The 83534-nt window shown below is 59.9% G+C and carries 106 protein-coding genes; 45 read left to right on the forward strand and 61 right to left on the reverse strand.

Going from position 1 to position 83534, the window contains the following annotated elements; all coding sequences use genetic code 11:
* Nucleotides 1–57: 57 nt before the first annotated feature.
* The 43 genes from AC1Q6I_RS22770 to AC1Q6I_RS22980 all read right to left on the reverse strand — a co-directional run bounded on the left by AC1Q6I_RS22770 (nucleotide 58) and on the right by AC1Q6I_RS22980 (nucleotide 29469).
* Complete coding sequence (locus tag AC1Q6I_RS22770) at nucleotides 58–1320, reverse strand: hypothetical protein (protein ID WP_102624743.1); 1263 nt, start codon at nucleotides 1318–1320, stop codon at nucleotides 58–60.
* Nucleotide 1321: 1 nt separating this feature from the next.
* Nucleotides 1322–1963, reverse strand: coding sequence for a baseplate wedge 1 family protein (locus tag AC1Q6I_RS22775; RefSeq protein ID WP_102624742.1), 642 nt, complete (start codon nucleotides 1961–1963; stop codon nucleotides 1322–1324).
* Complete coding sequence (locus AC1Q6I_RS22780) at nucleotides 1963–3183, reverse strand: baseplate J/gp47 family protein (RefSeq protein WP_102624741.1); 1221 nt, start codon at nucleotides 3181–3183, stop codon at nucleotides 1963–1965. The genes AC1Q6I_RS22775 and AC1Q6I_RS22780 overlap by 1 nt, the downstream gene beginning before the upstream one ends.
* On the reverse strand, nucleotides 3176–3526 hold the full coding sequence (locus AC1Q6I_RS22785) for a contractile injection system sheath initiator (RefSeq protein WP_102624740.1): 351 nt from the start codon (nucleotides 3524–3526) through the stop codon (nucleotides 3176–3178). Before AC1Q6I_RS22785 ends, AC1Q6I_RS22780 begins: the two co-directional genes overlap by 8 nt.
* Nucleotides 3523–4230 carry a Gp138 family membrane-puncturing spike protein gene (locus tag AC1Q6I_RS22790; protein ID WP_102624739.1) on the reverse strand — a complete coding sequence of 236 codons (708 nt, stop codon included), beginning with the start codon at nucleotides 4228–4230 and terminating at the stop codon, nucleotides 3523–3525. Before AC1Q6I_RS22790 ends, AC1Q6I_RS22785 begins: the two co-directional genes overlap by 4 nt.
* A gap of 69 nt (nucleotides 4231–4299) precedes the next feature.
* A complete protein-coding gene (locus AC1Q6I_RS22795) occupies nucleotides 4300–5028 on the reverse strand; it encodes a hypothetical protein (RefSeq protein ID WP_146015774.1) in 729 nt (242 codons plus the stop codon).
* An 89-nt stretch (nucleotides 5029–5117) separates the two neighbouring features.
* Entirely contained in the window at nucleotides 5118–6524 is a 1407-nt protein-coding gene (locus AC1Q6I_RS22800) for a lysozyme family protein (protein WP_102624737.1), read from the reverse strand.
* Nucleotides 6521–6829 (reverse strand): phage baseplate plug family protein, encoded by a 309-nt coding sequence (locus tag AC1Q6I_RS22805; RefSeq protein ID WP_102624736.1) that lies wholly within the window; start codon nucleotides 6827–6829, stop codon nucleotides 6521–6523. Before AC1Q6I_RS22805 ends, AC1Q6I_RS22800 begins: the two co-directional genes overlap by 4 nt.
* Nucleotides 6829–7485 carry a phage baseplate protein gene (locus AC1Q6I_RS22810; RefSeq protein ID WP_102624735.1) on the reverse strand — a complete coding sequence of 219 codons (657 nt, stop codon included), beginning with the start codon at nucleotides 7483–7485 and terminating at the stop codon, nucleotides 6829–6831. Before AC1Q6I_RS22810 ends, AC1Q6I_RS22805 begins: the two co-directional genes overlap by 1 nt.
* 2 nt (nucleotides 7486–7487) lie before the next feature.
* Nucleotides 7488–8828 carry a phage tail tape measure protein gene (locus AC1Q6I_RS22815; RefSeq protein WP_102624734.1) on the reverse strand — a complete coding sequence of 447 codons (1341 nt, stop codon included), beginning with the start codon at nucleotides 8826–8828 and terminating at the stop codon, nucleotides 7488–7490.
* The gene (locus AC1Q6I_RS22820) at nucleotides 8821–8973 is read right to left on the reverse strand and encodes a DUF6889 family protein (protein WP_490424297.1); all 153 of its coding nucleotides are present in this window, start codon (nucleotides 8971–8973) and stop codon (nucleotides 8821–8823) included. Before AC1Q6I_RS22820 ends, AC1Q6I_RS22815 begins: the two co-directional genes overlap by 8 nt.
* An 11-nt stretch (nucleotides 8974–8984) precedes the next feature.
* The gene (locus tag AC1Q6I_RS22825) at nucleotides 8985–9386 is read right to left on the reverse strand and encodes a hypothetical protein (RefSeq protein WP_102624733.1); all 402 of its coding nucleotides are present in this window, start codon (nucleotides 9384–9386) and stop codon (nucleotides 8985–8987) included.
* Between the two features lie 3 nt (nucleotides 9387–9389).
* Entirely contained in the window at nucleotides 9390–9797 is a 408-nt protein-coding gene (locus AC1Q6I_RS22830) for a hypothetical protein (RefSeq protein ID WP_102624732.1), read from the reverse strand.
* 10 nt (nucleotides 9798–9807) lie between these two features.
* Nucleotides 9808–10953, reverse strand: a complete 1146-nt coding sequence (locus AC1Q6I_RS22835; RefSeq protein WP_102624731.1) for a DUF3383 family protein — start codon at nucleotides 10951–10953, stop codon at nucleotides 9808–9810.
* Between the two features lie 17 nt (nucleotides 10954–10970).
* Complete coding sequence (locus tag AC1Q6I_RS22840) at nucleotides 10971–11516, reverse strand: phage neck terminator protein (protein ID WP_102624730.1); 546 nt, start codon at nucleotides 11514–11516, stop codon at nucleotides 10971–10973.
* Nucleotides 11513–11884 carry a hypothetical protein gene (locus AC1Q6I_RS22845; RefSeq protein ID WP_102624729.1) on the reverse strand — a complete coding sequence of 124 codons (372 nt, stop codon included), beginning with the start codon at nucleotides 11882–11884 and terminating at the stop codon, nucleotides 11513–11515. Before AC1Q6I_RS22845 ends, AC1Q6I_RS22840 begins: the two co-directional genes overlap by 4 nt.
* Complete coding sequence (locus AC1Q6I_RS22850) at nucleotides 11881–12480, reverse strand: hypothetical protein (protein ID WP_102624728.1); 600 nt, start codon at nucleotides 12478–12480, stop codon at nucleotides 11881–11883. The genes AC1Q6I_RS22845 and AC1Q6I_RS22850 overlap by 4 nt, the downstream gene beginning before the upstream one ends.
* Complete coding sequence (locus AC1Q6I_RS22855) at nucleotides 12481–12900, reverse strand: DUF4054 domain-containing protein (protein ID WP_102624727.1); 420 nt, start codon at nucleotides 12898–12900, stop codon at nucleotides 12481–12483. It lies immediately after the preceding gene.
* Between the two features lie 42 nt (nucleotides 12901–12942).
* A complete protein-coding gene (locus AC1Q6I_RS22860; RefSeq protein WP_102624726.1) occupies nucleotides 12943–13254 on the reverse strand; it encodes a hypothetical protein in 312 nt (103 codons plus the stop codon).
* 68 nt (nucleotides 13255–13322) lie between these two features.
* Nucleotides 13323–14351 carry a DUF2184 domain-containing protein gene (locus AC1Q6I_RS22865; protein WP_102624725.1) on the reverse strand — a complete coding sequence of 343 codons (1029 nt, stop codon included), beginning with the start codon at nucleotides 14349–14351 and terminating at the stop codon, nucleotides 13323–13325.
* A 5-nt stretch (nucleotides 14352–14356) separates the two neighbouring features.
* Nucleotides 14357–14851 (reverse strand): structural cement protein Gp24, encoded by a 495-nt coding sequence (locus AC1Q6I_RS22870; protein WP_102624724.1) that lies wholly within the window; start codon nucleotides 14849–14851, stop codon nucleotides 14357–14359.
* 2 nt (nucleotides 14852–14853) lie between these two features.
* Complete coding sequence (locus tag AC1Q6I_RS22875; RefSeq protein ID WP_102624723.1) at nucleotides 14854–16020, reverse strand: DUF2213 domain-containing protein; 1167 nt, start codon at nucleotides 16018–16020, stop codon at nucleotides 14854–14856.
* Nucleotides 16021–16045: 25 nt separating this feature from the next.
* Nucleotides 16046–16861 carry a phage head morphogenesis protein gene (locus AC1Q6I_RS22880; protein ID WP_102624722.1) on the reverse strand — a complete coding sequence of 272 codons (816 nt, stop codon included), beginning with the start codon at nucleotides 16859–16861 and terminating at the stop codon, nucleotides 16046–16048.
* Nucleotides 16862–16875: 14 nt separating this feature from the next.
* Nucleotides 16876–17127 (reverse strand): hypothetical protein, encoded by a 252-nt coding sequence (locus AC1Q6I_RS22885; RefSeq protein ID WP_102624721.1) that lies wholly within the window; start codon nucleotides 17125–17127, stop codon nucleotides 16876–16878.
* The gene (locus AC1Q6I_RS22890; RefSeq protein WP_256581287.1) at nucleotides 17127–18491 is read right to left on the reverse strand and encodes a DUF1073 domain-containing protein; all 1365 of its coding nucleotides are present in this window, start codon (nucleotides 18489–18491) and stop codon (nucleotides 17127–17129) included. The genes AC1Q6I_RS22885 and AC1Q6I_RS22890 overlap by 1 nt, the downstream gene beginning before the upstream one ends.
* A gap of 34 nt (nucleotides 18492–18525) precedes the next feature.
* Nucleotides 18526–20076, reverse strand: coding sequence for a phage terminase large subunit (gene terL / locus AC1Q6I_RS22895; protein ID WP_102624719.1), 1551 nt, complete (start codon nucleotides 20074–20076; stop codon nucleotides 18526–18528).
* Nucleotides 20076–20549: a DUF2280 domain-containing protein gene (locus AC1Q6I_RS22900; protein WP_102624718.1), complete on the reverse strand. Its 474-nt coding sequence runs from the start codon at nucleotides 20547–20549 to the stop codon at nucleotides 20076–20078. The genes terL and AC1Q6I_RS22900 overlap by 1 nt, the downstream gene beginning before the upstream one ends.
* A gap of 31 nt (nucleotides 20550–20580) precedes the next feature.
* Nucleotides 20581–21204, reverse strand: a complete 624-nt coding sequence (locus AC1Q6I_RS22905; RefSeq protein WP_102624717.1) for a putative metallopeptidase — start codon at nucleotides 21202–21204, stop codon at nucleotides 20581–20583.
* 51 nt (nucleotides 21205–21255) lie between these two features.
* Nucleotides 21256–21528 carry a hypothetical protein gene (locus AC1Q6I_RS22910; RefSeq protein ID WP_102624716.1) on the reverse strand — a complete coding sequence of 91 codons (273 nt, stop codon included), beginning with the start codon at nucleotides 21526–21528 and terminating at the stop codon, nucleotides 21256–21258.
* A 1-nt stretch (nucleotide 21529) separates the two neighbouring features.
* The gene (locus AC1Q6I_RS22915; protein ID WP_016967662.1) at nucleotides 21530–21853 is read right to left on the reverse strand and encodes a hypothetical protein; all 324 of its coding nucleotides are present in this window, start codon (nucleotides 21851–21853) and stop codon (nucleotides 21530–21532) included.
* A gap of 315 nt (nucleotides 21854–22168) precedes the next feature.
* A complete protein-coding gene (locus tag AC1Q6I_RS22920) occupies nucleotides 22169–22333 on the reverse strand; it encodes a hypothetical protein (protein ID WP_154220638.1) in 165 nt (54 codons plus the stop codon).
* A gap of 134 nt (nucleotides 22334–22467) precedes the next feature.
* Nucleotides 22468–23070 (reverse strand): hypothetical protein, encoded by a 603-nt coding sequence (locus AC1Q6I_RS22925; protein WP_256581288.1) that lies wholly within the window; start codon nucleotides 23068–23070, stop codon nucleotides 22468–22470.
* Nucleotides 23067–23666 carry a recombination protein NinG gene (locus tag AC1Q6I_RS22930; RefSeq protein ID WP_102624715.1) on the reverse strand — a complete coding sequence of 200 codons (600 nt, stop codon included), beginning with the start codon at nucleotides 23664–23666 and terminating at the stop codon, nucleotides 23067–23069. The genes AC1Q6I_RS22925 and AC1Q6I_RS22930 overlap by 4 nt, the downstream gene beginning before the upstream one ends.
* Nucleotides 23666–23980: a recombination protein NinB gene (locus AC1Q6I_RS22935; protein ID WP_371858350.1), complete on the reverse strand. Its 315-nt coding sequence runs from the start codon at nucleotides 23978–23980 to the stop codon at nucleotides 23666–23668. The genes AC1Q6I_RS22930 and AC1Q6I_RS22935 overlap by 1 nt, the downstream gene beginning before the upstream one ends.
* Nucleotides 23981–24464: 484 nt before the next feature.
* Nucleotides 24465–24935 carry a hypothetical protein gene (locus AC1Q6I_RS22940; RefSeq protein WP_102624712.1) on the reverse strand — a complete coding sequence of 157 codons (471 nt, stop codon included), beginning with the start codon at nucleotides 24933–24935 and terminating at the stop codon, nucleotides 24465–24467.
* 142 nt (nucleotides 24936–25077) lie between these two features.
* A complete protein-coding gene (locus AC1Q6I_RS22945; RefSeq protein ID WP_102624711.1) occupies nucleotides 25078–25722 on the reverse strand; it encodes a hypothetical protein in 645 nt (214 codons plus the stop codon).
* Nucleotides 25719–26048 (reverse strand): XkdD/Y8K6 family phage-associated protein, encoded by a 330-nt coding sequence (locus tag AC1Q6I_RS22950; RefSeq protein WP_102624710.1) that lies wholly within the window; start codon nucleotides 26046–26048, stop codon nucleotides 25719–25721. The genes AC1Q6I_RS22945 and AC1Q6I_RS22950 overlap by 4 nt, the downstream gene beginning before the upstream one ends.
* Nucleotides 26045–26233, reverse strand: coding sequence for a DUF1382 family protein (locus AC1Q6I_RS22955; RefSeq protein WP_102624709.1), 189 nt, complete (start codon nucleotides 26231–26233; stop codon nucleotides 26045–26047). The genes AC1Q6I_RS22950 and AC1Q6I_RS22955 overlap by 4 nt, the downstream gene beginning before the upstream one ends.
* A complete protein-coding gene (locus AC1Q6I_RS22960; protein ID WP_256581640.1) occupies nucleotides 26230–27003 on the reverse strand; it encodes a hypothetical protein in 774 nt (257 codons plus the stop codon). Before AC1Q6I_RS22960 ends, AC1Q6I_RS22955 begins: the two co-directional genes overlap by 4 nt.
* Nucleotide 27004: 1 nt before the next feature.
* Nucleotides 27005–27916 carry a helix-turn-helix domain-containing protein gene (locus tag AC1Q6I_RS22965; RefSeq protein ID WP_102624707.1) on the reverse strand — a complete coding sequence of 304 codons (912 nt, stop codon included), beginning with the start codon at nucleotides 27914–27916 and terminating at the stop codon, nucleotides 27005–27007.
* A complete protein-coding gene (locus tag AC1Q6I_RS22970) occupies nucleotides 27913–28710 on the reverse strand; it encodes a phage antirepressor protein (protein ID WP_102624706.1) in 798 nt (265 codons plus the stop codon). The genes AC1Q6I_RS22965 and AC1Q6I_RS22970 overlap by 4 nt, the downstream gene beginning before the upstream one ends.
* Nucleotides 28711–29044: 334 nt before the next feature.
* Complete coding sequence (locus AC1Q6I_RS22975) at nucleotides 29045–29236, reverse strand: hypothetical protein (RefSeq protein WP_058410615.1); 192 nt, start codon at nucleotides 29234–29236, stop codon at nucleotides 29045–29047.
* Between the two features lie 29 nt (nucleotides 29237–29265).
* Nucleotides 29266–29469 (reverse strand): helix-turn-helix domain-containing protein, encoded by a 204-nt coding sequence (locus AC1Q6I_RS22980; protein WP_095040228.1) that lies wholly within the window; start codon nucleotides 29467–29469, stop codon nucleotides 29266–29268.
* 99 nt (nucleotides 29470–29568) lie between these two features.
* Here AC1Q6I_RS22980 and AC1Q6I_RS22985 point away from each other — a divergent pair, with 99 nt between their 5' ends.
* From AC1Q6I_RS22985 to AC1Q6I_RS23140, 32 genes are all read left to right on the forward strand, one after another.
* A complete protein-coding gene (locus tag AC1Q6I_RS22985) occupies nucleotides 29569–30225 on the forward strand; it encodes a LexA family protein (protein ID WP_102624705.1) in 657 nt (218 codons plus the stop codon).
* A gap of 79 nt (nucleotides 30226–30304) precedes the next feature.
* Nucleotides 30305–30856, forward strand: coding sequence for a hypothetical protein (locus AC1Q6I_RS22990; RefSeq protein ID WP_102650804.1), 552 nt, complete (start codon nucleotides 30305–30307; stop codon nucleotides 30854–30856).
* 471 nt (nucleotides 30857–31327) lie between these two features.
* Nucleotides 31328–31810: an Lcl C-terminal domain-containing protein gene (locus tag AC1Q6I_RS22995; protein ID WP_102624703.1), complete on the forward strand. Its 483-nt coding sequence runs from the start codon at nucleotides 31328–31330 to the stop codon at nucleotides 31808–31810.
* 192 nt (nucleotides 31811–32002) lie between these two features.
* Nucleotides 32003–32209 (forward strand): hypothetical protein, encoded by a 207-nt coding sequence (locus AC1Q6I_RS23000; RefSeq protein ID WP_102624702.1) that lies wholly within the window; start codon nucleotides 32003–32005, stop codon nucleotides 32207–32209.
* Nucleotides 32210–32239: 30 nt separating this feature from the next.
* Complete coding sequence (locus AC1Q6I_RS23005) at nucleotides 32240–32500, forward strand: DUF551 domain-containing protein (protein WP_102624701.1); 261 nt, start codon at nucleotides 32240–32242, stop codon at nucleotides 32498–32500.
* Nucleotides 32501–32521: 21 nt separating this feature from the next.
* Nucleotides 32522–32698 carry a hypothetical protein gene (locus AC1Q6I_RS23010; RefSeq protein WP_158244439.1) on the forward strand — a complete coding sequence of 59 codons (177 nt, stop codon included), beginning with the start codon at nucleotides 32522–32524 and terminating at the stop codon, nucleotides 32696–32698.
* Nucleotides 32695–33132 carry a hypothetical protein gene (locus tag AC1Q6I_RS23015; RefSeq protein ID WP_102624700.1) on the forward strand — a complete coding sequence of 146 codons (438 nt, stop codon included), beginning with the start codon at nucleotides 32695–32697 and terminating at the stop codon, nucleotides 33130–33132. The genes AC1Q6I_RS23010 and AC1Q6I_RS23015 overlap by 4 nt, the downstream gene beginning before the upstream one ends.
* Nucleotides 33129–33314: a hypothetical protein gene (locus tag AC1Q6I_RS23020; protein ID WP_016969320.1), complete on the forward strand. Its 186-nt coding sequence runs from the start codon at nucleotides 33129–33131 to the stop codon at nucleotides 33312–33314. The genes AC1Q6I_RS23015 and AC1Q6I_RS23020 overlap by 4 nt, the downstream gene beginning before the upstream one ends.
* On the forward strand, nucleotides 33311–33505 hold the full coding sequence (locus AC1Q6I_RS23025; RefSeq protein ID WP_102624699.1) for a hypothetical protein: 195 nt from the start codon (nucleotides 33311–33313) through the stop codon (nucleotides 33503–33505). The genes AC1Q6I_RS23020 and AC1Q6I_RS23025 overlap by 4 nt, the downstream gene beginning before the upstream one ends.
* 407 nt (nucleotides 33506–33912) lie before the next feature.
* Nucleotides 33913–34719, forward strand: a complete 807-nt coding sequence (gene bet, locus AC1Q6I_RS23030; protein ID WP_102624698.1) for a phage recombination protein Bet — start codon at nucleotides 33913–33915, stop codon at nucleotides 34717–34719.
* The gene (locus tag AC1Q6I_RS23035) at nucleotides 34716–36344 is read left to right on the forward strand and encodes a YqaJ viral recombinase family protein (RefSeq protein ID WP_102624697.1); all 1629 of its coding nucleotides are present in this window, start codon (nucleotides 34716–34718) and stop codon (nucleotides 36342–36344) included. Before bet ends, AC1Q6I_RS23035 begins: the two co-directional genes overlap by 4 nt.
* Nucleotides 36341–36583 (forward strand): hypothetical protein, encoded by a 243-nt coding sequence (locus AC1Q6I_RS23040; RefSeq protein ID WP_102624696.1) that lies wholly within the window; start codon nucleotides 36341–36343, stop codon nucleotides 36581–36583. Before AC1Q6I_RS23035 ends, AC1Q6I_RS23040 begins: the two co-directional genes overlap by 4 nt.
* Nucleotides 36580–37050, forward strand: coding sequence for a hypothetical protein (locus AC1Q6I_RS23045; protein WP_102624695.1), 471 nt, complete (start codon nucleotides 36580–36582; stop codon nucleotides 37048–37050). Before AC1Q6I_RS23040 ends, AC1Q6I_RS23045 begins: the two co-directional genes overlap by 4 nt.
* Nucleotides 37051–37119: 69 nt before the next feature.
* On the forward strand, nucleotides 37120–37431 hold the full coding sequence (locus AC1Q6I_RS23050; protein ID WP_102624694.1) for a hypothetical protein: 312 nt from the start codon (nucleotides 37120–37122) through the stop codon (nucleotides 37429–37431).
* A 51-nt stretch (nucleotides 37432–37482) separates the two neighbouring features.
* On the forward strand, nucleotides 37483–38076 hold the full coding sequence (locus AC1Q6I_RS23055) for an Lcl C-terminal domain-containing protein (protein ID WP_102624693.1): 594 nt from the start codon (nucleotides 37483–37485) through the stop codon (nucleotides 38074–38076).
* Nucleotides 38077–38155: 79 nt separating this feature from the next.
* A complete protein-coding gene (locus AC1Q6I_RS23060) occupies nucleotides 38156–38776 on the forward strand; it encodes an Lcl C-terminal domain-containing protein (RefSeq protein ID WP_102624692.1) in 621 nt (206 codons plus the stop codon).
* Between the two features lie 54 nt (nucleotides 38777–38830).
* Nucleotides 38831–39187 carry a four helix bundle protein gene (locus AC1Q6I_RS23065; RefSeq protein WP_102624691.1) on the forward strand — a complete coding sequence of 119 codons (357 nt, stop codon included), beginning with the start codon at nucleotides 38831–38833 and terminating at the stop codon, nucleotides 39185–39187.
* Nucleotides 39188–39399: 212 nt separating this feature from the next.
* A complete protein-coding gene (locus AC1Q6I_RS23070) occupies nucleotides 39400–40560 on the forward strand; it encodes an RNA-directed DNA polymerase (protein WP_256581289.1) in 1161 nt (386 codons plus the stop codon).
* A 43-nt stretch (nucleotides 40561–40603) separates the two neighbouring features.
* On the forward strand, nucleotides 40604–41161 hold the full coding sequence (locus AC1Q6I_RS23075; protein WP_102624689.1) for a hypothetical protein: 558 nt from the start codon (nucleotides 40604–40606) through the stop codon (nucleotides 41159–41161).
* A gap of 10 nt (nucleotides 41162–41171) precedes the next feature.
* On the forward strand, nucleotides 41172–41546 hold the full coding sequence (locus tag AC1Q6I_RS23080; RefSeq protein WP_102624688.1) for a hypothetical protein: 375 nt from the start codon (nucleotides 41172–41174) through the stop codon (nucleotides 41544–41546).
* 124 nt (nucleotides 41547–41670) lie between these two features.
* A complete protein-coding gene (locus tag AC1Q6I_RS23085; protein ID WP_102624687.1) occupies nucleotides 41671–42273 on the forward strand; it encodes a hypothetical protein in 603 nt (200 codons plus the stop codon).
* A gap of 49 nt (nucleotides 42274–42322) precedes the next feature.
* Nucleotides 42323–43114: a DNA-methyltransferase gene (locus AC1Q6I_RS23090; RefSeq protein WP_102624686.1), complete on the forward strand. Its 792-nt coding sequence runs from the start codon at nucleotides 42323–42325 to the stop codon at nucleotides 43112–43114.
* Between the two features lie 43 nt (nucleotides 43115–43157).
* On the forward strand, nucleotides 43158–43409 hold the full coding sequence (locus AC1Q6I_RS23095; protein ID WP_219730625.1) for a hypothetical protein: 252 nt from the start codon (nucleotides 43158–43160) through the stop codon (nucleotides 43407–43409).
* Nucleotides 43406–44131 (forward strand): hypothetical protein, encoded by a 726-nt coding sequence (locus AC1Q6I_RS23100; RefSeq protein ID WP_102624685.1) that lies wholly within the window; start codon nucleotides 43406–43408, stop codon nucleotides 44129–44131. Before AC1Q6I_RS23095 ends, AC1Q6I_RS23100 begins: the two co-directional genes overlap by 4 nt.
* Before the next feature lie 49 nt (nucleotides 44132–44180).
* Nucleotides 44181–44390 (forward strand): hypothetical protein, encoded by a 210-nt coding sequence (locus tag AC1Q6I_RS23105; RefSeq protein ID WP_146015773.1) that lies wholly within the window; start codon nucleotides 44181–44183, stop codon nucleotides 44388–44390.
* 36 nt (nucleotides 44391–44426) lie between these two features.
* Nucleotides 44427–44582, forward strand: a complete 156-nt coding sequence (locus tag AC1Q6I_RS23110; RefSeq protein WP_158244438.1) for a hypothetical protein — start codon at nucleotides 44427–44429, stop codon at nucleotides 44580–44582.
* 35 nt (nucleotides 44583–44617) lie between these two features.
* On the forward strand, nucleotides 44618–44962 hold the full coding sequence (locus tag AC1Q6I_RS23115; protein WP_256581290.1) for a helix-turn-helix domain-containing protein: 345 nt from the start codon (nucleotides 44618–44620) through the stop codon (nucleotides 44960–44962).
* Entirely contained in the window at nucleotides 44863–45984 is a 1122-nt protein-coding gene (locus AC1Q6I_RS23120; RefSeq protein WP_256581291.1) for a tyrosine-type recombinase/integrase, read from the forward strand. The genes AC1Q6I_RS23115 and AC1Q6I_RS23120 overlap by 100 nt, the downstream gene beginning before the upstream one ends.
* 38 nt (nucleotides 45985–46022) lie before the next feature.
* Nucleotides 46023–47795 (forward strand): N-acetylglutaminylglutamine amidotransferase, encoded by a 1773-nt coding sequence (locus AC1Q6I_RS23125; RefSeq protein WP_102624683.1) that lies wholly within the window; start codon nucleotides 46023–46025, stop codon nucleotides 47793–47795.
* A 3-nt stretch (nucleotides 47796–47798) separates the two neighbouring features.
* Nucleotides 47799–49547 (forward strand): N-acetylglutaminylglutamine synthetase, encoded by a 1749-nt coding sequence (ngg, locus tag AC1Q6I_RS23130; protein ID WP_102624682.1) that lies wholly within the window; start codon nucleotides 47799–47801, stop codon nucleotides 49545–49547.
* A gap of 451 nt (nucleotides 49548–49998) precedes the next feature.
* Nucleotides 49999–51183 (forward strand): osmoprotectant NAGGN system M42 family peptidase, encoded by a 1185-nt coding sequence (locus AC1Q6I_RS23135; RefSeq protein WP_069076725.1) that lies wholly within the window; start codon nucleotides 49999–50001, stop codon nucleotides 51181–51183.
* 59 nt (nucleotides 51184–51242) lie between these two features.
* The gene (locus AC1Q6I_RS23140) at nucleotides 51243–51470 is read left to right on the forward strand and encodes a YheU family protein (protein WP_003236706.1); all 228 of its coding nucleotides are present in this window, start codon (nucleotides 51243–51245) and stop codon (nucleotides 51468–51470) included.
* Between the two features lie 8 nt (nucleotides 51471–51478).
* On the opposite strand, the gene csrA is transcribed toward AC1Q6I_RS23140, so the two are convergent.
* Nucleotides 51479–51676 carry a carbon storage regulator CsrA gene (gene csrA / locus AC1Q6I_RS23145; protein WP_069076724.1) on the reverse strand — a complete coding sequence of 66 codons (198 nt, stop codon included), beginning with the start codon at nucleotides 51674–51676 and terminating at the stop codon, nucleotides 51479–51481.
* A gap of 188 nt (nucleotides 51677–51864) precedes the next feature.
* On the reverse strand, nucleotides 51865–52680 hold the full coding sequence (locus AC1Q6I_RS23150) for an SDR family oxidoreductase (RefSeq protein ID WP_024076618.1): 816 nt from the start codon (nucleotides 52678–52680) through the stop codon (nucleotides 51865–51867).
* Between the two features lie 328 nt (nucleotides 52681–53008).
* Here AC1Q6I_RS23150 and AC1Q6I_RS23155 point away from each other — a divergent pair, with 328 nt between their 5' ends.
* On the forward strand, nucleotides 53009–53161 hold the full coding sequence (locus AC1Q6I_RS23155) for a DUF3309 family protein (RefSeq protein WP_010208879.1): 153 nt from the start codon (nucleotides 53009–53011) through the stop codon (nucleotides 53159–53161).
* A 53-nt stretch (nucleotides 53162–53214) separates the two neighbouring features.
* Here the strand turns inward: AC1Q6I_RS23155 and AC1Q6I_RS23160 are convergent, their stop codons facing one another.
* From AC1Q6I_RS23160 to AC1Q6I_RS23180, 5 genes are all read right to left on the reverse strand, one after another.
* Entirely contained in the window at nucleotides 53215–55302 is a 2088-nt protein-coding gene (locus tag AC1Q6I_RS23160; RefSeq protein WP_102625220.1) for an LTA synthase family protein, read from the reverse strand.
* 410 nt (nucleotides 55303–55712) lie between these two features.
* Nucleotides 55713–55904, reverse strand: a complete 192-nt coding sequence (locus AC1Q6I_RS23165; RefSeq protein WP_024076620.1) for a PLDc N-terminal domain-containing protein — start codon at nucleotides 55902–55904, stop codon at nucleotides 55713–55715.
* Between the two features lie 67 nt (nucleotides 55905–55971).
* A complete protein-coding gene (locus tag AC1Q6I_RS23170; protein WP_024076621.1) occupies nucleotides 55972–56502 on the reverse strand; it encodes a hypothetical protein in 531 nt (176 codons plus the stop codon).
* Nucleotides 56503–56543: 41 nt separating this feature from the next.
* The gene (locus AC1Q6I_RS23175) at nucleotides 56544–57059 is read right to left on the reverse strand and encodes an ankyrin repeat domain-containing protein (RefSeq protein WP_024076622.1); all 516 of its coding nucleotides are present in this window, start codon (nucleotides 57057–57059) and stop codon (nucleotides 56544–56546) included.
* A gap of 97 nt (nucleotides 57060–57156) precedes the next feature.
* A complete protein-coding gene (locus AC1Q6I_RS23180) occupies nucleotides 57157–58983 on the reverse strand; it encodes a long-chain-acyl-CoA synthetase (RefSeq protein WP_102625221.1) in 1827 nt (608 codons plus the stop codon).
* Nucleotides 58984–59382: 399 nt separating this feature from the next.
* Here AC1Q6I_RS23180 and AC1Q6I_RS23185 point away from each other — a divergent pair, with 399 nt between their 5' ends.
* Nucleotides 59383–59661: a DUF3509 domain-containing protein gene (locus tag AC1Q6I_RS23185; RefSeq protein WP_003172952.1), complete on the forward strand. Its 279-nt coding sequence runs from the start codon at nucleotides 59383–59385 to the stop codon at nucleotides 59659–59661.
* 60 nt (nucleotides 59662–59721) lie between these two features.
* Here the strand turns inward: AC1Q6I_RS23185 and AC1Q6I_RS23190 are convergent, their stop codons facing one another.
* From AC1Q6I_RS23190 to aroC, 4 genes are all read right to left on the reverse strand, one after another.
* A complete protein-coding gene (locus AC1Q6I_RS23190; protein WP_024076624.1) occupies nucleotides 59722–60000 on the reverse strand; it encodes a response regulator transcription factor in 279 nt (92 codons plus the stop codon).
* 209 nt (nucleotides 60001–60209) lie between these two features.
* Nucleotides 60210–60740 carry an acireductone dioxygenase gene (locus AC1Q6I_RS23195; protein WP_024076625.1) on the reverse strand — a complete coding sequence of 177 codons (531 nt, stop codon included), beginning with the start codon at nucleotides 60738–60740 and terminating at the stop codon, nucleotides 60210–60212.
* A complete protein-coding gene (locus tag AC1Q6I_RS23200; protein WP_102625222.1) occupies nucleotides 60737–61900 on the reverse strand; it encodes an MFS transporter in 1164 nt (387 codons plus the stop codon). The genes AC1Q6I_RS23195 and AC1Q6I_RS23200 overlap by 4 nt, the downstream gene beginning before the upstream one ends.
* Before the next feature lie 61 nt (nucleotides 61901–61961).
* The gene (gene aroC, locus AC1Q6I_RS23205) at nucleotides 61962–63053 is read right to left on the reverse strand and encodes a chorismate synthase (RefSeq protein ID WP_102625223.1); all 1092 of its coding nucleotides are present in this window, start codon (nucleotides 63051–63053) and stop codon (nucleotides 61962–61964) included.
* Nucleotides 63054–63195: 142 nt separating this feature from the next.
* On the opposite strand from aroC, the gene AC1Q6I_RS23210 reads away from it, so the two are divergent.
* Both AC1Q6I_RS23210 and AC1Q6I_RS23215 read left to right on the forward strand, forming a co-directional pair.
* Nucleotides 63196–64158 (forward strand): alpha/beta hydrolase, encoded by a 963-nt coding sequence (locus tag AC1Q6I_RS23210; protein ID WP_024076628.1) that lies wholly within the window; start codon nucleotides 63196–63198, stop codon nucleotides 64156–64158.
* Nucleotides 64159–64257: 99 nt separating this feature from the next.
* The gene (locus AC1Q6I_RS23215) at nucleotides 64258–65064 is read left to right on the forward strand and encodes a hypothetical protein (RefSeq protein ID WP_102625224.1); all 807 of its coding nucleotides are present in this window, start codon (nucleotides 64258–64260) and stop codon (nucleotides 65062–65064) included.
* Between the two features lie 313 nt (nucleotides 65065–65377).
* On the opposite strand, the gene prmB is transcribed toward AC1Q6I_RS23215, so the two are convergent.
* Complete coding sequence (gene prmB, locus AC1Q6I_RS23220; RefSeq protein ID WP_024076630.1) at nucleotides 65378–66286, reverse strand: 50S ribosomal protein L3 N(5)-glutamine methyltransferase; 909 nt, start codon at nucleotides 66284–66286, stop codon at nucleotides 65378–65380.
* 239 nt (nucleotides 66287–66525) lie between these two features.
* On the opposite strand from prmB, the gene AC1Q6I_RS23225 reads away from it, so the two are divergent.
* From AC1Q6I_RS23225 to AC1Q6I_RS23245, 5 genes are all read left to right on the forward strand, one after another.
* Nucleotides 66526–67116 (forward strand): cysteine hydrolase family protein, encoded by a 591-nt coding sequence (locus tag AC1Q6I_RS23225; protein WP_024076631.1) that lies wholly within the window; start codon nucleotides 66526–66528, stop codon nucleotides 67114–67116.
* Between the two features lie 140 nt (nucleotides 67117–67256).
* Entirely contained in the window at nucleotides 67257–67577 is a 321-nt protein-coding gene (locus AC1Q6I_RS23230; RefSeq protein ID WP_102625225.1) for a hypothetical protein, read from the forward strand.
* Between the two features lie 75 nt (nucleotides 67578–67652).
* Entirely contained in the window at nucleotides 67653–68210 is a 558-nt protein-coding gene (locus tag AC1Q6I_RS23235) for a Smr/MutS family protein (RefSeq protein WP_003192796.1), read from the forward strand.
* Between the two features lie 78 nt (nucleotides 68211–68288).
* Nucleotides 68289–68834: a GTP cyclohydrolase I FolE gene (folE, locus tag AC1Q6I_RS23240; protein WP_024076633.1), complete on the forward strand. Its 546-nt coding sequence runs from the start codon at nucleotides 68289–68291 to the stop codon at nucleotides 68832–68834.
* Between the two features lie 102 nt (nucleotides 68835–68936).
* A complete protein-coding gene (locus tag AC1Q6I_RS23245; protein ID WP_102625226.1) occupies nucleotides 68937–69308 on the forward strand; it encodes a glutathione S-transferase N-terminal domain-containing protein in 372 nt (123 codons plus the stop codon).
* A gap of 111 nt (nucleotides 69309–69419) precedes the next feature.
* Here the strand turns inward: AC1Q6I_RS23245 and AC1Q6I_RS23250 are convergent, their stop codons facing one another.
* From AC1Q6I_RS23250 to AC1Q6I_RS23260, 3 genes are read right to left on the reverse strand one after another with little or no spacing between them, the layout of a single operon-like run.
* A complete protein-coding gene (locus AC1Q6I_RS23250; RefSeq protein ID WP_102625227.1) occupies nucleotides 69420–69731 on the reverse strand; it encodes an AtuA-related protein in 312 nt (103 codons plus the stop codon).
* Nucleotides 69728–71053, reverse strand: a complete 1326-nt coding sequence (locus AC1Q6I_RS23255) for an acyclic terpene utilization AtuA family protein (protein WP_102625228.1) — start codon at nucleotides 71051–71053, stop codon at nucleotides 69728–69730. The genes AC1Q6I_RS23250 and AC1Q6I_RS23255 overlap by 4 nt, the downstream gene beginning before the upstream one ends.
* Nucleotide 71054: 1 nt before the next feature.
* The gene (locus tag AC1Q6I_RS23260) at nucleotides 71055–72347 is read right to left on the reverse strand and encodes a CitMHS family transporter (protein ID WP_024076637.1); all 1293 of its coding nucleotides are present in this window, start codon (nucleotides 72345–72347) and stop codon (nucleotides 71055–71057) included.
* A gap of 111 nt (nucleotides 72348–72458) precedes the next feature.
* On the opposite strand from AC1Q6I_RS23260, the gene AC1Q6I_RS23265 reads away from it, so the two are divergent.
* Nucleotides 72459–73361 (forward strand): LysR family transcriptional regulator, encoded by a 903-nt coding sequence (locus AC1Q6I_RS23265; RefSeq protein ID WP_024076638.1) that lies wholly within the window; start codon nucleotides 72459–72461, stop codon nucleotides 73359–73361.
* 9 nt (nucleotides 73362–73370) lie between these two features.
* Here the strand turns inward: AC1Q6I_RS23265 and AC1Q6I_RS23270 are convergent, their stop codons facing one another.
* Nucleotides 73371–73973: a glutathione S-transferase family protein gene (locus tag AC1Q6I_RS23270; RefSeq protein WP_024076639.1), complete on the reverse strand. Its 603-nt coding sequence runs from the start codon at nucleotides 73971–73973 to the stop codon at nucleotides 73371–73373.
* A 10-nt stretch (nucleotides 73974–73983) separates the two neighbouring features.
* A complete protein-coding gene (locus AC1Q6I_RS23275; protein WP_102625229.1) occupies nucleotides 73984–75150 on the reverse strand; it encodes an aminotransferase-like domain-containing protein in 1167 nt (388 codons plus the stop codon).
* 81 nt (nucleotides 75151–75231) lie between these two features.
* Here AC1Q6I_RS23275 and AC1Q6I_RS23280 point away from each other — a divergent pair, with 81 nt between their 5' ends.
* From AC1Q6I_RS23280 to AC1Q6I_RS23290, 3 genes are all read left to right on the forward strand, one after another.
* Nucleotides 75232–75666, forward strand: a complete 435-nt coding sequence (locus AC1Q6I_RS23280; protein ID WP_024076641.1) for a MarR family winged helix-turn-helix transcriptional regulator — start codon at nucleotides 75232–75234, stop codon at nucleotides 75664–75666.
* A gap of 423 nt (nucleotides 75667–76089) precedes the next feature.
* Nucleotides 76090–77421, forward strand: coding sequence for an NCS2 family permease (locus AC1Q6I_RS23285; protein WP_205896041.1), 1332 nt, complete (start codon nucleotides 76090–76092; stop codon nucleotides 77419–77421).
* Nucleotides 77422–77434: 13 nt separating this feature from the next.
* A complete protein-coding gene (locus AC1Q6I_RS23290) occupies nucleotides 77435–78061 on the forward strand; it encodes a LysE family translocator (RefSeq protein WP_024076643.1) in 627 nt (208 codons plus the stop codon).
* A 55-nt stretch (nucleotides 78062–78116) separates the two neighbouring features.
* Here the strand turns inward: AC1Q6I_RS23290 and AC1Q6I_RS23295 are convergent, their stop codons facing one another.
* On the reverse strand, nucleotides 78117–83357 hold the full coding sequence (locus AC1Q6I_RS23295; protein WP_102625733.1) for a dermonecrotic toxin domain-containing protein: 5241 nt from the start codon (nucleotides 83355–83357) through the stop codon (nucleotides 78117–78119).
* Nucleotides 83358–83534: the final 177 nt, after the last annotated feature.

The following is an 83534-nucleotide window of genomic DNA, read 5'->3' on the forward strand; positions in this document are numbered from 1 at the left end:
TTGATCATTTGGCGAGTTTAAAAGTTGCGCTAGGTGGTATGCCGGGGAAATACATGGCTACTTCAGACCATCCTTAGAGGCGTAGTAGAAGTTTGTGCTCTCAGGAACAACTATTGATGAGTAACTACCTCGAATACCTGAGTTGCCACCTAGATTAATATTGATCATCGGCTGATTTGCAGAGTTGATGGCGCCATAATTATTATTTGGCGCAGCGATCAGGCTAACCGTGCCTTCTGCAAATGCAGACAAATTAATTGAGGCGGAATTAGGTGGAAAGAACCCCGACAGACCAACTGGGATAAAGGTTGGCGCAGTTGGCGATCCATTTACCCCAGAAATCATAATTGGGATCTTTGCGACGTTACTACCGGTGCGAACGACGTATTGCCACTTGCGGCCTGACTGAATAATGCTCAGCGGATACTTGTTCGCGGTAGCGTCAGTTAGAACCATTGAGACTAAGGCGGCGTGTGTATAGCCGGCAGGAAGCGTTGGAGCTGTAGTGCTGAGTGATAACAACCCGGCCTTAGTGGTCCCATTCCATATAACCCATACGGCATACCATGTTGACGCGGTCTGGCTATTGGCAGCTCCGACATCCAAACCGTTCACGCCAGCGTTGCCAAAGGAAGGCGTAACGGAGACTGCACGAAGCGTTTGATAGGTGTTCGAGGCGGATTCAACCATAAGCTCGTCAGCGCTTACGGTGACGACTGAGCTTGTGCCGGTCGTGGAAGCTTTCAGCCCGCTAAAGCACCCGCGCACGCCAACCAGGTTTGAGTTTGCGACTGGAAGCGGATCGAGAAGAACGGCATCTGTACCATCGTACTCAACATCGGAGAGCTGGTCGATCGCGAATACGGCAGCAACTTTAGCGCCGGATGCATCGTACTGTTTCAGGTTTTTAGGCCCGACTCCTGAAATATTGATGGTGTCAGTCCCGGTGCTGGCGCGATTGAACTTCACGCGAAACCGCTGACCAGCCGAATAGGCCGAAATCGCCGGGGACGGTGTGAGCACCAGTGCGGCCGAGGGGCCTGTCGTGGGGAAAGCGGTACCGGCCTGGTTTTGCTTCAGTTTTAGAAGAGCATCGAAAAACTGGGACGCTCCAACCTTATCTACCGATCCATTGGGGGTGATCCCTGCCAACGAAAGGAGTGACTGAAAAAAACCTTCCTTGTCGTTTGCCCAATCCTGTTCCAAGTAAGAGCCATCTTTCGCGCCGGGTGCTGTTCTATTTTTGAACGAGCCCTGCGGGTAGTCGGCCGACGGATTGTTGTATCTGCCCGGGTAGCGCTCATTAAGCTTCAGCGACATGTTAAGCCCCTATATATCCTGCAAATTCTGCGTCTTCGTCACCAAATTCAGCGTCCATATCGCCGAACTCGACCATTTCGAACCCCTCAAGGAATCCGTTAAATTTCACTGCTTGCGGCTTTGGCACCAGCCCGGCATTGAGCAAGGCGAACCGTTCAAGGTTGGTAATTTGCCCGTAAAACTCGATGCTGAACGACATATCCTCGCCGTCAGTTACGCGCAGAACATCCGCCCTTGGGAGTAGGAAGTTCATGCCGTTGAGGATGTTTTCTATGGTGGCGTCGCCATTGTTCTTGACGATCTTGGCCTTGATGACCAGGCGGTAAAGCTCGTCTGAAAGCTGACCGTCCTGATCAATTGTCAGGGCACTGAACATTGCCTCATCGTCGCCAAACTCGTCGCCATCGGTGAGATCGAACAAGCCTGGGTTCATTGGGGTTGAGCCAACGAAGCTGCGGGGTGCTACGACGATCCGGCCGATAACGTTCAGCTGCTCGCCAAAAACATTGTCGATGTCATAGCTCTTGCGAACGGCCTCGGCGGCATCCTCAATGCTTCCGCCCAGCTTCCTGGCTATCGCATACCAGTCCACTGCCTTTGGCTTGTCACGGTACTGCGCGTAAATGCGGTCTGGGATGTTCATCACGTGATCACTACGGTGATGTTGCTCTCCGTCCACCTGGACATCTGGTTGTAAGCGATGGCGACGTTGGCTTGGCCGCCGTTGAGGCTGGATGAAGGCAGGTCCACATAGCTGTCACCGTAGGAACCGATGACCTTGTTGACTGGCGTGAAGATCGTGCTGAATGGGACCGCCTCGCCAATATCGAAGCCGTCGATCTTGAATCCGACATCCGCGGGTATCAGGTCGCCGGCGGCATACTCCATCATCGCCTCCTTTATAAGCTGGTCGGCGTTGGGAGGAAGTGATCCGTCGTTGACGACATGGATAACGGCCAGCATGTCGACGTAGATGGGGCGACTCGCTCTGATCACCTTTTTGTTGGTCGGATACTTCGGTGAGGTGACCTCGACCTGAAACGGGGTTCCGGCCTGGTAGAGCAACGCGCCCGGGTTCTTCTTCAGATAGATCGCCATTGCAACGTCGTCGTCAGTCCCGCCGTCTACGACGGGCGCGATAGAGTGCGGCGGCAGTCCGTACGGGTTGTCTGCAGTCACAGCACCTGAGTTGGTGTCGTTTTCGTACACCTTTACCCGGCGAACACCGTCGACGCCGAACAGTTCGCCGATCATTGAGTCGATCTGGTTGTTGCCGGGCTTGCCTACTGCTGTGGCGCGGGTGACGCGCAACTGCTCATCGCGCTGGCCCTCAGTACCTGGCGTTGCCGGTGCAGCGTTTGTCACGCTGGCCAGGCCTGCTACCACGTCCACAATGCGGGTGATGGTTCCGGCGTCAGCCTGGGTAGGCCCGACGACAGTGCACGTCGCATTGACGGTCGCCGATCCCAATGAGTCAGCGGTCACTGCCTGGTCGGTCGTCCAGCGGCTGCCGGTGGTAACCGACTCAAACCGGTTACCTGCCTGAATTGGAGTGCCTGGGGTGGCGGTTAGGGTCAGCTGCACGCTTGAACGCGACCCGCCGGATCGGATGGTGCCAGTCAGCGAGCACACAATATCGAGGTCGTTGCCCTTGGCCTTGTTCGGGTCTTTCGAGTTGTAGGCCTGCTGCAACGTCTCGTCGAGGGCGTAGAAGATTTCCGAGTCGTGCGCCATCTTCAGGCCGTCAGGAGTCGACGGATCGAGGTTCCATAGTGGGTCAATGTCGAGGTAGAACTGCCGCTCCTGGGCGAACCAGTCGTTTTGCGTCTGTAGCACGTAGCCGGTCGAAGTCAGGCTAGCCATTCAGTGTTACCTCTTCCAGGCCGAACTCGGTGAGAATCCCAGCGGTTACGCTGTATTTGCGGTTTTCGATATTGAAGTCAGCGGAGAAGCTGGTGAGCCGGATCACGCCAGGCGTGTTGGCGATTCGCGCTCGCAACGCCGCCTCAGCGGTAGAGAGACTGGTGAACTTGCCCAGGATCTGCTCGTACCACGGCGTGCCGTCGGTGATATCTCGGAAGTACTCGCCCAGGAACAGCCGAAGCCGGGTAAGCACGGTCTGGGCGACTTCGGACTGGCCGGCAATGAACTGCTGCCCGCGCGTCACGATGTCGCCTGTTTCTTCGTCGAGTCTGCGAACGGTCATATAACGGGCACTCCGGATATCTGGTTGCCACCGGTGACGCCGGAGGTTCTGTGCTTGTTTAGCGAAATGCCGTCAGCCGTAATCACGTCGCCATCCGGCGTGATCTTCAGTCCGTTGATCAGGAAGGTGCCGTCAGCCTGCAACTGGAAGCTGCCGGCGCCGTTCTGCATCAGGGTTGTGCCGTCTGCGAGAACGTTGAACCGGGCAGCCCCGTTATCCATGGAGATGCTGTTGTCGTTCCTCAGCCAAACGAACTGCGTTCCGGCGCGATTGCGCATGCGCACGCCGTTGTTCTGGAAGTCTGGCAAGACGTTTGGCTGCGATCTAAAGCCAGGCAGGAACATGGCGTCCTGCATGTTGTGGAAGCGCCCTCTGGGGTTGGTGGCCACCCCGCCGCTTTGCACCCAGCCATCAATGCAACGCTGGGAGAACAGAATGTCGCCTTCACAGCCTTCGTCGATCTGGTACTCGATTGCGAAGTCACCTCCCGGGAAGTGCACCGGTACCTCGACGATCGGCGGGATGGTGAAGGTGGCATCGTTTACATCGACCCTGAGGATTCCAATCTGCACCTGGGCGCGCTGGGTCAATGGGTCGAACGTCAGCACGTGACCGGGGATTGAGGTGCATACGTCCTTCATCAGTTCGCCGAACGCATTCCGGATCAGCTTCTCATTACGCGCCCGCCCTTCTGTATCAAGCATATCGTCACCTCGTACTTTTCGCGGGCATTAAAAAACCCGCCGGAGCGGGTTTGTGGGCTGTTCATAGCCCTACTGGATTGGCCCAAAAGCATCTCTCAAATACTTTAACGCGGGCCTCAGTGATCCATTTTTCTCGATATTCATATCAATAATTTTAGCTACCTTGTGACCATCATATTTATGATAGTACTTCTGCATCTCGGTCAGCACGTCTATTTCTTGCTCAAGGCAAAACTTCATGTAGTTCGCGTTCGGAGTATTGCGAGGCTCTTTCATGCCTGCGCTGGTGTCTAATGACCACTTAGCGCAGAATGGGTAGGCATTTGTTATGTAAAGCCCCTCATGATGTTTAGAGTTGAGAGCCACAATGATCTCTATTGATCTAAGCATGGATTTGTAGCAGACGGCATAGAATCGTGAATCAAATCCATCCTTGCGAGTGTTCTCGGCAATGCAAATTTTTTCAGAAAAAGATCTGAACTCTTCCGCCTTGAAGCTATCTGGAGAGTACAGCATTGTATTTTCGATGGTGTTACTTGGTAGCGCTTGCTTTGGATAAATGTAAGAGACTTCACTTTTCTGCTTATATCCCTTGTGTGAGTCGCTCTTAGACCAAAAGTAAAAAAACACAACAAACACAACAAGAACAGCAACAAAATAACCAAAGAACTTAAAGATCTCTATAAAAATCTTAGAAACCCATTCCAATAGGCTTCTTGTCGATCTTCCGCAAAGAGGGCATTTATTTTGATCGGCCAAAATAATATTTTTGCATCCATTGCATCTTACATTACCCACGCCTTGAGCCTCTTCTCGGATATGCGTGGAATGTAGCAGAAGGCCACCGACAAACCTAGCAGCCTTGACCTGCCCATGGGCCGGCCTTCCTACCTTGCGAAATTGCCGCCTCTTTCGAACGCCGCATTTACACGTACAACGCAATCCCCTCTCGTGATGTAGCCTTTGTTTCCGCGATCCAAGTTCTTGTTTTTCTCATACGGTGTATCTGCGCTCGTAAATAGCACGTACGAATCAGGCCGCCCTATGCCAGCTCGCCAGAAAACAGCCATGTAAGCATCCCCAAGGTTGCGCATTCGCCCCGAGAAAGGCTTGTAGTATTTCTCTACATAATCAAGCTGCTGAACAGCTGTCATGCGAGCCAGGCGCTGTGTAGTCGTGCCAAGCCCTGCTGCTGTCGATGGGACAAATTGGATCAGCCCTATAGCTCCGCTTCCCGCCCCGTTCAGCACGCCTGGCGAGAATAATTCTTTTGTCTCGAAAGCCATCACCGCCATAAGCCAGTTAGGGTCAATGGACAGACCTTTCGCGATAGCAATCACCTTGGCCCTGAAAGGTTCGTCCACCACAGCCCCCCAGATCAGCTTGCCATTCTCTGGCGTGGACACCGATCTAAGATCAGGCTTGGTTCCCCAGCGGATACCGTCGATATCCACCTTCCATGTGTCGCTGTGCGAGTCGCCCTCGTATCTCAGGGCAAACACGTTGTACTCGCCTACAGGCTTCGCCTCAGGCTGCACCTCAGACACGTACAGGTTGCCCGTGTTGTAAGTGGCGAACTCACTTGTCAGGTCGATGACGCCGTTGATCATGATCGAAGGGTTTAGCTGCGCAGAGATGGATATCCCAAGGCCGCTCGGGCCTAGACCTATCTCTGGAATCCCAATCATCCCGGTGAACTGGTTGATCTTGATCGCCGTCGAGTTCCGCTTCATCTCAGGCTTGGTGACGTACATCCGGCCCATGTGTTGGAGCCATTTGAAGTCGTAGTCGTAAGCCAGATTGTCCATTGCCTTGGGGATGTCACCATCAATCGTGCATCCACGAATCATAGGCTGGTCATCGGCGAACTGCTTGTCATCCATGTCTACTGGAATAGGCCACTGTCTGGCCAAATCCCGGATGACCTCTTCGACTCTGGCGCCAGGCCCTAGGCATGTCTGAGCTGACCCGCGATCAACCGCCGCCGAGCCAGACCGGCAAATCAGCCTGGTGATGATTTCCGGGGCGCCCGGTTCGCGCTCACGCAGGACGTTGGTCACAGTTCCTGCGAAGATGGCGTCGACATTATCAGTGTAGCCAGCCCTCAGGATGATTTTTGCGCCGTTCGCGATACCCGATACCTTGTTCAGGTTGTAAAGCCGAATATCGGCATAGGACACAGAGCTGCCTGGCGACACGTCAATATTGAACTGGATTCGAAACTGCGTGGAGCCTGATTGCAGGCTGATATAAGGCTCTCCGTTGATGTCAACGGACCAGGCTCTTGATCTCATATTTCCACCATGGGAGGAATCCAAACGAGGAAGTTATCAATGCCCAGGTTGTCCAGGGTCACGTCTTTACCGGTGAAAACCAGTTGGCCGATACCTGCCTGATAGCTCTGGATCACATCGCTTCCAGGCTCAAGCATGGCGCCAGAAGCAAGTCTGACGCCGCCGCGCTTCAGGTTCATCGACCAGGCCGGCTCATCCAGATATGAGATAAAATCGATCTCAAAGGCAATTAGGTTATCGCCCAACTGAATGCTGAATCGCTGGTGGGCGTTCCCAGTGCCAGCGGTCAAAGGGATGGTGACCATTAGATGACTCCATCGAGAATGTTATTCACCGCATTCGTCACGCTTGCGGTTGCCTCCTTGGCGATTAGCTGGCCCTTGTTTACAGCCCTTGTCAGCGCGCTCTGAGAAGGATCGCCAGCTCTTAGCTGGTGAGGCCAGCGGTCATTGCCAGCAGCGAGCCGATCCAGCTGAATAACCTCCTGCAATTCCGCAACGAACTCCAGGCCACCCTCGTTGCGCGGCTCCTTGGTTCGCGACAGGCGAGTGATCGCCATGTTCCTGAGAATGACTTCACCAATATCAACATCGAACGGCTCTTTCTTGCTCATCAGCTCGACAAGTAGCCCAAGCGTGGAGCTCGCCCTCGTCTCGTCGCTGCCAGCGAGGAATCCAGCCGAAAGCCCCGCAACCCCTGCTATAAATGGGTTGTCGCTGAGATTGGAGAGTGCTCCGCCGAGGAAGTCCGTCAGCTGCGTCTTTACGGGGTTGTTACTGATTGCTCCTGTCATCGTCCACTTGAATGGATTGAAGATTCTGTGATCCGCGACTCTTACGCCGCTCTCAATCGGGAACGTCGTAATAGTAACGCTGGACTCAAATGTATCTTCCAGCACCGCGTCAAACGAGTAGCTAGCGAGGGTCGGCGCTTGTCGGGTGAATATATTGACAATGCTCATGATTAGCGCCTCGTGGTTGACCTTAGGTCGCCGTCCGCCTCGTAGTTCTGGCGTTCGTTGACTCGGATGATTCTGTGGTTCAGCTTCTCACCGTCAATCTCAATGGTCAGGTTGTTATGGACGTTGAATTTCGCGTCCTGTATGCGCCTGACCAGGTCATCGGCGCTCTGCGACGGAACGTCCTTGTAGCGTTCATCAATACTTGATTGCGGAGGCATGCTGTCGGCTGCGGTTCTGTCGCCTGTTGTGGGGAACTTTGGCTGATCGACAAAGCTGGGGAAGCGACCCGACATTAGGTCCATCGGCCCGGGAATCCGATCCAAGCCAGTGGCCCCCTTGAGCAGGTCATCGAAGCCTTGGGATGCGCCTCTGTAGCCAGGGACGTATTCATCTAATCCTTGATTGAGCAGGTTGGAGCCAATCGCGCTACCAGTGACTACCACCCCGCCAATACCCCCCTTCGTGGCAAGGTTGCCGATTGATGTCAGGCCAATCTTTGAAATTATGGGGCCGACCAAAGAGGAGACGCTTGAGGCAAGAAGCCCGGCAGTTGCGCCAGGGTTATCGGCGGCGTAATCAATCCCTTTGCTGATATCGCCTCTGTGTTCAGACAGGAACTTATTTGTCCACTCACTGGCACCGATAAGGCTAGGCAGAAACTTTTCGGTCAGCTCGTTGGCCATGCCCTCGAACTTTTGACTGAGAATTGTGTTGCTTTCTGCAAACCTGCGGGCGCTCTCGGTCATCTGGTCGATGGGGCCGGTGTTGTTGGCCGCCTGCGCCATCCGCGATTCGGTCTTTCCTTCGCTGAGAAGCCTGGCCACACCATTCGAAAAACCAAGAGTGGCCTGTACTTGCGCTCGCTGCCCCTCGTTTAGCCCTTGATACTGCCTCTCCAGCTCCCTGTAGACATCCATGGAGTCACCGCTCTCTGCGGTCCTGGCGAGGGCCCCAGTGTCGATTCCGGCTTTGGCGAGAGAGTCAATCGAACCATCCTGGCCGTTCAACTTGAAGTTGTTCTGGAACTCCTCAAGCCTTTTGAGCGTATCGAGAGCTTCCGACGCTTGTCCGCCCATCGCTTCTACAGCGTTACCGAAGTTGTAAACGGTGTTCATCGGCGTGCGCATGTTCTGCGTTGCTGCGGCCAGCCGGTCAATGCGGCTTGCCGTATTGGCAATTACCCCGGCGCCAGCCCCGAAGGCACCCACCAGAGCCGCAGAGATCCCTAGCGTATTGGACTTAATCCCTTGCAGGCTGGCGTTGATCTTCTTGTCGCCCGCTTCAAGGGCTTTGGTGTCATAGCCGATGCCGATCAGGAATGACTTCAGTACTTTGCTAGCCATTCTTCGCAGCCTCGTATTGATCCCACAGTTCGTCCATCGCCTGATTGAAGCGCTCCACGCTCGCTAGAGAGTGGGTGCCGTCTTCAAGCTGGGCCCAGGTGCAAAGCGGCGGGCAAACCCCGACAATCCCCACACAGGGCCGCATCAGGAACCAATTTACTGCGCTGCGCTTTCCGCCCCGTCCTGCCGAGCGCCTTTTTCGCCGCTTGGCAGCCAGTCGAAAAAATCGGAGAGGTTCCAGCGCAGCAGCTCGGCCAGCAGCTGGTTGTACTGCACCATCTTGCCGCCGAAGTCGGCGACGGTGATGGCGCGCTCGGTCCCGTTGATGAATACCCGAGTCATGAGGATCTGCACGACCTGGGCCTTCACATCCTGGCGCATCGACATAAACATCGAGCAGAGCACTTGGTCATCGACCTCAATACCCGCCTGCGCGGCCGTGGCGAATCGCTCCAGCACAGCACCGGATAGAAGGGACATCAGGCGGTCTTGATCGACGGCGCTGGCCATGGCGGCGTTGTACTGCGCGCCGCCGATGGTGAATGATTTCACGCTCATCTATCAGCCCCTTGTCGCTTCCCAAATATTGAACTGCATTGTGAACTGGTCGTCCGTGATGGTTGAGCCGGCTCGGCCTCGCTGGCCGTCGTTCACGATGACGCCTTCCGAGCCCAGTGCTGTTTCCAGCGTACCGATCTGGGTGTAGGTGTACGTAATGTTCGCGTTCGAGTTGAACAATCCCTGCACATAGGCGGAATCCGACGAGCCTGGGTTAAGGTAAATGTTCACTTCGCGGCCAGGGTTGATTCTGTCGAGGCTAACGGCACTGCCACCCTGTCCACGACGGAGTTGGCGCTTGGCGTCGATTGGGGCATCAGTTACAGGTGTTGCTGTTTCCCCCCAATCCTTAATCTGCCGTCCGTTGATAGTGACCACGGTGAGGTTGTTTGCAAAATTGTTCAGGCTCATGGGTCACCTATCAATAAACGTCGAGGTCAACATCAACAATGCGGATGGAGCCTTTGCGGAACAGGCGGATGCGCAAAGGTGCTGCCTTGTGTTCGTCTCGATCCTCATCAGAGATATCAAGGATGTCTTCTGGCTTGGTCAGGATTTCAAACCCAAAGGTGTACTTTTCAAGCCCGTCGTCAGGGTCGGTGTAGTTGCGTGGCCCCAAATAACCGTTCCCGACAAAGGTGCGTAGGGTTGCGCGGGCGCCGGCGTTGATCAGCATTGCTTGACCAGTAGGGTCCTGGCCCAGCTTTGTTGGCTGATTTGCGGTCACGTTGTAGAGCGAAGTGCGGAGAAAGTTGATGCAGGCATCGAGATTTACGACATCATCGATGGTTTCCCCGTAGGTGCTGTGGGTGTTTGTATTGATCCAGCGCCCAATGTCCTTGGAGCCCTGATTGTCCACCTCAGTGTAGAAGGTGACGTTCTTGGACTTGCTCTTCATCGCCGTGTAGGCGGTGCCGCTCAACGATTCAGCGATCACACCTGGCGACTTCTTGTACTCGCCATCAATGGTTGATCCATCGGCACTGTAGTTAACTGCCGCGAAATGCTTGGCCAGAGCCGACCCAGAGTAAGGGTCGGCGGCGTGAGCGGCGGTGTAGACGTGACGGAAGCCGGCAGAAGAGAGCTGAGTGGCGATGTCATCCGTATCAGACGGGTCGCGGATTTCAGCAACCGACGCGCCGGTCTGGTTGTCGATGAACATGCTGGTGTTGTCTTCGCACCACTGAGCGATAGCCAGCACATCCGCCTTAACGGCCAGGACAGGAGCGGTCCACATGGTCCAGTACCACCAGATCATGTTTCGAGCTTTGTTCAGCGTGGCTGCGCGAGAAGCATCAGCAGTTGCTGCACCCCAAACCTGAATCTGGCGAGTAGCCGGAGTGCCACCGAGCCAGCGTTGGGCGGCCTTGTATGTCTCGGTGGTATCGGCGAAGTCTTCAGACAGTGCAGGCAGGCTGAAATACGTGCGGTAGGTGTCGGGTGCGAATCCTACCGGCAGCTCAAGCTGTGGCGCGAACAGCATGGCGCTGGCAAAGTTCGCAGTGCCCAGTCCGGCAGGGCTGATTCTTGCGTTGATGCGAATAATTTCTGAGGCGGGATAACTCATCTCGAGAGCTCCAATGGTTATGCGGGGTCAATTTCGACGGTGAAGGTCTCAAGGACCCGTGCCTTTTCGTTCTCAAGCGCTACTTCGACGCTCAGGATGTTGTTGATCGCCGGGAGGCTGCTGGTCTCGTACATCAGGCGGATGGTGATCTGCGCCCGCTGCTCGAAGTTGGCCGACTGCAGGCTCGTGAGGTTGTTGACTGCATCGGTGCCGTTCCAGCCGATCTTCGACTTGAACAGCATCATGCTCACGTCCGGGCGCTTGTTCGCCTGCTTCAGGCGCTCGGCGTACATCAGGGCTTCGCCACGGTAGAAGTTGACGCTTGCCGAACACATGATCTGCGCCCGTACATCGACCTCAACGAGTTCGCCCGGGACATTGCGCGACACGATGTTGGCCTGGCCGCGCTCGCTGACGGACTGCCTTGGCGTGATCGTTGCGTAGGCGCCCTGAGGGGCAGGCATGCTGCCGGGGCCGATCTGGTCGGCCAGCAGGCACTCAGGCACCCCGGTCGCCAGCATCACAATCGGTCGCAGCTTCTTGAATAGCTCTTCGTTGGTCATGCTGGGCCACCCGACTGGTCGTCAATGCGCATGACAATGACCTTGCAGTAGTTCCGCCAGTAGCGGTTGTCGACCTTGATGGCCTTCCACTGCTGGCCCAGGAACGTCCAGGTGCCGGTCTGGTCGATCAGCTGCATTTCTCCCTGGTTGATGTAGATCCGGCGCGCGTCGGTGATCCGCTCGCCGCCCTGGCGCAGGAAATCGACTTCCCTGTCGCTGGCCGGCTGGGTATTCACGATGTAAGGCGTGGTGCTCGGCGTGCCCGGTGTCCATATGCCGTCTACCCACGCGCCGCCAGTGTCAACCGTGCGGGATGCCTCGACGCTTTCAAACACGCCATCGATCTGGCCCTCCATGTTCAGGCTCATTCGAGACCCTCCGATGCGGGACCAATGGAAACTTGGTGGGTGACCGACTGGCGCATGGCGCCCGAATCGATCAGGGGGTTGCTGCTGCCCTTCTTGCGAATGGTGGATGCGGCATTGGGCGGGGTCTTCAGGTCGGTCATGTACACCTTCACCTTGCCCGCGGCCACCACACCGACTGCCTCTAGGATCTGGTCCATCGACTTACCGGCCTCCATGCCGTCTTGGATGGTCAGCAGCACCTCTGGCGTTGCGCTCGCAACCCCAGGCTCAAGCCATGGCCTGGCCGGGATGTTGATGGTGTGCGCCTGGGTGACGCCCAGTTCCATGTAGCCCTTTCCGGTCTTGAGGAATCGCACCTCATCGCGGTCGGCAGCAGCCTTGCTGGCGTAGCCGTATGACGTTCCGCCCGGGTGCTTGATGTCGGCGCCGAACTCGTTGATCGCGCCGAGACTGGCCATGGTTAGGTCGCCTGACTCAACATCGCCGGCCTCTTCGTGAATACCGACGGTGACAACCTTGTTCGACTTCAGCGCGCTCAACTCTTTCGCCAGTTCGTCCTGCAGCTCCTGAAAGCCCTGGATGTCGAGAGTGAACATCTAAACCGCCTTGGCGCCCATACCGGCGCGCTTCTTGAGCCTGTAGAACTGCTGGCCGTAGTTGGTGTAGGTCAGCCAGTCGGTGCCGGCATCCATCATCTGCGGCACGCGATAGGCGATCGATTCATCACCGACCGACTTCTGGGCCACGTTGAGGCGGGCTTCGGAATTGGGCGTTCCGTTGGCGCCGAGCGTGGCAAAGTTGGTCGACAGCCAATGCGCCGCGAAGTACTGCATGCCGCGCCACTTGAAGTTGTCGCAGGTCAGTTCCAGGGCGCCCCAGCGGCTTGAGCCTGTCTCGGTGCCTGCCTCGCAAAGGGCCTCAACGATGTATTCGTCGGGCCACTTCACTGGGTCGGCAAACGCCTTGAACACCGGATTGCTGCGGAAAGCCGCGATCATCTCAGGGGTGATTAACATGGGCTCTCCGGTATGAATGGGTGGGCGCCAGGCGCCCGGGTGTTACTGAGCAGCCTGAGCCTTGGCGATCTCTTCGCGCAGGCGATTTTCGCCCCAGGTCTTGTTGACCTTGATGCCGAGTGCTTCGGCCTGGGCTACCAGGTCTTCGTCGTCGTCTTCGCTTTGCAGCTCATCAGCGCCAACGCGGCGCAGGTCGCCGTTCTTCAGCAGGGCCTTGACGAAATCGATCTTGGCCACCGCATCGGGAACTTCCACGGCTGGGTTTTCACCCGGCAGGATTGGGTAGCTGGTCTCAGTGCCATCCACCAGGTAGTTGATGGTGATCAGTCGTGCTGCTTCGTTCTTCAGGAACATGTCGAATCCTCGCCCGGAGTCATTGGCCGCCGCCCCGGGCATAGCGGAGGCGGCCATGGATCGGCTGGTTAGAACTGGTCGCGATATGCGCCAGAGAACGGATAGCGGAATTCAACGCCGCTGATCTTGTACTCGCACGGCACGTTGACCTTCAGGTTCACCATCTGCGGAGCCAGGGAGCGCCATGGGATCGGTACCTGCATGCCCAGGTTCTCGTCGTTCAGCTCGTAAGCGACGATGCGGTCTTTGTTGCCGTTTGACACGCCGGCGGCAGCCAGCTGAGCAGCGGACAGTTGCAGGCGGCTGAAGATGTTGATCGGGCGACCGGTCAGCGCGGTGAACTGGTTGTTGGTCCGGAAGTATTCCAGGATCGTCTTATCGGTGATGGTGCCCATCCGCTTGTTCGAGATGAACGCGAAACGGGCAGCATCCAAGATGATCGTGTCCGGAACGTGAACGGTGGCCGAGTTGATGTAGACATCAACCAGGATCTTGTTCAGGTCGGCGACGATCTGATCACCGGTGGTTGCCGGGTCATACCAGTTCAGCGTGGAGTTCGACAGCGCCAAGTTCGGGTTGTTGAACAGGCCGGTCATGTTTCGAGCCGCGTCACCGAAGTAAGCCACGCGCTGGGTGTGCTCCTGGGCGCCACGGAACGCCAGTTTGGCCTTGGTGGTGTCCAGAGGGATGCGCAGCGCCTGAGACTTGCGCAGCTCGTCCAGGCTGTAGCCGTACTTGTTGCCGGCGTAGCCGATCGGCACGACCGACTTGTTAGCGTTGATGGCAACATCCGGCAGGTCGTCGGCGTTGGCGCCAATGAATTTGCCGATGGTCACGCCGTCGTAGCTGATGTAGTCCCACTGGTCCACCCACTCTGGAAGAGAGGTGTCTACAGGGATCAGCTCCATGTAGTTGATCGCGGCGTACTTGGCCTCGTAAATACGAGATTCCAGGCTGGCCAACTGGCTGATGTAGAACGCCAGACCATCGTCAATGGTCGGCAGACCGTCGATGAAGGTCACCTGGTGAGCGTCACGGCCGATCTGTTGCGCGATAGCGGCATCGATGGCTACGACGATTTTTTTAAGCTGGGTCATGTCGATTAGCCCCCGACCTTGAGAGAGATTTTTGCCAGTGCGCCGGCGCCGGCGGAGCTGACCCATTTGGCGTTCGGAATCAGGACTGCCAGAGTGGCGGCAGCGCCGACCACGTTGGAGAACTGGCCCTGGTTGGCACCGGTGCCGTCGCCAACCACCAGGTAGACCGGGTCATCCTTGGCGACCGCTACGCGAGCGGTTACCCAGATAGGCGCCATGGTCTCGACGGTCATGTCGCGCTTGGCGACAGCGCCGAACACGTCGGTCGAGGTGTAGGCGCGGTTCAGCTCTCGGCGCACAACGCCGACAAACTGGAGCGCAGTCGATGCAGCGACAGGCAGCTTGGCGCCGTCGTCACCGTCACTGACGACACCCAGGCCGTAAGCGATGTTCGCGGTGCCCTTGTTGAGCTTGGAGACGCCGTTGGACACTTCACCATCAGCGACCATGCCCGCGTACGCGACGCCGTGGTTGATTGCGTTACCACCTTGAACTGGCATGGTTAGGCTCCTTTCTGTTTGTGGGCGCCGGACAAGCTTTGCTTGTGGGCCTGGTACGGGGTCGGTGCGGCGTCGGTGGTCGCTGCATTGGTTGCACCGTCCTTCGCCAGCTGCATGAACTGGGCGAACATCGCGGCGGTGTCACCGGTGGGCATCTTTGGCTTCTTGTTGCCGTTCTCGTCCTTGTCGTCGTCTTCGTCTTCGTCCTCATCCTTGTCGGACTCGGCGTCGAAGGCGCACTCAACGTAGCCGGCGGACTTATCCGACCAGTCACGCTTCGGCAGGGCAACTGCCAGGGCGGCGCGCTTGATCTCGATCACGTCGAGGCTGTCACAGGTGAAACCGTCGCCGGCGACCTTGCGGGCCAGGGCTTGGGTTGCACTGATGGCTTTGACGCGCTCGCCAATTGCGACGTCGCTCGAAGCTTTGCGGGCCTCTGCCAGGTCTTCGGCAGCCTTGTCAGCGGTCGCCTGGGCCTTATCAGCCTTGGTTTCCGCATCGGTGGCACGCTTCAGCAATCGGTCGAACGAGTCGGCGACCACTTGGGCGTTCGCAGGATCAGCAACATCAACGCTGCGCCCGCTATCGGTGGTGATAAGTACAGGCATTGTGTTGCCTCCTGGGTTGTGGTCAAAAACGCGGGCATTGGCGCCCGCCCTTGCTCGGTCAACGATCGCAACGTGGTTGATTCGGATTTCACGCTGGATGTATTCGTACGCCTGGCCGTCTTCGGTAACGCCCGGCGCGTGGTCGTAAATTGCGGTGTAGCCGGCGGATACCTCGCACTTACCGGCATTGATGTCGGTGATGGTCTTCTGGTCCTTAACGATCAGGTCGGCGGCCACAAAGTCGCCATCTGGACGCCCAGGCCCACGCACAACACCAACCGCCACGCCTTTGTAGGTCAGCGCGGTGACAAGCTCTTTCGGGTGATCGTTGGTGATGTCGCTGGAGTCGTAGGTACTCAGCGAATCCGGCGAGAAAACTTCTTCGGGCGGCCGATACACGCGAACAATGCGGCTTGGGTCACCGTCGAGCCCAAGCTCTCGGGCCAGGTATTCCTGAATGCCGGTGCGAGCCACCCTGGCCGGCACCTTGAGGAACCCCTCGTCGGTGTACTCTCGCTGGGTGATGCGATACCCAGCCCGGTCGAAAACCGTGCACTTCATGTTGCGGCCTCGCGGATTGGATGAATTAGCGGTAGACGCCTGGCGCTGTGCGGCCTGCGTCTTGGTTGGCCTTGACCTCGCGAGCGCTCACTGGGCGCGCGATGCATCGGCATTGATAGTCAGAGCCCGGTTTGATCGGCACGCCGTCGGAACTCAGCGGCAGGTCGTCCCAGCGGTATATCCCTTTGCCGTAGGCGGTGACCTTGTTGGCGATCTCCGAGTGGCGATGCCGGACACGGCTGTCGTCGGAGTCGATCCACTGGAAGTACTCGAAGCCGGCGCCCTTCTGCTGCTTCTCTGCCAGTTCTCCGTTGATCTTCGATGTCTGGTCGCGGGCGATCATCTTGGCGCGGCGCTGGGTCACGCCGAACTGCTCCTGCAACGCCTTCTCGATGTAGCCAGGGCGCATGCCGGAACGCATGTTCGCCATCACCAGCGTCTGAACCTCTTCCAGGTACTTGGCGGGGATGGACTTGATCAGCTGGGCGTTCTGCTGGGCCGAAGCCTTCAGGTAGTCCTGCATTACGCTGTTGCCGCTGTACACGTCGATGCCGGCCGACTTCTTCAGGTCTCGCTCGGACTTCTTGAGCGATGACTGAACGAACTCACCGGCAATGCGCGCGCCGGCGGCCTGAACCGTCGGTGAAGACCAGCGGCTCACTAGAGTGGATATGGCATTGATGATCAGGTCGGACCAGGCGTCAGTCGTGACCACTGCGTCCTGTGTGTACTCCGGCGCCAGCTGGCGGACCAGCGGCATGAGCTCCTTGCTGATCGACTCCTTGACCTGCTTCACCAGCCGCTGCAGCTTGGCGTTGTACTGGATGCCGATCATGTCCATGGGTTACAGCCTCTTCAGCTCGCCTGCTTGACGGCATCGGCTACCGTCTGGCGGGCGGCAGCGCCGGGATCTTTGCCCCACGGAACCGACTGGAGAGTGAGGCGCCCACAGAAGCCGCCCAAGCACCACCAGAGTGTTGGATTACGCCAACCGCACGAAAAGCGCTTCCACTGCTTCTTGTCGAACCACACCCATCCACCGTTGTACGGCCCATGCCAGAGGCGGACGTGCGTTTTACCGTCAGGCGCGCGGCTGAATACCTTCATCACTCATCACCTTTGCTGTCCGGGTCATTCACCGGATCGTTGAACATGGTCAGGTCCTCGTCCTCTTCCAGCGCGGCGATCTTGTCGTCGTCGAACTGGTAGAGTTCTTCGGCCTGAAGGCGGCGCTGGATCTGGCTGGTCGTGACGATCCCGCCGTCCTTGTAGAGCAGGTCAGTCTCGGCCTTGGCCTTGTTCGCTGCGGAAATCTGCACAGCGTCCGGCTGCTTGTACGGGTTCCAGACGTAGTTGAAGTCATCCAGCCAGCGGCCGGTGGCCGAACGCACCACCACCTCATCGAGCTGGCGAAGGCCGGGGTCGATCTGCGTCAGGCGCTTCGATGAGAGGTGGTTGTAGTAGTTGGTGTCGTCACCCTGGCCATCGTTGCCCAGGCCCTTGGCTGACTCGCCGAACAGGCGCGTCACTGGAATGCCAGCAGCACCAGCGATCCAGGTCATGAGCAGGTCGAGCACTGGAGCAACCCCGGACAGGTCCAGGGTCTTGCGGTCGTAGGTCTCTTCGCCGTCCAGCAGCGCCAGGTTGATCGAGGACTTCATCATGCTGAACAGGGCGTAGCGCGCCGTAATGGCATCGTCCTGATCGCCGGCCAACTCATCCGAGAGGCCTTCGCGCTTGATGATGTCGACGTTCGCTTCCTGCATCAGCTCGGCAATGCCGTCCTTGCTGGCTACGATGTCCATCACGTCGTCGAGGCACTTACGCAGCTCTGAGTCACCCCAGCCCTGCGTCTGCGCACGCTGGCGGCGCGGCAACTTGGCACCGGCGAACCGGGCGAAGTGCGTCCAGTGGATCTGCTGCGCGCCGGCCGAGATGGTGTAGAACTCAGGCTGCAAGTAGTTCGCAGCCAGGATGTTCGACTGGTTCATGTCCATCGCCGTCATGTCGAAGCGGTCGATGACCAGCAGGCGGTACAGGTCGCCCTTCTTGATCTTCTCCGGCTTGAGCGGCTTGGTCAGGTCCTGGTTGGTCAGCATGAGGATTCCTGCGCCACCGTAAAGGCGCGCCCAACTTGTGGCCTCGCTCACCATTGCTGGCAGTTGCAGGCGGTCTTCCTCGGCCCGGATCACGTCCGCGTCGTCGCACTTGAGGGTGCGCCACTCGCGGGTCATGTCCTCGGCCGGGTAGTCCACGATCGCGCGGGCAAGCCAGCTGGTCTGATACGCCGCGTCCAGCTGCTGGAAGTCGTTCAGGAAACCGTACTGGAACTGGTTGTGTGAGCGTTTGGCCTTCTGGGTGCCCAGGCCGGACACGACGTTCACCAAGCCATCGCTCGACGACTTGATCTGCGCCTCGTACTTCTGAGCGGCCCGCACAAGGGCTTTGCCCAGCTTTTTGTCTGCTGGCACTAAGCCCTTCTTGCTCATGGGGTCACCGAATTGGTTATAGGAGGTCGCGGATCGAGCGCTTGCCCTTGATGTAAACCTCGGACAAGGCGTCGATCATCACATCTGTCTGGTCGTCGTACTTGTGGCTGTCGTCGGCGGTGAAGGATGCGACCTCACACACGAACTCGTAGTTTTGGCTGTCGTCGTATGGCAGGCAGACCAGTTTGGCAGCGTGGAAGCCTTGCACGTCCAGGGCACGGGTCAGCTTGTCGCGGTCCCGAGGTACTGGCGTCACCTTGAGTGGCAGGCGCTTTTCCATCTCCTGGATGAGGCCGGTACCGCTTGATTTGTCCTCGACGTAGACCCGACGCAGGATGCCGTTGGCCTTACCGTTCTTGGCCCAGGCGCCTTTGACGAACGCCTCGAACTCACGGCGTAGCGTCTTGGCGTCCATCCGCCCGCGTTTCATGCCAACCCGGTAGATGCGGCCCTCGAACACGCCCCACTCAGCGAATACCGTCCAGTCGTTCCAGGTGTTGGTCTTCTGGGCGGTGTCGGCGGTGATGAAGCGGTAGTCGAATTTTTCCGGCAGCGGCAGATCGGCACCAGCGTCCACGTCGCCGTAGTACTGGAAGTCATCAGCAGAGAAGATCCCGCCGTCGAGCGTGTCGGGGTCTTGCATGTACTGGCTGCTGAAGGTGTACGGGTGAGCCGTGCGGAGCGCGATCAGGTCGTGAACGCTTTCCTTGGCTGGCCAGTACGACCAGTAGCCGTCTACCTGCTCTGACCCGCACACGCTCTTGATGCAGCGCTCGCGGATGCCGTCAGGCAGTGAATCGATATATTCCTGATTGACCAGGGCTGGGATCTTGATATGCAGATCGATCTTCAGTCCCATGCCGCCGGACAGCAGGAACGCGGTCGAATCGTCAATGTGGCCGCGCTGCTGAATGGCAACGAACGGCGTGCCGCTGTGCGCCTTCCGGCTGCGCAAGGTGTTAACCAGCCGCGTGTGCGACTTCCGGCGCTTCGCCTCGCTGAAGAGGTCGTCGATCTTGTCCCAGTCATCCGCCTGGATGTGACCGCTGTACTCGTCGCCCATGTAGCCGCCACGGACACCGGTGATCTGCCCACCGCTTGAACGGCTGAACAGTTGGTGTACGCGCTTCCCATCCTTGGCGAGTGTCCAGTCGTCTACCTTGTCCTTCTCGATATCGAAGGGATAGAACTCGCGGAACTCGGTCGATTTGACCAGGGAGCGGCTGCGCTCGCTGTTCTCGTCTACCAGGCTCTTGGAATAGCTGGTGTTGAGGATGCGCACCCGGCGGTGCTTCACCATCGTGTAGACCGGTAGGTGGACAGACCAGAACTCGGTCTTGGTGCCGCCTGGCGGGATGTTCACGACGATGTTCTGCGCGTCACCGGCAAGCATCTTGCGGGCGGCATAGTCGAAGTAGTGGTGGTGCCAGTTCGTCCTGAAGCTGTCGCCCTGCGTGATGTTGAACCACAGGCTGGTGAAGGCCAAAGGGCTATGCTCGCCCGCCGCGACCAAGGCGGAGCGCTCAGCGTGGCTCAGCGCGTCCCACTCGATCGGTTTGATAGCCATCAGTCCACCAGCTTGTCTACCAGGGCTTTAACCAGCTCGGCGTCAATCGGGCGGTCCTTTGCGGGAGTCATCGTCCCGTCGGTCGAGCTGAGATCTACCTGCTGCTTGTTGGTGTAGGTGCCACCGGTTTCTTTGGCGGCCTGCTCCAGCAGCTGGGCAGCGAGCGCAATGTTCTTCATGTTCTCTGCGCGCTCAGCCATCCGGCCCAGAGCTCGCAACCTGAATGCCCGGTTCGCGATAGGGATATCTGCTGTGTCGTCACGGAAACGCTTGCGGGTATCCTCGAACAAGGTCACCCAGCGCTTAGCCAGGAACTTGCCGGAGATCTTCGTGGGGTCGTGCGATTCAACCTTCTGCCGCGTGATGGTCAGCCCGAATTCCTTTTGGACCAACTCAGCCACTTGTGACGGCGTATCGAAGCAAGCCAGCGCCTGCACGATAAAGGCCTTCACTTCGTTTTGAAGGACTGCCATAAATTCTCATCCGTCCAATGCCTGTCCAGAATCAGGCCAGCTTGAGCAGACAGGTTCCGCAAGCCCTCGATATGTTCAATTTACCCACCTCAGCAGGACTGTTTGCTGCATCCACCAACGCTTGAACGTCAGGGCTTGCACCATACCGGCGGACCACACCGACGAACTCTTCGACGTCGTGGCCCTGCAGCTTGATCTTCGGTGCGCCGTCTTGGGTGAATGCTGGTTGACCGTACTTGTCGGTCGCGTGAGCCAGGTGATACAGCTCGTGTTCGATCAAGGCGCAGAACTCAAGATCACTGCACTGGGCGCAGTAGTCGGCAGCCAGAGTGATGATGAAGGCCGGCACCTCGCCGAACCAATCGCGCATTTGCTGCTCCATACGCGCCTTCTGCCAACCACCCGCGCGAAACGCTACCTGCTCGGCCTGGCCAAGAACTGTACGACCCTGCTTCTCGAATGCTGACGACGCCCACATCACACGGATGTCTGCATCCAGTAGGTGGGCATGGTCTTCGTTGTGAATGGTGCCGGTGTCGGCGAGGATCTCGGCCTGGAGCCATTCCCACACTTCTGGCGCAGGCGTCAGGCGGATGCCGAAGTCGGACAGATCGGAAAGCTCAAGCAATGATGCGGGTGGGTATGGCCTATCCATAAGCCTGAATCTCCGAGCCACGTTTTCGAATGCACCAAATCGTGGCGCGGATTAATCAGTACAGGCCATTACCTGGCCGCGTTTCGCCCAGGCATAAACCACAACGCCCGCGTGAAGCATCACGCCGAACGGGTTTACCCAATGCCCCTGGATCGAGGTGACAAAAGCGCCGAATGCACCAATGGCTACCAAGTAGAAGGCCGTGCATAGGAGTGGATGGTCGACCGGCCTTACGCGGCGCAGGTAGTCACAGGCCGCCAGGGCGACAAGGACACATAGGAACGCGTCAGCCGCGCTCAGCGCCGATACAAGAATACTGCTCATGTCAGGCACCTCGCGTCGTCGGGAAGGACCCTATGACTGCTTTGATGGCCGGGATGATGTTCATGGCGGTCAGGCCAAGTACGAAGGCAACGCCACATAGGAGGTTGTCATCGACTACAAGGTCGAGCCGCGTAGCGATCCAGCCAGTGACAGGCTGAGACAGGTACATCGAGAAAAAGAAACCGGTGGCCACCGCTGCGGCTGCCTGGCCCCGGGTTAGATCCCTCAGAAAGCCGAGAGACAGAATCGAGCCAATGAATGCAGCCATGACCACGCCGTACTTCACCAGCAATACGCCGGCGGCAGTGCTCGTTGGTTCTGCCATTGGATACTCCATCATGAATAGATCAGCCCCGGCGGCACTCCCAGCTCAGAGCGAAGGGCGTGGCGGGGCCGAAAACAAGAAGGCCCCGATCAATGTCGAGGCCCTGAATAGGTGCGCGTGTCTTCCCACGCTGCCAGCCAAAGACCATCACGGCGTCGACACCCCAATGCATCGATCTCGCAGTTCTTGTCTCGCGCCACCCTGGAAGCACAGTGAGGTCAGGGTGCGCGGGCTGCCGGTGTTGATTCCGTACGTCGCACTACCCGGCTATCGACGTCCAGGCCTTCCGTGAGGCTGCCCTGGTTACAGGTGAAACTACAGATTCTTTTTGTGGATCCGCCAACCCATGGCGACACCGGGATGCAAATACTCGCCGGTGCGTGGATGGCGCGAGAAGTCGGTCTCGCCAACTTGGCGTGCGACCGCCTCCCATGCCGTTCTGGCGCGCTCCAGCAGATTGCTTTTGGCTTTCAGCTTCACGTACACCTCCAGAAGGTTGGATTCAAGGCAATAAAAAACCCGGCTCGATGGCCGGGTTTTCTTGGATCAGTGATTAAGTTGCCGAAGGCAAAATTATCAGGATGGCGAAATAGTGCCAAAACGCCGACATGGCGTCAAGCAGCTTCCTTCATCATTTTTATTGCACTCGAAACCGGCACCAGCGCCTCCTTATCCAGCCAGTTGCACGCGTCGAAACAGTGACCCACAAAATCCCCCCAATCCCTCGCCCACTGATCACCTGGTAGTTCGATGCCGTAGGTGTCGTATATCCATACCCGAAGCTTGAACACGGTCGGCAGCGGGTCGACTCCCTCACCCTGACCACCCTGATTTATTCGACGGTACCGGTGAAGGATGGCCGCGCACACATACCGGGCGCGCATCATCTTGGCGGCGGACATCACAGCGAGCCGAGAGGAATTCTGGTAGGCAACCTGAAACAACAAGTCCTCGGCTTCATCCTTCTCGTCGTCCGTGGCGATCGGGCTGTACATGTGGTTGCCGAATGCGCGTAGGTCATCCGGCAGTGACGCTATAGCGTGCTGGATACGTGCCGAGATCGATTGCTGCATCGCGTGCCGGCTGTTCACCGACTTCTCGGTCTTCTGCACCGAGCAGCCAAGAAGGCCGATCTGCTCAATGTGGGATCCCTGGCTGTCCCACGGGGTGTACAGCGCGTCATGCCATGCGAGCCGCGCCGAATTGAGTTTCATCATGCTGCATCGCCCCTCTTCAGTTCGCGGGTCTTGGCACGGTAATCGGCCTTGATGGCCTTGATCTCATCCACGGTGTACTTGCGCACGCTCTGGTCGGATTCCAGTGCGTCGACCGCCTCCTGGCCAATGCGCGCGATCAGGCCAATCCGGTAGTCCACCGCGTTGCCGGAGAGGAACCGGTTATCCTGCTTGCTCTGTGCGTGGCAGTTGCGCTCATCGAAGCGCAGGTGCGGCGCAGAGCCGACGCTGCGGTAATGGCCGGCATCTACTGCGTTACCGCTCCAGTCCAACGGCTTGCCGCTGGAGATGCAGAGGTGACCGGCAGCCTGGTCCCGGGTGCGGATGTACTCGTTGAACGCCTGCTGTGCTTCGCGCATGTGGTCGCCGCGACTTTTCAGGGCCTCTTTACGTACCTTGATGTCGGCGCGGCCAACCTGGGCCAGCGACTTGCGCGCCTTCGCCTGGTTCACGTCCTTGATGGCAAGGCCGCACTTTGGACTGCACACCGCCTGCCCGAGGCGCTGCGGGACGAATGAGGCCCTGCATTCGGGGTTTTTACAGGTCTTGGGCTTTGGTTGTTTACGTTCGATCGTCATCAGTAGCGCCCTCCCCAATTATCCTTTTGCGTCCACCGCACATGGTGCTCGGCGCCGAAGCAATGCACCCACTCGATCAACTCGCCGCACTGCTTCACGGTGAGCTTGCTGGTGCGCTCGTAGATGACGTCGAAGCCGTGACCGTCTACCGCCGGTATCATCTGCGGCTGATCGCCCGACTCGCGCAGCCAGGCGGCCGTCAGTAGTCGCTTCCAGATCAGGACATCCCACTTCTTGCCGGCGTGCTCGACCTGGGCGGCGATATCGGCCAGCGCCTTGCGCGCCTTCGGCTCATGCCGTGGGGCGTCGATCATTGCGCAGGCTTGGCTGCACACCGCCTGGCCCATACGCGAAGGCACGAATAAGGCCCTGCACGTAGCGACGCGGCATTTCTTCGGCTTGGCCGGCTTCCGTTCGATGGTCATATAAGGAACTCCCGAGTCTCACACTGCTTTCCGGTCCTGCGGATGAATTCCTTGCGCTTGGAAACTGCCATCAGATAGCACTGCTGGCAGGACGCATCCGGTGCAGCTTGCCAAATGGCCTTAGCTCTGCGGACAACGTAATTCCCGCACTGACAACGGCATGACCACCGCCCCTTCCCCTGACCAATCCATCCAGACACAACCAATCGACCGAATCTTCTACCGACGAGGTTTTCCATGCCTTCGGGCAATTCCTTTATGGGGATAGGCAGGGATGAGCAAACCTCGGTCTCAAGCCCTCGATATTCGAATGACTCACCACGCGAAACCACTCTTGCCGCCAAGGAGTTCACTGGGCGCTCATGTCCACTTTTCATGCTGCCTCCTGGCTAAGCAGGTCAGAGAAGTACACGCCCTGCGGTGCAAAGCGCGCGACGATGCGATCGGTGTATGCGATGCCCTGGGCGCGATTGAACAGGCTGGTCACCGGGAAACCGTCAGGGCCGAAGAGCTTGCACTCCCCCATCATGGCCAGCTTCGTTTCGTACGGCAGGTGACGCATCACCCGGTACCACTCAGCCTGAAACCCAGCGTCCTCGTTCAGCAGGATCTGCACGCCAATGTGCAGCTTGCAGTAGCTCCGGGCGTCGGCGGCGTCACCGATCTGGGTCATCTCGGCGATGCGCTTGTACATCGCGAACCACAGGCGGTTCTGGTCCAGCGTGCGGTCCTTTCCAGGGCGAAGGCTCACCACCACGAAGTGCTTGTCCTCGAACATCTTGGACATGCGGGTGATGGCCTCGGTGAGCATGGAGCGGCAGTTAACGCTGATTCGGTCAGCCATCATTTGCCATCCCGCAACAGCTTGAACACTTCTGCGGCCGCATCGCGCCGATCAGGCTCAACCATTCCGCGACCACCGCACAGGCCACACCAGCGGCGCTCAAGGTCATACCCGCGACATTTTGGGCAAGGTCGTACTGGAGTCATGACTGCTCTCCCTTGACCATGGCGGCGCCGATCTGGCCGGATCGAGTCTCTGGCAGGTCCGCTTGAGCCGTAAACCTCATGTTCGGGCAAGGCAGCCCACCCATCCCGTAGTGATACCCGCCGCATGCCAGGCACTTGGTATCCTGCCCGGCCAGCGGCGCCCCCTTGAACGGTGACATGTCGTCGATACGCTTGCGCAGCGCCTCGATCTCGGCCTTGAGCTGGTCGCGCTCGGCGGTGGCGTCAATCAACTTGGCTGCATTGCAATCGCATTGGCCGCGCCATTCGCCGACGATGTCATGCACATCACCAGTGTCCCCGCAGCTCCAGCAAGAAGGCCCGTTACGCCAAACCTCAAGCTCTTGCGCAAGATCACGTTCGGTCGTGCTCCGCAACGTCTTCAGGCGCTCGTTCTCGGCGATCATGGCCAGGACCGTGGCTGGCGTAACAGCACAGAGGAACTTTGCTTTGGCTTCTCGGTCAGGGCATGGACCGGGATGTTTGGCGCTCTTGGTGCGCAGGGTGGCGATGTAGCCGTGGTCATCACGGATCGCCCACTCGCACCAATTCTCTTGGATGGCGCGCCAATTCAAATCGCCGCAAGCCTCAGCCAGCCGCTTCAGTTCGGTGTAGTCGGTCATAGCTCAGCCTCATCATCAAAGTCAGACGGGGTTCCAGCCTTCGCCAGCGCAACAACCTTCTCGGCCCGCTCTACCAGCTCGGGGTACTGATCGTTCCAGTTCTGCTTGTAGGCCTTGGCCATCAGCTCTTCCAGCATTGCGAGCATTTGCGGGGCAGTTCGGATCAGGTAGGCGTTGGCCCACGACTCTTCGGCGATCACGAACTTGATACCGTTGTGGTCCATCGCGCCAATCGTGGCTATCTCAAGCGGCTCACCGTCTCGCTCTACGCTGATGCAGTAGTCCTGGCGATCTACCAGCCATTCTTCTTTTGTGTGATTGCTCATGCCCGCTTCTCCCCTGCTTCTGCGATCAATGCCATGCGCTCCAGGCGCTCGGCGGCCTGGCTGGCCAGATTCATGCCGTCAGCCTCATCCACCACCGGCATGCACACGAAACGGATTCCGTGCTTGACCAGGGTGTTGGCCACCTCAATGGATTGGCGTAGCTGTGCTGGGTTTGCTCGTTTCATGTCCGTTGCTCCAATTCCTGGGCCTGCTTGATCAGCAATGCGCGGCGATCTGCCAATTCGTTGGCCGCGGCAATCCGCATTTCGGTTTTCCGTTCGGCGCTGGCCATTCGCATTTCCATCATTGAGTTCTTGACCAGTTCCAGCTTCTTGCGCAGTACAGGCGCTGGCTGAGTGACGTTGCCAGTCAGCAGACCTGCAATGGCACGACCATCCTCGGTGATCGGCTCAACGCTAAGGTCTGCCAGGTACTTCTGGGCGTGTTCGCGGGGAATGCGCTTCAGCTCCATTGCCTTGGTCACAGCCTGAATTCGGCGGTTGGCGTCGAAGCCTACCGACACATGCCAGTTGACTGGTTTCGCATCCTCGCGGGCCTGGCCCACGAACCGCTGGTAGGCGTCGATGAAGGCCATGCGCGCGCCGATTTTGTCGCCGCCATCCAAGATGGGTTTCGCAGCGGCCAGGGCCAGCTGGATTTCGTCGGTCAGGACAACGGTTTCGTACTCGTCGTTGGTGGTCATGGCGATTGCCCATGCCTCGTCCTTCCCAGGGCGGCCGTCGGAGGTCTGGACACGCTGCAGGATGTCAGCCATAGCCAGCTTGCCCTTCACTTCGAAGCGGCACGCCTTCAGCGCCGCCTTGACGACGGGCACCGGGTAGGCGCAAAGGTCTTCGGCCATCATCGCCGCCGTACCGGGGTTCATTTCCTGCCCCATGGCCTCGGCCGTTGCGCAGATGGCAGCGGCCAGCCCGGCAACCTGTTGGTCGTTCATTTCAGAGGTATTCATTGCGGTCACCTGCTTGGCGTTTTGCCAGAACCATCTGGGCGGCCTGCTCGGCTGCGGAGAGGTTTGCCTCAGTCCGTTCCATCTGGCGGGCGGTTGTGCCGTTGATGCGCTGCCCGGTCACCCACTGCGTGTGGTAGCTCTCGGCGTTGGCCAGCAGTTCGTTGAGGCTGTGGCACTTGCGCAGGACGGCTGCATCGCTGGTTTTCAGGAAGTGGGCGGCGACGTGGTGGGCGACATCGGAGCCGAGGCGATCGACCAGCAGCGCCGTCTGCTTGCCGGTCTTGGCGTTCCACACCGGCCAGGCACCGTAGCGCTTGCGGTAGGCCATGGCGTAGTTGGCCCAGACCTTGAAAGTTTTGCAGGCCTGGTCTTTGGGGCCAGGCATGTCGGCGGGGATCTCAACTCGTGGCTGCTGGGGAACGAATGGCACGACCTGTCCCGTCACGACCTTGGCGGAAGCCTGGGGCGTAATTGGTTCAATGACCGGTTCCATGACTGGTTCAAGAGAGTTACTGATTCTGGGTGCAGCTGCTGCACTACCCCCTGGTGCAGGAGATTCACTAGGGGGTGAACCTGCTGCACTACCCTGGTGAATCTGCTGCACTACCCCTGGTGCAGGAGGTGCACCACCATCAAGAGTGAGGAAGTAAACGTTCGACGAGTTCCCTTTAGGGCCACCCTTTCGGATTTCCTTTCGCAACAAGCCGGCCTCACACAGGGCGGCGATGTGGTTCATTACTGAGCGCTTGCTGATCTCGCACTGGTCAGCGACATGCTGATAGGACGGCCAGCACTCACCTATGTCGCTAGCGTTGTCAGCCAGCTTGATCAGGACAAGCTTGCGCAATGGATTGCCGACGCGAAGCTTCATCGCGGCGACCATAAGGCCCATGCTCACGCGGCACCTCGCACTGCTTTGTCGTGGGTAAACAGGCCGTCCCAGGTCTTCTTCATGGGCAGTTCGCCGGCCAGGTACAGGTCGTACAGGCGGGTGGCGCCCTTCTTCAGGAGGATGGGTGTGTAGGAGATGAATGGGTCTTTGCCGTGCGGAGTGACTTCAACCTGGTGCTCGGTCATGTACTTGTCGCGGGCGTACGAGCCGACACGGTGGCGCACGCCGGACTTGCTCTCGTTGTAGAGCCAGCTGCGCGACTCCAGGTAATTCCCCACCTGCATGACGTTGACCCCATTGAGTCCCTTGCAGAATTGGGTGTGGGTCATGCCCTCCTTGAACAGGTTCTCCAGGGAATGGATCTTCGTGGCCTGCTGCTCGACCTGGGCAGTGAGCATCAAGCGGGCCTTTTCAGACTCCATGGCGATCTGCAGGATCTGGATGGTGGAGAGCTCTGGCGCCTCCAGTGCGTTGATCTTGGCGACTACGCTGCGGCGAACTGCCTTCGACTCACGCATGGAAACCAGGAGGCATTGATCCTTCGTCAGCATCAGTCCCTCGGAGGCTGGGCCGCGCTGATTTCTTACTACGAAAGTTTCGTAGTATTCGCCGTCGAGCTCATCCCGGCACCGGGCGGTGAAATCATTGCGCCGAACCTCACTTTCTCCGAACTCTGCGCGTGCGGAGTTGACAAGCTCAAGCAGATCAAAGCTGCTCATCTTTTCCCGCGCCACGTTTTCAGATGTAGCAAAACGTGGCGCGGATGCGTTGGTGTTGACGATTGATTGGGGAATAGGCATTATTCGCTCCAGTTCGTTGTTGCAAGCGCTGTAAAAAGAACCGACCTAGCCCGTCGGTTTTTTTGTGCCTGCGATTTGGTTGATGGGTGTTTCATTGGCAGTTCCTCATGAGTCCCTGAGGGGCTTATTGGCCCTTCCGTCCTATGGAAGCGACGTTGCTCCGGCTCTTTGGTGGACGAGTCATTCGGTCCATCGCCCGGTTCATGATTGTTGCGGCCATCTCTTCTGGTGTTACCCCGTTGCGTCTGGCCAATAGCTCCAGATCAGCGAGTCCCTGCCAGTCGAGCTGGATTTCCAGCGGTTTTCTTTCAGGCACAGGGCCTCCTCGGCTACTTCAGGCCACGTCTGTTTTCGCGTTAAGCTCTTCCATCATCTGGTTCAGGCCGCGCTCCAGGATTTCGCGAGCGAGCACGGCTTTCTGGGTCCGCTGAAAGCGCGCCATAGCCGTAAGCAAGTCATCGGCGACCTCGTCCAGGCGAACCTTGGTCGGCTTGTCGTGGAGGTGGTCAGGTGCGAAGTACGACATCTGTGTTTCCTTGTGTGATTGGAATGGGTTTAAGCGGCTTGGAATTCGGTGTTCTTCGCGGTCTTCTCACGCTCAGCAAGCAGCAGCTCGATTGCCTTGCCGGTGCTGTAGCCGACCATCGTCCCGCTGGTTGCGCGGGAGATCGTGGCCTGCGTGGTGCCGCAGTGTTCAGCTACTTCTGTCTGCGACAGCCCGAGCTGGAAAAGGCGATTCAACATCTCTTGAACTGTCATGACTGGAATCCTATGAGGTTTTGCATGACAAATCATACGAATATGCATTGCGCCATGCAATAGAATTCTCATAATCCGCATTCGTATATTTGGTGAGTAATGGATATCGCTGGGCGCATACGCGCAAAAATGGCCGACGCGGGGCTGAACGAGACCCAGCTCGGCAAGAGGTCATCTGTTCCTCAACCCACCATCAACCGGATACTTTCCGGCGAGAGTGCGAGCCCTCGAATGCCAACTATTGCCAAGCTGGCCAGGGCTTTAAAAGTTTCTCCGGAGTGGCTCATGTACGGCACAGGTGACGAAACTTTTGACGCTAACGTGGAAGCGGCCCCAGGGCCGAACAGGTACTACGAATACCCAGAAATAAGCTGGGTGCAGGCAGGGGTTGCAGCGGAGGCAATGGACTTGTTCAACGTAGGCGACTTTGAGGCGATGCACCCGTCTGACGCCTGGGCCGGGCCAAATGGCTTCTGGCTCAAGGTGAAGGGGCCATCGATGACGTCCACCAACGGTATGAGCTTCAGCGAAGGGATGCTGATCCTGGTGGCGCCAGGCGGCGACGTGGAAAACGGCCAGTACGTCGTGGCCAAGCTGATCGACACCAACGAAGCCACCTTCAAACAGTTTATCTGGGATTCCGGCAGGGCCTACCTCAAGCCACTGAATCCGGCCTTCCCCACCGTTGAAGTGGACGACACCTGGTCGGTGGTTGGCCGCGTCGTGGACGCTAAGTGGCCGCGCTCCGTGCTATAGCGCCGCGCCCCGGCAGAACTGCATAGCAAAACGACCTACAATGCATGCTCAACTGTTGAGCAATGGTGTGGGTCGCGTCATGAAGAATATCCCCCTGCTGATCGCCCTTCTTTCGCCAGGCGCCGCGCTCGCGGCCGCCTGTGATATGTCGGAGCTTCGCGATATCGACCGCCAGTACTTGGCAAGTGCACCTGCCTGCGTTGCCAGTGGCGACTATGGCAGCGCTGCATGCACCTCCATCGGCGAGCTCAATCTGAGATCAAACCAGGCAGCCGCGTCGATGAAGGCTCTGCGGTGCGACGATTCTGGCTACGTCGAAAATCCTGACCTTGCACCCTTGAGGCTTCAGGTGATCTCGCTTCAGCGCCAGACAGAAAAGGCCCAGACCCGCGATCCGAAATTCGCCGACAACGGATCAGCTATCTGCACCACGCTGATGGCCGACATCGCTAGCAAATACGACCTTCTCAACCTGAAGCTCATACCGAACAAGGCTGACGTCTCGTCCTTCTATCCGATTGTCCCATGCTCATACGAGGCGATACGTCCGACGGTGAGCGGGAACATACCGGTGGTGGTTCAGGCCCAGCTAAATCAGTCGAATAAGCGATACCGAATCTCAATACGCTGACTCATTACTGAGCCAACTGAGCCCGCCGAGCGCGGGCTTTTTTACGCCCACGAAAAATATTATGCATAAACGTATTGACGTAAATTATGAGGATTCGTATAGTCCACCCATCGCAGCGACTTACGAGGGACTGCGAAGGGCCTCACAGCCTGCTCCGACTCGGAGTCGCTCTTTACACAACCTGACGTGACCCAACGACGTACCGGCAACCCCGGTGGTGAGAAAGCTAAACCGTCGTCCATGCAGCCTCTGGTAGCTGCCGTACTCCCACATGTGAGTACGCGAAACCACGCAAGCCAGCCGGGAAGAACACCGTCCACGAAATGTGTGACCTGGCCAGAGATATGAATCGGGCGATGCGCGTGGTGGAGAAACGAACTACCGAGGATTTCTCGGGGGTTCAACTGGACAGCATCACTGAGCAGCCTTCTCGCGAGGGCTGCTTGGGATGACAACCAACGAGGAATAACCATGCAAGCAGCAGAGCAACAACAACTCACCATCCCTGAAATCGGCGCTGTATGGCCTGGACAGGGCGGCATCTACGCCGGCTTCATCCCGGTCCGTAACGGCGCCCAGGGCTACCACCTGGTTCTGGGTGATGAGCTGGGCAGTTTTGAGTGGGGCCAGTATGGCGATGAGTCGCCGGCCACAAGTCTGATCGATGGTCGGGCGAACACCGAAGCCCTGGTTAACGCTGACGGCGAATACCCGGCTGCGATTGCCGCATACGAACACATCGCCGAAGGGCATGGTGACTTCTACCTACCCGCTGCCGCCGAACTGTACGAGATCTGGCTAAACCTGAATGGAAAGTTGGCCGGCTGGGTGTGGTCGAGTTCGCAGCGCTCAGCCGACCTCGCATTCTACATGGGCTTCGCTGGTGGCAGTCAGTACGACTTCGTCAAGAACCTCGAGCTCCGTGTCCGCCCCGTCCGCAGATTCATTCAGTAATTCGTTTATTGCTTTTCATGCAGGTGATTCCTGGGCCTACGGGCATCCGTAGCCAGACCAGAAGCGTCCGAGGTAGCGCTCGGCGCCTGCACCCTTTCCCGCCTCTACCCGTCAGCACTCCCCCCGTGCCCATCGGCAACCAGCGGGAGGAAGGAGTGTTGAACGAATACAGGTGAACCAAAGGAACGAGTCATGAACTTCCAGCCGCCAGACCCAACCGATTACGGACACTGCCTGACCTGCAACCGAGTCATCCATGTCGACGAAAAGCGCGGCGATAACTGCATTGAGTGTGACGACCAAGAAGCCAGCGACGGCGCCGATGAAAACGGGGTTCACCCTGCTGTTTCTGAGGACGGTGCCTATCGGTTCAACCCGTTGACCGGTCATCACGAATAACCCGCCTAACCCCAAACACTGGAGGTCGCCATGAGCGAATGGATCAGTGTCAACGACGACCGCAGGCCTGAGCATCGCTGCGACCTGCTGGTTTCCGTGAAGTACATCCGCCGCCATGAAAACGAAGACGGATCTCCGAACGATGAAGAAGGAAATGAAGTGGCAATGGGCGAGTACGTGCCCGTTTGCAACAGCCGAGACCTTTCCTACTTCGACAGCTACAGCTCCCCGCACGGCGATGACTGGTGGATCACCCACTGGATGCCACTACCTTCCCCGCCCACCGACTGACCCGCCACCCTGGAGGCAACCATGGCCGAAGAGCTTGTAGCTCACGTTTGCAAGATCTGCGGCAGTGCCTGGCCTACGAGGAAAAAGGCAAAGCTGCACGTCAACCTCAAACACCGCGACCGCGTCTACGCCCAGCACGGGCCAGGGCAGCACGTCGATTACCTGTGGCTGGACCTGGAACACTGGAGGCGACCATGAACGCAGCATTGAAGATATGCCAGGAGCGTTACGACGCTCAGTTGCCTCCAGAGGTCAGCGAGGCGAGCGCGGAACAGGAGTGGCTGGAGCACTCAGCCGAGCAGTTGGTGTGCGGGATGGACATCACCTGGAAGCGGCGCTACGGCCGGCCGCAGGTTGTCACGTTCGACCGGTACTGCACCTACCTGCAAGGCATCCTGAATCAGCGCCAGATCGACGGCCTGGACGAGCGCGACTCGTTCGCCCGCCTGTTCCTATCCTCGATCCTCGGCAGCCAGTCAGATTCACGCGGCCACGCTGCCGACTTAATCGGCCAGCAACACCCAATCGCAGCCGCCGAGAAGATCGCCATCGCGCTGCTCAGGCCATACGCCGCCGACGCGGTGGCAGCAGAGCGGGAAGCGGCCGAGGACGACGTGGATGGTGACCTATGAGCGCACACATCCTGATCGACGAAGCACTCGAAAGCCTCACGCATGCCGCCAGCACGCAGGAAGAGGCGCTAATTGTTCAGCGGATGATCGCCCAGTTCTTGATTGACGAAACGATCACCCTCAAGGAATTCGACCACTACTGCGCACGCCTCAACAAGGTCTCGCGCAAGGAGGCTGCATGACCACCGCACCGGTTAAATCGCTGATCGACGAGCAGATCGACGATATCGAGCGCCGCATTGCCATCCGGGGCTTTGGCCTTCCCTTCAATGAGCTCATCGGCCGCAAGCGTGAGGACCTGGTGCGGGATCTGCCGCAGCGCCTGGCACCGACCATGAAGGGCGGGTGCATTGCGGTGAGGGTTCGGCCATGACGATGATCTGCGGAAACTGTGGACAGACAGGGATTCGATGGGTCGGGCCATTCAGCAATTTGACCCATACCGAGTGCCCGCACTGCGGCGGCACAAACTGCCAATTGGTCGATCAGCCAGAGCCGGACGAGCTTGAAACTGCCACTTGCGGTTGCGGCGCCCAGGGCGAAGTGAACTACGACGACGGAACCGAGCAGCGTTACTACTGCTACAGCGCTTTGCCGATGTGCTCGCCATGACCGCCCACCAGCGCACCCGACGCATGCTCATATGGCGCGGCTCTTTCTCTGCCCTATCCGTCTGCACCTTCCTGATGTTGCTCGGCGCCCTCGCCGATCGAATCACTCAATAACCAACACCTTCAATCGCTGCGAGCATCGCGGCAAGGAATCCCCATGTCCGCAGTAATGAAGCAGGACGACAACACGCCTGCGATGTCGGAGGCCGCACTCGTCGAAGTGCTGAGTAGCAGCCTCTACCCCGGTGCAGAAAAGAACTCAGTCGTGATGGTGTTGGCTTACTGCCAGGCCGCACACCTTGACCCAATGTTGAAGCCGGTACACATCGTCCCGATCTGGAACTCCAAAACGAAAAAGATGCAGGACACGGTGATGCCTGGCATCGGCCTATACCGCATCCAGGCGGCGCGCACCGGCCAGTACGCCGGAATCAGCGAGCCTGAATATGGCCCTCCAGTAACGGCGAAGTTGAGCGGCGTAGAGGTCACGTACCCCGAATGGTGTCGTGTGACTGTCAAGCGGCAGATGAGCAACGGTCTGGTAGCCGAATACACAGCCAACGAGCGCTGGCTTGAAAACTACGCAACAGCCAGCAAGGACACTGCGGCGCCCAACGCCATGTGGAAGCGTCGAGCATTTGCCCAGCTCGCCAAATGCGCCGAAGCCCAGGCCCTGCGCAAAGCTTTTCCTGAAGTCGGATCAGCGCCAACGGCCGACGAGATGGAAGGCAAAGCATTCGAGGAGCCGGCGCGCGATGTCAGCCCTCGACAACACGCCCAGCCTGAACCGGAATCGCTACCCGCCTACTCCGACGACCTACTGACCGAGAACATCGCGAAGTGGCAGCCACTTATCGACTCGAACCGCACCAGCCCCGAACACCTCATTGCGACCATCAGCAGCAAGTACACGCTGAGCCCGGCGCAGATTGAAAAAATCACCAACCTCAAAGCCCTCGATGGAGATGCAGCATGAAAATTCACAACGTAGCTCAAGGCTCCGCCGAGTGGCTGGCCCTTCGCTCTCAGCACTTCACCGCCTCTGAAGCACCAGCAATGATGGGCGCATCGAAGTACCAGACCCGCACAGATCTGCTGGCGGCCAAGAAGACCGGCATCACGCCCGATGTCACGCCATCTCAGCAGTTCATCTTCGACAAAGGCCACGCTACCGAAGCTCTGGCCCGGCCACTAGCTGAGGCATTGATCGGCGAAGAGCTGTATCCGATCGTTGGAACTGAAGGCAACCTGCTGGCATCCATGGATGGCGCCACGATGCTCGGCGAGACGCTGTTCGAACACAAGCTGTGGAACGAGTCGGTCGTGGCCCAGGTGAAAGCCGGCGACCTGGATCCGCATTACTACTGGCAGCTTGAGCAGCAACTGCTGGTCAGTGGCGCAGAGCGAGTGATCTTTGTTTGTTCGGACGGCACGCCGGAAAACTTCGTGCACATGGAATACCGTCCGGTCGCCGGGCGCGCGGCCCAGTTGATCGAAGGCTGGAAACAGTTCGAGGCGGACCTGGCCAACTTCGAGATGGCCGACACGCCTTCAATCGTCGTCGGCAAGGCGCCTGAGGAGCTGCCAGCCTTGCGCATCGAGCTAACCGGCATGGTCACCGCCAGCAACCTGAAGGTGTTTGAAGATTCGGCCCTGGCGGTCATCGACTCGGTGAAAACCACACTCTCTACGGACCAGGACTTCGCCGACGCGAAGAAGGCGGTCAAGTGGTGCGGTGATGTTGAAGAGGCTGTCGCGGTCGCCAAGAAGCAGGCCCTGTCGCAGACCCAAAGCATCGACGAGCTGTTTTCATCGCTGGACCGCATCAGCGCTCATGCCCGCGAAACCCGCCTGAAGGTCGACAAGCTGGTGAAGGCTCAAGAGCTGCTGGTGAAGACCAACATCAAGCAAAAAGCCGAGATCGCCCTGGCGGATCACATAGCCGCAATCAACAAGACCCTTGGCAAAGTCACGCTGCCTCATGTCGTTTCGGACTTTGCCGGCGCCATGAAGAGCAAGCGCACTATCGCCAGCCTTCAGGATGCAGTTGATACCGAGCTGGCCCGGGCGAAGATCGACGCAAGCCAAGCAGCCGATAGCATTCGTTTGAACCTGACCAGTTTGGCTGAGCTCGCCGTTGATCACGCCTTCTTGTTCAGCGATGTGCAGCAACTGGTTACCAAGGCCAATGACGACCTGGTGACGCTGATCAAATTCCGAATCTCCGAACACCAGAAGGTGGAGCGAGAAAAGGCCGAAGCGAAGCGTATCGCCGAAGAGCAGGAAGCGGAACGCTTGGCAGCCATCAAGCCAGAGCCGGTCATAGAGAAAGCGGCGACACCAGAGCCTGTCCGCGCCGCGCCGATCCAGACGACGGCCCTCGTGGCCCAGACCGCAAAGCCAGTATCGAGCAAAGCGGTGGAGCAGGTAACGCTGCAGGCCAACGTGACGGACTTCGAGGCCCTGGTGAAAGCCGTGGCATATGGTCAAGCGCCGATCAGCGTCCTTTCGGTCAACTGGGAAGCGCTCGACGCGATGGTCGCGGCGCAGGGATCAACCTTCAGCATGGCCGGGGTGACACTCGCCAGGGCGGCAGCATGATCAGCAACCTCAAATCAGACATCGAGTTCCGGCGCGAAAAAGCGCTGGAGCTTTCCAGTCAGGTACAACGGCACCTTGCCGCTGGCGGAAAACTCACCATTGGCGATAGTCCGGCGATCAATCCAGACCCGGCCAAGCGCTCGGAAAAGATCGACCCCGAAACCATCCTCAAGCGCCGCAAGCCGCCCATCACAGCGGCAGAACGTAAGGCGCTGCGCAAACTCGCGGAGGCCCTATGAGCAAGCGCAAGCCGCACAACCTCAAAGCCCGCATTGACCGTTCATGCCGGTCGCTGCTGGCTGCCAACCACGTTGCGGTGGTCAATATCGACCCCAGCGGCCGCCAGGGCATGATCAATTACAAGTCGCTCAAGAACATCGCCCCAGGGAAGATTGGCCAGGCGGTCTGCGGCATCCCTCACCGGTGGACGATCTACCTCAGCGCCCTTTGCATCGATGCCCGCGGTGACCGATACAGCAAGTCAGTGGAGGTGGCGCCCGATGGTGTCTACCTCTCCGACCACCTGGAAGACGTAATCGAGCATTGCTACAAGAAGCTGCGGGACGAGGCCAATCAGAGCCAGATGGTGGCTTCGGGCTGGATCGCCATTCCCGAGGCGATATCTCTGGACGAAGCGCACGCAGCACGAATCTTCGAAGCGGTCGGCGCCTGGCGTCAGGTGAAGATCGATTCATGCGCCGCATAGCCCGAACTCAGCAACGCAAACGTCAAACCTGGCTCGCACTGCCGGCCAGCGGAATAGAAGAGGTAGGCCATGGCAGCCGCGCAGAAAGAACGATCAGCAAAGACTGCGGCGAGGCGAAAGACTCGCGGCGAGGAAGAGTTGCGACTCCACACCATGGCCGGCACCCGCCAAGCCCTGGCTGACCTGATGGCCTGGCACGGCATCGAGGAGCAGGGCGAGGCCATGACCTTGATGATTCACCACCTGCACGGCCTTGGCCCAACGGGATCAGCTCAATTCCTCTCCCCTCCGCGACACGAATACGTGATACCCGAAAACGTGTCGGCAAAATTGCAGCTCGCCTACAACCGCGAATCGCTGCGCATCTGCCACGACGAATAACCAAAAAAGCCGATCCCCACGACGGGCTTGGCTCAATCCTGAGGAATACCCATGAAGCCAGAAATGATCACCCTGAAACACGGCGACGCGTCTATCAAGATGCCTGCCTCGGCCTTGGCACAACTGGCAATGGCCAGCGTGTTTGCCCAGGTGCTGCCACCGGCGGCGAACGCTCAAATGTCCGCTCCATGTGTCGCGCCATCCATTGGCGAATACTGGCCAGGCCAGGGCGGCATCAACGCTGGCTTCGTACCGCGGCGTGGCGAGGTTGCAGCCCACTATCTGATTTTCGGCGACAAAGATCTTGGTGAGTTCAAGTGGGGCCGCTACCAGGAAGAATCGCAAGCCACCAGCAAGTGGGATGGCAAAGCCAACACTGATGCGTTGATCGCTGCGGGAGGCCATCCAGCAGCCGAAGCGGCTCGATCATACACAGCAGACGGTCACGAAGATTTTGACTTGCCAGCGGCCGCACAGTTGCATCTGGCCTGGACTCACGACCTGATTACCAAGGGCTACTACTGGTCGAGTTCGCAGCGCTCAGCCAACGACGCATTCGGCATGCACTTCGGTGGTGGCGGTCAGCTCACCACCGGCAAGCTCCTCGAGCTCCGTGTCCGCCCCGTCCGCAGATTCTTTATTTAATCCTTCATCCATTCGTTCTTGATCCGGCACACCAGGGCGCACAGCGCCTTTTTTGTTGCCTTCTAAAAGAGGAAGCACCATGTCCGTAGTTGAGAAAGCAGCACCGGCAGTGACCATCCCGGCCATCGGCCACGCCTACGGCGGCGGTTTCGTCACCGGTATCACCCGCGATCCGGCAACCGGTAAGCGCTCCCTGCACATCACCGCCGGCGCATCGCATGAGCTGGTCGGCAAGTGGGGCGAGTACGGCGAGAAGATCGATGGCGCCGACAGCTTCACCGACAGCCTGGCCAATACCCAGGCCATGGCGGCGGCAGGCAGTGAACTGGCGACGAAGGTGCTGGCCCTGAACATCGAAGGCTTCACCGACTGGGCAATCCCGGCGCACGACGTGCAAGAGCTGCAGTACCGCCACTTCAAGCCGACCACCGAAGAAAACTGGGCAGGCGCCCGCAGCGGTGACAACCCAAACAGCGAGCCCGTAGGCCTGTTGTACAGCGAAGAAGACCCGGCGCAGACCGCACATGCAGCATTCCAGGAAGGCGGCGCCGAAGCCTTCCGCGACACCTGGTACTGGTCATCTTCGCAGCGCTCAGCCGACTACGCATTCTTCATGGGCTTCGATGATGGCCTTCAGAGCTACGACGACAAGTACGGCGAGCTCCGTGTCCGCCCCGTCCGCAGCGAGCTTATTCAGTAATTTGTTCATTTAATCCGGCCGCTTGCGACCGGTTGCTCTTGGAGAGCGAGCCTGATGGCAATGCATACGGACTTGCAGATCTACAAGGCCTCGATGGGGCTTCTGCACATGGCCACAACCATGACCAGGAATATCCCGCGCGACTTGAAGCAGTCGCTTGGTAAGCGAGTGATCGATGAATGCATCGATGTCTTGATGCTGATCGCCCGTGCAAACGCCACACAGGACAAGCGCCCGCACCTGACCCTGCTAGTCGAGAAGGTCCAGGTGGTCGAGTTCCTTATGCGGCTCTTCAAAGACAACCGCTTCATCAGCATCCCGCAACACGCCCAGGCAATTGAGGTAACGGCCTCAATTGGGCGACAAGCCAATGCCTGGAAACGCTCCACCCCAACCGCGCCCGCTACCTGAAGGTTACGGCTTTCTGGTCTGTGCGAATTAAATCTGGTCGTGCCGCTGACCTGATGGGTCACCGCCATGCGCACACGAGATACCGACGGTCTAAAGCGTCCGTGCAGGTCTCGCGCAGTTTCCTTGCTGATCGGCTCTGCCTTCGGCTCGGCGACGTAGATAGCACGATAGGTCGCAGCGCTCAGCCAACAACGCATTCAACATGAACTTCGATGATGGCAATCAGAACAACAACGACAAGAACAACGAGCTCCGTGTCCGCCCCGTCCGCAGATTCGACGTTGGGTCCCTACCCGTTTCAGGATCTGGTACAGGCCTATTACGACTGCCGACGCACCAAGCGCAACAGCGAAAGCGCGCTGGCTTTCGAGATAGACCTGGAGCGGAACCTGATCCAGTTGCACGACGACCTGGTCAGCGGCAATTACCGCCCGGGCCGATCCATTTGCTTCGTGGTCACCCGGCCGAAAGCCCGCGAAGTATGGGCAGCAGCCTTTCGGGACCGCGTCGTCCACCACCTCATGTACAACCATGTGGCACCGCGCTTCTACGCCAGCTTCATAGCGGACAGTTGCGCATGCATTCCAGGCCGAGGCACGCTGTACGCAGCCACGCGCCTTGAGGCGAAGATCCGCAGCGCCTCGCAGAACTGGTCGAAGCCGATCTTCTACCTCAAGTGCGACCTGGCCAACTTCTTCGTCGCCATCGACAAGGCGGTGCTGCTCAAGCAACTGGAGGCCAGAATAGCCGAGCCGTGGTGGTTGGCCCTGGCCACGCAGATCCTCATGCACGACCCGCGAGAGGATTACGAGACCCGCAGCCCGGCGCACCTGTTCAACCGGGTACCGCAGCACAAGCGCCTGGCGGCCCAACCCGCGCGCCTCGGCCTGCCGATCGGCAACCTGTCGTCGCAGTTCTTCGCCAACGTCTACCTCGACGCCCTGGACCAGTTCGCCAAGCACACGCTGCGCGCCAAGCACTACATCCGCTACGTCGACGACTTCGTGTTCCTGCATGAGTCGCCGCAGCAGCTCAACCAGTGGCTGGCTGAGGTCGAAGCATTCCTGCCCAGGCTCGGCGCCAAGCTGAACCCGACCAAGACGATCCTGCAGCCAGTGGATCGCGGCGTAGACTTCGTTGGGCACGTGATCAAGCCTTGGCGGCGCTCGACTCGCAAGCGGTCGCTTGCCCAGGCGCTGAAGCGTACCGCCGCGGCGCCGGCCGAGGATCTGCGCGAGACGGCCAACAGCTACTTCGGCCTGCTCAGCCAGGCCAGCCATAGCCATAACGACCGGGCAGCACTCGCTCGGGTCGTGCTGAAGCGAGGCAACAGCGTAAACGCAGCGCTGACCAAGACCTTCGAGAAGAAGTAACTCCCCACTCCACCGCCCGGGCATGGCCCGGCAAGGACTCCCCATGATCGACTTGTTCTGGCGCATCGTCGCCAAGCTGCTCGCGCGCCCGGCGGTTGCCGCCCGGATCATCGCCCGCGCCCAGCGCACCCCGTACCAACACATCATGTCAGCCGACGGTACCGAGATGTACATGGGCCGCTGGTGGCTGTTCAACCCCTACTCCCGCGAAACGCACAAGTCCGCACTGTGGTGGTGCCCGTGGTCGTTCCGCATCCACCACATCATGCGGCACGACGAAGACCGGGACCTGCACGACCACCCGTGGAACGCCCGCACGGTCATCCTGCGCGGCTGGTATGTGGAACAGCGACTGCTCGATAGCGAAAACCCGGTGTTATCGGGCCTCAACGTCCCTTCAGGCGCCCAGGCCACCGAATACATCGATCGGCGCGCCGGCGACACCGCCCGCCTCAACCACGGCGAGTACCACCGCATCGACCAGATATCACCAGGCGGCGTCTACACCCTCTTCATCACCAGCAAGTGGCGTGGTGACTGGGGCTTTCTGGTAAACGGCGTGAAGGTGCCATGGCGCACCTACACCGGCACAGACAATTGAGGTTCTGAGCATGAGCAAGCCAATTCAAACGGTTGAAGAACTGGACGCCGTGCCGCACTGGCGGCGCAAGCACGCGCTCGCGATCAAAGAGCGTGATGCCCTGAAGGTGAAACTCACCGCAGCGGATGAGCGGTGGGATGAGCTGGTAAGCGCGGTACGGTCAATCAACTATGGTCCGGCCCACAAGATCTCCGTGCCTGGCGACGATGAACCTCAGTACAGGCAGCGCAAGGAGTGGATCGAGTGGGTGCTTGGGCTTTGCGATACGCCACTCAAGCCAGTAGAGGGCGGCGGTTCGGCCTGCAACCAGATACGCGAGGAAAGCGGCCTGCCCATCAACACCCCATGCCAAGCCTGCGGGCGCGGCGCCTGCATTGATCGATGACGCCATGAAAGCCCAACTCCCCGTCTACTGCTGGTGCCTGCTGGCACTGGCACAACTGATTTGCTGAACCCCCTGTAACCCCTCCCCCTTCAAAGTCAGCCGCTATAGCGGCAAGGACGAAGTCATGCCTGCACAAAAGCCAATCATCATGTACGACGCGCCAGAAGCAGCCAGCCTCAAAACGGTAACCGGCTGGGTTTCTGCTGATGGCCGTTTTTTCGGCAGCAATGAGGACCTTGCCCGCTATTCCGGCGCTACTCATCGCCGCTGCGAAGCGAACCCTGAGCATCAAATCTATGAGGTGAACAGCTACTGCAAGCAATGCCACCAGGCAAGGCGCCAAGCGAAGTTTGCGGCGATGCCGATCAAAGAGTGGTCCGGGGAGCCGCTGGTGTTCTTCGACGGTGACCAGTACTTCTTCGATGAAGACAGCCTGCGCGACTACCTGGTCGAAAACGAGGTCGACCTGGCCGACCTGCAGCTCTGCATCTGTGAACCGAACTACCCCAGCCAAATCGACCCGGCAGACCACTTCTGCGATGACTTGCCGGAGGACGGCGAGATTCGTGACGACCAACTGCTCGCGGCATTCGAGTTGCTCAACGAGATGATCCGCCAGTCCGAGCCCCTTTCGTGGTCGGAAGGCGAGTACGTCGCGAAGCTCCCGCAGTCGCTTATCGATGAGGTAACCGCAGCAAGGGCGGCAGCCTGCGAGGTAACGCCATGATCGCCACCCTCTGGTTCGCCTACGTGTTCATCTACAAGGGGCCAAGGCCATGAGCGAATACCAGCTCTATCTCGGCGACTGCCTGGAGGTCATGAAGCAGTTGCCAGATTCCAGCGTCGACATGGTGCTGGCCGACTTGCCCTACGGCACCACCCAATGCGCCTGGGACACCATCATCCCGCTCGAGCCGCTCTGGCGTGAGTACCTGCGGATAGCCAAGCCAGAGGCCGCCATTGTTTTGTGCGCGGCCCAGCCGTTCGCCTCAATGCTGGTGGCGAGCAACCCCAAGCTCTACAAGTACGAATGGATCTGGGAGAAAGGCAACGCCACAGGCTTCCTGAACTCAAAGAAGCAGCCGCTGCGGGCACATGAAAGCGCCCAGGTCTTCTATCGCAAACAACCGGTGTACAACCCGCAGATGTCCACCGGGCATGAGCGCAAGACCGCGAAGCGAAAGACGGTCAACTCGGAGTGCTACGGAAAAGCCTTGGCCCTGACCGAGTACGACTCGACGGAGCGGTACCCGCGGTCGGTGCAGTTCTTTTCCAGCGACAAGCAAACCGGAAGCTTTCATCCGACGCAAAAACCCGTGGCCTGGATGTCGTTCCTGATCAGCACCTATACCAAGCCCGGCCAGGTGGTCATGGACAACAGCATGGGCAGCGGCACCACCGGTGTCGCTTGCATGCAGCTTGGCCGGCAGTTCATCGGCATTGAGCGTGATCTCGACGAAGACGGCAATCGCCTCGGCTACTTCGATATCGCCCATCAACGAATCACCGACGCAATTGCCGAGCGCGACGCACCGGTACCGCAAATCGATCTGTTCGCAACAGCCTAACTCCAATCCCCCTACATGCCTGCCGGTGAGCGGCGGTCGAGGTATGCGCGTGAATATTTATCGACACACCTTCGCAGCCGTTTGCCCGTCCGACGGCGAAACGATCATCTACCGGCTTGAGTTGCGGTCTCCCGCAATGATCCACGTCGAGCACATCCGGGCAGCGACTGCGCTGATCAAAAAAGGCTGGCACGAACAGATAGCCGACCGCCTGGCTGAATCCCTGGGCGGTGATCAAACCATCATCGCCACGCACCAGGGCGTTGAGATCGAAACAGTGAGGCTTAGCGGATGATTGCATACCACGGCACGCCGGTCGGCGGCACCCGTCAAGACGGCGCCAGGTTCCTTGCCGGCCGGCATGCCCTGGTGCCGTTCCCTCGCCAGGATGACATGGGCATCGTCGCTGATGTCTGCCAGTCGTTTGTGTTCGACAACGGTGCGTTTTCAGTCTGGAAGAAAGGCGGCAAGCTAGATGTTGATGGCTACACCGCCTGGGTTGGGCAATGGCACCGACATCCCGGTTTCGATTGGGCGCTGATCCCGGATGTCATAGACGGCGACGAGGCGGCCAACGACGCGCTTCTGGAAGCCTGGCCCAAAGAGTTGCGTGGTGTGCCGGTCTGGCACCTGCACGAGTCACTGGACAGACTGCAGCGACTCGCCGCCGATTGGCCGACAGTGGCCATAGGCAGTTCGGGGCAATGGGCGCACCCGGGAACGACGGCCTGGTGGAAGCGGATGGGTTCAGCGATGGATGTAATCTGCGACGACCAGGGCCGGCCGGCATGTCGCCTTCACGGCCTCAGGATGCTCGACCCCGCGATATTCCAGCATCTGCCCTTCGCGTCAGCCGACAGCACGAACGCCGCGGTAAACGGTGGAAGCATCAGTCGCTTCGGCATGTATGCCCCACCGACCGCCGGCCAGCGCGCAAACGTAATCGCCGACCGCATTGAGTCGCACAACAGCTCACCGATCTGGCAGAGAGAAACCCAGGCCGAAATGGCGCTGTAACCCCAATCCCCCAACATGCCTGCCGATGAGCGGCGGGCGAGGTATTCCTATGCCCGAAAGAATTCCGTGTAGCGAGTACGACGCCGAGAAGGTGCGCTGCCTCAGCGGGTTTCCCGTTCTGCATTCGGTATGCCACGGCGCTCAGTCCGGGTGTCCGACCTGCGGCGTGCCGGGCACCGCCCCCATGTGCATGCGCGAAGACCTGCCTGCGCACTTGATACGTCCTGACGGCATGCCGATCGGCTGGCCGAACAAATAACCCACCTTCTGCCGCACAGCGCGGCAAGGACACGCCATGACCATCACCAAGATCATCAAAGGCCCACACCGCTTTGGCGGTTATTGGTGGGTCATTGCGGACTGCAGCGGCATCAAGCAGCACATGTCCTTTCGCACAGAACAGCAGGCACGCGCCGTAGCCCCAGGGCAGGACAGCGTGACAACCCACTGAATACTCTGCCGCCGTGTGCGGTATGGAGCACCAACATGGCAACAGCCGAAAAGCTGGGCGATGAGTCCGGCCATGACAAGGTCACCGAAAAGCGGATGGCCGAACTGCTGGGCACCACGCCAAAAGCCCTGCAGCGCAAGCGAGAACGTAACATCATCCCAGCCGGCGTCTGGTCGAAGATCGACGGACGAATCATGTACAGCAAATGGAGGTACGACGAATGGCTAGAGAGCCAATGGAGCTGCCCACCGGAGTTGAGCTTGTCGGGAAATCGATCAGGATCAGGTTCTCCTGGAACAAGAAGCGGCACTGCGAAACGCTCGCTCTCCCGCAAACCCCCAAAGGAATCGCAGCAGCCGAGGCTTTACGTTCTCAAGTGATTCAGCTGGCCAAGCTGGGCGCGCTGACACCGGAAAAGTACCGGGAGCTTTTCCCGAACAGCCGGAGCGACTCCACTGGGAACATGCCGATATTTTTCGACTACGCCCAGGACTGGCTGAACAGCCTCCAGATCGAAGACAGCACCCGCAAGAACTACCGTAGCACCATGCAAACCTACTGGGTGCCGCACCTGGCCACGTTCCCGCTCGACAAGATCACTCCGGTGCTGATGCGGAAAATCGTCAACGGGATTGCCTGGACATCACCATCACGCAGGAAGGGTGCAATCCGACTGGTCACAGGCATGCTGACCCAGGCGGTGAGCGATGAGTTGATACTGAGGAACCCGGCAAATTCGATCCCGGCGACCCGGGTTACAAAGCGCGAGATCGACCCATTCAGCCGCGAAGAGGCGGACGATTTGATCGCCAAGCTGTACGAGGTGACGAGCGGTTTGCAGGCAATTTACGCGTGTTTTTTTGAGTTTTCTTTCTATACAGGAATGCGTCCAGGCGAGGCTATGGCCCTGCGGTGGAGCGAGGTTGATACGCGCTCGAAGCGCGCCAAGGTTTGCCGTATCAGGTTGTACGGCAAGATCAAGGAGAGGACCAAAACGAAGGTTTCTAGGGAAGTTTTATTGAACGATCGAGCTTTGCAGGCACTCGAAAAAGCCAGACCACTTACGGCGGCGCGCTCTGATTATGTTTTCGCGCCGGACGGTTCGGGTGACAGATCAGAGCTATACATCCGATCCGAAACTGGGGCTAAGCGATATTGGTTGTCAGCCTTGCGCAAGAGTGGAATACGGTACCGCCGGATGTACGACACCAGGCACACCTACGCAACGATGTGCTTGATGTCCGGCATGAACCCCGCATTCATCGCTGCGCAACTTGGACACAGTGTCCAGGTGCTGCTTTCAACCTATGCCAAGTGGATCAGCTCTTCGAGTGATTTCGCGGAGCTTGAGAAGCTGGATTTACCGAAAAACGGTACAAATTTGGTACTTGAAAACCGGTAGATGCGCCCAGGCCCAGCAAAAACAAGGCCCTATGCAATATGTGCGGATTAGCTGGAGAACTACGTTTTGATGCCCAACCTGCCGACCTGGCAGCGATTGAACGCATCACCCATCACTTGGCCCCCCGTGGCCCCGACGCCTGGGGCTTTCATGCCCAAGGGCCGATTGCCCTGGGCCATCGACGCCTGAAAATCATGGACCTGTCGGATGGCTCGGCCCAACCGATGGTTGACGCCCAGCTGGGGCTGTCCCTGGCGTTCAACGGTGCAATCTATAACTTCCCGGAACTGCGCCAGGAGCTCGAAGCCCTGGGCTATGCCTTCTATTCCGGCGGCGACACCGAAGTGCTGCTCAAGGGCTATCACGCCTGGGGCGAGGCTCTGCTGCCCAAGCTCAACGGCATGTTCGCGTTTGCCATCTGGGAGCGCGACGCCCAGCGCCTGTTTATCGCCCGCGACCGCCTGGGCGTGAAGCCGTTGTACCTCTCACGTACCGGCCAGCGTTTGCGCTTTGCCTCAACCCTGCCAGCCCTGCTCAAGGGCGGCGATATCAACCCGATCCTCGACCCCGTCGCACTCAACCATTACCTGAACTTCCATGCCGTGGTGCCTGCACCGCGCACGCTGCTGGCAGGCATCGAAAAACTGCCGCCCGCCACCTGGATGCGCGTCGACGCCAAGGGCAACACCGAGCAAAAAACCTGGTGGAGCCTGCCCTACGGCCCGCGAGAGGATGAGCGCAACCTCACGCTGGAAGACTGGACCGACCGCGTGCTCGACAGCACCCGCGAGGCCGTGGCGATTCGCCAACGCGCCGCCGTGGATGTCGGCGTGCTGCTCTCCGGTGGCGTCGATTCGAGCCTGCTCGTCGGCTTGTTGCGGGAAGTCGGCGTGCAGGACCTGTCGACCTTCTCCATCGGTTTTGAAGACGCTGGCGGCGAGCGCGGCGATGAATTCCAGTATTCAGACCTGATCGCCAAGCACTACGGCACCCGCCACCATCAATTGCGCATCGCCGAAAGCGAGATCATAGATCAACTGCCGGCCGCGTTCCGCGCCATGAGCGAGCCGATGGTCAGTCATGACTGCATTGCCTTCTACCTCTTGTCCCGGGAAGTGGCCAAGCATTGCAAGGTGGTGCAAAGCGGCCAGGGCGCCGACGAACTGTTTGCCGGTTACCACTGGTACCCGCAGGTGGACGGTGCCAGCGATCCGTATGCCGCGTACCGCGAGGCGTTTTTCGACCGCAGCTACGACGACTACGCCGCCACCGTCGCTCCAAAATGGCTGACCGCCAACGATGCCGCTGGCGATTTCGTGCGTGAGCATTTCGCGATGCCCGGCGCCGATGCCGCCGTGGACAAGGCCCTGCGCCTGGACAGCACGGTGATGCTGGTGGACGACCCGGTCAAACGCGTCGACAACATGACCATGGCCTGGGGCCTGGAGGCCCGCACGCCGTTCCTCGACTACCGCCTGGTGGAGCTGTCGGCACGCGTCCCCGGTCAATTCAAGTTGCCCGACGGCGGCAAGCAGGTACTCAAGGAAGCGGCGCGCCGGGTGATCCCGAGCGAAGTCATCGACCGCAAGAAAGGCTACTTCCCGGTGCCAGGGCTCAAGCATTTGCAGGGCGACACCTTGAACTGGGTGCGTGAACTGCTGCTCGACCCCAGCCAGGATCGCGGCCTGTTCAACCCGGCCATGCTCGATCGCCTGCTGACTGACCCGCAGGGCCAACTGACGCCGTTGCGCGGCTCCAAGCTGTGGCAACTGGCAGCGCTGAACCTGTGGCTCAGCGAACAAGGAATCTGATCCATGAAACCGAATGCCGCGGCTTACAGCCAACGCTTGCTCAAGGGCCAGGCGCCGACCTATGAGCGCCTGCAGGCGCGCCTGGCCGAAGATGGCAGCCCACTGGCCGCCGAGCCGATTGCGGTGCATTGCGGCTGGGGCCGGCTGTTGATCGGCCACACCTTTCCCGACCCGGCCAGCCTGGCCCAGGAACTGCTCAACGAGCAGCCCGGCGAGCGCGACATCGCGCTGTACGTGGCTGCGCCCCAACAGATCCTCGGGATCGATCCGCAGCAGTTGTTCCTGGATCCGTCCGATACCCTGCGCCTGTGGTTCAGCGACTATCGCCCTGCCACCCGGGTGTTTCGCGGCTTCCGGATTCGCCGGGTCCAGACCGAGGCCGATTGGCTCGCGGTCAACCAGCTCTATCAGGGCCGCGGCATGTTGCCCGTCGACGCCGAGCGCCTCACGCCGCGTCATGAAGGAGGCCCGGTGTACTGGTTGGCCGAGGATGAGGACAGCGGCGCAGTGATCGGCAGCGTCATGGGCCTGAATCACCCCAAAGCCTTCCACGACCCGGAAAACGGATGCAGCCTGTGGTGCCTGGCCGTCGACCCGCAATGCACGCGCCCCGGCGTGGGCGAAGTGCTGGTGCGCCACCTGGTGGAACACTTTATGAGCCGTGGCCTGAGCTACCTCGACCTGTCGGTGCTGCACGACAACCGCCAAGCCAAGAGCCTGTACGCCAAGCTGGGCTTCCGCGCGCTGACCACCTTTGCGATCAAGCGCAAGAACGGTATCAACCAGCCGCTGTTCCTCGGCCCCGGCCCGCAGGCGGGGTTCAACCCCTATGCGCGGATCATCGTCGAAGAAGCCCATCGGCGCGGCATCGACGTGCAGGTGGACGACGCCGATGCGGGGCTGTTCACCCTCAGCCATGGCGGGCGTCGCGTGCGTTGCCGGGAGTCATTGAGCGACCTGACCAGCGCCATCAGCATGACCCTGTGCCAGGACAAGAGCCTTACGCACAAGGTATTGAAGGCCGCCGGTTTGAAACTGCCTTCCCAGCAACTGGCGGGCAGCGCCGATGACAACCTGGAGTTCCTCGACGAACACCAGCGCATCGTGGTCAAGCCGTTGGACGGCGAGCAAGGCCAGGGTGTAGCGGTGGACCTGCAAGAGATTGACGAGGTGCAACAGGCCATCGAAGCGGCTCGGCAGTTCGACAGCCGCGTATTGCTCGAGAGCTTCCACGAGGGTCTCGACCTGCGCATCCTGGTGATCGGCTTCGAAGTCGTGGCCGCTGCGATTCGCCGCCCGGCCGAAGTAATCGGCGACGGCCAGCACTCTATCCGCACGCTGATCGAGGCGCAAAGCCGGCGCCGTCAGGCCGCTACCGATGGCGAAAGCAAAATCCCCCTGGATGCCGAAACCGAACGCACCTTGAAAGCCGCTGGCTACGACTACAACAGCATCCTGCCCCGTGGTGTGCAATTGGCTGTGCGCCGTACTGCCAACCTGCACACGGGCGGGTGCCTGGAAGATGTGACGGGCATCCTGCATCCCACCCTGGTCGACGCCGCCGTACGCGCCGCCCGCGCGCTGGATATCCCCGTGGTGGGCCTGGACCTGCTGGTGCCCGCGGCCGATCAACCGGAATACGTGTTTATCGAAGCCAACGAACGGGCCGGGCTGGCCAACCATGAACCGCAGCCGACGGCAGAGAAGTTTGTGGATTTGTTGTTTCCACACAGTCAGCCGACCGCTCAATAAACCCTGTGGCGAGGGGGCCTGTGGTGGCGAGCGGGCTTGTTGTGGCGAGCGGGCTTGCCCCGCGTTGGGCTGCGCAGCAGCCCCCCACATGTGCCAATGAGGTCTGACTGAAAGAGCGTGGTGCTTGGAGAGAGGGGGCTGCTGCGCAGCCCAACGCGGGGCAAGCCCTAATGCCGTTCAGTTAAGCGTACATCGCCTTCTGTAGGAGCGAGCTTGCTCGCGAAAAACGTCAACGATAACGCGTGTTTCCTGAGTGAACGCGGCGCCTGTGAGTTCTTCGCGAGCAAGCTCGCTCCTACAAAAAAGCCTTAACTGAACGGCATTAGGGCAAGCCCGCTCGCCACAACAAGCTAGCTCGCCACAACAAGTCCGTTTGCCACAACAAGCCAGCTCTCCACAACAAGCCAGCTCGCCACAAAACCGCCCTTATCTTATCCAGTCAGGAGTCTTTATGACCCGAACCATCCCCGAACCGGATCTCAACTACCTGCAAAAAGTGCTGCTGGAAATGCTCGCCATCCCCAGCCCCACCGGGTTTACCGATACCATCGTGCGCTATGTCGCCGAACGCCTGGAAGAGCTGGGCATCCCGTTTGAAATGACCCGTCGCGGCACCATTCGCGCCACCCTCAAGGGCCAGAAGAACAGCCCCGACCGCGCAGTATCGGCGCACTTGGACACCATCGGCGCCGCCGTCCGCGCGATCAAGGATAACGGACGCCTGACCCTGGCCCCCGTCGGTTGCTGGTCAAGCCGCTTTGCCGAGGGCAGCCGCGTCAGCCTGTTCACCGACAACGGCGTGATCCGTGGCAGCGTCCTGCCATTGATGGCCTCAGGGCACGCATTCAATACCGCCGTGGATGAAATGCCGGTGAGCTGGGACCATGTGGAGCTGCGCCTGGACGCCTACTGCGCGACCCGTGCCGACTGCGACTCCCTGGGGATCGGCATCGGTGACTACGTGGCGTTCGACCCCCTGCCCGAGTTCACCGAAAGCGGCCATATCAGTGCGCGCCACTTGGACGACAAGGCCGGTGTCGCCGCCCTGCTCGCCGCGCTCAAGGCCATCGTCGACAGCGGCGAACCCTTGCTGATCGACTGCCACCCGCTGTTCACCATCACCGAGGAAACCGGCAGCGGCGCAGCGGCTGCCCTGCCCTGGGATGTGAGTGAGTTTGTCGGCATCGATATCGCACCGGTCGCCCCTGGCCAGCACTCCAGCGAGCACGCGGTGAGCGTGGCGATGCAGGACTCCGGCGGGCCGTATGACTATCACCTGTCCCGCCACCTGCTGCGCCTGGCGTCGGACAATGAACTGCCGGTGCGTCGCGACCTGTTTCGTTATTACTTCAGCGATGCCCATTCGGCGGTGACCGCTGGCCACGATATCCGCACCGCGCTGCTGGCGTTTGGTTGCGATGCGACCCACGGCTACGAGCGCACCCATATCGACAGCCTGGCGGCCCTGAGTCGCCTGCTGAGCGCGTATATCCTCAGCCCCCCCGTGTTTGCCAGCGATGCGCAACCGGCCCAGGGTTCACTGGACAGGTTCAGCCATCAGATCGAGCACGAAACGCAGATGGAGAGCGACACGCGTGTGCCGCCGGTAGACAGCCTGGTCGGTCAGAAGTCCTGACGCTGGCAACAATGGTCCCGGCGCAGTAGCATCGCCGGGATTCTCTAGTTGAGGCTTGTATGCTGATTCCCTACGACGCACTTGAAGTCGACACCCTGACCCGCCTGATCGAAGACTTCGTCACCCGCGACGGTACCGACAATGGCGACGACACGCCCCTGGAAACCCGGGTATTGCGCGTGCGCCAGGCGCTGACCAAGGGCCAGGCATTGATCGTATTCGACCCCGACAGCGAACAATGCCAGTTGATGCTCAAGCACGACGTGCCCAAGCATCTGTTCGACTGAGCGCAGTTTCAGGCGTTGGGTTGCGGATGGGCGCCGGCACCCTGGCGTTCGACGATCTTCTCAAACACCTCGGCGCGGTGCACATTGACGCCCACCGGCGCTTGGATGCCGAATTTAACCTGGGTACCGTTCAGTTCGAGGATGTGCAAGGCGATGTCATCGCCAATAGAGATGATTTCGCCTACGGCGCGGCTTAAGACCAGCATGGCGGTTGTCCTTTTCGAGTGACAGGACCTTGACCTTGCGCGCTTGGATTTGTGGCAGCAATGGCTTGCGGCTAAATCAGGCAGCGCCTACATAGGCGGGTAAATTGCCTGACAGACAGAGGCTTGGTTGTGGCGGGTTTAGCGGGGCATATCCGTTACCAAGGAAACGGATATGCACACCATCCCAATCACCCCCTGACAGCCTGGGCCTTCGCGCGCATCTTATCCGCCATCACGGTCATCTCGTCATACAGCAACTGCGGGTTCTTCTGCTTCAACGCCCACGCCATCCGGCCCTGCTCATGGGGCAGGATCATGAACTCGCCCTGGGCCACCCGCTGGTAAATGTAATCGGCGATATCCGCCGCCGAAATCGGTGAGCTCTCGAGCAACTTGCCCACCTGCGCTTTCATTGCCGGGGTCGGTCCACGGAACGAGTCCAACAGGTTGGTCTGGAAAAACGACGGGCAGACCACGTGCACCCCCACTTCCTGCTGCTTGAGCTCCACCAACAGGCTTTCTGATAGCGCCACTACGCCGGCCTTGGCCACGTTGTAGTTGCTCATGGCCGGGCCCTGCATCAGTGCTGCCATCGAAGCAATGTTGATGATGCGGCCCTTGCTCTTTTCCAGCAGCGGCAGGAACGCCTTGCAGCCCTTGACCACGCCCATCAGGTTGATCGCGATCTGCCAGTCCCAATCCTCCAGGGACAGTTCGGCGAAGAACCCACCGGAGGCCACGCCGGCATTGTTGACGATCACATCTATGCCACCCAGCTTCTCCTCGCAGGCCTGGGCAAAGGCCGTGAGCTGACTGTAGTCGCGCACGTCGCAGCGCTGGATAAAACCGTCGCCACCGGCCTCGCGCACCCGCTTCAAGGTTTCCTGCAGGCCCGGCTCACTGACATCCGACAAGGCCAGTTGCCAACCCTCGCGGGCCCAGCGCAGAGCGATTTCACGACCCAGGCCGGACCCGGCGCCAGTGATCATCATGCGATTTTGCATAGAAAGTAGCCTTGTGGTTCACAGAAGAAGTGATCGGCAGTGTAGCGAAGGTTTTTCCTACACCCACGCACCATCAGAGTGATGAATGCCCCAGGCAAACCGCGGGCTCGGTCGGATACCTGCCCGCAGGCTAAGTTCAATCTTTTTCAACTAAGCAGGTGCATTGGCGAGGGTATTAAAAGAAATAAGCGACGCTGCAAAACGCTTTAAAAAAACATGGAATTTTCCACGCAGGCGCACAGTCGGAGTTATTAAGGCGTCCGTATTCAACTGTCGGGCCTATCGTTAAATAACCGGTCTTTACAGAAGGCCTACAAGGAAAAAAACTATGAGCCTCATTCTGATCATTATCCTGATCCTTCTACTGGTCGGTGGCCTTCCAGTGTTCCCGCACTCCCGTAGCTGGGGTTATGGTCCGTCGGGTATTCTCGGTGTGGTCCTGGTCGTCCTGCTGGTGTTGTTGCTGCTCGGCAAGATATAAAAGCCGGGCAAAAAAAGAGGCCTTCTTGAAGGCCTCTTTTTATTGCCGGTCAATTAGTCCGGCTTGCCATCAACCACCCCTGCGGTGTTATCCAACAGGCTCTTGGTTGCGGTCTGCAGGAACGATTCAAGCTTCTGCTTCAGTGCAGCTTCGTCCGGCGAATCAGGAATGACCTTACCGGTTGGCTCGGCGCCCAATTCGTATTCCCACAACTTCGGTGGCATTTCCTTAGGCAACACCAGCACGCGGTCGCCAGTGAGCAACGCCACGGTCTGGTCGCTGCCCGAAGGCTTGATCACGCCGAAACCCTTGTCGCCTTCCGGCAGGTTCAGCAGGTCACGCCCCCAGCACTGGTGCAGGGTGTCGCCGCCAAGACGCCCCATGATAGTCGGGACGATGTCGATCTGGGTGCCCACGGTGTGGTCACGCTCGCCGAACTTCTCCTGGATACCCGGTGCGATCATCAGCATCGGCACATTGAAGCGGCCCAGGTCCATTTCGGTGATCTGCTGTTCATTGCCAAAGCCGTGGTCACCCACGATCACGAACAGGGTTTCCTTGAAGTACGGCTCTTTGCGGGCCTTTTCAAAGAACTGGCCCAGGGCCCAGTCGGAGTAGCGCATGGCCGTCAAATGCTCGTCGAGGCTGCCACGGCCGGTCACTTTATCCACCGGCAACGGGTTGGGCAGCGCGTACGGCGTGTGGTTGGACAGGGTTTGCAGCAATGCGTAGAAAGGCTTGCCGCCTTCGCGGGCCTTCAACTCTTCCAGGCCACGGTTGAACATGTCCTGGTCGGACACGCCCCAGGTCGGGTCGGAGAACACCGGGTTGACGAAGTCATTGCGGCCAATGAAGTTGGTCATGCCCTGGTTGCTGAAGAAACCGGACTGGTTGTCCCAGGCGAAGTCGCCGTTGTAGACATACACGTCGTCAAACTTGCGCTCACTGAGCAACTGCGGCAGGCCCGACAGCTTGTGACTGCCTTCGGGGGTCTGCATCAGGTATTCGAAGCCCGGCAGGTTCGGGAAGCAGGCCATGGTGGCGAACATACCCTGGTGGGTGTGAGTGCCATTGGAGAAGAAGCGGTCGAACAGCAGGCCTTCCTTGGACAACTTGTCGAAGTACGGCGTGATATTACCCGGGCGACCCAAGGCGCCCACCGAGTGACCGGCGAAGCTTTCCATCAGGATCACGACGACGTTCTTGATCGGCAGGGTTTTTTCGGCCGGCGGCGTGTAGTCACGGCGCACGGCGGCGGTGTCGGTATCCACCAGTTTCTCTTGCGGCAAGACCAGCATGTCGCGCACGGTCTGGGTGGCCAGCGGTTGATCCAGGGTGGCTTTCCAGATGTTGGAGCGTTCTTCGGAGAAGCGCGACTTGGCCGCGGCGATCAGCGACAAGGTGCCATTGAGGCCCAACTGGTTGGCGAAGTTCGACTCGGTGGTGTAGACGTCACCCCAACGCAGCGGCGGGCCCTGGCGCAGGGTGCCACGAGCAGCGACGACCGCGACCAGCAGGCAAACCACGAACACCGCGATGCGCGAGTACCACGGCGCCACCTGGCGGGTACCGATGCTGCCACCGCTGAACGGGCCGCGCGGGCGCGTGGCACGGTCGGCACCCTTGAAGGCGATGCTCAGGATCAGCGTGCCCACGGCCCAGGCCAGCAGGTAGCGCACCACTGGGAAACCGTACCAGAGCATGCTCATCACGGTCTTCGGGTCTTCCTTGACATACTGGAAGACCAGGCCGTTGAGGCGCTGGTGGAATTCGCGGTAGAAGTCCATCTCCATCAAGCCCAGGAACAGGGCGATGCTGGACGCAACGGTCAGCCACAAACGGAAGAACCCACGCGCGGCCATGGCCCGTACGCTGAACAGGGCCAGCAGCAGCGGGATCAGCACGTACACCACCAGGCGAATATCCAGGCGCAGGCCGTTGGCGAACGCTTCCAGGAAGGTCGAGGCCGGGGTGTCGAGGATCATCTCGCGGTTGTAGGCCAGCAGCGCCAGGCGCAGCAGGGAAAACATCACCATCATGACCAGTGCGCAAAGCAGCGTGTACGCCAGATGGGATTTGACGGTCGGTTGCAGCAGGCGATTAGAAGCTCGCTGCTGACTCAGGGCGTCCGGGTTTGCCATGTCGTTTCAGGACCCATTGGAAGTTTAAGTTGCGAAATAAAGCAATGGCGCTCGGCCTCGCCCAGGCTGGCTGGGGGTAGGCGGTTTGCGCGGTGGCGCAAATGGTGCCCGATCAATGCGAGCAACGCTATTAATTACTGAATGTGCGCCCCCCTTCTGCCGTTAACGGCACTGGAGATAGAGCCTTGGGGCGGCGATTCAAAGCGGGCGAATTGTCTTGGATGGGATGTGAAAATTTCGTGCAGCGAATATTTCGACACACAAATCTCTGGAGTGCGCTGAAGACCACTGTGGGAGGGGGCTTGCTCCCGATAGCGGTGGGTCAGCCAACTCATCTGGCACTGCCACACCGCTATCGGGAGCAAGCCCCCTCCCACACTTATTGCTCACACGCCAAAGGGAGTGAGGGGTCAGATCCGCACATTACCGCGCGGCCCGGCGATCGCCCAGATGATCAGGCCCAACACTGGCAGCAACAGGATCAACAGGATCCAGAGCACCTTGGCCCCGGTGCTTGCGCCGCTTTGGAACACATTGATGATCGCCCAGATATCCAGCGCCAGGATGATCAACCCGATCAGACCGTTGAAAGTAGAACCCATGGTGTCGCTCCTAAGTGAGGGCATGCCCTTGTAGGATAGTCAGCCCTGGCGGGGGTTCCGTTTTATTTCAGACGTGAACGGCCACCTTCAACGCTTCCAGGGAAGGCTCGCCCTTGATGCCGACTTCGGCACACAGCGCCAACACGCGCGCCAGGTCGTTGCCGTACACCAGCACCGCCTGAATCTCGTCATCCAGCGGTTGGCTGAAGTTCATCAACACATAGCCGCCGTCTTCCGGGCTCAGGGCGCTCATCTGGATCTGGATGCGGTTGAGGGCGGTCAGCGCTTCGGTCTTGGCCAGTTGCTTGGGCTTGAGGTTGAATGCCACGCCCGGGCCGAACGACGCGACGATCTGGGCAAACAGATCACTGTAAGTATCGGCCTGGAACAGCACGGTGTCCGGCAGGCTGCCGACCACCACCCACTCCCCCAGCGGGATCGGGAAGGTGTCGTCGTAGTTGATGTCCGGATTGGCCGCCAGGAAGGCCGCAGGGTCTGCGTAGGCCTGGGCGGCCTCTTCGGCGATGCGCGCCACCTCGTCGTCGCTCATGAGGCCAGTGCTGATGTTGCTGATGAGTTCGACGAGGGCGGTTTTCATGGGGCGATCCTGTGACGGGCTGGTTTTCGAGGGCGCGTAGCCTACACCAGTTTCTGCAACTGCGCCGCCGTATCCATCGCGCCCATGGTCTGCGCCGCTGCCAGCACCGTCGCACCCTGGGCATCGACCGCCCTGGGGTTCGCGCCCTGGCCCAGCAGGTAGTCCACCATCTCAACGCGGTTGAACATCGCCGCCATCATCAGTGCCGTGCGGCCGTCCGAGGATGCTGCGTCAACCGGCGCGCCACCCTCGATCAGGGCCTTGACCACGGGCAGGTTGCCCTTGAACGCCGCGCCAGCGATCGGCAGTTGGTTCTTGTCATTGGCGATCAGCGGGTCAGCCTTGAATTCCAGCAGCACTTTTACCGCCTCGGCGTGGCCATGGTAGGCCGCGAGCATCAGCAAGGTGTCGCCGTTGTGGTTGCGCAGGTTGGCCGGCAAGCCTTTGGCCAGCAGCGCGGCGAGCATGGCCGCGTCGCCTTTGCGGGCCACGTCGAAGACCTGCTCGGCAAATTCGGCGGCTTCGTCTTCGGTCATTCGTTTGGCGTGGTCTGACATGGGGAGGCTCCTGTTCTGGTGCTTTATATGGCGCCCAGTGTCGCGATGGAGTTCCCCACTGTCATGGCTTTTTTGTCAAAAGCCTTCATAGACACAATCAATAGCGGAACTCACCGCCCTGGATCTGCGCCAATAATTGCCCGGTGACCGGCACGTAGCTGTCCGAGCCCGGCAACCACGCGTAGACCGGATCGTTGCCCGCCTTGTCCGGGTCGAAGGCTTCTTCCTTGAGCCGTACCTTCTGGTACTTGAAGGTGCCAGTGGTCTCCATCTTCACCTTGATCCGCAGGAACAACGGCACCGCATAGTGCGGCAATTGACCATGGGCGAATTGCAGCAGTTCGCGCATATCCAGGGCCGCCAGGGATTCACTGGGAGTGATGGCGACCATGCCAGCGCGGCCGTTGGTGTTTTCGATCTCGACACCATAGGCCACGACCTCGGCGATCTGCGGGTGTTGCAGCAGGATGTTCTCGACTTCGGTGGTGGAAACGTTCTCGCCCTTCCAGCGATAGGTATCCCCCAGACGATCGACAAACTGCGCATGACCAAAGCCGATGCTGCGTAACAAGTCGCCGGTATTGAAGTAGCGATCGCCCTTTTCGAACACGTCGGTCAGCACCACCTTGCGGTTTTTTTCCGGGTCGGTGTAGCCATCGAACGGCGACTTTTCATCGATCCTGGCCAGCAACAGGCCCTGGCCGCCCGTTTGCACCTTGCGCATGAAGCCATCACTGCCCCGCAGCGGTTCGCCGCTCTCCGGGACGTAATCCACCAGCGCCCAATGTTGCAGGCAAAAGCCGATGGTGTTGTCGAAGTTCAGCACGTTGGTAAAGCCGATATTGCCATCGCTGGCGGCATACAGTTCGCAGATATGCTCGACGCCAAAGCGCTGTTTGAATTGTGCCCAAACACCGGGGCGCAAGCCGTTGCCGACCATCTTGGTCACCTGGTTATCGCGATCCTGGGTGCTGGTGGGCTGGTCAAGCAGGTAGCGGCACAATTCCCCGACATACCCGAGGGTAGTGGCGTTGAATTTGCGCGCATCGTCCCAGAACTGGCTGGCGCTGAATTTGCGCCGAATGGCGAATCCCGAGGCACCAATGATCGCCGCCCCCCAGCACACGCACAGACCGGTGGCGTGGTACAGCGGCAAGGTGCAATACATGACATCGTCCGGGCCCATGTCCAGGGCGATGCTGCCGAAACTGACGGCGGTCCTGGTCCAGCGACCATGTTTCATGATGCCGGCCTTGGGCAGGCCGGTGGTGCCGGAGGTGTAGATATAGAAGCAGGGGTCGCTGAAGAAGATCCGGGCACTGCTGGCGGGGTTGTCTGGCGAACAGTCGGCACTGGCGGCCATCAGGTCGACATACCCCTCGGGGACCGCGCTGGCATGCTGATCCGCGACGAACCAGGTGCGCTCCGCCGGGATCGACACTTGATCGCGCACCACCGTATAGGCATCCACCAATTCCGCGCCGACCACGATTGCCACCGGGCTGACCAGGTTCAGGCTGTGCACCAACGCCGCCTGGGTTTGTGCGGTATTGAGCATGGCGCAGATGCCGCCAAGCTTGGCCACCGCCAGCACGTTCAGCAGCAACTCGGGACGGTTTTCGATAAACAGCGCGACGACGTCACCCTTGCCGATGCCTTGGGAGGCCAGATGATGGGCGATGCGGTTGGCACGCTGGTTAGCGTCGCGGTAGCTGAGCATGCTGTCGCCGTAGAGCAAGGCGGCGCCATCAGGGTTACGCAGGGTGGCTTGTTCGAAGTGCCAGCCCAGGCCGCAAGGCTGCGCCGGGTCGGTGACATTCGCAGCGCGCATGCCGCGCACCACTCGAGGCAAGGCCCGCACGATGGCTGGCACCTTACGCAGCATCATGCCCCAGGTGATCATGTCGTTTGGCTGATGGCTCATGGCGGAACATCCTTTTTCTTATTCTTTATCTGATCCGGAAACACCGGCGCCTTGCGAAGGCAGGAGGCCGAATGCCTTGCAGGAAAATACGCCAGCGATTCTTCAGCTGTACACGCGGGATTTGAAAAGTTTTGTATCCCCTGCCCCTCGTTGGCTGAAAAAAGGGAATTTAGTCACGTACAGACAGTCTTTACCCTTGAGCACCCGCCGCGACGGGCCTATCGAATAGCGCAAAATGCAGGATGCATGATGGCCATTCATGCAAATTGCACGAAATCGAAAATTCTGAATATTTACAACCTATTGACTTATAAAGACTTTTTATAAATTCACTAGCTGGCACAATCACTGCACCTATCACTCCATGCTTGCCAACTTGAGCCAACGGAGCTGATAGACATGAGCCTGATCCAAGATAAATTCGCCTCAGTATTCTCCAACTACGACGTCACCACCCAGCCACGTCCCGACGGCGGTATCCTGTTGACCCTGCGCAACAGCGAAGGCAAGCAGGTCAAGCGTTCGATCTCTTACCAGCAGTTGCACACTGCCGATCAACTGACGTGGGTGATCAGCGCGATTCGCCGCGACCTGGCCGAACAAGCCAGTGAGCTGCCGCAGATTTCGATGCTGCAAAGCCAGAACCGCTTTGCCTTGCCGACCTACCATTCGGCCTGAGCTATCCAGCAATAAAGAGGGCCGCGACGCCATCAAGCGTCGCGGCCCTTTTTTATGCGTTCAGTACAGGCCTTGCCGAACCGCTTCATTCATTGCCTGCACGCGGTTGGTGACCTGCAACTTGCCATAGATGTTACGCAGGTGAAATTTCACCGTGGCTTCGGAACTGGCTCGAATCTGGCTGATCTCCCAGACAGTCTTGCCCTCCAGGGCCCAGCGCAGGATTTCCTGTTCCGCGGGGGTCAGGGGCTTGCCGGACAAGCTCAGGCGCTTTCTCACCGCTGTGGACACTTCGTCCTGCGTCGGTGACGATCGATCCTGCTCCTGTTGCGCGCTCATTCATCTCTCTCCTTTTATTTGCGGACGCCGTCCTAACCTTCGGATTTCTCCTATTGACAGACAGCATAAACATCGAGGTTTGGAGAGATTTACATAACGAACGGAATTAAAGAGCAAGACCTGCAAAAACAGCCAAGTCTTACACTCCAATAAGGTTCTTCCCACAATACTTTTCCGCATAGGCGGGTTGAACAATCGCGAACCAGCGACTAGTCGTCCAATCCTGGAAACCCAGCGGCAAGCTCACTCCCGGTAAACTCAGCGACCGCGTGCCCAGGCTGGTGGGATAACTGCAAGATCACGCAGTGCGGGTGCTCTCCCATATCGAACCAATGCGGCAAGCCGGCCGGGATCACCAGCAGGTCATTTTTCTCACAGCGTACGCCGTACACATAGTCACCGATGTGCAAGCTGAACAGCCCCTGGCCGGCGATAAAGAACCTGGCCTGGTCCGAGCTGTAGCGGCGCTCATCGAGAAGGCCGGCGCGCAGCTCGGTGCGTTGCGGGTGGTCGCCGGTGACGCTGAACACCTCAATGCAGCCGTAACCGAGGGCGTCGATCCGGGGCTGGCACGCGGCGATCATTTCAGCCTCGCTGGCACCTTTTGCCAGTGGGCCTGGTTGCCAGCGCTCGAACCGCACACCGTGCTCGGCCAGGGTCGAGACGATGTCGTCGAAATGGGTCAGGACCTTGTTCGGGGTATCCGGGGTGGTGACGGAGTAAACGGCTACATAACTCATTGGACGGTTCCTTGGTTCTGCTCTTGCAATCGAAAGCCGATGATAAGGGCGGCGGCCAGGGCCGCGACGCTGGCGATGCTGAACGTGAGGGTCGGCCCCAACAGATTCCAGCTATGGCCGGCATACAAAGCGCCAAGTGCGCCGCCGGTGCCGGCCAAAGCTGCGTACAACGCCTGGCCCTGGCCCTGCTGGCGGTCGCCGAAGCTGCGTTGCACAAAGGCAATCGCCGCCGCATGAAAACTGCCGAACGTTGCCGCGTGCATCACTTGCGCCAACAGCAACACCCAGAAAAACTCGGCAAACGAGCCCAGCAGCAACCAACGCAGCGCCGCCAGCAGGAAACTGGCCAGTAACACACGACGCACGGAAAAGCGCGTAAGGATGCGACTCATGGCCAGGAACATCAGCACTTCCGCGACCACCCCCAGGGCCCAGAGCATACCGATCACGCCTCGGCTGTAGCCCAAGTGCTCCAGGTGCAGGGTCAGGAAGGTGTAGTACGGCCCATGGCTCATTTGCATCAGCGCCACACAGGCATAAAACGCAAGGACCCCGGGGCTGCGCAATTGCGTGAGGAAACCCTCGGCAGCCAGGCGATTGCCCTGGGTGGCAGGCTGCGCGTTCGGTACCCACAGGCTGGCGCCGATGATGCCGGCCATGATCACCACGACCACCACCGGGTAAATATCCAGGCTCAGCCAGTCGAACAGGCGACCCATGATCACGACGGTGAGGATAAAGCCGATGGAGCCCCACAGGCGGACCTGGCTGTAGCGCGAGGTTTGTGTGTGCAGGTGGGCCAGGGTGATGACTTCAAACTGCGGCAGCACCGCATGCCAGAAGAACGCGTGCAAGGCCATCACCAGCGCCAGCCAGGCGTAAGTCTTGCTGATGAAAATCAGGCAAAAGCTCGCCAGGGTGCACACCGCGCCAAAACGCACGATGGCCAGGCGCCGACCGGTATAGTCGCCGAGCCAGCCCCACAGGTTGGGCGCCACGCAGCGCATCAGCATGGGGATGGCCACCAGTTCGCCGATGCGCGCGCTGGAGAACCCCAGATGATCGAAGTAAAGCGCCAGGAATGGCGCTGTCGCCCCCAGCAGGGCGAAGTAGAACAGGTAGAAGCTGGAGAGGCGCCAGTACGGGACGGGGGGTGTCATGTTGCCGCAAGGGGCTGCTTCACAGCCCCGCGCGAGCCACATCGCTCGCCACCACAATCCGTCACAGTTGGCCCAGTACCGGGGTACTCACGCGTACATCGGTATTTTGCCCACGGTTGCGCAGCAGGTGGTCCATCAACACGATCGCCATCATCGCTTCGGCAATCGGTGTGGCACGGATGCCGACGCACGGGTCATGGCGGCCCTTGGTGATGACGTCCACCGGATTGCCGTGCACATCGATCGAACGCCCCGGGGTGGTGATGCTCGATGTGGCCTTGAGGGCCAAGTGCGCAATGATCGGCTGCCCGGAGGAAATACCGCCGAGGATGCCGCCCGCGTTATTGCTGAGGAAACCTTGTGGGGTCAGTTCGTCGCGATGTTCGGTGCCGCGCTGGGCGACACATGCGAAGCCCGCGCCGATTTCCACGCCTTTCACCGCGTTGATGCTCATCAGCGCGTGGGCCAGTTCGGCGTCCAGGCGGTCGAAGATCGGCTCGCCCAGGCCCGGCTTGACGCCTTCGGCGACCACGGTGATCTTGGCGCCCACGGAGTCCTGGTCGCGGCGCAACTGGTCCATGTAGGCTTCCAGTTCCGGCACTTTGTCCGGGTCGGGGCAGAAGAAGGCGTTGTCTTCCACGCTGTCCCAGGTCTTGAACGGGATTTCGATCGGGCCCAACTGGCTCATATAGCCACGGATGACGATACCCTGGGTGGCCAGGTACTTCTTGGCAATCGCACCGGCCGCCACGCGCATTGCGGTCTCGCGGGCCGAGCTGCGGCCGCCGCCACGGTAGTCGCGTTCGCCGTATTTGTGATGGTAGGTGTAGTCGGCATGAGCCGGGCGGAACAGGTCCTTGATCGCCGAGTAGTCCTTGGACTTCTGGTCGGTGTTGCGGATCAGCAGGCCGATGGCACAGCCAGTGGTGCGGCCTTCGAACACGCCAGAGAGGATTTCGACCTGGTCAGGCTCCTGACGCTGGGTGGTGTGACGGCTGGTGCCGGGCTTGCGGCGGTCGAGGTCGCGCTGCAGGTCTTCCAGGGACAGCTCGAGGCCGGGCGGGCAGCCGTCGACAATGGCGACCAACGCCGGGCCATGGCTTTCGCCTGCGGTGGTGACAGTGAACAGCTTGCCGAAGGTATTGCCGGACATGCAGGGCGCTCCGTGAAATCAGTTGTAATCACTCAGAGGTGATAACCAAGCGCGCCAGTATACGCGGGCCAACCGACTAGTTCATCCTCGAAACCTTACCGGTAGACGTTGGTCGAACCGGCACCTTCCTGATGATGGCGTGATGATGCTTCGAGTTTTGCTACTGACCCTGACCCTGTTTACTGGCGTGGCCTGTGCCGCGTCCCCCGTGGTGTTGCAACGGCCCATCAGCCTCGACACCGGCAGCGGCGAGCTGTTTGGCTCGCTGCTGCTGCCCCAGTCCGACAAACCGGTGCCAGTGGTGCTGATCATTGCCGGCTCCGGCCCCACCGACCGCAACGGCAACAGCGCCGACGGCGCGCGCAACGACAGCCTCAAGCGCCTGGCCTGGGTGCTGGCCCGGCATAACATCGCCAGCGTGCGCTACGACAAGCGCGGCGTTGCCGCCAGCCTGGCCGCCACGCCCGATGAGCGCAACCTGACCCTGGACGCCTACGTGGCCGACGCCGTGGCCTGGGGCAAGCTGCTCAAGGCCGACAAGCGCATGGGCCCGCTGATTGTGCTGGGCCATAGCGAAGGTGCGCTGGTGGCCGCCCTGGCCGCGCCGCAACTCGATCCGGCGGGGGTGGTCTCCTTGTCCGGCAGCGCCCGTCCGGTGGACCAGGTGATACGCCAACAGTTGGCCGACCACCTGCCCCCTGCCCTGCTACTGCGCAGTAATGAAATCCTTGACCACCTCAAGGCCGGCCAGGTGGACCCCGATGTGCCGGCCCCTCTGGAAGGGATTTTCCGACCCAGCGTTCAGCCCTATCTGATCAGCCTGTTTCGTGCCGACCCCTCGGCAGCTTTTGCCAAGCTACGCATGCCGGCGCTGATCATCCAGGGCACCCACGATATCCAGGTGGGGGTGGGCGATGCGCAGCAATTGAAGAACGCCAAGCCCGACGCCGAATTGACGATAATCGAGGGCATGAACCACGTGATGCGCATCGTGCCCAACGACGTGAAGCAGCAACTGGCCTCCTATAACAACCCTCAATTGCCCCTGGCCGCCGAGCTGGGCACACGCCTGGTGCGCTTTATCGACGGACTTCAACCCCGTTGACCGACTAATTGCCTCCAGTACTGGGAAAAGCGGCCGATAAGCCCAGGGTCGACAGCAAAAAGCCTGTCGACTGGCTGGGCTTGGACAGGATCGCGCCGCATGACTATCACCGAAGCAACACCAGAACCTACCGCTGGAACCGCCACGGAAAAAACCGAGGTCGTCGACGCGGCGCCCCTGCCGTGGGCAGACGTGCAGGCGGAACATTTCAAGATGCTGCGCCTGGCGCCCCTGGCCACTGACCGCGCCACGGGGGTGAGGCCTTTGCGTTTCGTGCAGTTCGGTTACGCCGAACGCAACGACAAACACCACAGCCTGCTGCGCATGGTCATCCAGTTACCGGGCCAACGGGTGCGCCGCGAGCAGAATCACCTGGACATCTGGGTCGATCACGACAAGCACCGCGTGCACTTCGGCCCAGGCAACAGCCTGGAAATCGAACCGGCCAACCGTGGCATCGGCCGATTCCTGGTCGCCCAAGGCGCCGCCTGGGCGAAGAAGAAGTGGGCCCACTACCGCGTTGACGGCGTAGACCTGGCCAACAAGGACGCGCTCAATGAAGCCACGCGCCTGCGTCGCGATCACTTCCTGCGTGTCCAAGGCTTTGACGTGGCCTACGCCGATGTGCAGCATTTGAAAGGCAACGTGCAGCCCGGCAAGGTCGGCGATGTGCTGGACAGCTGGAACACCGAGAAGGTGCAGTTCGTGGAGATCCTCGAAGCCGCGCAAATGCTGCAACAGGCCGAACAGAACCTGGCGGAGCAGGAAGTGAAGCTGCGCAAGGAAGAGGAAAAGGTCACCAAGTTCAAGCGTGAGGACAGCGGGCTACGCTTTACCATCACCTGCCTGGTAGCGTTCACCGTGTTTCAGGCGGGGTTGTTGATCTGGATCGCTACGCACCGGTAAATCGCGAGTGACCGGGTTACACGGGATACACAGGTGGAAGGTGCGCCAACTATCCGACTGGGCGCTGTGGCGCAGCAAACTGGAACCCTGTGGCGAGCGGGCTAGCCATAATGCCGTTCAGTTAAGGCTTTTTTGTAGGAGCGAGCTTGCTCGCGAAGAACTCACAGGCGCCGCGTTCACTCAGGAAACACGCGTTATCGTTGACGTTTTTCGCGAGCAAGCTCGCTCCTACAGAAGGCGATGTACGCTTAACTGAACGGCATTAGGGCTTGCCACAACAACCCGCTTGCCACGACAGCCGGTTCTTCTTCAGTTAGATCCTGGCGGCGAAGATTGCCTGATGCGCCCGGCACTGTTCAGCCGTCAACATGAACACGCCATGCCCACCGCGCTGGAACTCCAGCCAGGCAAAATCGACTTCCGGGTACAGCGCCTCGACGTGGACCTGGCTGTTGCCCACCTCGACAATCAGCAAGCCCTTCTCGGTCAGGTGATCGGCCGCTTCGGCGAGCATGCGCCGCACCAGGTTCAGGCCATCGTCGCCGCACGCCAGGCCCAGCTCTGGCTCATGCTGGTATTCGTCCGGCATGTCGGCAAAATCCTCGGCATCCACATACGGCGGGTTGGACACGATCAGGTCAAAGCGCTGGCCCGGCAAGCCATCAAAGCCGTCCCCCTGCACGGTGTACACGCGTTCATCGACGCCATGGCGCTCGATATTCTGGTTGGCCACTTCCAGCGCTTCGAAGGACAGGTCGCCCAACACCACTTCGGCGTCTGGGAACTCATAGGCACACGCGATGCCAATGCAACCGGAACCCGTGCACAGGTCGAGAATGCGCGCCGGCGGCTGGGCCAGCCAGGGTTCGAAGCGGTTTTCGATCAGTTCGCCGATCGGTGAGCGTGGGATCAGCACGCGCTCATCGACAATGAACGACATGCCGCAGAACCAGGCTTCCTTCAACAGATAGGCGGTGGGTACCCGCTCGTGGATACGGCGATGCAGCAAACGCTGCACATGGGAGATTTCCTCTTCTTCCAGGTTGCAGTCCAGGTAGCTGTCGGCGATTTCCCACGGCAAGTGCAAGGCGCCAAGCACCAATTGCCGGGCTTCGTCCCAGGCATTGTCGGTACCGTGGCCAAAAAACAGGTCTTCCCCATGGAAACGGCTGACAGCCCAACGGATATGGTCGCGCAAGGTGCGCAGGCGAGAAGTGATCACGGGGGCAAGCTCCTGGAAAAAACGACTGGCGATTCTAACAGCCTTCGCCCGTAGCGACGATGTACGTAACGCCCTCGCCGTACGTCGGATTTCATCCAGTTTGCCATCATTGGCTGGAACAAGCCGGCCTCTTGACATGGCTGCACGCCAGCAACGGCGTACCTTATGATCGTAGCGATTCACAGAACCGCTCAGCCAGTGGACAATGTCACAAAAGCCCCACTCACAGGAGCCCCAGAATGTCCGTTCCAAAGACGATGTTTCAACTCAGCGGTCGTGGTTATGCAGCTGCCAATCTCAGCCATGCGACCCTTGTGATCATCGATGCCCAGAAGGAATACCTCAGCGGCCCGCTCGCCCTCACGGGCATGGACGCGGCGGTCGCCAATATCAAGCAATTGGTCGCAGCCGCACGCAGCGCCGGGCGCCCGATCGTGCATGTGCGCCACCTGGGCACCGTGGGCGGCCTGTTCGACCCGCAGGGCGAGCGTGGCGAATTCATCCCTGGCCTGGAACCGGCCGGCGACGAAACCATCATCGGCAAGCTGCTGCCCAGCGCTTTCCACGGCACCGGCCTGGAAAAACACCTGCAGGACCTGGGTTCGCTGGACCTGATCGTCTGCGGTTTCATGAGCCACTCCAGCGTCAGCACCACCGTGCGCGCCGCCAAGAACCTGGGCTTTCGCTGCACCCTGGTGGAGGACGCCTGTGCCACCCGCGACCTGCCTTACAAGGGCGGCGTCCTCACTGCCGAACACGTGCAGCAAACCGAAATGGCCATCATGGCCGACAACTTTGCCACCCTTGCCTTGACCAAAGACCTGATCTGACAGCCGCGCGATGAGCGGAGCGGCCGCGTGCGGGCCCCGCTCATCTGCAAATGCCTGTCATTTGCTGCAATTGCCTCTGGCACAGGAACAACCTGTGTATCTTCCGGTCGAAGGGCCGATACCCTGGAGGAAAGGTCGGAATGAAGATATCCGATGGTTTTGATGCTCGTCGCTTGCGCCCCAAGGGCCCGAGCAACTGGCGCCTGCGCCTGGTGGCCGGCATTGCCGCGCTGCTGGCGGTTGTAGGTGTGCTGCTGGCGGTGGCCGGTGGCGCAGGCTTGTCGGGGCACTCCCCGGCACTGGGCGAATTGAATGCCAGCCCTGGCGGCTCGGCGATCCTGGTGGTGGTCGGCCTGTTGGTGCTGTGGTTCGGCGTGTGGTTGTGGCGGCGCAGCCGGCGGCGGATGCGCCAGCCGTTGTCACTGAACATCGCCTCGCACCTGATGAAAAAACACGACTGATGGCGCTTGGATAGCGTTTCCTGCGCCCTGGCCGCCGCGATTTAGGTAAACTGCCCGCCCTTCGCGGAGGCTGACATGCAAGACGACGATTTTTCCCTGTTCAAGAACGAGCTGCGCGGCGTCAAGCCGATCAAGCACGACCGCGCCGACACCGGCAAACCCAAGACTGACCGGGCGCAGATCGCCAAGTTGCGCCAGGCTGCGACCGTGCGCACCGATGCCACCACCGTAGACGGCCTGTCGGACCAGTTCGTGATCGACGTCGGCCCCGAAGACGAACTGATGTGGGCCCGCGACGGTGTGCAGGAAAGCCAGATGCGCAAGCTCAAGGCAGGCCAGATCCCGTTCGAAGGCAGTCTAGACCTGCATGGCATGACCGTGGAAAAAGCCCGGGAAACCCTCTGGGCCTTCCTGGCCGAAGCCACCAAATTCGAAATCCGCTGCGTGCGCGTCACCCACGGCAAGGCCGTGCGCCTGGACGGCAAGCGGCCAATGATCAAGAGCCATGTCAACACCTGGCTGCGCCAGCATGCCCAGGTGCTTGGCTTTACCTCCTGCCAGGCCCGTCATGGTGGCGCCGGCGCGGTGTACGTGATGCTCAAGCGCACCATGATGGAAGGGCGCGACGAGTAACAAGTGCCATCGTCAGGCTTGCAGCCATGTGTCGGCCACCGTAACCTTGCGCTTTGCGAAAATCCAACAGGTAGTTTCATGTCCCTGGAACAGAATTACACCGAGATCCTCGGCCAACTTGGCGAGGACGTCTCCCGCGAGGGCCTGCTCGACACGCCAAAGCGTGCCGCCAAGGCGATGCAGTACCTTTGCCGCGGCTATGAACAGACACTTGAAGAAGTCACCAATGGTGCCTTGTTCAGCTCCGACAACAGCGAAATGGTGCTGGTCAAGGACATCGAGTTGTACTCGCTGTGCGAACACCACCTGCTGCCGTTTATCGGCAAGGCTCACGTCGCCTACATCCCGAGCGGCAAGGTGCTGGGCCTGTCCAAGGTCGCGCGGATCGTCGACATGTATGCGCGCCGCCTGCAGATCCAGGAGAACCTCAGCCGCCAGATCGCCGATGCGGTCCAGCAGGTCACCGGTGCCCTGGGCGTGGCGGTGGTGATCGAAGCCAAGCACATGTGCATGATGATGCGCGGTGTGGAAAAACAGAATTCGTCGATGATCACCTCGGTGATGCTGGGTGAGTTCCGCGAAAACGCGGCGACCCGTAGCGAATTCCTCAGCCTGATCAAGTAACAGGCTGCGTAGGAAAAGGCCGGCGTCCATCGCCGGTTTTTTTTCGCCCGCAAAATTCAGGTAAGCTGCGGCCCCTTCTGTCATGGGCAAGAGGTTTCAGCCATGTTCGTCAAAGCACTTCGAGTGGGCCTCGGCCACGTCATCATCGCGGGCGACTTCATTACCCGCCCACGCAAAAAGCAGCGCCCCGCCGAGCAGCAGGCACAGGTGAACGCGGCGGCCAAGGGCCTGAGCCTGTACCAGTTCCACGCCTGCCCGTTCTGCGTGAAGACCCGTCGTACCCTGCATCGCCTGAATGTTCCAGTGGCGTTGAAGGATGCAAAGAACAACGAGCAAGATCGCCAGACCCTGCTGGAGCAAGGCGGCAAGATCAAGGTGCCGTGCCTGCGCATCGAAGAGAATGGCCAGACCAGGTGGATGTACGATTCCAAGGTGATCATCGATTACCTGGACAAGCGCTTCGCTGCGCTCTGACAGACGCCGTCTCCTCTGTAGGAGCGAGCTTGCTCGCGAAAAACCTGAGGACGCCGCGGGGTGTCAGGTTCCCCTCGTTATCGTTGACGATTTTCGCGAGCTAGCTCGCTCCTACAGGATTTCCATGTCCAGTAATGCGGAGCCCAGGCATTTGCCATGGGCATCCAGCGCCAGCGAGCGTGTCACGCCGCCGCGCAGGATCCCCGGCAGCACGAAGTTCAGCGCCTGCACGTTGGGCAACTCATAACGCCGTATCGGCGCAGCACCCGGTTCCAGAAGGCCCGCAAAAAATTCGCTCACGCGCTCGGCCGTGAGCTGTTCGCAAAGCGAGGGATAGTCCTCGGCGCGATAGGCAATGATCGAAATATTCGAGGTGTCGCCCTTATCCCCGGTGCGGGAATGGGCCAGGGTGTGCAGCTTCATGCTTCGATCCTCGGGTTGACCGCGTTACGCGGCAGCAGCAACGACGCCACCGCCACCACCTGCCGCACACTCTTGCTGGCGCCGCCACCGCCAGACGGGCCGTTGGTGTAGAGGGTTTCCACTTCATTGCCGACACGTACCGCCTCGCTGCGCTCTTCACAGCGCGCAGCCACGCGCAGACGCACTTCCCAAGGCTCGACACTGCTGCGTGGGCCGTGCAATGAGTCCATGCCGATCAACTCGGCGCGCACCTCCTGCATCTTCACCCCCATCAACTCCAGGCGCTTGAGCACGACATCTCGCGCCAGTTGCGCCCGCGCGACCGCACCCGGGCCACCGTAGGACATCTGCCCCTCGCCGATCCAACCGTCCAGGTAACCCACGCTGACCTTCAACTGTTCCGGCCGTGCTCGGCCGTTGGCGCCCTGGGCCCGCACCCGGTCAGTAGCGTCGTCGATAAAGGTCACCTGGGAAAAGTCGGCGGTGACATCAGGGGTCAGGTACGCCGCAGGGTCATGCACTTCATAGATCAATTGCTCGGTACAGGTCGCTCGACTGACCCGCCCACCGGAACCCGCGACCTTGGTAATCACCGCATCACCGTCGGCATTGATCTCGGCCAACGGAAACCCCAGGCGCGCCAGGTCATTCACGTCCTTAAAGCCGGGATCGGCGAAATATCCACCGCTGACCTGCCCCGCGCATTCGAGCAAATGCCCCACCAGTGTGCCGCGCCCCAGACGCGGCCAATCGTCCATCGCCCAGCCAAACTCAAACATCTGCGGCGCCAGGAACAGCGACGGATCGGCCACGCGCCCGGTGATCACCACATCAGCCTCGGCACCCAGGGCCTCGAGAATGCCGTCGACGCCCAGGTAGGCGTTCGCAGAAATCAACCGCGCGCCCAGTGAGCCCAAGGTCTGGCCGTTATCCAGCACCTGCTCGGGACGCAGGATGTCGAGCACATCGTCACCCAGCACCGCCACCACCTTGAGGCCCAGGCCCAACTCATTGGCGATGCGGCGCACTTCAAGGGCCGCCGCCACCGGATTGGCCGCGCCCATATTGGTGATCACTCGCAAACGTCGGCGCCCCTCGCGGCGGCCGACAAACGGCAGCACGCGGCGCATGCGCTCGCTCAGCAGCGGGTCATACCCGCCCTGCGGATCGCTGATGCGCGCCTGTTGCGCCAGGGCGATGGTGCGTTCGGCCAGGCATTCGAAGACCAGGTAATCCAGGTCGCCGTGTTCGGCCAGTTCTACGGCAGGTTCGATGCGGTCGCCGGAATAGCCGGCACCGGAACCGATGCGCAAGGTGTTCATCTCAAATCACTCCCAGGAGCAACGCCGTCAGGGTCATCAACACCGACGCAGCAAACAGAAAAGGGATGGTAAAGCGCTGGTGATCGGCCAATTCGATCTTGCACAGGCCCACCAACAGGAATGTCGCGGGGGTCAGCGGGCTGACCGGGAAGCCGGTGGTGTGTACGCCGAGCAGCGAGGCCTGGGCCACTTGCAGCGGGTCGACGCCCAGGGCCTTGCCGACTTCGGCGATCACCGGCATGACGCCGAAATAGTAGGAATCGGGGTCGAACAGCATGCTCAGGGGCATGGAAATGAAGCCCACCACCGCGGGGATCAGCTTGCCGTGGCCCGCCGGAATCTGCGCGACCGCCACTTCGGCAATGGCCTTGAGCATGCCGGTGCCCTGCATGATGCCGGTGAACACCCCGGCGGCGAGCAGGATACTCGCCATGGTCAGGGCGGTTTTGGCGTGGGCATCGATGCGCGCACGCTGGGCATCGACATTCGGGTAATTGATGCACAGCGCGACCACAGTGCCGAGCATGAACATCACCACGGGATCGACCCAGCCGGCAATCATCACCACCATCACCAGCACCGTCAGGATCAGGTTGACCCAGAACAGGCGTGGGCGGCGCAGCCGGATGTCATCATCGCTGAGCACCCGTTGCGGCACGGCATCCACTGTGGAACCGGCGCCCAGGCCCAGGCGTTTTTCCTCGCGACGACCAAGCCACCAGGCGCAGGCGAAAACGAAGATCAGGCCGACGATCTGCACCGGGATCAGCGGCTGGAACAAGTCCGCCACTGGCACGTGCAAGGCTGCCGACGAGCGCAACACCGGGCCGGTCCAAGGCAGGAAGTTGACCCCGGCGGCCATCGCGCAGACACAGGCAAGGATGCGCTTGTCGATGCCCAGCCGTGTATACAGCGGCAGCATCGCCGGCACCGTCACCAGAAAGGTCACCGCGCCGGAACCGTCCAGGTGGACCAGCAAGGCCAGGGTCGCGGTACCCACCACAATTCGTGTAGGACGCGTCCCTACCGTACGCAGGATGCGATCAATGATGGGATCAAGCATGCCGGCATCGGTCATGATCCCGAAAAACAGGATCGCGAACACAAACATACCCACCACGGGGGCGACGTTCTTGATACCGGTAATGATGAAAGCGCTGGTCTGCAGGCCGAAACCGCCGAGCAGCGCGGCGATGATCGGCAAGGCAATCAGGGCCACCAGCGGCGAAAGGCGTTTGCTCATGACGGCAGCGAGCAGGCACAGGATGGTGATGACACCCAGGGTAGCGAGCATGGGTTACTCCAGAGCGGCCTTGGTGGCCGGTTATTGTTTTCCCTGGAGTATTGGAAGCGGGTTAGTCTTTGTAAATTGGAATATTCAGCCCCGTATGTTCGGAAAAACAAAATGAAGAACTCAATCCAGCATATTCAAGCGTTTCTCGCGGTGGCCCGTACCGGAAGTTTCACCAAGGCCGCCAATGAACTGCACCTGTCTCCTTCGGCACTGACAGTCCAGGTGCAACAACTGGAGGACTGGCTCGGCGTCACCCTGCTGGACCGTAGCCCGCGCCATGTGAGCATCACCGCCGCCGGCCAGGAAGCCCGTGGGCCGATGGAAAAGCTGCTGCTGGACCTGGACAACATCGTCACTGGCTCCCGCGACCTGGCCGCCCTGCGCCGGGGCGTGGTCACCATCGCCGCCCTGCCCTCGGTCTGCGCAGGCGCCCTGCCCCCGGCGTTGCGCCTGTTTCGCGAGCGTTTTGCCGGGATCGAAGTGCGCTTGCAGGACCTGGTGGCCCACCGCATTCACGCCCAGGTGCGCGCAGGCGAGGTGGATTTTGGTATCGGCGTACGCGCGCGGTTGAGCCATGGCCTGGAATTCGTACCGGTGCTTAATGATCGTTTGTGCGCGTTCGTACCGCTGGATCACCCCCTCGCCCACCATCGCCAGTTGACGCTGCAACAACTGGCCGACCAGCCGATCATCCTCACCGGCCGCGACAGCAGCGTGCGTGAGCAAGTGGATGGGCTGTTCGATGAGATGCGGCTGACGATGCACGCCGGCATGGAAGCCAACTACATGTCGACGGTGTTGGCGCTGGTGCGCCAGGGCCTGGGAATCAGTGTGCTGCCGGAGTCGGCGGCGGACAGCCTGGAGGGGTTGAAACGTATCCACATCGATCATCCCGGCGTGAACCGGGAGATCGGGTTGATCAGTCGTAGCGGGATGGGGCTGAGCCCGGCGGCACAACGTTGTTTCGACCTGCTGAATGAGGAACTGTCCGACACACCCTCCCAGAGTTTTTGACCGCGTCAGTCAGTCGAGCATCGCGATATGTCTGGGATGGCTGGCCACACGCTCCAACCAAGCCCGCACGGCCGGGTACGGCGCCAGATCAAAACCGCCTTCCTCGGCCACATGGGTGTAGGCATACAACGCCACGTCGGCAATGGAGAACTGGTCGCCGACCAGGTAGGGCGTGAGTTGCAACTGGCGCTCCATGACCTTGAGCGCCTTGTAGCCACCCTTGTGCAGCTTCTTGTATTCCTCCTGGCGATCTTCCGGTAGCCCCAGGTAAAGCTGGATAAACCGCGCCACCGCAATGTACGGCTCATGGCTGTACTGTTCGAAGAACTGCCATTGCAGCACTTGCGTGCGCAGGCGCGGCTCGGTGGGCAGGAACTGGCTGCCATCGGCCAGGAAGTTGAGGATCGCGTTGGATTCCCACAGGCAGGTGCCGTCTTCGAGTTCCAGCACCGGGATCTTGCCGTTGGGGTTCTTGGCCAGGAATTCCGGGGTCTCGGTGTCGCCGTTGAGGATGTCGACATCCACCCACTGGTACGGGATGCCCAACAGGTTGAGCATCAATTTGACCTTGTAGCAGTTGCCCGATTTGTAATCGCCATAAACCTTATACATGGGGCTCCCCTTATGCCGCTTGCGCGTGCTGTGCTTGACGGACCACTGCGGCCAGGCGCTTGAGACCTTCGTCCAGGCGGGACGGGTCGATATGGCTGAAATTGAGCCGCAGTGAACCCAGGTGCTGGTCCGGCTCGGAAAAGAACGGTTCACCGGGCATGAACGCGACGTCCTGATCGAGTGCAGGAGCCAACAAGGTGCGGGTATCGAGCGGCTGTTTCAAGGTCAGCCAGAAGAATAATCCGCCCTGGGGCACTTGCCAGTCGGCCAACTCGCTGAAGTGACGCGCCAATGCAGCCTGAAAAGCATCGCGTCGCTCGCGATAAAAACCGCGCAGCTCGACCAGGTGCTGTTGATAGTTGTCGGTACCCAACCACTGCATCGCTTGCCACTGGCCGACGCGGTTGGTGTGCAGGTCAGCCGATTGCTTGAGCTTGAGCAAATGCGGGAACAGGTCGGGGCTGGCGATCAGGTAGCCGACGCGCAGGCCGGGCAACAAGGTCTTGGACACCGTTCCAGTGTAGATCCAGCTGGCCTTTTTCAGGCGGCCGGCAATGGGCTGCGCGCTGCCGCCATCGAAGGTCAGCTCGCGGTAGGGTTCGTCCTCGATCAGGGTCACGCCGAACTCGTCGAGCAAAGCCGCGACAGCCTCGCGCTTGGCTTCGCTGTAGCGCACCGCCGACGGGTTCTGGAACGTCGGGATCAGGTAAATGAACGCCGGCCGATGGCGTTCAAGGCTGGCACGCAGGGCGGCCAGGTTCGGGCCGTCGGTTTCCAGTTGCACGGTGAGGCATTCGGCGCCGAACAGTTGGAAGATCTGCAAGGCGGCCAGGTAGGTCGGGCCTTCCAGTAGGATCTGAGTGCCTTTATCGATATACAGCTTGGCCGCCAGGTCCAGGGCCTGCTGGGAGCCGCTGACCACCAGCACTTGGCTGGCCTGGCACGGCACGCCAAGGGCGCGGGCCTTGGCAGCGAGCAATTCACGCAGTTGCGGCTCGCCTTCGCTCATGCCGTACTGGCCGATATTCAGCGGCATGCCATCCCAGTTCAACGCCGGCAACATCGCTTCGGCGGGCAAGCCTCCGGCGAACGACATCACTTCCGGGCGCTGGGCCGCCGCGAGGATTTCACGAATCAAGGAGCTTTTGAGGCGCGTAACACGTTCAGAGAAGGCCATAAGGTCACCGCTAGCGAAGCCTGTGGGAAATACGTCAAACTAGTTGACCGAAATTACGACGACTTGAGTAGATACGTCAATATGCTTGACCTTAAAAACCAGAACAGTCAGCAAGCCGCCATGGAAGCGTTCTTCTTCGGCTACCAGGCGTTTACCGCCAAGGCCGACGAAATGCTCGAGCGCCGCGGCCTGAGCCGGGTGCACCAACGCATCGTGTTTTTTATCGCGCGCTACCCGGGCCTGAGCGTGAAGGAACTGCTGGAATTGCTGGGCGTGAGCAAGCAGGCGCTGAACATGCCGTTGCGCCAATTGCAGGAAATGCACTTGGTGGACAGTGTCGCGTCCGAGGCCGACAAGCGTAAACGCTTGCTGGCGTTGACCGAGGACGGCCGGCGTTTCGAGCAGTCACTGCGCCGCGAACAGGTGAAATTGCTGCAGCGCGCCTTCGCCGAAGCAGGCGAAGAAGCGGTAACCGGCTGGTTGGCGGTGAACCAGGCCCTTGCAGGGCCGCCGTGATCGCCGTGGCAAGCGGAATTACTGTGGCGAGCGGGCGTGTTGTGGCGAGCGGGCTTGCCCCGCGTTGGGCTGCGAAGCGGCCCCAAAACCAGACACCTCGGTGTGTCAGTTAGAAACACACGCCTGCCATGGGGCCGCTTCGCGCCCCAACGCGGGGCAAGCCCGCTCGCCACAACAAGCCCGCTCGCCACAGGCCAGCCCGCTTGCCACAACCCCCACCGGGATGTGCCTTTCATCTATTTCGCACAAGAAATAGAAAACATTATTTGCTTTCTTTGTATACAAAAGCATAATTCGCTTCGTGCGAGTTCCTGACCTATTGGTCAACAAACCCGCCAGTACCTCACAGCGCGTGCGCGCTGGACATAACAATAAAATGCTTGAGGAGTACTCGCTGTGGATAGCCGCAAATCCGAAGCCCCGCTGGACCTCGCCCCGCCGAACCTCACCCACACGAACCACGGCTGGCTCGAACGCCTGTTCAAACTGCGCTTGCATGGCACCACAGTGAAGACCGAGCTGATCGCCGGCCTCACCACCTTCATCACCATGGCCTACATCATCTTCGTCAACCCGAACATCATGGCCGACGCCGGTATCGACCACGGTGCGGCGTTCGTCGCCACCTGCATCGCCGCCGCCCTGGGGTGCCTGTTGATGGGCCTGTATGCCAACTGGCCGGTGGGCCTGGCGCCGGGCATGGGCTTGAATGCGTTTTTCACCTACACCGTGGTCGGCACCATGGGCTACACCTGGCAGACCGCACTGGGTGCGGTATTCATCTCTGGCGTGCTGTTCATGCTCCTGACACTGTCGCGCGTGCGTGAATGGCTGCTCAACAGCATCCCGGTCAGCCTGCGCCATGCCATGGGCGCCGGCGTCGGGCTGTTTCTCGGGGTGATCGGCCTGAAAACCGCGGGCATCATCGTCGATAGCCCCGCCACCCTGATCAAACTCGGTTCCCTGCACGAACCCGCCCCGCTGCTGGCGGCCATCTGTTTTCTATTGATCGCGATCCTCAGCTATCACCGCGTGTTTGGCGCGATCCTGATCAGCATCATCGCCGTGACCCTGGCCGGCTGGGGCCTGGGCCTGGTGCACTACAACGGCATTCTCTCCACCCCACCGAGCCTGGCACCGACCTGGATGGCCATGGACATCAAAGGTGTATTCAATGTCAGCATGATCAGCGTGGTATTTGCCTTCCTTTTTGTGCACATGTTCGACACCGCAGGTACACTGATGGGCGTGGCACAACGCGCCGGGCTGGTGGGCGACGATGGCAAGATCCATAACCTGTCCAGGGCGCTGAAGGCCGACAGTGCCTCCAGCGTGTTTGGCGCCATGGTCGGCGTGCCGCCGGTGACCAGTTATGTGGAAAGCGCTGCCGGCGTCGCGGCCGGTGGTCGCACCGGGCTGACCGCCGTGACCGTGGGCGTGCTGTTTGTGGCAGCGATGTTTTTCGCACCGCTGGCCGGCATGATCCCGGCCTATGCGACGGCCGGTGCACTGATTTATGTGGCGATGCTGATGATGGCGAGCATGGCCCATATCCATTGGGATGAAGCCACCGACAGCATCCCGGCAATCGTGACCGCGATCATGATGCCGCTGACTTTCTCCGTCGCCGACGGTATCGCCCTGGGCTTTATCACCTATGTGGCGCTGAAAGCAGGTACCGGCAAGTACCGCGAAATTTCCCTCAGCCTGTGGGTGCTGTGCGCGATTTTCATCGCTAAATTCATATTTCTATAAAAAGGAGTAAGGCATGACCCTGGAAACCTGGCTGCTGTTCAGCGGCGCTGCATTGATCGTGATCCTGATCCCCGGCCCACTGTCCTTGCTGATGATCAGTAACAGCCTCAACTATGGTCTGCGCGGTTCGTACCCCGCATTCCTGGGTGGCGTGTTTGCCTCGGTCTGCCTTTTGAGTGCATCGGCACTGGGGCTGGGCGCCCTGCTGCTGGCCAGTGAGCAACTGTTCGGCGCATTGAAACTGCTCGGCGCGCTGTACCTGTTCTACCTCGCCTGGCAAAGCTGGCAGCAATCGCGCCAGCCGAGCCTCGCCGTGCACGTACCACAGGCCATCGCCACGCCGCGTTTTCGCAGCTTGTTTGGCCGCGCGTTTGTACTGGGCGCCAGCAACCCCAAGGACATTCTGTTCTTTGCCGCCTTCCTGCCACAGTTTCTCGACAGCGGGCAATCCTTCCTGCCGCAACTGCTGGTCATGATCGCCACCTGGACGGTGCTCGACCTGCTGTGCAAGTTGACCTACGGGCTCGGCGCACAGGGAGCGGCACGCTACCTGCGCAGCGGCAAGGGCCAGGTCGGGTTCAACCGCGTCAGCGCCGTATTATTCAGCGGGGCCGGGGCAGCGTCTCTGCTGAGTCGATGAGGTCACTGGCAGACGCTTCAGCCTGCACACTGTCGAGTCGATCGCGGCGAGGCGCTCACACCTTCACAAAATAAACACTGGGTGGATCCGCCTGAAAGACAGGCCATTGAATACCTGCCACGATCCGGACCAATCGATTTTCCTGCATGGCGCGCTGGACACTCACAACGGGAAGCGAACCCGGGTTGGCTCTGATGGCGACATTCAACCAGTGATCGGTCAGCCTTTCTTTCAACTGAACACTGGCTCGCTCAACCCACAGGGCGCTGATGTAGTACACATTGCCTGACGCGGAAGAACGGTGCGTCGCGATAAATTCATTGCTCAGGTACCTGTTTCTTCTTACCTCGACGTCATACACGTTGAAGCCCTGCTGCTCCAGGACGTTCCGGATGGCGGCGCGTTGTGCAGTGTTGCGCTGAGCCGTTCTCCCTGGACCGCTATATCGCAACACAGGATCCAAGTGGGGAGCCCGGAAGTCGACGCGAGTGAAGCCCGGCGCGTTGCTCTCGTTACCGATGCGGATTGATCCGTGCGCTCGTTCGGTGCGGCGTAACATTCTCAGCAAGTCATCGGTCTGGCTCGAGCCCCTGGCATTGGAGGCCAGCCAATTGTCCAGCGTCGCCCGGATATTGAGCAGGTGAGTGGTCGAGACCGAGTAGGCAGTGTCGGCCAACTCGATCAGCCTTCTGGCTGCCATTCTCTGGCTGTGCAGGGTCATGGTAGGGAAGGCCGTGCCGACATAGTGCTCCAACGGCCGGTCGAACAAACGCGTATGCACTTGCCAGTCACCCGTCGCATTGCGCGATACCGGTATCGGCTGTTCGCCTGGCGCAGTGCTTGTCCAACGTTCGATATCCACGTAGGCGCGTGAAACCAGCGGCTCGTCCGGGACAATAAACGCAATACCGCTCCTTGGCGCATTGCTACCCTCATGAAGCAACCGGTAATACCCGATCCCCGACACGGTCGGCGTGTCATATTGCGCCCCGATATAGATAGTGTCGTAGGAAAACCCTCGGGTGTCCTGGCTCACATGAAACGTCCCGAACTCCGTGGCGGCAGACATCTGCTCGAGAGGAACCTGAACCCTCCAATCGAACCATTCGTTGGCTGTGGCGGGTGACTGGTAAATACGATGTTCCGTCGCAGCGCGCACACTGGTTGGCCGCCAATCCGACACTACCGGCATTGGCGCACGCCAGGGGTCAAGCCCAGCGGTACTCGTCCCCGCCACCGGCTGGGGCGCATCAGCGCCCAGTAACCACTCCCCAGGTTGGTGGACGTTGATAATCAGTTCGTCCTGCCCCAGCGCCTGCTGGTTTTTCAGGCGCAATACCCGTTCGTTGTCGCGCCGGTAAAGTGGGTAATGGTGGGTTTCATCCGCCACGAAGAGCTCGCCGTTTTTCACGTAGACGCCGGACGCCCCAGGCCCTTTAAGCGCCACCGCGCCCTCGGGCACACCCTTGGCTTTGAAGCGTTCCAGGGCTTTGAGTTGGGTCATCTTGGGCGGTTCCGGGCGTGAAAGCCCGTCATACGGTGTCATGCGCAAGCGGTGTATTTTTCTCAGCCCATTACCCAGCGCGGGGCGCGCCATGCCGGCGCTCTTGGGGCCGGGGATAAAGCTCATCAACAGGTCAATCGCCAGATAGGCGCTCCTGAAACCGACTTCGACGGCATCCCGAGGGTCGCCAGAACGGTGATAACGCCGTGCCGAAAGCAACAACTCATAGGCTTCGTTCAACACCCCGAAGGCCGGAGAGAAAAACGCCACCAACGCCCGCGCACGGGTATCGCCCTGCTCACCAAGGCGCCGAATTCGATAGTCTTGCAGCGCCTTGCCGGATTGACTCGCCGCCTGCGTCCGGCGCTGCAGGTCAAGCAGGCTGGCACGGTAGAGCAATGCCTGGGCGTTGCTGTGGGATGTTCCGACGATCGCCAACCATTCCCGCGGCTCGCAAGCGATCTGCTCGAGGATCAGTTTTTCAATTTCTTCCGGCAACGGCGTCGGCTCCAAGTGCTTGACCTTGAATGAGCGAACAAAACCGATACCTTTCCAGATCCCTTTCATGAAGAAAAAAGCCGGCGCGACAATCAAGTGCGCGGCCCCCACAGCGCGCTCGCCAACCGCCTCCGGATAATGGGTGATCGCCTCGAATGCCCAACCGGGGGCGACCTGCCGCGAGAGTGCCTTGACGTTATCGGGCAAGGCACCGATGCGATTGAGTTCATCCTGGGCCACTTGCAGGCTGCTGTACTCAGTGAGCGCCAAGCCGTGGGGCGCATCGGGCCAGTAGACCACGCAAAGCCCGGAAAGCTTGTCCTGCACGACCACGATCCCCGCGATATAGCGATCGTGCTGCAGGGTGTGCCCCACCACATGCACCACATGCAATTGCAACTGGTACGGGCTCTTCCACAAGTCTTGCGGGGTTATCGCCGCCATCGCGGCGATGAACAGGTTTTGTGCATTGGCTGTCAGACCCCGTTGAATCGCCGAGAACAGATGATGTTCAACGCCCGCACGCAGGGCGCGATTCAGCAACGCGGGGATACGTCCTTCGCTGAGCGTCCGGCCAGGACCGATGAGTGGGTAAAAAGCCCGGTTGATCAACGCGTCGTATTGCCCACCGATATCCAGTGAAGACACCAGGCGGATCAGGTAACCGGCATTGAGCTGTTGCTTCCAGTCAGCTTGCAGATAGCGGGCGCGATCGAGTCGCCACTGCGTCCAGGGCGCCAGCGGGTCCAGGTTATGCAGCGCCAATTGCAGCAGACTGAACGTCGTGCGCGTCGTGGTTGGCGTCAACACTATGTTGCGATCACCCACGGTACAGGTGCTGCTCCAGCCACAGAAAGAGCCGCGCACATCATCGGGCAGCTCAATCAAAGGCTCGTCGATATCCGGCAGCGGGGAAAAACCATCCTGGCGTAAACGGTCGATCAAGGCTTGGCGGGCGAACGTGTTCAGGTCAGGCAGGTAGTGCTCGATCCGATCATGAAAGGCAAAGGTACTGCCCAGGTACACACGCTCCAAGTGTTGGAATTTTTTACGCTGGGCACGGCTTGCGCGCGCCAACCACGTGGGCAGTTTCTTCGCTTCGGATACCGCTTTGCGCAGCAGCTCGACATTGGCCAGAGCCCGGCTCAGGAGGTTATTGAGGGGAATACTCAGTTGATCTTCCAGCTCGACCATCAACAGCGAGCGGCTCAACCCGGGGTCCGTCACCTCACTGAAAATACGCGTGATGTCCTCGTTGCTGTTGTGCAAGCGAGAGTAACTACCCAGCAGTTTCTTGAGCGAGGCCAGCGCTGGCTTGCCCGGGATCTCAAGGTAGCGAACAGCGAGCGTTTCACGTGCCGCATGCCCCCGCAGATCGGAGCGTTTATCCCGCTCGACGGTGCCCCACAGCACAGAGCCATCCGGGCTGCTCAGGCTCGTCTTGAGGCTTCGGGTCAAGGCGTCCAAACCGGCAAACGCCTGAATCCCCCCCTCCGAGCCGAACGCGTACAGCACCACCGGATGCTGGCGGGCCGGAACCCGCACCGCAGCCGCCGTGGTCATCACCCAAACATTATGGAGTGGGTAGAAGGCGTCCGGTTCGCTGCCCACCGCGATCGACAGCACCCGGGTATCGCTGCCCGGGCGTTTGGCTGCCAGGGGCTGGGCCACCACTTCGACCACCAGGTCTCGATGGGCCGCACTGATCAACTTGAGCCCGTGCAGCAACTGCGCTTCGCAACGCAAGGCTTCGGTCTGGGCTTGCATAAACAGGGAAACACGTCTGGCCGTTCCCTTCCCATGAGGGCGCTCTGCCCAGAATGCCAACTCAAGCAGCCGATGCCGCGCGCTTTGCATCAAGGTTTTCAGCACATGGGTATGGACGTTGAGTCGCCCCACCTGGGACATGATCTCCAGATAGGCTGGAGTCTCTGCGCAGGGGTCATCCGCGGCCAATAAGGCGACCAGGCCCTTTTCATAGCGTTTGACCTGCTGTTCTACGGTACGCATGGGCAAACCCGGCGCCACACCGGTGAACATGATTTCTTCGCGTCGTCGTTGCTGGTCCCATTTGAGCAATTGATCGCCAATGACCCCGAGCCGGGCAGCGCCGACCAGTTGGCGCCTGGCGCTCTCCACCTGCGCGAAAAAAAGCACGGCATCCAGCGGTGGCGGCTGAGACCGCACGTCAGAAAACACGTGGGCAAAATACACCTTCACCGCACACCCCAGCTCATTGCTCCATTGCCCGGCCAGCAACGCCTGGGCGCCATGCGCCAGCGCATCGTCCCTCACCTCCAAGCCACGCGTGAAGCCGGTGGCCGGCGACAGGTCCGCCGGCCGGTACAAGGTTTTGCGGCGACTTAACGGCAAGCAATGCCAGAGGTCGTGGAACAGCGAGCGGTTCAACGCCAGCAGGTCGCACTGAAGGGCAAGGAAGGATGGGGCCTCGTAAAAATTGCGTGCGGTGCCTGACAGGTAAATCACATGAGGCGTATCACTGGCCTCCCCCTCACGGTAAAGATGCAAGGCCCCGGGCATCGCGACGGCAGGAGTGCCCGGCCACATCAATTGGCTCACTTTGACGCTGGCCCACTCCCCGCCTGCCCGCTCGCGTGCTTCTGCGGCAGGGGCGTCGATCAGGGCTTGAACCAGGGCCATGCCCGCGCTCGATAGCTCCTCAAGTTGCCGCGCCATGAACGCACGGTCAGCGAAGAGCGTCTTTTGCAACTCGACCCAACGTTCCTGGCGGGTGAGCCAGGAGCCCTGCGCCAGCGTGCCCCAGTATTCAGAAACCGCGTGATCCAATCGCTCAAAGAGCCTCAGCGCATTGACACGCTGCAACGCTTCCAGCGGCGTATACGGTAAGCGGCAACCCGGATCTCCCTTGACGCTCAGCGCGGTGAACTGGCTAACGTTGGCCATCACCACGGGCAACGCCAGCAACATCAACGCCCGATCGGTCAAACTGTCGACTTTGCGCGGTTCGCTTGGCCGCTTGGATTCGGTGAACAGCAAGCTGTCCGGGTCCATGCCGAATGCTTTGCGCAACTCGCCACGGATAACCGTCAAGACTTTGGGAGAGCGTCCTATCAAGCGTGCAAGTTCCTGCGTCGACTCTGTGCAGCGCCGATCTGCAAGGCCGATCTGATTGATCAGGCGGCTTGGATGGGGATGGGCGTTGATCCGCCGCGTTAATCGCTCACGAAGGGCCTGTGGCGCATCGCTGTCGTCTGCAACGGATGGGGAACTGGAAGGGGGCGCAGCGCTTGGGTGATCGATGGACGAGGTCATGGTGTTTTCTTTTCTAGGAGGAAAACACCCATCCTAGGTATCGCCGAGGTGCCCCTGGCGCTAGATAGTTGAACGCACGACACGCAAAAAAATCTATGGTCCCCCCATTTTTGCAATACTGATTAACGGGCGATGTGGTTGGCTTGCTTAAATCTATCCGGCGTCTGTTTGGGGCTT

Source organism: Pseudomonas sp. MPR-R2A5, assembly GCF_058793055.1.

What these genes read in the sequence shown, in the direction of transcription:
- AC1Q6I_RS22770 (WP_102624743.1), bottom strand. Translation starts at nt 1,320, where the DNA reads ATGTCGCTGAAGCTTAATGAGCGCTACCCGGGCAGATACAACAATCCG.
- AC1Q6I_RS22775 (WP_102624742.1), bottom strand. Translation starts at nt 1,963, where the DNA reads ATGAACATCCCAGACCGCATTTACGCGCAGTACCGTGACAAGCCAAAG.
- AC1Q6I_RS22780 (WP_102624741.1), bottom strand. Translation starts at nt 3,183, where the DNA reads ATGGCTAGCCTGACTTCGACCGGCTACGTGCTACAGACGCAAAACGAC.
- AC1Q6I_RS22785 (WP_102624740.1), bottom strand. Translation starts at nt 3,526, where the DNA reads ATGACCGTTCGCAGACTCGACGAAGAAACAGGCGACATCGTGACGCGC.
- AC1Q6I_RS22790 (WP_102624739.1), bottom strand. Translation starts at nt 4,230, where the DNA reads ATGCTTGATACAGAAGGGCGGGCGCGTAATGAGAAGCTGATCCGGAAT.
- AC1Q6I_RS22800 (WP_102624737.1), bottom strand. Translation starts at nt 6,524, where the DNA reads ATGAGATCAAGAGCCTGGTCCGTTGACATCAACGGAGAGCCTTATATC.
- AC1Q6I_RS22805 (WP_102624736.1), bottom strand. Translation starts at nt 6,829, where the DNA reads ATGGTCACCATCCCTTTGACCGCTGGCACTGGGAACGCCCACCAGCGA.
- AC1Q6I_RS22810 (WP_102624735.1), bottom strand. Translation starts at nt 7,485, where the DNA reads ATGAGCATTGTCAATATATTCACCCGACAAGCGCCGACCCTCGCTAGC.
- AC1Q6I_RS22815 (WP_102624734.1), bottom strand. Translation starts at nt 8,828, where the DNA reads ATGGCTAGCAAAGTACTGAAGTCATTCCTGATCGGCATCGGCTATGAC.
- AC1Q6I_RS22820 (WP_490424297.1), bottom strand. Translation starts at nt 8,973, where the DNA reads ATGCGGCCCTGTGTGGGGATTGTCGGGGTTTGCCCGCCGCTTTGCACC.
- AC1Q6I_RS22825 (WP_102624733.1), bottom strand. Translation starts at nt 9,386, where the DNA reads ATGAGCGTGAAATCATTCACCATCGGCGGCGCGCAGTACAACGCCGCC.
- AC1Q6I_RS22830 (WP_102624732.1), bottom strand. Translation starts at nt 9,797, where the DNA reads ATGAGCCTGAACAATTTTGCAAACAACCTCACCGTGGTCACTATCAAC.
- AC1Q6I_RS22835 (WP_102624731.1), bottom strand. Translation starts at nt 10,953, where the DNA reads ATGAGTTATCCCGCCTCAGAAATTATTCGCATCAACGCAAGAATCAGC.
- AC1Q6I_RS22840 (WP_102624730.1), bottom strand. Translation starts at nt 11,516, where the DNA reads ATGACCAACGAAGAGCTATTCAAGAAGCTGCGACCGATTGTGATGCTG.
- AC1Q6I_RS22845 (WP_102624729.1), bottom strand. Translation starts at nt 11,884, where the DNA reads ATGAGCCTGAACATGGAGGGCCAGATCGATGGCGTGTTTGAAAGCGTC.
- AC1Q6I_RS22850 (WP_102624728.1), bottom strand. Translation starts at nt 12,480, where the DNA reads ATGTTCACTCTCGACATCCAGGGCTTTCAGGAGCTGCAGGACGAACTG.
- AC1Q6I_RS22855 (WP_102624727.1), bottom strand. Translation starts at nt 12,900, where the DNA reads ATGTTAATCACCCCTGAGATGATCGCGGCTTTCCGCAGCAATCCGGTG.
- AC1Q6I_RS22860 (WP_102624726.1), bottom strand. Translation starts at nt 13,254, where the DNA reads ATGTTCCTGAAGAACGAAGCAGCACGACTGATCACCATCAACTACCTG.
- AC1Q6I_RS22865 (WP_102624725.1), bottom strand. Translation starts at nt 14,351, where the DNA reads ATGACCCAGCTTAAAAAAATCGTCGTAGCCATCGATGCCGCTATCGCG.
- AC1Q6I_RS22870 (WP_102624724.1), bottom strand. Translation starts at nt 14,851, where the DNA reads ATGCCAGTTCAAGGTGGTAACGCAATCAACCACGGCGTCGCGTACGCG.
- AC1Q6I_RS22875 (WP_102624723.1), bottom strand. Translation starts at nt 16,020, where the DNA reads ATGAAGTGCACGGTTTTCGACCGGGCTGGGTATCGCATCACCCAGCGA.
- AC1Q6I_RS22880 (WP_102624722.1), bottom strand. Translation starts at nt 16,861, where the DNA reads ATGGACATGATCGGCATCCAGTACAACGCCAAGCTGCAGCGGCTGGTG.
- AC1Q6I_RS22885 (WP_102624721.1), bottom strand. Translation starts at nt 17,127, where the DNA reads ATGAAGGTATTCAGCCGCGCGCCTGACGGTAAAACGCACGTCCGCCTC.
- terL (WP_102624719.1), bottom strand. Translation starts at nt 20,076, where the DNA reads ATGGCTATCAAACCGATCGAGTGGGACGCGCTGAGCCACGCTGAGCGC.
- AC1Q6I_RS22900 (WP_102624718.1), bottom strand. Translation starts at nt 20,549, where the DNA reads ATGGCAGTCCTTCAAAACGAAGTGAAGGCCTTTATCGTGCAGGCGCTG.
- AC1Q6I_RS22905 (WP_102624717.1), bottom strand. Translation starts at nt 21,204, where the DNA reads ATGGATAGGCCATACCCACCCGCATCATTGCTTGAGCTTTCCGATCTG.
- AC1Q6I_RS22910 (WP_102624716.1), bottom strand. Translation starts at nt 21,528, where the DNA reads ATGAGCAGTATTCTTGTATCGGCGCTGAGCGCGGCTGACGCGTTCCTA.
- AC1Q6I_RS22915 (WP_016967662.1), bottom strand. Translation starts at nt 21,853, where the DNA reads ATGGCAGAACCAACGAGCACTGCCGCCGGCGTATTGCTGGTGAAGTAC.
- AC1Q6I_RS22925 (WP_256581288.1), bottom strand. Translation starts at nt 23,070, where the DNA reads ATGATGAAACTCAATTCGGCGCGGCTCGCATGGCATGACGCGCTGTAC.
- AC1Q6I_RS22930 (WP_102624715.1), bottom strand. Translation starts at nt 23,666, where the DNA reads ATGACGATCGAACGTAAACAACCAAAGCCCAAGACCTGTAAAAACCCC.
- AC1Q6I_RS22935 (WP_371858350.1), bottom strand. Translation starts at nt 23,980, where the DNA reads ATGATCGACGCCCCACGGCATGAGCCGAAGGCGCGCAAGGCGCTGGCC.
- AC1Q6I_RS22940 (WP_102624712.1), bottom strand. Translation starts at nt 24,935, where the DNA reads ATGGCTGACCGAATCAGCGTTAACTGCCGCTCCATGCTCACCGAGGCC.
- AC1Q6I_RS22945 (WP_102624711.1), bottom strand. Translation starts at nt 25,722, where the DNA reads ATGACCGACTACACCGAACTGAAGCGGCTGGCTGAGGCTTGCGGCGAT.
- AC1Q6I_RS22950 (WP_102624710.1), bottom strand. Translation starts at nt 26,048, where the DNA reads ATGAGCAATCACACAAAAGAAGAATGGCTGGTAGATCGCCAGGACTAC.
- AC1Q6I_RS22955 (WP_102624709.1), bottom strand. Translation starts at nt 26,233, where the DNA reads ATGAAACGAGCAAACCCAGCACAGCTACGCCAATCCATTGAGGTGGCC.
- AC1Q6I_RS22960 (WP_256581640.1), bottom strand. Translation starts at nt 27,003, where the DNA reads ATGAACGACCAACAGGTTGCCGGGCTGGCCGCTGCCATCTGCGCAACG.
- AC1Q6I_RS22970 (WP_102624706.1), bottom strand. Translation starts at nt 28,710, where the DNA reads ATGCCTATTCCCCAATCAATCGTCAACACCAACGCATCCGCGCCACGT.
- AC1Q6I_RS22975 (WP_058410615.1), bottom strand. Translation starts at nt 29,236, where the DNA reads ATGTCGTACTTCGCACCTGACCACCTCCACGACAAGCCGACCAAGGTT.
- AC1Q6I_RS22980 (WP_095040228.1), bottom strand. Translation starts at nt 29,469, where the DNA reads ATGACAGTTCAAGAGATGTTGAATCGCCTTTTCCAGCTCGGGCTGTCG.
- AC1Q6I_RS22985 (WP_102624705.1), top strand. Translation starts at nt 29,569, where the DNA reads ATGGATATCGCTGGGCGCATACGCGCAAAAATGGCCGACGCGGGGCTG.
- AC1Q6I_RS22990 (WP_102650804.1), top strand. Translation starts at nt 30,305, where the DNA reads ATGAAGAATATCCCCCTGCTGATCGCCCTTCTTTCGCCAGGCGCCGCG.
- AC1Q6I_RS22995 (WP_102624703.1), top strand. Translation starts at nt 31,328, where the DNA reads ATGCAAGCAGCAGAGCAACAACAACTCACCATCCCTGAAATCGGCGCT.
- AC1Q6I_RS23000 (WP_102624702.1), top strand. Translation starts at nt 32,003, where the DNA reads ATGAACTTCCAGCCGCCAGACCCAACCGATTACGGACACTGCCTGACC.
- AC1Q6I_RS23005 (WP_102624701.1), top strand. Translation starts at nt 32,240, where the DNA reads ATGAGCGAATGGATCAGTGTCAACGACGACCGCAGGCCTGAGCATCGC.
- AC1Q6I_RS23010 (WP_158244439.1), top strand. Translation starts at nt 32,522, where the DNA reads ATGGCCGAAGAGCTTGTAGCTCACGTTTGCAAGATCTGCGGCAGTGCC.
- AC1Q6I_RS23015 (WP_102624700.1), top strand. Translation starts at nt 32,695, where the DNA reads ATGAACGCAGCATTGAAGATATGCCAGGAGCGTTACGACGCTCAGTTG.
- AC1Q6I_RS23020 (WP_016969320.1), top strand. Translation starts at nt 33,129, where the DNA reads ATGAGCGCACACATCCTGATCGACGAAGCACTCGAAAGCCTCACGCAT.
- AC1Q6I_RS23025 (WP_102624699.1), top strand. Translation starts at nt 33,311, where the DNA reads ATGACCACCGCACCGGTTAAATCGCTGATCGACGAGCAGATCGACGAT.
- bet (WP_102624698.1), top strand. Translation starts at nt 33,913, where the DNA reads ATGAAGCAGGACGACAACACGCCTGCGATGTCGGAGGCCGCACTCGTC.
- AC1Q6I_RS23035 (WP_102624697.1), top strand. Translation starts at nt 34,716, where the DNA reads ATGAAAATTCACAACGTAGCTCAAGGCTCCGCCGAGTGGCTGGCCCTT.
- AC1Q6I_RS23040 (WP_102624696.1), top strand. Translation starts at nt 36,341, where the DNA reads ATGATCAGCAACCTCAAATCAGACATCGAGTTCCGGCGCGAAAAAGCG.
- AC1Q6I_RS23045 (WP_102624695.1), top strand. Translation starts at nt 36,580, where the DNA reads ATGAGCAAGCGCAAGCCGCACAACCTCAAAGCCCGCATTGACCGTTCA.
- AC1Q6I_RS23050 (WP_102624694.1), top strand. Translation starts at nt 37,120, where the DNA reads ATGGCAGCCGCGCAGAAAGAACGATCAGCAAAGACTGCGGCGAGGCGA.
- AC1Q6I_RS23055 (WP_102624693.1), top strand. Translation starts at nt 37,483, where the DNA reads ATGAAGCCAGAAATGATCACCCTGAAACACGGCGACGCGTCTATCAAG.
- AC1Q6I_RS23060 (WP_102624692.1), top strand. Translation starts at nt 38,156, where the DNA reads ATGTCCGTAGTTGAGAAAGCAGCACCGGCAGTGACCATCCCGGCCATC.
- AC1Q6I_RS23065 (WP_102624691.1), top strand. Translation starts at nt 38,831, where the DNA reads ATGGCAATGCATACGGACTTGCAGATCTACAAGGCCTCGATGGGGCTT.
- AC1Q6I_RS23070 (WP_256581289.1), top strand. Translation starts at nt 39,400, where the DNA reads ATGATGGCAATCAGAACAACAACGACAAGAACAACGAGCTCCGTGTCC.
- AC1Q6I_RS23075 (WP_102624689.1), top strand. Translation starts at nt 40,604, where the DNA reads ATGATCGACTTGTTCTGGCGCATCGTCGCCAAGCTGCTCGCGCGCCCG.
- AC1Q6I_RS23080 (WP_102624688.1), top strand. Translation starts at nt 41,172, where the DNA reads ATGAGCAAGCCAATTCAAACGGTTGAAGAACTGGACGCCGTGCCGCAC.
- AC1Q6I_RS23085 (WP_102624687.1), top strand. Translation starts at nt 41,671, where the DNA reads ATGCCTGCACAAAAGCCAATCATCATGTACGACGCGCCAGAAGCAGCC.
- AC1Q6I_RS23090 (WP_102624686.1), top strand. Translation starts at nt 42,323, where the DNA reads ATGAGCGAATACCAGCTCTATCTCGGCGACTGCCTGGAGGTCATGAAG.
- AC1Q6I_RS23095 (WP_219730625.1), top strand. Translation starts at nt 43,158, where the DNA reads ATGCGCGTGAATATTTATCGACACACCTTCGCAGCCGTTTGCCCGTCC.
- AC1Q6I_RS23100 (WP_102624685.1), top strand. Translation starts at nt 43,406, where the DNA reads ATGATTGCATACCACGGCACGCCGGTCGGCGGCACCCGTCAAGACGGC.
- AC1Q6I_RS23105 (WP_146015773.1), top strand. Translation starts at nt 44,181, where the DNA reads ATGCCCGAAAGAATTCCGTGTAGCGAGTACGACGCCGAGAAGGTGCGC.
- AC1Q6I_RS23110 (WP_158244438.1), top strand. Translation starts at nt 44,427, where the DNA reads ATGACCATCACCAAGATCATCAAAGGCCCACACCGCTTTGGCGGTTAT.
- AC1Q6I_RS23115 (WP_256581290.1), top strand. Translation starts at nt 44,618, where the DNA reads ATGGCAACAGCCGAAAAGCTGGGCGATGAGTCCGGCCATGACAAGGTC.
- AC1Q6I_RS23125 (WP_102624683.1), top strand. Translation starts at nt 46,023, where the DNA reads ATGTGCGGATTAGCTGGAGAACTACGTTTTGATGCCCAACCTGCCGAC.
- ngg (WP_102624682.1), top strand. Translation starts at nt 47,799, where the DNA reads ATGAAACCGAATGCCGCGGCTTACAGCCAACGCTTGCTCAAGGGCCAG.
- AC1Q6I_RS23135 (WP_069076725.1), top strand. Translation starts at nt 49,999, where the DNA reads ATGACCCGAACCATCCCCGAACCGGATCTCAACTACCTGCAAAAAGTG.
- AC1Q6I_RS23140 (WP_003236706.1), top strand. Translation starts at nt 51,243, where the DNA reads ATGCTGATTCCCTACGACGCACTTGAAGTCGACACCCTGACCCGCCTG.
- csrA (WP_069076724.1), bottom strand. Translation starts at nt 51,676, where the DNA reads ATGCTGGTCTTAAGCCGCGCCGTAGGCGAAATCATCTCTATTGGCGAT.
- AC1Q6I_RS23150 (WP_024076618.1), bottom strand. Translation starts at nt 52,680, where the DNA reads ATGCAAAATCGCATGATGATCACTGGCGCCGGGTCCGGCCTGGGTCGT.
- AC1Q6I_RS23155 (WP_010208879.1), top strand. Translation starts at nt 53,009, where the DNA reads ATGAGCCTCATTCTGATCATTATCCTGATCCTTCTACTGGTCGGTGGC.
- AC1Q6I_RS23160 (WP_102625220.1), bottom strand. Translation starts at nt 55,302, where the DNA reads ATGGCAAACCCGGACGCCCTGAGTCAGCAGCGAGCTTCTAATCGCCTG.
- AC1Q6I_RS23165 (WP_024076620.1), bottom strand. Translation starts at nt 55,904, where the DNA reads ATGGGTTCTACTTTCAACGGTCTGATCGGGTTGATCATCCTGGCGCTG.
- AC1Q6I_RS23170 (WP_024076621.1), bottom strand. Translation starts at nt 56,502, where the DNA reads ATGAAAACCGCCCTCGTCGAACTCATCAGCAACATCAGCACTGGCCTC.
- AC1Q6I_RS23175 (WP_024076622.1), bottom strand. Translation starts at nt 57,059, where the DNA reads ATGTCAGACCACGCCAAACGAATGACCGAAGACGAAGCCGCCGAATTT.
- AC1Q6I_RS23180 (WP_102625221.1), bottom strand. Translation starts at nt 58,983, where the DNA reads ATGAGCCATCAGCCAAACGACATGATCACCTGGGGCATGATGCTGCGT.
- AC1Q6I_RS23185 (WP_003172952.1), top strand. Translation starts at nt 59,383, where the DNA reads ATGAGCCTGATCCAAGATAAATTCGCCTCAGTATTCTCCAACTACGAC.
- AC1Q6I_RS23190 (WP_024076624.1), bottom strand. Translation starts at nt 60,000, where the DNA reads ATGAGCGCGCAACAGGAGCAGGATCGATCGTCACCGACGCAGGACGAA.
- AC1Q6I_RS23195 (WP_024076625.1), bottom strand. Translation starts at nt 60,740, where the DNA reads ATGAGTTATGTAGCCGTTTACTCCGTCACCACCCCGGATACCCCGAAC.
- AC1Q6I_RS23200 (WP_102625222.1), bottom strand. Translation starts at nt 61,900, where the DNA reads ATGACACCCCCCGTCCCGTACTGGCGCCTCTCCAGCTTCTACCTGTTC.
- aroC (WP_102625223.1), bottom strand. Translation starts at nt 63,053, where the DNA reads ATGTCCGGCAATACCTTCGGCAAGCTGTTCACTGTCACCACCGCAGGC.
- AC1Q6I_RS23210 (WP_024076628.1), top strand. Translation starts at nt 63,196, where the DNA reads ATGATGCTTCGAGTTTTGCTACTGACCCTGACCCTGTTTACTGGCGTG.
- AC1Q6I_RS23215 (WP_102625224.1), top strand. Translation starts at nt 64,258, where the DNA reads ATGACTATCACCGAAGCAACACCAGAACCTACCGCTGGAACCGCCACG.
- AC1Q6I_RS23225 (WP_024076631.1), top strand. Translation starts at nt 66,526, where the DNA reads ATGTCCGTTCCAAAGACGATGTTTCAACTCAGCGGTCGTGGTTATGCA.
- AC1Q6I_RS23230 (WP_102625225.1), top strand. Translation starts at nt 67,257, where the DNA reads ATGAAGATATCCGATGGTTTTGATGCTCGTCGCTTGCGCCCCAAGGGC.
- AC1Q6I_RS23235 (WP_003192796.1), top strand. Translation starts at nt 67,653, where the DNA reads ATGCAAGACGACGATTTTTCCCTGTTCAAGAACGAGCTGCGCGGCGTC.
- folE (WP_024076633.1), top strand. Translation starts at nt 68,289, where the DNA reads ATGTCCCTGGAACAGAATTACACCGAGATCCTCGGCCAACTTGGCGAG.
- AC1Q6I_RS23245 (WP_102625226.1), top strand. Translation starts at nt 68,937, where the DNA reads ATGTTCGTCAAAGCACTTCGAGTGGGCCTCGGCCACGTCATCATCGCG.
- AC1Q6I_RS23250 (WP_102625227.1), bottom strand. Translation starts at nt 69,731, where the DNA reads ATGAAGCTGCACACCCTGGCCCATTCCCGCACCGGGGATAAGGGCGAC.
- AC1Q6I_RS23255 (WP_102625228.1), bottom strand. Translation starts at nt 71,053, where the DNA reads ATGAACACCTTGCGCATCGGTTCCGGTGCCGGCTATTCCGGCGACCGC.
- AC1Q6I_RS23260 (WP_024076637.1), bottom strand. Translation starts at nt 72,347, where the DNA reads ATGCTCGCTACCCTGGGTGTCATCACCATCCTGTGCCTGCTCGCTGCC.
- AC1Q6I_RS23265 (WP_024076638.1), top strand. Translation starts at nt 72,459, where the DNA reads ATGAAGAACTCAATCCAGCATATTCAAGCGTTTCTCGCGGTGGCCCGT.
- AC1Q6I_RS23270 (WP_024076639.1), bottom strand. Translation starts at nt 73,973, where the DNA reads ATGTATAAGGTTTATGGCGATTACAAATCGGGCAACTGCTACAAGGTC.
- AC1Q6I_RS23275 (WP_102625229.1), bottom strand. Translation starts at nt 75,150, where the DNA reads ATGGCCTTCTCTGAACGTGTTACGCGCCTCAAAAGCTCCTTGATTCGT.
- AC1Q6I_RS23280 (WP_024076641.1), top strand. Translation starts at nt 75,232, where the DNA reads ATGCTTGACCTTAAAAACCAGAACAGTCAGCAAGCCGCCATGGAAGCG.
- AC1Q6I_RS23290 (WP_024076643.1), top strand. Translation starts at nt 77,435, where the DNA reads ATGACCCTGGAAACCTGGCTGCTGTTCAGCGGCGCTGCATTGATCGTG.
- AC1Q6I_RS23295 (WP_102625733.1), bottom strand. Translation starts at nt 83,357, where the DNA reads ATGACCTCGTCCATCGATCACCCAAGCGCTGCGCCCCCTTCCAGTTCC.